Annotated in this window: 102 protein-coding genes, 3 tRNA genes, 1 pseudogene and 1 riboswitch (2 of these 107 only partly in view); of the genes and pseudogenes, 55 read left to right on the plus strand and 51 right to left on the minus strand. The window is 60.2% G+C overall.

The window, feature by feature from the left end; all coding sequences use genetic code 11:
• From ACRQ1B_RS09515 to ACRQ1B_RS09560, 10 genes are all read left to right on the plus strand, one after another.
• A protein-coding gene (locus ACRQ1B_RS09515; protein WP_432293336.1) for an oxidoreductase crosses the window boundary here: on the plus strand, positions 1-7 show its final stretch. 848 nt of this gene lie to the left of the window's left edge; only the last 7 of its 855 coding nucleotides appear in the window; the start codon falls outside the window, past its left edge; its stop codon occupies positions 5-7.
• 154 nt (positions 8-161) lie between these two features.
• Positions 162-593 carry a DUF2948 family protein gene (locus tag ACRQ1B_RS09520; protein ID WP_432293337.1) on the plus strand — a complete coding sequence of 144 codons (432 nt, stop codon included), beginning with the start codon at positions 162-164 and terminating at the stop codon, positions 591-593.
• A 48-nt stretch (positions 594-641) separates the two neighbouring features.
• Positions 642-1940, plus strand: a complete 1299-nt coding sequence (gene hisD, locus ACRQ1B_RS09525; protein WP_432293338.1) for a histidinol dehydrogenase — start codon at positions 642-644, stop codon at positions 1938-1940.
• Between the two features lie 3 nt (positions 1941-1943).
• Positions 1944-2417, plus strand: coding sequence for a UPF0262 family protein (locus ACRQ1B_RS09530; protein WP_432293339.1), 474 nt, complete (start codon positions 1944-1946; stop codon positions 2415-2417).
• Between the two features lie 5 nt (positions 2418-2422).
• Entirely contained in the window at positions 2423-2911 is a 489-nt protein-coding gene (locus ACRQ1B_RS09535; RefSeq protein WP_432293340.1) for an arsenate-mycothiol transferase ArsC, read from the plus strand.
• A 156-nt stretch (positions 2912-3067) separates the two neighbouring features.
• On the plus strand, positions 3068-3286 hold the full coding sequence (gene infA / locus ACRQ1B_RS09540) for a translation initiation factor IF-1 (RefSeq protein WP_004435948.1): 219 nt from the start codon (positions 3068-3070) through the stop codon (positions 3284-3286).
• Between the two features lie 9 nt (positions 3287-3295).
• Positions 3296-3916: a Maf-like protein gene (locus ACRQ1B_RS09545; RefSeq protein WP_432293341.1), complete on the plus strand. Its 621-nt coding sequence runs from the start codon at positions 3296-3298 to the stop codon at positions 3914-3916.
• Positions 3917-4011: 95 nt separating this feature from the next.
• Positions 4012-4221 (plus strand): DNA gyrase inhibitor YacG, encoded by a 210-nt coding sequence (gene yacG, locus ACRQ1B_RS09550; RefSeq protein ID WP_432293342.1) that lies wholly within the window; start codon positions 4012-4014, stop codon positions 4219-4221.
• A 192-nt stretch (positions 4222-4413) separates the two neighbouring features.
• Positions 4414-4489, plus strand: a tRNA-Phe gene (locus ACRQ1B_RS09555).
• A 163-nt stretch (positions 4490-4652) separates the two neighbouring features.
• On the plus strand, positions 4653-4877 hold the full coding sequence (locus tag ACRQ1B_RS09560; protein ID WP_432293343.1) for a hypothetical protein: 225 nt from the start codon (positions 4653-4655) through the stop codon (positions 4875-4877).
• Between the two features lie 79 nt (positions 4878-4956).
• On the opposite strand, the gene ACRQ1B_RS09565 is transcribed toward ACRQ1B_RS09560, so the two are convergent.
• From ACRQ1B_RS09565 to ACRQ1B_RS09575, 3 genes are all read right to left on the minus strand, one after another.
• Entirely contained in the window at positions 4957-5796 is an 840-nt protein-coding gene (locus ACRQ1B_RS09565; RefSeq protein ID WP_432293344.1) for a DUF6030 family protein, read from the minus strand.
• A 92-nt stretch (positions 5797-5888) separates the two neighbouring features.
• Positions 5889-8162: a polysaccharide biosynthesis tyrosine autokinase gene (locus tag ACRQ1B_RS09570; protein WP_432293345.1), complete on the minus strand. Its 2274-nt coding sequence runs from the start codon at positions 8160-8162 to the stop codon at positions 5889-5891.
• 282 nt (positions 8163-8444) lie between these two features.
• Positions 8445-9641 (minus strand): polysaccharide biosynthesis/export family protein, encoded by a 1197-nt coding sequence (locus tag ACRQ1B_RS09575; RefSeq protein WP_432293346.1) that lies wholly within the window; start codon positions 9639-9641, stop codon positions 8445-8447.
• 674 nt (positions 9642-10315) lie between these two features.
• Here ACRQ1B_RS09575 and ACRQ1B_RS09580 point away from each other — a divergent pair.
• Positions 10316-11101 carry a metallophosphoesterase family protein gene (locus tag ACRQ1B_RS09580; protein ID WP_432293347.1) on the plus strand — a complete coding sequence of 262 codons (786 nt, stop codon included), beginning with the start codon at positions 10316-10318 and terminating at the stop codon, positions 11099-11101.
• A gap of 3 nt (positions 11102-11104) precedes the next feature.
• Here ACRQ1B_RS09580 and ACRQ1B_RS09585 read toward each other — a convergent pair whose 3' ends face one another.
• The 3 genes from ACRQ1B_RS09585 to mscL form a co-directional block, all read right to left on the minus strand.
• Entirely contained in the window at positions 11105-11758 is a 654-nt protein-coding gene (locus tag ACRQ1B_RS09585; protein WP_432293855.1) for a sugar transferase, read from the minus strand.
• 307 nt (positions 11759-12065) lie between these two features.
• Positions 12066-13232 (minus strand): pyridoxal phosphate-dependent aminotransferase, encoded by a 1167-nt coding sequence (locus tag ACRQ1B_RS09590; protein ID WP_432293348.1) that lies wholly within the window; start codon positions 13230-13232, stop codon positions 12066-12068.
• A 102-nt stretch (positions 13233-13334) separates the two neighbouring features.
• Positions 13335-13763: a large conductance mechanosensitive channel protein MscL gene (gene mscL, locus ACRQ1B_RS09595; RefSeq protein WP_306835170.1), complete on the minus strand. Its 429-nt coding sequence runs from the start codon at positions 13761-13763 to the stop codon at positions 13335-13337.
• 198 nt (positions 13764-13961) lie between these two features.
• On the opposite strand from mscL, the gene ACRQ1B_RS09600 reads away from it, so the two are divergent.
• From ACRQ1B_RS09600 to ACRQ1B_RS09625, 6 genes are all read left to right on the plus strand, one after another.
• Positions 13962-17492, plus strand: coding sequence for a PAS domain-containing hybrid sensor histidine kinase/response regulator (locus ACRQ1B_RS09600; protein ID WP_432293349.1), 3531 nt, complete (start codon positions 13962-13964; stop codon positions 17490-17492).
• Between the two features lie 186 nt (positions 17493-17678).
• The gene (locus ACRQ1B_RS09605) at positions 17679-18950 is read left to right on the plus strand and encodes an OpgC family protein (protein WP_432293350.1); all 1272 of its coding nucleotides are present in this window, start codon (positions 17679-17681) and stop codon (positions 18948-18950) included.
• Between the two features lie 138 nt (positions 18951-19088).
• On the plus strand, positions 19089-20372 hold the full coding sequence (locus tag ACRQ1B_RS09610; protein ID WP_432293351.1) for a cystathionine gamma-synthase family protein: 1284 nt from the start codon (positions 19089-19091) through the stop codon (positions 20370-20372).
• Positions 20373-20549: 177 nt separating this feature from the next.
• Entirely contained in the window at positions 20550-22646 is a 2097-nt protein-coding gene (locus tag ACRQ1B_RS09615; protein WP_432293352.1) for a DEAD/DEAH box helicase, read from the plus strand.
• Positions 22647-22837: 191 nt separating this feature from the next.
• Positions 22838-24958 (plus strand): bifunctional diguanylate cyclase/phosphodiesterase, encoded by a 2121-nt coding sequence (locus ACRQ1B_RS09620; RefSeq protein ID WP_432293353.1) that lies wholly within the window; start codon positions 22838-22840, stop codon positions 24956-24958.
• A gap of 62 nt (positions 24959-25020) precedes the next feature.
• Entirely contained in the window at positions 25021-25305 is a 285-nt protein-coding gene (locus ACRQ1B_RS09625) for a GIY-YIG nuclease family protein (RefSeq protein WP_432293354.1), read from the plus strand.
• Positions 25306-25646: 341 nt separating this feature from the next.
• Here ACRQ1B_RS09625 and ACRQ1B_RS09630 read toward each other — a convergent pair whose 3' ends face one another.
• The 5 genes from ACRQ1B_RS09630 to ACRQ1B_RS09650 all read right to left on the minus strand — a co-directional run bounded on the left by ACRQ1B_RS09630 (position 25647) and on the right by ACRQ1B_RS09650 (position 31704).
• Positions 25647-27863 (minus strand): FAD-dependent oxidoreductase, encoded by a 2217-nt coding sequence (locus tag ACRQ1B_RS09630; RefSeq protein ID WP_432293355.1) that lies wholly within the window; start codon positions 27861-27863, stop codon positions 25647-25649.
• 120 nt (positions 27864-27983) lie between these two features.
• Positions 27984-29192, minus strand: a complete 1209-nt coding sequence (locus tag ACRQ1B_RS09635) for an acetyl-CoA C-acetyltransferase (protein WP_432293356.1) — start codon at positions 29190-29192, stop codon at positions 27984-27986.
• 72 nt (positions 29193-29264) lie between these two features.
• Positions 29265-29594: a type II toxin-antitoxin system PemK/MazF family toxin gene (locus ACRQ1B_RS09640; RefSeq protein WP_432293357.1), complete on the minus strand. Its 330-nt coding sequence runs from the start codon at positions 29592-29594 to the stop codon at positions 29265-29267.
• Entirely contained in the window at positions 29594-29857 is a 264-nt protein-coding gene (locus tag ACRQ1B_RS09645) for an AbrB/MazE/SpoVT family DNA-binding domain-containing protein (RefSeq protein ID WP_432293358.1), read from the minus strand. The genes ACRQ1B_RS09640 and ACRQ1B_RS09645 overlap by 1 nt, the downstream gene beginning before the upstream one ends.
• A 53-nt stretch (positions 29858-29910) precedes the next feature.
• On the minus strand, positions 29911-31704 hold the full coding sequence (locus ACRQ1B_RS09650) for an acyl-CoA dehydrogenase C-terminal domain-containing protein (protein ID WP_432293359.1): 1794 nt from the start codon (positions 31702-31704) through the stop codon (positions 29911-29913).
• Positions 31705-31993: 289 nt separating this feature from the next.
• Here ACRQ1B_RS09650 and ACRQ1B_RS09655 point away from each other — a divergent pair, with 289 nt between their 5' ends.
• Positions 31994-33451: a GAD-like domain-containing protein gene (locus tag ACRQ1B_RS09655; RefSeq protein ID WP_432293360.1), complete on the plus strand. Its 1458-nt coding sequence runs from the start codon at positions 31994-31996 to the stop codon at positions 33449-33451.
• A 3-nt stretch (positions 33452-33454) separates the two neighbouring features.
• Here ACRQ1B_RS09655 and ACRQ1B_RS09660 read toward each other — a convergent pair whose 3' ends face one another.
• Both ACRQ1B_RS09660 and ACRQ1B_RS09665 read right to left on the minus strand, forming a co-directional pair.
• Positions 33455-34738, minus strand: coding sequence for a CynX/NimT family MFS transporter (locus ACRQ1B_RS09660; RefSeq protein ID WP_432293856.1), 1284 nt, complete (start codon positions 34736-34738; stop codon positions 33455-33457).
• 38 nt (positions 34739-34776) lie between these two features.
• Entirely contained in the window at positions 34777-35454 is a 678-nt protein-coding gene (locus ACRQ1B_RS09665) for a FadR/GntR family transcriptional regulator (RefSeq protein ID WP_432293361.1), read from the minus strand.
• A gap of 206 nt (positions 35455-35660) precedes the next feature.
• Here ACRQ1B_RS09665 and ACRQ1B_RS09670 point away from each other — a divergent pair, with 206 nt between their 5' ends.
• The 3 genes from ACRQ1B_RS09670 to ACRQ1B_RS09680 are packed head-to-tail and all read left to right on the plus strand — an operon-like array spanning position 35661 to position 37400.
• Positions 35661-36269, plus strand: coding sequence for a hypothetical protein (locus tag ACRQ1B_RS09670; RefSeq protein WP_432293362.1), 609 nt, complete (start codon positions 35661-35663; stop codon positions 36267-36269).
• Complete coding sequence (locus ACRQ1B_RS09675) at positions 36269-36829, plus strand: hypothetical protein (protein WP_432293363.1); 561 nt, start codon at positions 36269-36271, stop codon at positions 36827-36829. Before ACRQ1B_RS09670 ends, ACRQ1B_RS09675 begins: the two co-directional genes overlap by 1 nt.
• Positions 36819-37400 (plus strand): hypothetical protein, encoded by a 582-nt coding sequence (locus tag ACRQ1B_RS09680; RefSeq protein ID WP_432293364.1) that lies wholly within the window; start codon positions 36819-36821, stop codon positions 37398-37400. The genes ACRQ1B_RS09675 and ACRQ1B_RS09680 overlap by 11 nt, the downstream gene beginning before the upstream one ends.
• 1 nt (position 37401) lies before the next feature.
• Here the strand turns inward: ACRQ1B_RS09680 and ACRQ1B_RS09685 are convergent, their stop codons facing one another.
• Positions 37402-38691, minus strand: a complete 1290-nt coding sequence (locus ACRQ1B_RS09685) for a hypothetical protein (protein ID WP_432293365.1) — start codon at positions 38689-38691, stop codon at positions 37402-37404.
• 397 nt (positions 38692-39088) lie between these two features.
• On the opposite strand from ACRQ1B_RS09685, the gene ACRQ1B_RS09690 reads away from it, so the two are divergent.
• From ACRQ1B_RS09690 to ACRQ1B_RS09705, 4 genes are all read left to right on the plus strand, one after another.
• Positions 39089-43159 carry a peptidoglycan-binding protein gene (locus tag ACRQ1B_RS09690; RefSeq protein WP_432293366.1) on the plus strand — a complete coding sequence of 1357 codons (4071 nt, stop codon included), beginning with the start codon at positions 39089-39091 and terminating at the stop codon, positions 43157-43159.
• A gap of 258 nt (positions 43160-43417) precedes the next feature.
• The gene (locus ACRQ1B_RS09695; protein WP_432293367.1) at positions 43418-44338 is read left to right on the plus strand and encodes a sulfite exporter TauE/SafE family protein; all 921 of its coding nucleotides are present in this window, start codon (positions 43418-43420) and stop codon (positions 44336-44338) included.
• Positions 44339-44367: 29 nt separating this feature from the next.
• Complete coding sequence (locus tag ACRQ1B_RS09700; RefSeq protein WP_432293857.1) at positions 44368-45144, plus strand: TIGR02186 family protein; 777 nt, start codon at positions 44368-44370, stop codon at positions 45142-45144.
• A gap of 67 nt (positions 45145-45211) precedes the next feature.
• Entirely contained in the window at positions 45212-45607 is a 396-nt protein-coding gene (locus tag ACRQ1B_RS09705) for a YunG family protein (RefSeq protein WP_432293368.1), read from the plus strand.
• 75 nt (positions 45608-45682) lie between these two features.
• Here ACRQ1B_RS09705 and ACRQ1B_RS09710 read toward each other — a convergent pair whose 3' ends face one another.
• A complete protein-coding gene (locus ACRQ1B_RS09710) occupies positions 45683-46471 on the minus strand; it encodes a DUF4394 domain-containing protein (RefSeq protein WP_432293369.1) in 789 nt (262 codons plus the stop codon).
• Between the two features lie 280 nt (positions 46472-46751).
• Between ACRQ1B_RS09710 and ACRQ1B_RS09715 the strand changes: the two genes are divergently transcribed.
• Together ACRQ1B_RS09715 and ACRQ1B_RS09720 are read left to right on the plus strand one after the other, a co-directional pair.
• Positions 46752-47306 (plus strand): sigma-70 family RNA polymerase sigma factor, encoded by a 555-nt coding sequence (locus ACRQ1B_RS09715; RefSeq protein ID WP_432293858.1) that lies wholly within the window; start codon positions 46752-46754, stop codon positions 47304-47306.
• Positions 47303-48022 carry an anti-sigma factor gene (locus ACRQ1B_RS09720; RefSeq protein WP_432293370.1) on the plus strand — a complete coding sequence of 240 codons (720 nt, stop codon included), beginning with the start codon at positions 47303-47305 and terminating at the stop codon, positions 48020-48022. The genes ACRQ1B_RS09715 and ACRQ1B_RS09720 overlap by 4 nt, the downstream gene beginning before the upstream one ends.
• 15 nt (positions 48023-48037) lie before the next feature.
• On the opposite strand, the gene ACRQ1B_RS09725 is transcribed toward ACRQ1B_RS09720, so the two are convergent.
• Complete coding sequence (locus ACRQ1B_RS09725; protein WP_432293371.1) at positions 48038-48541, minus strand: winged helix-turn-helix transcriptional regulator; 504 nt, start codon at positions 48539-48541, stop codon at positions 48038-48040.
• A gap of 93 nt (positions 48542-48634) precedes the next feature.
• Between ACRQ1B_RS09725 and ACRQ1B_RS09730 the strand changes: the two genes are divergently transcribed.
• From ACRQ1B_RS09730 to ACRQ1B_RS09740, 3 genes are all read left to right on the plus strand, one after another.
• The gene (locus ACRQ1B_RS09730) at positions 48635-49195 is read left to right on the plus strand and encodes a dihydrofolate reductase family protein (protein ID WP_432293372.1); all 561 of its coding nucleotides are present in this window, start codon (positions 48635-48637) and stop codon (positions 49193-49195) included.
• A gap of 87 nt (positions 49196-49282) precedes the next feature.
• Positions 49283-50215: an alpha/beta hydrolase family protein gene (locus ACRQ1B_RS09735; protein ID WP_432293373.1), complete on the plus strand. Its 933-nt coding sequence runs from the start codon at positions 49283-49285 to the stop codon at positions 50213-50215.
• 51 nt (positions 50216-50266) lie between these two features.
• A complete protein-coding gene (locus ACRQ1B_RS09740; protein WP_432293374.1) occupies positions 50267-50704 on the plus strand; it encodes a universal stress protein in 438 nt (145 codons plus the stop codon).
• A gap of 3 nt (positions 50705-50707) precedes the next feature.
• On the opposite strand, the gene ACRQ1B_RS09745 is transcribed toward ACRQ1B_RS09740, so the two are convergent.
• The 6 genes from ACRQ1B_RS09745 to ACRQ1B_RS09770 all read right to left on the minus strand — a co-directional run bounded on the left by ACRQ1B_RS09745 (position 50708) and on the right by ACRQ1B_RS09770 (position 57617).
• On the minus strand, positions 50708-51643 hold the full coding sequence (locus ACRQ1B_RS09745) for a hypothetical protein (protein ID WP_432293375.1): 936 nt from the start codon (positions 51641-51643) through the stop codon (positions 50708-50710).
• 157 nt (positions 51644-51800) lie between these two features.
• Complete coding sequence (gene pdeM, locus ACRQ1B_RS09750; protein ID WP_432293376.1) at positions 51801-52529, minus strand: ligase-associated DNA damage response endonuclease PdeM; 729 nt, start codon at positions 52527-52529, stop codon at positions 51801-51803.
• Positions 52530-52723: 194 nt separating this feature from the next.
• On the minus strand, positions 52724-55246 hold the full coding sequence (locus ACRQ1B_RS09755; protein ID WP_432293377.1) for a ligase-associated DNA damage response DEXH box helicase: 2523 nt from the start codon (positions 55244-55246) through the stop codon (positions 52724-52726).
• Positions 55247-55287: 41 nt separating this feature from the next.
• The gene (locus tag ACRQ1B_RS09760; protein WP_432293378.1) at positions 55288-55932 is read right to left on the minus strand and encodes a YitT family protein; all 645 of its coding nucleotides are present in this window, start codon (positions 55930-55932) and stop codon (positions 55288-55290) included.
• A 2-nt stretch (positions 55933-55934) separates the two neighbouring features.
• The gene (locus ACRQ1B_RS09765) at positions 55935-56585 is read right to left on the minus strand and encodes a YitT family protein (RefSeq protein WP_432293379.1); all 651 of its coding nucleotides are present in this window, start codon (positions 56583-56585) and stop codon (positions 55935-55937) included.
• A 102-nt stretch (positions 56586-56687) separates the two neighbouring features.
• A complete protein-coding gene (locus tag ACRQ1B_RS09770; RefSeq protein ID WP_432293380.1) occupies positions 56688-57617 on the minus strand; it encodes a class I SAM-dependent DNA methyltransferase in 930 nt (309 codons plus the stop codon).
• A gap of 269 nt (positions 57618-57886) precedes the next feature.
• On the opposite strand from ACRQ1B_RS09770, the gene ACRQ1B_RS09775 reads away from it, so the two are divergent.
• Genes ACRQ1B_RS09775 through ACRQ1B_RS09785 form a run of 3 tightly spaced genes read left to right on the plus strand, consistent with a single transcriptional unit; the run spans position 57887 to position 60043 of the window.
• Positions 57887-58153, plus strand: coding sequence for a DUF6460 domain-containing protein (locus ACRQ1B_RS09775; protein ID WP_432293381.1), 267 nt, complete (start codon positions 57887-57889; stop codon positions 58151-58153).
• A gap of 1 nt (position 58154) precedes the next feature.
• Positions 58155-58640 (plus strand): CAP domain-containing protein, encoded by a 486-nt coding sequence (locus ACRQ1B_RS09780; protein ID WP_432293382.1) that lies wholly within the window; start codon positions 58155-58157, stop codon positions 58638-58640.
• 32 nt (positions 58641-58672) lie between these two features.
• Positions 58673-60043 (plus strand): MATE family efflux transporter, encoded by a 1371-nt coding sequence (locus ACRQ1B_RS09785; protein ID WP_432293383.1) that lies wholly within the window; start codon positions 58673-58675, stop codon positions 60041-60043.
• Here ACRQ1B_RS09785 and ACRQ1B_RS09790 read toward each other — a convergent pair.
• Together ACRQ1B_RS09790 and ACRQ1B_RS09795 are read right to left on the minus strand one after the other, a co-directional pair.
• On the minus strand, positions 60019-61107 hold the full coding sequence (locus ACRQ1B_RS09790) for a quinone-dependent dihydroorotate dehydrogenase (protein ID WP_432293384.1): 1089 nt from the start codon (positions 61105-61107) through the stop codon (positions 60019-60021). The genes ACRQ1B_RS09785 and ACRQ1B_RS09790 overlap by 25 nt on opposite strands.
• Before the next feature lie 4 nt (positions 61108-61111).
• Positions 61112-61456 (minus strand): DUF952 domain-containing protein, encoded by a 345-nt coding sequence (locus tag ACRQ1B_RS09795; protein ID WP_432293385.1) that lies wholly within the window; start codon positions 61454-61456, stop codon positions 61112-61114.
• A 144-nt stretch (positions 61457-61600) separates the two neighbouring features.
• Between ACRQ1B_RS09795 and ACRQ1B_RS09800 the strand changes: the two genes are divergently transcribed.
• From ACRQ1B_RS09800 to ACRQ1B_RS09810, 3 genes are all read left to right on the plus strand, one after another.
• Positions 61601-61996: a hypothetical protein gene (locus tag ACRQ1B_RS09800; protein ID WP_432293859.1), complete on the plus strand. Its 396-nt coding sequence runs from the start codon at positions 61601-61603 to the stop codon at positions 61994-61996.
• A gap of 113 nt (positions 61997-62109) precedes the next feature.
• Complete coding sequence (locus ACRQ1B_RS09805; protein WP_432293386.1) at positions 62110-62796, plus strand: response regulator; 687 nt, start codon at positions 62110-62112, stop codon at positions 62794-62796.
• A gap of 224 nt (positions 62797-63020) precedes the next feature.
• The gene (locus ACRQ1B_RS09810) at positions 63021-63695 is read left to right on the plus strand and encodes a S24 family peptidase (protein ID WP_432293387.1); all 675 of its coding nucleotides are present in this window, start codon (positions 63021-63023) and stop codon (positions 63693-63695) included.
• 16 nt (positions 63696-63711) lie between these two features.
• Here the strand turns inward: ACRQ1B_RS09810 and ACRQ1B_RS09815 are convergent, their stop codons facing one another.
• Positions 63712-64569, minus strand: a complete 858-nt coding sequence (locus ACRQ1B_RS09815) for a transporter substrate-binding domain-containing protein (protein WP_432293860.1) — start codon at positions 64567-64569, stop codon at positions 63712-63714.
• Positions 64570-64781: 212 nt separating this feature from the next.
• Here ACRQ1B_RS09815 and ACRQ1B_RS09820 point away from each other — a divergent pair, with 212 nt between their 5' ends.
• From ACRQ1B_RS09820 to ACRQ1B_RS09830, 3 genes and pseudogenes are all read left to right on the plus strand, one after another.
• On the plus strand, positions 64782-65501 hold the full coding sequence (locus ACRQ1B_RS09820; protein WP_432293388.1) for a hypothetical protein: 720 nt from the start codon (positions 64782-64784) through the stop codon (positions 65499-65501).
• A gap of 33 nt (positions 65502-65534) precedes the next feature.
• Positions 65535-66605 (plus strand): annotated as a pseudogene (locus tag ACRQ1B_RS09825) (glycosyltransferase family 2 protein); the annotation flags it as partial.
• Positions 66606-66722: 117 nt separating this feature from the next.
• The gene (locus ACRQ1B_RS09830) at positions 66723-66884 is read left to right on the plus strand and encodes a Thivi_2564 family membrane protein (RefSeq protein WP_432293389.1); all 162 of its coding nucleotides are present in this window, start codon (positions 66723-66725) and stop codon (positions 66882-66884) included.
• 316 nt (positions 66885-67200) lie between these two features.
• On the opposite strand, the gene ACRQ1B_RS09835 is transcribed toward ACRQ1B_RS09830, so the two are convergent.
• On the minus strand, positions 67201-68226 hold the full coding sequence (locus ACRQ1B_RS09835; protein WP_432293390.1) for an acyltransferase family protein: 1026 nt from the start codon (positions 68224-68226) through the stop codon (positions 67201-67203).
• Between ACRQ1B_RS09835 and ACRQ1B_RS09840 the strand changes: the two genes are divergently transcribed.
• Positions 68212-69204, plus strand: a complete 993-nt coding sequence (locus ACRQ1B_RS09840) for an SGNH/GDSL hydrolase family protein (protein WP_432293391.1) — start codon at positions 68212-68214, stop codon at positions 69202-69204. The genes ACRQ1B_RS09835 and ACRQ1B_RS09840 overlap by 15 nt on opposite strands.
• 460 nt (positions 69205-69664) lie before the next feature.
• On the opposite strand, the gene ACRQ1B_RS09845 is transcribed toward ACRQ1B_RS09840, so the two are convergent.
• Together ACRQ1B_RS09845 and ACRQ1B_RS09850 are read right to left on the minus strand one after the other, a co-directional pair.
• Positions 69665-69738, minus strand: a tRNA-Gly gene (locus ACRQ1B_RS09845).
• Positions 69739-69797: 59 nt separating this feature from the next.
• Positions 69798-70889 carry a 2'-deoxycytidine 5'-triphosphate deaminase gene (locus tag ACRQ1B_RS09850; protein ID WP_432293392.1) on the minus strand — a complete coding sequence of 364 codons (1092 nt, stop codon included), beginning with the start codon at positions 70887-70889 and terminating at the stop codon, positions 69798-69800.
• A gap of 79 nt (positions 70890-70968) precedes the next feature.
• Positions 70969-71047, plus strand: a riboswitch (SAM riboswitch).
• A gap of 46 nt (positions 71048-71093) precedes the next feature.
• On the opposite strand from ACRQ1B_RS09850, the gene ACRQ1B_RS09855 reads away from it, so the two are divergent.
• Entirely contained in the window at positions 71094-72290 is a 1197-nt protein-coding gene (locus ACRQ1B_RS09855) for an O-succinylhomoserine sulfhydrylase (protein ID WP_432293393.1), read from the plus strand.
• Positions 72291-72443: 153 nt separating this feature from the next.
• Positions 72444-72836, plus strand: coding sequence for a Co2+/Mg2+ efflux protein ApaG (gene apaG, locus ACRQ1B_RS09860; protein ID WP_132276650.1), 393 nt, complete (start codon positions 72444-72446; stop codon positions 72834-72836).
• 64 nt (positions 72837-72900) lie between these two features.
• On the opposite strand, the gene ACRQ1B_RS09865 is transcribed toward apaG, so the two are convergent.
• The 3 genes from ACRQ1B_RS09865 to ACRQ1B_RS09875 all read right to left on the minus strand — a co-directional run bounded on the left by ACRQ1B_RS09865 (position 72901) and on the right by ACRQ1B_RS09875 (position 76269).
• Positions 72901-73890, minus strand: coding sequence for an Hsp33 family molecular chaperone (locus tag ACRQ1B_RS09865; RefSeq protein ID WP_432293394.1), 990 nt, complete (start codon positions 73888-73890; stop codon positions 72901-72903).
• Between the two features lie 211 nt (positions 73891-74101).
• On the minus strand, positions 74102-75019 hold the full coding sequence (gene argF / locus ACRQ1B_RS09870) for an ornithine carbamoyltransferase (RefSeq protein ID WP_432293395.1): 918 nt from the start codon (positions 75017-75019) through the stop codon (positions 74102-74104).
• Positions 75020-75072: 53 nt separating this feature from the next.
• Entirely contained in the window at positions 75073-76269 is a 1197-nt protein-coding gene (locus ACRQ1B_RS09875; protein WP_432293396.1) for an aspartate aminotransferase family protein, read from the minus strand.
• A gap of 35 nt (positions 76270-76304) precedes the next feature.
• Here ACRQ1B_RS09875 and ACRQ1B_RS09880 point away from each other — a divergent pair, with 35 nt between their 5' ends.
• From ACRQ1B_RS09880 to ACRQ1B_RS09890, 3 genes are all read left to right on the plus strand, one after another.
• On the plus strand, positions 76305-76556 hold the full coding sequence (locus ACRQ1B_RS09880) for a hypothetical protein (RefSeq protein ID WP_432293397.1): 252 nt from the start codon (positions 76305-76307) through the stop codon (positions 76554-76556).
• A gap of 131 nt (positions 76557-76687) precedes the next feature.
• Positions 76688-77233 (plus strand): GcrA family cell cycle regulator, encoded by a 546-nt coding sequence (locus ACRQ1B_RS09885; protein ID WP_432293398.1) that lies wholly within the window; start codon positions 76688-76690, stop codon positions 77231-77233.
• A 218-nt stretch (positions 77234-77451) separates the two neighbouring features.
• Entirely contained in the window at positions 77452-77892 is a 441-nt protein-coding gene (locus ACRQ1B_RS09890) for a PACE efflux transporter (protein WP_432293399.1), read from the plus strand.
• A 61-nt stretch (positions 77893-77953) separates the two neighbouring features.
• Here the strand turns inward: ACRQ1B_RS09890 and phoB are convergent, their stop codons facing one another.
• From phoB to phoR, 7 genes are all read right to left on the minus strand, one after another.
• Positions 77954-78637: a phosphate regulon transcriptional regulator PhoB gene (gene phoB, locus ACRQ1B_RS09895; RefSeq protein ID WP_306839816.1), complete on the minus strand. Its 684-nt coding sequence runs from the start codon at positions 78635-78637 to the stop codon at positions 77954-77956.
• A gap of 24 nt (positions 78638-78661) precedes the next feature.
• On the minus strand, positions 78662-79375 hold the full coding sequence (gene phoU / locus ACRQ1B_RS09900) for a phosphate signaling complex protein PhoU (protein WP_432293400.1): 714 nt from the start codon (positions 79373-79375) through the stop codon (positions 78662-78664).
• Between the two features lie 52 nt (positions 79376-79427).
• The gene (gene pstB, locus ACRQ1B_RS09905; protein ID WP_432293401.1) at positions 79428-80243 is read right to left on the minus strand and encodes a phosphate ABC transporter ATP-binding protein PstB; all 816 of its coding nucleotides are present in this window, start codon (positions 80241-80243) and stop codon (positions 79428-79430) included.
• Between the two features lie 13 nt (positions 80244-80256).
• A complete protein-coding gene (pstA, locus tag ACRQ1B_RS09910) occupies positions 80257-81573 on the minus strand; it encodes a phosphate ABC transporter permease PstA (protein ID WP_432293402.1) in 1317 nt (438 codons plus the stop codon).
• Positions 81570-83057: a phosphate ABC transporter permease subunit PstC gene (gene pstC, locus ACRQ1B_RS09915; RefSeq protein WP_432293403.1), complete on the minus strand. Its 1488-nt coding sequence runs from the start codon at positions 83055-83057 to the stop codon at positions 81570-81572. The genes pstA and pstC overlap by 4 nt, the downstream gene beginning before the upstream one ends.
• Before the next feature lie 193 nt (positions 83058-83250).
• Entirely contained in the window at positions 83251-84285 is a 1035-nt protein-coding gene (locus ACRQ1B_RS09920) for a PstS family phosphate ABC transporter substrate-binding protein (RefSeq protein ID WP_432293404.1), read from the minus strand.
• A 192-nt stretch (positions 84286-84477) separates the two neighbouring features.
• Positions 84478-85707 carry a phosphate regulon sensor histidine kinase PhoR gene (phoR, locus tag ACRQ1B_RS09925; protein WP_432293405.1) on the minus strand — a complete coding sequence of 410 codons (1230 nt, stop codon included), beginning with the start codon at positions 85705-85707 and terminating at the stop codon, positions 84478-84480.
• Positions 85708-85990: 283 nt separating this feature from the next.
• Between phoR and ppk2 the strand changes: the two genes are divergently transcribed.
• Together ppk2 and ACRQ1B_RS09935 are read left to right on the plus strand one after the other, a co-directional pair.
• Positions 85991-86866 (plus strand): polyphosphate kinase 2, encoded by an 876-nt coding sequence (gene ppk2, locus ACRQ1B_RS09930; protein WP_432293406.1) that lies wholly within the window; start codon positions 85991-85993, stop codon positions 86864-86866.
• Between the two features lie 91 nt (positions 86867-86957).
• Positions 86958-87923, plus strand: a complete 966-nt coding sequence (locus ACRQ1B_RS09935) for a siderophore-interacting protein (RefSeq protein WP_432293407.1) — start codon at positions 86958-86960, stop codon at positions 87921-87923.
• A gap of 15 nt (positions 87924-87938) precedes the next feature.
• Here the strand turns inward: ACRQ1B_RS09935 and ACRQ1B_RS09940 are convergent, their stop codons facing one another.
• From ACRQ1B_RS09940 to ACRQ1B_RS09975, 8 genes are all read right to left on the minus strand, one after another.
• Positions 87939-88724, minus strand: coding sequence for an ABC transporter ATP-binding protein (locus ACRQ1B_RS09940; protein ID WP_432293408.1), 786 nt, complete (start codon positions 88722-88724; stop codon positions 87939-87941).
• Complete coding sequence (locus ACRQ1B_RS09945; RefSeq protein WP_432293409.1) at positions 88724-89725, minus strand: FecCD family ABC transporter permease; 1002 nt, start codon at positions 89723-89725, stop codon at positions 88724-88726. Before ACRQ1B_RS09945 ends, ACRQ1B_RS09940 begins: the two co-directional genes overlap by 1 nt.
• On the minus strand, positions 89722-90699 hold the full coding sequence (locus ACRQ1B_RS09950) for a FecCD family ABC transporter permease (protein WP_432293410.1): 978 nt from the start codon (positions 90697-90699) through the stop codon (positions 89722-89724). Before ACRQ1B_RS09950 ends, ACRQ1B_RS09945 begins: the two co-directional genes overlap by 4 nt.
• Positions 90700-90704: 5 nt before the next feature.
• Positions 90705-91781 (minus strand): ABC transporter substrate-binding protein, encoded by a 1077-nt coding sequence (locus ACRQ1B_RS09955; protein WP_432293411.1) that lies wholly within the window; start codon positions 91779-91781, stop codon positions 90705-90707.
• A gap of 160 nt (positions 91782-91941) precedes the next feature.
• Positions 91942-93408: a PQQ-dependent sugar dehydrogenase gene (locus ACRQ1B_RS09960; protein WP_432293412.1), complete on the minus strand. Its 1467-nt coding sequence runs from the start codon at positions 93406-93408 to the stop codon at positions 91942-91944.
• A gap of 3 nt (positions 93409-93411) precedes the next feature.
• Positions 93412-93846, minus strand: a complete 435-nt coding sequence (locus ACRQ1B_RS09965) for a DUF2231 domain-containing protein (protein WP_432293413.1) — start codon at positions 93844-93846, stop codon at positions 93412-93414.
• 92 nt (positions 93847-93938) lie between these two features.
• Positions 93939-95855 (minus strand): potassium transporter Kup, encoded by a 1917-nt coding sequence (locus tag ACRQ1B_RS09970; protein ID WP_432293414.1) that lies wholly within the window; start codon positions 95853-95855, stop codon positions 93939-93941.
• A gap of 185 nt (positions 95856-96040) precedes the next feature.
• Positions 96041-96116: transfer RNA gene (locus ACRQ1B_RS09975), tRNA-Thr, on the minus strand.
• A 297-nt stretch (positions 96117-96413) separates the two neighbouring features.
• Here ACRQ1B_RS09975 and ACRQ1B_RS09980 point away from each other — a divergent pair.
• Positions 96414-97748, plus strand: coding sequence for a hypothetical protein (locus tag ACRQ1B_RS09980; protein WP_432293415.1), 1335 nt, complete (start codon positions 96414-96416; stop codon positions 97746-97748).
• Between the two features lie 67 nt (positions 97749-97815).
• On the opposite strand, the gene ACRQ1B_RS09985 is transcribed toward ACRQ1B_RS09980, so the two are convergent.
• The 3 genes from ACRQ1B_RS09985 to ACRQ1B_RS09995 all read right to left on the minus strand — a co-directional run bounded on the left by ACRQ1B_RS09985 (position 97816) and on the right by ACRQ1B_RS09995 (position 105212).
• Positions 97816-103794: a putative Ig domain-containing protein gene (locus ACRQ1B_RS09985; protein ID WP_432293416.1), complete on the minus strand. Its 5979-nt coding sequence runs from the start codon at positions 103792-103794 to the stop codon at positions 97816-97818.
• Between the two features lie 178 nt (positions 103795-103972).
• Positions 103973-104785, minus strand: coding sequence for a phage tail protein (locus ACRQ1B_RS09990; protein ID WP_432293417.1), 813 nt, complete (start codon positions 104783-104785; stop codon positions 103973-103975).
• Positions 104786-104996: 211 nt separating this feature from the next.
• On the minus strand, positions 104997-105212 hold the full coding sequence (locus ACRQ1B_RS09995) for a hypothetical protein (protein WP_432293418.1): 216 nt from the start codon (positions 105210-105212) through the stop codon (positions 104997-104999).
• 278 nt (positions 105213-105490) lie between these two features.
• On the opposite strand from ACRQ1B_RS09995, the gene ACRQ1B_RS10000 reads away from it, so the two are divergent.
• Genes ACRQ1B_RS10000 through nadE form a run of 3 tightly spaced genes read left to right on the plus strand, consistent with a single transcriptional unit; the run spans position 105491 to position 108306 of the window.
• On the plus strand, positions 105491-105742 hold the full coding sequence (locus ACRQ1B_RS10000) for an acyl carrier protein (protein ID WP_432293419.1): 252 nt from the start codon (positions 105491-105493) through the stop codon (positions 105740-105742).
• Positions 105743-105772: 30 nt separating this feature from the next.
• Positions 105773-107329: a class I adenylate-forming enzyme family protein gene (locus ACRQ1B_RS10005; RefSeq protein WP_432293420.1), complete on the plus strand. Its 1557-nt coding sequence runs from the start codon at positions 105773-105775 to the stop codon at positions 107327-107329.
• Positions 107329-108306, plus strand: coding sequence for an NAD(+) synthase (nadE, locus tag ACRQ1B_RS10010; RefSeq protein ID WP_432293421.1), 978 nt, complete (start codon positions 107329-107331; stop codon positions 108304-108306). Before ACRQ1B_RS10005 ends, nadE begins: the two co-directional genes overlap by 1 nt.
• A 64-nt stretch (positions 108307-108370) precedes the next feature.
• Here the strand turns inward: nadE and ACRQ1B_RS10015 are convergent, their stop codons facing one another.
• Positions 108371-109474 (minus strand): hypothetical protein, encoded by a 1104-nt coding sequence (locus ACRQ1B_RS10015; protein ID WP_432293422.1) that lies wholly within the window; start codon positions 109472-109474, stop codon positions 108371-108373.
• A 123-nt stretch (positions 109475-109597) separates the two neighbouring features.
• Complete coding sequence (locus ACRQ1B_RS10020; RefSeq protein WP_432293423.1) at positions 109598-109990, minus strand: PRC-barrel domain-containing protein; 393 nt, start codon at positions 109988-109990, stop codon at positions 109598-109600.
• Positions 109991-110288: 298 nt separating this feature from the next.
• On the opposite strand from ACRQ1B_RS10020, the gene ACRQ1B_RS10025 reads away from it, so the two are divergent.
• The 4 genes from ACRQ1B_RS10025 to ACRQ1B_RS10040 all read left to right on the plus strand — a co-directional run.
• Complete coding sequence (locus tag ACRQ1B_RS10025; RefSeq protein ID WP_432293424.1) at positions 110289-111989, plus strand: long-chain-fatty-acid--CoA ligase; 1701 nt, start codon at positions 110289-110291, stop codon at positions 111987-111989.
• A 145-nt stretch (positions 111990-112134) separates the two neighbouring features.
• On the plus strand, positions 112135-113376 hold the full coding sequence (locus tag ACRQ1B_RS10030) for an alpha/beta hydrolase (RefSeq protein WP_432293425.1): 1242 nt from the start codon (positions 112135-112137) through the stop codon (positions 113374-113376).
• A gap of 154 nt (positions 113377-113530) precedes the next feature.
• Entirely contained in the window at positions 113531-115156 is a 1626-nt protein-coding gene (pgi, locus tag ACRQ1B_RS10035; RefSeq protein WP_432293426.1) for a glucose-6-phosphate isomerase, read from the plus strand.
• Between the two features lie 60 nt (positions 115157-115216).
• Positions 115217-115343, plus strand: partial view of a hypothetical protein gene (locus ACRQ1B_RS10040; protein ID WP_432293427.1) — the 5' portion only. The gene runs 233 nt beyond the window's last position; 127 of the gene's 360 nt are visible here — the first part of the coding sequence; its start codon is at positions 115217-115219; its stop codon lies off the right edge, out of view.

A 115343-nucleotide genomic window follows, 5' to 3' on the forward strand; every position in this document is an offset into this window, starting at 1 on the left:
ATATTGACCGCTCACAGCGTCAAACCCCTGCGGCAATGCGCTTGAGCCCAAAACCTTCGGCGCATTGCTGTTGCTTCTCATCTCGTGCCATCCTATTTCCAGAACCATGTGAAGACGCGCCCCTCTGGTAAAGAGACGGGCGCCAAGGATGGAAACCTGCAATGAGCGATCTCAGGCTTTTGGCCATGGACAAGGACGATCTCGATATCGTCTCGGCACATATGCAGGATAGTGTGTTCAAGGCGCCGGATATCGTCTGGGATGCCAGGCACCAGCAGTTCTCCGTGGCGGTCAACCGCTTCGTCTGGGAAAAGAGTGACCGCCGCGCCAAGGGGCATGAACGCCGCCGTGCGTTGCTGGTATTCAAGCGCGTGCAGGCCGTGCGCTCGCTGGGTGTCAGTCGTGGCAATGACGAGGTGGTGCATGCACTGCTGGCCGTCCGCTTCGAACAGAAGGGCGATGGCCCGGACGGCACGATCGAACTGACGTTGGCGGGTAATGCCGCCATCAGCCTTGATGTCGAATGCATCGAGGCACAGCTGGCCGATACCGGCGGCGCTTGGGAAACGACGAACAGGCCGGACCACGCCTGAACAGGGCAGCGAACGGCAGACTGAATTGAATGTGTAAGGGGATGACGAGTGGCGATCTGGCTTGAACAGCAGGCGGCCGATTTCGAGGCGCAATTCAGGGCTTTTCTGACGACCAAGCGGGAAGTGTCGGCAGACGTCAACGCCGTGGTCCACGATATCATCAAGGATGTGCAGACACGTGGCGACGCGGCGCTGGCCGATTATACGCTGCGTTTCGAGAAGGTTGATCTCAACACGGTTGGCCTTCAGGTCACGGAGGCCGAGATCGATGCTGCAGTCGCTGCAACCAATCCAAAAGTTATCGATGCGCTGAAGCTTGCGGCGGAACGCATCGAAAAACACCACGCCCGCCAGATGCCCAAGGACGATATCTATGAGGACGCGATCGGCGTCGGCCTCGGTTCGCGCTGGACGGCCATCGAGGCGGTCGGCCTTTACGTGCCGGGTGGCACGGCAAGTTACCCGAGTTCGGTTCTGATGAATGCCGTGCCGGCGCGCGTTGCCGGCGTGCCGCGTATGGTCATGGTCGTGCCCGCCGGTGGCGGCGCCATCAACCCCGCCGTTCTGGCCGCTGCCCGCATTGCCGGTGTGACAGAAATCTACCGCATCGGCGGCGCGCAGGCCGTCGCAGCCCTTGCCTATGGCACGGAAACGATTGCGCCGGTCGCAAAGATCGTCGGCCCCGGTAATGCCTATGTCGCCGCCGCCAAACGTCAGGTGTTCGGTACGGTCGGCATCGACATGATCGCCGGGCCTTCGGAAGTGCTGGTGATTGCCGATGCCGAAAATGACCCCGACTGGATCGCCGCCGATCTTCTGGCGCAGGCCGAACACGATGCCGGCGCCCAGTCGATCGTCATCACCGACAATGCGGAATTCGGCCGCGCGGTTGAAGCCGCCGTCGAACGCCAGCTGAAAACCCTGTCGCGATCGGAAACCGCTAGCGCCAGCTGGCGCGATTTTGGCGCGATCATCCTGGTCGATGATCTCAAGGATTCGATCCCGCTCGCCAACCGCATTGCCGCCGAACATCTGGAACTGGCGGTGGCCGATCCCGACGCGCTGATGGACAAGATCACCAATGCCGGCGCCATCTTTGTCGGTCGCCATACGCCGGAAGTGATCGGCGATTATGTTGGTGGCTCCAATCACGTTCTGCCGACGGCCCGTTCCGCCCGGTTCTCGTCCGGCCTCGGCGTGCTCGATTTCGTCAAGCGCACCTCGATCCTGCGGCTCGGCCCGGACCAGTTGCGCGCGCTTGGGCCTGCGGCGATCACCCTTGCTCATTCCGAGGGGCTGGATGCCCATGCCCGTTCCGTCGCCATCCGGCTCAACCAGGAGAGTTGAGCCATGGCGGCTGGCGACTTCCGGCTCTGCGACATCGTGCTCGACGACAGCGTCGGCCGGTCGACGCCGGATGTCGAACATGAACGCGCCGTCGCCATCTTCGATCTGGTCGAAGAAAACAGTTTTTGCCCGATCGGCCATGAGGGCGGGCCTTACCGGTTGAGCATTTCGGTGGCAGGTCCGCGCCTTGTTTTTGCCATCACCACGGAAGAGGGCGGCGAGGTCGCCACCCATATCCTGTCGCTGACGCCGTTTCGCCGCATCATCAAGGACTATTTCCTGATCTGCGAAAGTTATTACGAGGCGATCCGCTCCTCGACGCCAAGCCAGATCGAGGCGATCGACATGGGCCGCCGCGGTGTTCATAACGAAGGCTCGGAAACCCTGCAGGAAAGGCTGAAGGGCAAGATCGAGGTGGATTTCGACACCGCGCGCCGACTGTTCACGCTGGTCAGCGTGCTGCATTGGCGGGGATGACCGGCATGGAAGCCGTGGATCAACCGCCCTTCGAAACCCATATCGAGCGCCCGAACGCCATTCTGTTCGTCTGCGGCATGAACGCCATCCGTTCGCCGATGGCCGAGGTCATTGCAAAACATCTCCTTCCGCCCGATATCTACATCCAGTCGGGTGGTGTTCGCGCCGGAGAGGCCGATCCTTTCGTGGGTGTCGTGCTGGAAGAACTCGGGCTTGAGCCGAAAAAGCGCCATGTGCCGCGCACGATGGAAGATCTGGAAGACGACTTTTTCGACCTGATCATCACGCTCGCGCCGGAAGCGCATCACGCGGCGCTGGAACTGACGCGGTCGAACGCGGTCGAGGTGATCTATTGGCCGACACCCGATCCGACTGTCGAAACCGGGTCGCGTGAGCAGCGGCTTGAAGCCTATCGTGGTGTGCGTGACCGTCTCTGGGCGCTGATCGACGAACGTCTGGCGCGTCGCCTACGCCGCCGTGCCCAAACGCCGTGACGGGTGTCGTAAAAGCAGTGATTTCGGCCCTTGCGAACAAGACCGAGAATCAATGTTCACAAAGCCGCGCTGATTGTGTAGTTTCCGCGCAAATTCTCAAGGCTGCCGGTCCGGCGGCCTATTCCGCATTCAAGAAAACAGGAAGACAAGCTCTAGATGGCTAAAGAAGAAGTTCTCGAATTCCCGGGCGTCGTGACGGAACTGTTGCCGAACGCGACATTCCGCGTGAAGCTGGAAAACGAACACGAGATCATCGCCCACACCGCCGGCCGCATGCGCAAGAACCGTATCCGCGTTCTCGCCGGCGACAAGGTTCTGGTGGAAATGACCCCGTACGATCTGACCAAGGGTCGGATCACCTACCGCTTCAAGTAAACGGTTTCCATGGCGCAGGAACAGAAACTCATCCTGGCCTCCGGGTCTCCGCGCAGACTCGACCTGCTCAACCAGGCCGGCATCAAGCCGGCTCGGTTGATGCCGATGGATATCGACGAAACCCCGAAAAAGTCCGAGCATCCGCGCTCGCTCGCCCGCCGTCTCGCGACGGAAAAGGCCGAGGCAGCACTGGCCGTGCTGAAGGGCGATCTCGAATGGCGCCATAGCTACATCCTGTCTGCCGATACGGTGGTCGCCGTCGGGCGGCGTATTCTGTCGAAGACGGAATATTCGGATGAAGCCTCCTCAGCGCTGCATCTCCTGTCCGGTCGTGGCCACAAGGTCTATACCGGCATCTGCCTCGTTACCCCCGGCGGTCAGGCCCGTATCCGCGTTGTCGAGACAAAGGTGCGCTTCAAGCGCCTGTCCGGCCTCGAGATCGACCATTACCTCGCCTCCGACCAGTGGCGCGGCAAGGCCGGAGCTTATGCCATCCAGGGTATTGCCGGCGGTTTTGTGCAGAAGCTGGTGGGCTCCTATACCAACGTTGTCGGCTTGCCGCTGTTCGAAACGCTCGGGCTCCTGTCCGGCGAAGGTTTTGACGTGACGGCCGGCTGGGCCGAGGGCTGATAGCCTGTTTGCCGCGATGGCCGGTCACGTGTTGGCCGGTTTTCATGATGCGGCTCTGAGGCGAAAACGCCCGAAAAATATCGAAAGGACAAGAGATGTCTGATCCGATCAGGACCGGCGGCAAGGTGGAGCCGTTGCGCAAGACCATGCCATGCCCGGTTTGCAGCAAGCCGTCGGTACGTGACCATTATCCCTTCTGTTCCGACCGTTGCCGCCATCTCGATCTGTCGAAATGGCTGAACGGGTCCTATGCGATCCCGGTCGCCGATGACGAGGCGAAGGCGGACGGCTTCGACGAAAATTGATGTAAGCGGCTGATATTCAGGCGTTTTCATCGTTTCCGCACAGGCGGATTTTGATAAAATCGCTTCAATGTCAAAAAAGTGCAATGGGGCGCTTGCCATGGCCGAACAAGATGTTATAACCCCGCTCGCTCCCGGGGAAAACAACCCCCGGTCAGTCGGAAACGGCTGATAGGCTTGCACAAAAGCCAAGATGCCCGGATAGCTCAGTTGGTAGAGCAGCGGATTGAAAATCCGCGTGTCGGTGGTTCAAATCCGCCTCCGGGCACCATTTTTCCCCATGTATTCAAAGATGATGACTTTGCTCTGCAAGGTCGGAAGCAGTGCATTCCACTCGTTGCCAAATATTTTCCCGGCAGCTTTTTTGAGTGGAACCTCGACCTGCGATGCGCGTTGTCGGCACCGCTACATCTCCTTCACTCTCCGAGGCATTTATGAAAAAACTTCTTCTCGCCGCCACTATCGCGGTGTCTTCCATCCTGCCTTTTGCAGCCCCTTCCGAAGCCGCCAGCGTGACCGTGCGTACAGTGGAGCGCGTTGACCACCGTGGCGGACATCACGCCCGTCCGCGCCATCATCGCAAGGATTGCTTTGTGAAGAAGGTCCGCACCAAACACCATGGCCGCACCGTGGTGCGCACCACACGCGTCTGCCGCTAACGCCGACCATTCAAGACGTGGCCGCCGCCTCGAATGGCGCGGCCACGTTTTGTTTTTGGTCCGACCGGCAGCCGACGCGTCAAGGCCGGCCGCTCTGCGCCTCGCCTTCCTCTTCCGCCGTCACGGCCGGTTCCTTGACCTTCGAAACGGCGATGAAATTGAAACGCGCCGTGTCATTGCCTTCAGCCCGGAATGTCATGCGATAATCGCCGATCTCGGTGCGAAATGCCTGCCGCTCTATCATCTTGCCCTGCAGATAGGCGCGATCGTCGTCGCTGATCGGCGCCAGAATGCGCACTGCCAGATCGGCTGCCTTTTGCGGTAGCGCGCCGGCTGCACCATCCTCACCAAAATTGAGTTTCATGCGCAGGCTGGAAAGGCCGTTGCCGGTCGCCCTCACCTGCAAGAACAGCGAACTCGCCTTGTCTGCGTCGCTGAGCGCAATCAGGACAGTGCATTCAGAGCGGCCATCAGGCGCGGTCAGAAATACCGGCTTTTCACCCGTCGCACCCGGCTCGACAGCGTTGCAACCCGCTTCCGGCTGCCAGGACTCGGCAGGTGGAACCAGCCGAGATGGTGGTGTGCTGATAGCCGGAATGGGAATTGTTTTCTGCTGCGGCTTGGCAATTTCGGCCGGCACCGGCGGCGCAGCCGATTGCGGCTGAGGCGGCAATTCTACCCGCTGCGTCTTTCCCCGCCACCAATCGTACAGAGGCAGACCAAGGCGATCGCCAACGAGTTCGAGATTGCGTCCATTGTTGGCAAGCAGGACCGGCACCATGACCCCGCAAATGGCAATAGTGACAAACAGGATCATCACGATACGCCGCGCGGGACGGCGCTCCGGATACCGTTCGGCATCACTGCCCATGGGCGGCCTTGCCTGCCTTGCATCCGTCTTATCGTGATTCTGCCCCATGGCGGATTACATCCTGGCGATCGTGACCGGCGAGGTAATTGCCCCAAGAAAACGCCAGATCACGCATCCAGGCCCCTCCCCCAACGCCAAGATTATTTGTTCTCCTGATAATATTCGGAGTAGCGCGAATAATAATATTCGCTCGATCCATAGGTCCGGTAGAGCTTCATCCTCTCGTGATCGACCTTATTGAGAATCACCCCGAGCGTCTTGTCGCGCACCTGCGGTTCATTGCCGATCGTCTGGCGCACGGCGCGCCGCGCCGTCTTGCCCCATTCGACAACGTAGATGAAGCTGTCGATGCGGTTGGCGGCGGCGCGTGCGTCAACGACGGCCCCCAACGGCGGCAGGTCGACGATGATGTAATCCGCCTCGACGGACAGACTGGTGAGGATATCACGCATCGCCAAAGAACCGATCAGTTCCGCGGAATGCGGCACGCGGCGTTTGATGACCGCCGGCAGGAAAGCGAGCTTGGTCTGCGGATTGTAGAGAAGCAGGTCGCCGACAGGCTTCTTCTCGAGGATCGCTTCGAGAATGCCCTCTTCGGCATGCAGGCCGATGGCGCGCGTGGCGCCGGGATTGCGCAAATCGCCGTCGATCAGCACCGTGCGGGCACCCTGGCTGGCCAGCAATTCGGCGAAATTGATCGCCGTGGTCGACTTGCCCTCGCCCGGCAGCGTCGAGACGATGCCGATGATCTTGCAGTCCTTGCCGGCAAGCGTCAGGTCTGCGGCGATCTTGGCGCTGCGCAGGGTTTCGGCAAAGGACGACAGCGGATGGTCGATGACGTAGTTAGAGGCCACATTGCTCTTGCGCAGCGCCCGCGGGCTCTGGCCCGCCGGGACTTCCGGCACCTTGCCGGCAGTTTCATCGATCATCGGCGCCGTGCCGATGAATTCGAGGTCGAGCACATCACGCACCTGATCGCCGGTGCGGAAGAACCGATCGCGGAATTCGCGGAAGGCACCGATGCCGGCCCCGGCTGCACCGCCGAGGAAACAGAAGGCCAGCAGCATGATCAGCTTTTTCGGATGACTGGCCCTGTCCGGCTCGGTCGCCTTGGTGATGACGCGGGCTTCGGTGAGCGGAAAGCTCTGCTGCTGCAGGGCTTCCTGATGTTTCTGCAGAAAATTCTGGTAGAGATTCTTGTAGGTATCGGCCTCGCGCTCAAGCTCGCGCAACTGCACCTGCGTTTCGTTGGCGCTGAAGGTGACACCCATCGCTTTCTGGACACTGTCCTCCAGGCTTTTCTGGCGCGCTTCTGCAACGTCCAGCTCGCTCTGGTAGCTCTGGGCGATACGGCTCAGTTCCTCGAACATCTGGCGGCGATATTCCGCCATCTCGCCACGCAGACGAACCGCCTGCACGTGATCCGGGCCGAGGCGCTGCGAAATATCGGCCTCGGTCTTGGCGGCCTCGAGATATTTCTGGCGAAGGTCGTTGGAGATCGAGCTGTCGAGCACGTCGTTGACGATGGCATCGCTCTGGCCGGCATCGAGAATCTTCTGGATACGCTCATGCTTGGCGCGTGCCTGCGCGGTTTCCGACTGGGCAACGATGAGAGCGCTGTTGAGCTCGGTCAGCTGCTGGTCGGACATCAGCGTCTGGCCGGCGGATACGAGCCCATGCTCGGCGCGGAATTTCTGGACGGCGAGATCGGCCTCCAGTGCCTTCTGGCGCAATTCTGCGATACGACCCTCCAGCCAGCTGCCGGCGCGGCGGGTGGCTTCGTAACGGGATTCCAGCTTGTCATCGAGATAGGCGTCGCCGACGGCATTGGCGATGCGCGCGGACAGCGCAGCCGATGGCGAGGTGTAGGCAACACCGATCACGTAGCTGCGGCCGGCACGAGCCACGCTCATTCCGCGACCGAGCTGCTCGATGGCCGCCTGACGACGGGCGGCACTGTCTGCCTGGGCCTCTTTCGGCGAATAAAGCCCGGTCAGGCTGATGAGGGATTTGACGCCGTTCTTGACGGTTGCGAGCGCCGAAGGCTGGCCGACGAATTCGGGATCATTGGTAAGGTCGAGCTTGTCGACCACGGCACCGATGACCGCTTGGCTCTGCAAAAGCGCGATCTGGCTGGTGATCATCGCCTCTTCTTCACCCGGCGCCGGACCTGCCGTGGAAAGCTGGGCAACGACCTGGCTGGTATCGCCACGATCGATCATCACGCTGGTGCCGGCCGTATAAAGCGGCGTTGCCGTCATCACATAGGCGATGCCGAGCATGGCACCGACGGTCGCGCACAGCGCCACGACCACCCACTGGCGTCTGGCGATGCCCATGACGGCTTCGACATCGATCAACTGGCGGCGGGCGGCGGGCGCACTCAGCTTTTCCAGCAAGGCACCACTCGGCAAGTCCCTATTATACAGTTGCAAATCCATACCTCGACGTCGGGAGCGAAACGTTAAGCACTACAAGTGCCCGCGGCACAGATAGTGCGGGGCACTCAGCTGTCGAGTATCGAGCAAGCGCCCGATGACCGTTCCAACCTCCTCCCAAGGCTTTTTTATGGAACGATAGGATCTCGACCTGCCGGGAAAACGTGGCACATGATCGGACAATGATCAAGTTTAAGTCGAAATCTATCCTATTTAAAACTCCGAGAGGTGCCAAGGCACCTCTCGGGAAGATGCTTCTCAGAGATCCCGGATCGCGTTGCGCGTATCCAGAGCATCGTTGCTGACACCGGAGGCGGTCGAAGTGACGTCGTTCAGGATATCGAGGAACTTGGTGAGTTCCACGGACTTCGAATTCGTCACGTAGAGGATATCCTTGTCCTGCATCGGAAGCTTCTGGACCGCAAAGAACATCGCCGGATCGCGCAGGTTGGCACGGAAGATCACAGGAACAGTCTGGCCCTTGAAGCGGGACGTATCGACACCAAGCTTGACCAGGAGATCACGGCTGACGGTGCGGTAGAGCAGAACCTGCTGCGGATCGGCGCGCTGATCGAGAAGACCACCGGCCTGACCGAGCGCTTCACCCAATGTCAGCGAAGATTCCTCGAAATTGAAGCGGCCGTTGAGACCCGAGGCACCAAAGGCCAGGTAGGTTCGGCGCTCGCGCTTGACAACGATCGTATCGCCCGGCGCAACAAAGATGTTTTCACGCGGATTTTTGACGAGGTCCTCGTAATAGACCTTTCCGGTGCGGCTGCCGCGCTGGAGCGTGATATAGGTCTCCTCGCCCGGAACGCTGAGGCCACCGGCCTGCGAGACGACATCGAGGATGCGGTCACCGGCTTCGGTCAGCTCGATCTTGGTCGGCTCGTTGACATCGCCGAGAACGGCAACCTGTGCCGAGCGGCTGTTGATCTTGGTGATGATCGCCTGCGGCTCGATGGCGCGGTTGGCGAGCTTTTCCTCGATCTCGCGCTGAACCTGCTCGACCGTGCGGCCATTGGCGCGGATACGGCCGGCATAAGGTACGCTGATCATGCCATCGCGACCGATCGTGTAATTCGGCAAGGAGACGAAGTTACCGGAACGGCTGCCGGCATCGGCGGGAATGAAAAGACCGCCGGACTGGGATTCGAATACCGTGACCTGTACGACGTCACCGACGCCGAGCGGCAGATTGGGAGCGCCACCACGACCGGTACCGAAGCCGCTCGCAAAGGTCGGCGTGACCGTATCACCCACGTAGGCCAGAAGCGTCTTGTTGACGTCGACCAGCGCATAATCGATCCCGGCCGTCTTGGCCTTGGAAGCGGAGGTGACTTTTACCGCCGCCTGGGACTCAACCGCTTCCGCCAGGGGGCCGGAATTCGGGAGTGCCGTGCAACCTGCCAAACCCAGGGCGGTTACTGTCAGCAGCATTACGGAGCAACGCATGATCACTCGGATCTCCTTCAGTCGTGCAGACATATGCTGCAATGCAATAGTCAAAAAACGTCGGACGTACCACCTCGGCACGTCCGAAACGCTACTCCTGCGAGTCATCTGGCAATCTTTGTGTGGCGTTTGTATCACAGATACTTAACCCGCCTTAACCACTATTGATTGCATTGAGCTTTTTTGAGCCGGATTGGCGGGAACATGGTAACCGAATGGTTAAAGTCAACTCCAGCCTGATAACACAGCCACTTTGTTAAAATTGAATCTTTTCCGCTTCCTGCTCTCATCACTGCAGATGTTATCGTCTGTCATATATCGACGCGTAAAAGGTGTAATCATGGCAACCCTGCGGCAGCAACAAGATTGCGCCGGCATAATTCCCGCAACGGTTGAGATAGACTACATCAGCGAGCACTCATGCAGACAAGCGCGATGCATGGGCTGCACATGTGGAAAACTACGATTCGGCAGGAAGTCACCCAGAAAACCACGGAGTGCACGCTTACCTGAGCCGCCACGCGAATGGTCAGTCGCAACTTATTGAGTGGATCACACACAGTTCCAAGTGGACTGCAAACCGAGAAAGCCTCATGCTTGCCTTGGGTGAACGGGATACAGTCACGCCCGGCCGCTGACCTGCGGTCGGCGTATTTTTTGAAAAGCATGACCGCATGAAATCTCTCCTGCAACGGTTCCTCCGGCAGGGCGGGCCGAAACAGGCTACGCCACCGCGTCGACGTTTTACGCTCGGCCAGCCCGGACCGTCCTATCCTCTTTATGCGGTGGGAGATGTGCATGGCTGCCTGGACCAGTTGCTGGATGCAGAGCGGCGGATCAGCAACGATGCACGCCAGTATGAGAAAACCGGGCTGACGATCCTGCTTGGCGACTATGTCGACCGTGGACCGAGATCGGCCGCCGTTCTCGAGCACCTTGCCCGGCCAGCCGACACCACATTGAAGCGTGTGCCGCTGTGCGGCAATCATGACGATGTTTTTCTGCAGTTTTTGCGCGATCCGAGCCAGATCGACCGCTGGCTGGAATTCGGCGGGCGCCAGACACTTCTGTCCTACGGCATGGATGCCGAGCATCTGGTGAGCCGCAGCGGCGGTGATCCGGCTCTGATGCGTTCGATCCTGAAGGATATCGTACCGGACCATCATGTGGAGCTTCTGGAAAGCCTGCCGGTCCTGCTGGAAATCGGCGACTATGTATTCGTGCATGCGGGCCTGCGCCCGGAAGTGCCATTGGAGGAGCAGCGCGACGAGGACCTGATGTGGATTCGTCAGCCGTTTCTTTCAAAAGGGCCGATGCTGCCAAAAATCGTCATTCACGGGCACACGCCGGTGGACAAGCCGCAATTCGCATCGGGCCGGATCGGCATCGATACCGGCGCCTATTATAGCGGCCATCTTGCCGTCCTGAAAATCGTCGATGGCAAGGCGAGCATTCTCTAGGGCTTAGAACCCCTTGCCGCCGCGCAGTTCGGACACGACGGTGCCGACCATGATGCGGATATCGAACCAGACGGAAAAATGGTCGATATAATGCAGGTCGCAGGCGATGCGGGCACGGGCCTTACCCGGACGGTCGGTCGGGCCACGCAAGCCGCGCATCTGAGCAAGACCGGTAATCCCTGGCTTGATCAGATGCCGACGATGATAATCCGGCACAAGATCTTCGTAAGGAATGCCGGCGGCCAACATGCCGATCGCATGGCAGCGGGGGCCGACCAGCGACATGTCGCCCTTCAACACATTCAGAAGCTGCGGCAGTTCGTCGATATTGGTCTTGCGCAGGATGGCGCCGATCTTGGTGATCCGCGGATCATTCCTGACCGTCTGCGCAACACCGGTGGCATCACCGAGGTCCGTGCGCATTGAACGGAACTTGTAAACGCGGATTTTGCGGCAATCCTTGCCCCAGCGGGTCTGGCGGAAAAGCACTGGACCGGGACTGTCGAGTTTGATCATCACTGCGACCGCAAGGAGCAGCGGAGCCAATGCAATCAGTGCCATCACGGCGACCGAGAGATCGACAGCCCGCTTGGCCACGAGATGCGCCTTCGAATGGTTGGCGCTGCGCAAGACGGCGGCCGCACCATAATCCTCGATATTGAAGGCGAATGGCTTTTGCGCTTCGGCGGCCACTCGAATTGCGTCTATCTGGCGTCCCGATCCCGTCACGTCATCCACCCGCATTTGTTCAACACTTAAAGTCGCATTTGCCGGGCCGTCTGCAGGCCCGATAGTTTGCCGATCCTCAATGCGCATCATCAACGAATGGTTAACAGCGAATCGAGGCGGCCAGCGATGGTACATGTTGCAGTGCGGGAGCTTTTCAAGGCTTAATGAGCAAAAGTCAGCTTTCGATTGCCACAGCGACCGACAGGATAACTGTCGGCCACCTCGCAAGCGGCTGTTAAAGCTTGAGGATATAGTCAGCCAAGCGCCCTGCCGCTTCACGGACCTGATTGGGATCACGTAAAAAACAGGCCCGCAGGAACGGTGCCCCACCCGGACCGAAAGCAGTTCCCGGTGCCAGACCGACCAGCGTCTTGTCGACGATATCGAAGGCGGCGGCGCGGCTGTCGGTAATGCCGTCGACCTTCAGAAAAGCGTAAAGCGCGCCATCGGGTTTACGGGTTTCCACACGGTTGGTGGAGATCAGCGTATCACAAAGGATGTCGCGCGAGATGGTGGCGCGTTCGATGTTCTGACGCACGAAATCATCGCCCTGATTGAGCGCCACGACGGCGCCACGCTGCATGAACTGCGCAAGGCCGGAACTCGAATACTGGATGAGGTTGCCGATGACATTGCCGATCTCGGCAGGCCCGACGATCCATCCCACACGCCAGCCGGTCATCGACCAGTTTTTCGAGAAGGAATTGGCAAACAGGATACGATCGCCCTCTTCCATCACGTCGAAGAAGGAGGGCGCGCGTCCGCCCGCATAATAATAAAGCGAATAGATTTCGTCGGCGATGATCCACAGGCCGTGCTTGCGGGCGACGAAAAGGATATCGGCGAGATCCTGCTTCGTGGCGGTCCAGCCGGTCGGGTTGGATGGCGTGTTGATAAACAGCGCCTTGGTGCGCGGCGTGATCAGCGCTTCCAGCTTGTTGATATCGACCTTGAAGCCGCCATCCACAAAATCAAGCTCCAGAGGAACCGGCGTCGCACCACCGATACCGACGGCGGAAACGATGTTCGGCCATGTCGGCGTCAGATAGATCAGTTCATCGCCCGGCGCGGTGACCGCCTGAACGCAAAGTGTGATCGCATGCATGCCGGAACTGGTGACCGAAAAATGGTCGATCGGCAGGGAGACCTGAAAATGGCGGCGATAAAAATCGGCAAGCGCCTCGCGCATTTCCGGAATGCCACGCTGCCAGGTGTAGAAGGTTTCACCGGCCATCAGGGCGTCGCTGGCCGCCTTATTGATGAAATCGGGGCTGGGCAGATCACCCTCGCCCGCCCAGAGCGGGATCAGGCCTTCGCGGCCACGCGCATACTGGACGACTTCGATAATGCCGCTCGGGGGAGCGGAAAGGGCACGGTGGCTCAGACTTTCAAGAATGGACATGCGTTATGATGACTCCCGTTTTGAAGATTCATAACGCAAGAAGACCGGCGAATCCCATGAGAATTCGTCGGCCTTCGATTGATTTATGTGAAGCGTTGCCGATCAGCGATTCTTCAGAAGATCGCGGATTTCAGACAGAAGCGCGATATCAGCCGGCGGCGGCGCGGGTGCTGCCTCGACCGGCTTCTTCTCTTCCTGAGCGCGCAGCTTGTTCACGCCTTTCACCATCAGGAAAATGATCCAGGCAAGGATCAGGAAGTTGATGATGACCGTCAGAAACTTGCCATAGGCGAAGACGGCGCCCTGTTCCTTGGCGGCATCCAGCGTCGTGGCGGTGACGGCCGAGTTCAGCGGAAAGAAGTAGTTGGAAAAATCGATACCGCCGACCACGACACTGACGACCGGCATCACGACGTCGTTGACGAGCGAGTTGACGATGCCGGTAAAGGCGCCGCCGATGATGATGCCGACCGCGAGATCGACGACGTTGCCCTTGGCGATGAAGGAGCGAAATTCGCTGACGAAAGACATGGTTACCCTCTCTGTATGTCCCACCCTTAATCGCCAACATAGCGCATTCTAAAATACTGAAAAGACCGGTTTCAGGTATTCATGCTGAACAGAGCCATGTTCAACTTTTTGACGAGAAGCCACTGATTTTCAAGCGCTCGCTTTTATCCTAGACTTCTTCCCGGAGGATGACCGGTCTCACCCGGTCGTGGAGGAAAAATGCTGCCAGGCTGGGCCATTTTGCTGTCGGCATGCGCCTATATTCTGCTGCTGTTCGCGGTTGCCACCTATGGCGACCGGCGCAGCGCAAGCCTTGGCGTGAGCCGCAACGGACGGCCGCTCGTCTATGCGCTGAGCCTTGCCGTCTACTGCACCTCCTGGACCTATTTTGGCGGCGTTGGCCTTGCGGCTGGCCACGGGTTGGAATTTGCCGGCATCTATATCGGCCCGATCATCGCCTTTACCATCGGCCTGCCGATCATCCGCCGCATCATCGAGATCGCCAAGGCGGAACGGCTGGTTTCGGTGGCGGATTTCGTGGCCGCCCGCTACGGCAAGAACCAGACGGTGGCGCTGATCGTCGCCGTCATCTCGCTGGTCGGCGTCATTCCTTACATCGCGCTGCAGCTGCGCGCCGTATCCAGCTCCGTCGCCGCCATGCTCGATCCGTCCGGGCTGGGCGGAGACGGCTTTGGTGCGGCGACCGACCTGTCTCCCGGCTTTCTTGATCTGGCACTGATCGTAACGCTGATGATGGCCTGTTTTGCGGTGATGTTCGGCACCCGCCACACGGATGCCACCGAACATCAGGACGGCTTAATCCTCGCCATCGGTGCGGAATCTCTGGTGAAACTGGTGGCATTTTTCACCGCCGGTATCGCGGTCCTGTATTTCCTGTTCGACGGGCCGGCCGACCTGCTTCAACAAGCCGGCAATCACCCGATGGTGACGGGGTCGATGGATTACCGCACGCCGACCAGCCGCTGGGTGGTGCTGATCGTATTGTCGGTCTTCGCGATCATTCTTCTGCCGCGCCAGTTCCACGTCACTGTCGTCGAAAACCGCACGATGCGGGAATTGCGCATGGCCGGCTGGCTGCTGCCGCTTTATCTAATCGCCATCAACCTGTTCGTGCTGCCAGTGGCGGCAGCCGGTCTTATCCTGCTTGGCGGAAGCGGCGATTCCGATCTTTATCTGCTGCTCCTACCGCTCACCCAGCATATGCCCGCCGTGTCGCTGATCGTCTTCATCGGCGGTTTTTCCGCCGCCACCGCCATGGTCATCGTCGAATCCGTGGCGCTGTCGATCATGGTGTCGAACGATATCGTCATGCCGGTGTTTCTTCGCCGCCGGCTGATCGGGTCGGATGACCAGCGGGCCGATTTTGCGCCCATGCTGCTGATGATCCGTCGCATGGCGATCTTTGCCGTGCTGATCCTCGGTTATGCCTATTACCGCATGTCGGACGGTCAGTCGGGCCTCGCCTCGATCGGACTTCTCTCCTTTGCCGCGATCGCGCAGATGGCGCCGGCCGTGCTGGGCGGCTTGTGGTGGCACCGCGCCAATGCGCGCGGTGCCATTGCCGGCATGCTGGCGGGATTTTTCGCCTGGGCCTATCTCCTGTTCGTGCCGAGCCTCGGCGGACCGGACAATGCGCATGTGGCCAGCGTCATTCTGGACTTCCTTCTGCCCGGAACCGGGATTTTTTCCGGCCCGCGCGCCGATCCGCTCGTCAACGCGGTGGCGCTCAGCCTGCTCCTCAACCTCACGGCCTTCGTACTCGGTTCGCTGTCGCGCAATCCGCGCCCGCTGGAACGCGTGCAGGCCGGTGTGTTCGTGCGCCGCCAGCCGCGCTCGCAGCTGGTCAGCCGTGGCTGGAAGACGGCGGTGACGGTCGGCACGCTGAAGGCGACGATCGGCCGTTATCTCGGTGAGGAACGCATGCGCCGCTCCTTTGCCAGCCATGAACGCGGCACCGGTCGCAAACTTGCCGATGCGGATGCGGCCGATATGGCAGTGATCCACTTTTCCGAACAGCTGCTCGGCAGCGCCATCGGTTCGGCCTCCGCGCGGCTCGTGCTGTCGCTGGTTCTGCAGAAAGCCGAGGATGCCGGACCGGATACGGCGTGGCTGCTGGATCAGGCCAGCGAAGCGCTGCAGCACAATCAGGACATGCTGCAGACCGCCCTTTCCAAGATGGATCAGGGCATTGCCGTGTTCGATAACCTTGGCCGGCTGACGGTGTGGAACCGGCGTTTTCGTACCCTGCTCGACCTGCCCGAAGAAGCGGGACAGGTCGGTTATCCACTCTCCGATCTCGTTGCCATTCTGGTGAGCCGTGGCGATCTCGATGCGGCCGGCAAAACGGCGCTGATCGCCCGTTTCAAGACGCTCGACATCCCCTTTTCGCTGTCGCTCGGCAAACGAAAACGCATTATCGAGGTGCGATCCAATGCCATGCCGGATAATGGTTTTGTCGCCACCTTCACCGACATAACCGACCGCGTTTCTGCCGCACGCGCGCTGCAGGAGGCCAATGAGACGCTGGAACTGCGGGTAAGCCAACGCACCGCCGAACTGACGCAGGTGAATGGCGAACTCGCCGCCGCCCGCGCTGCCGCCGATGATGCCAATCTGGGAAAAACCCGGTTCTTTGCCGCCGCTGGGCACGACATCCTGCAACCGCTCAATGCTGCGCGACTGTATTCCTCGGCGCTGGTCGGCAGGCTGGGGCAATCGGAAAACAGCGAGCTGGTGCAGAACATCGATTCCGCGCTGGAATCGGTCGAGGCCATTCTCGGCGCCGTGCTGGACATCTCGCGGCTCGATACCGGCGCCATGAAACCGCAGATTGCGGCAGTTCCGCTCGGCGACCTGTTGCACCGGATCGAAACCGATTTTGCGCCGCTGGCGCGCGAAAAGAACCTGATGTTCAAGGTCATGCCGACCTCGCTCAGCGTGCGATCCGATGCCAATCTGTTGCGCCGTCTTGTGCAAAACCTCGTGTCGAACGCCATCAAATATACCGTGTCCGGCAAGGTTCTGGTCGGCGTGCGCCGGCGCGGTGAGGATGTGGTGATCGAGGTGGCCGATAGCGGCATCGGCATTCCGAAGGCCAGTTTCGAAGCGATATTCGAAGAGTTCACCCGGCTGGACGAAGGTGCCCGCACGGCAAGCGGGCTTGGGCTCGGGCTCTCCATCGTCGACCGCATTTCGCGCGTCCTGTCGCACCCGGTCGAGATCGTTTCGGCCACCGGTCGCGGCACGATTTTTCGCGTGAAATTGCCAAAGGCAGAGGCGGCAAGGCAGCCTGCGCCCCTGCCCGTCTCCATTGCCCCGCAATCGCTGACCGGCGTCACCGTGCTGTGCATCGACAACGATCCGCGTATTCTTGCCGGCATGGCGATCCTGATTTCCGGCTGGGGCTGCTCTGTTCTTCAGGCGTCTTCCATCGCGGAAGCGGAGGCGCTGGCAGCGGATTTCCACAGCGGCACCGTCACGCCCGTTCCCGATCTCGTGATAGCCGATTATCACCTTGACGACGGAACAGGGATTGCGGCAATTCTCGGGCTGAGGTCGCGATTCGAAATCGACTTTCCGGCCCTTATCATTACCGCCGACCGCAGCCAGGAGGTTCGCGCCGAGACAAAAAAACACGGCCTGGGATTGCAGAACAAGCCCGTCAAACCGGCAGCCCTGCGCGCCTATATTTCCCAGATCGCCAGTCATCGTCGCACCGCGGCCGAATAGGTTCCCGTTCTGAAACACACATTCCCTTGATCGTCTTTTGATCGCGTGTGGGTTGCAAAATTGGCCCATGTTCGGAACCGCACGCCTTTTTGCCGCGTTTAGGCGCGTATCTTCCACCGGCCCGCAGAGGCACCAAGGCATCGATCGCGCCCGCGTTCGGCACCTGAAAGACGGAGAACGCGACCGATGAAACGCTTTGAGATTATTGATGGATTGCGGGGATATTTCCTCGTTTTCATGCTTATCAACCACCTGGTTTTTGCCGGCGGCTACTGGCTGGTCAAGATTAACCATAACCAGCTTGCCTTCGTCGAGGACGCGCAGGGATTTGTCTTCCTGTCCGGCCTGCTGATCGGCATGGTGTATGTGCGCAAGATGGCCAAACACGGTTATGAAGCCGGGCGCAGCGCGATCTATTCGCGCGCCTTCGAGCTTTATCGTTACGCCATGGGTATCGTGCTGGTTGCGCTTGCCGCGCAGATGGTGCTGCCGGGCGCCTATTATATATGGTATAACTGGCTGGGTTACACGACCTTCGATGACCCGATGCGTCTGGCTGCGATTGCGACCTTCTTCTTCCAGCCGACCTTCATGGACATCCTGCCGCAATATATCGTCTACATGATTTTTGCCCCGATGCTGGTGAAGCTCGTTATCGACGGCAAGTGGGCCTATGTGATGATCGGTTCGCTGATCGTCTGGATGGCCGGTCAGATCGGTGTGCAGAAGCTGATCAGCGACCCGATCAATGCCTTCCTGATGCGTCCCGATGATCAGGGCATGCGGACCTCGTTCAACCTGTTCGGCTGGCAGATCGTGTTCTATTCGGCTCTGGTTCTCGGCGCGCTGACCTCGCTCGGCCGTATTCCATGGACCAAGATCTTCTCGCCGGAAAACTCGTTCATTCCGCTGGCTGCCGTCTCCGTCTGCCTGTTCTTCCTGCCGCTGCGTATCATGACGGCTTACGGCTTCATGCCGCCGGAACTGGCCGCCAAGTTCGCGAGCCTGGAAATCCGCACCGACTTCAGCGTGGTTTACCTGCTGAACTTCATGGCTGCCGCCTCGCTGATGACGTGGATGCTGATCGCCGGCCCGAAACATCCGGCCGCATGGGTTCGCAAGATCGCCAATGCGCTGGTCTGGGTGTTCTCGATCCGCTTCCTGCAGCTTCTCGGCCGCCATTCGCTGCATGTTTACGTCTGGCACGTGGCGATCGTTTACGCCGTCTATTACTTCGACGGTCGCTCGCCGGAACTGTCGCAGTTCACCAAGGCGATGATCGCCGTGGTTGGCGTGGCGCTTCTGGCTCTGCCCGCCCTGTGGCGCGAGCGCGACAAGTTTTTCGGCACCGCCGAGGACAATGCGCCTGCACCCCGTGGCCCGAACGGGCAGGCTGCCGTACCGGCCAAGGCGACGGCCAAGGCCAGTGTGCCGGCAACACGTCCGCGTACGGCCTGAACGAACACAGTCTGACATCCGAGAGGGCGGCTCCAAAACGGGCCGCCCTTTCTGCTTTTCAGGACTCTGTCTGGCCCCTCTTGGCGACGCGAAAGCAAGCGTTATCTTCTCATCCATCGCGAAGACAGGAGCAGGTCGATGACCAAGCCGCATCCCTCCAAGACGCATATCGGCAATCACGCGCTTCATCCAGAAACGCAGATGCTGAATTACGGTTACGACCCCGAACTGTCGGAAGGCGCGGTCAAGCCGCCGGTTTTCCTGACCTCCACCTTCGTGTTCAAATCGGCCGAGGAAGGCCGCGATTTCTTCGATTACGTCTCCGGCCGCAAGGAGCCGCCGGAGGGCATGGCGGCAGGCCTCGTCTATTCGCGCTTCAACCATCCAAACAGCGAGATCGTCGAGGATCGGCTGGCGGTGTACGAGCGCACCGAAAGCGGCGCCCTGTTTTCCTCCGGCATGTCGGCGATTGCCACCACGCTGCTCGCCTTCGTCAAACCCGGTGACTGCATCCTGCATTCGCAGCCGCTTTACGGCGGCACTGAAACTTTGCTCTCCAGAAAGTTCGCCGAACTGGATGTAGTGGCTGTGGGATTTTCCGATGGCGTCGATGAGGTTTCCGTCACCGCTGCCGCCAAGGCGGCGATGACAAAAGGCCGCGTGTCGGTGATCGTGATCGAGACGCCCGCCAACCCGACGAACAGCCTTGTCGATATCGCGCTGATGCGGCGCGTGGCCGACGAGATCGGCGCCAGCCAGGGCCACACGCCGGTTGTCGTCTGTGACAACACGCTGCTCGGACCTGTCTTCCAGCGGCCGATCGAACATGGCGCGGATATCTCCGTTTATTCTCTGACCAAATATGTCGGCGGTCATTCCGACCTGATTGCCGGGGCAGCACTCGGTTCGAAGGTAGTGATGAAGCCGGTAAAGGCCTTGCGCGGCGCGATCGGCACGCAGCTCGATCCGCATTCCTGCTGGATGCTGGGGCGCTCGCTGGAAACCCTGTCGATCCGCATGGAGAAAGCCAATACCAATGCGAAGGCCGTTGCGGATTTCCTGAAAACCCATCCGGCTGTCGAGAGCATCCATTACCTGCCCTACCACGACCCGCAATCGCCGACGGGAAAAGTGTTTGCGCGCCAGTGCAGCGGCGCAGGCTCGACTTTTTCGTTCGACATCAAGGGCGGGCAGCCGGCCTCCTTCCGTTTTCTCAATGCGCTTTCGATCTTCAAGCTGGCGGTGAGTCTCGGTGGCACGGAATCGCTCGCCAGCCATCCGGCAACGATGACGCATTCCGGCGTGCCGGCGGATGTGCGCCAGAAGATCGGCGTGCTGGAGAGCACGATCCGGCTTTCGATCGGCATAGAACACCCGGACGACCTGATCGCCGATCTGACGGTGGCACTCGACAAGGCCTGACGTTGGCCTGAACGAGGGACATGCGCGAGACCTGCCTGCCGTGACGGGCAGCCTTGCGCGGGCGCACTTTGACATTTGCCCTTGAAGCCAGTAGAGACGCGCCCATGTTCGGCTGCGAGCCTTGCAGCCAGGGCGCCCCGGAAACGTGGGCGCGTTAAATCCGAAAGACAGTTATTCATGACCGCAATTGACGGCGCGATCCCGCCGATCGCCAAGGCGTTGGAAAAACGTGGATACGCGACGCTGACCCCGGTTCAGCTGGCGATGCTCGATCCCAACCTCACCCATTCCGACGCGCTGGTTTCGGCGCAGACCGGATCCGGCAAGACCGTGGCCTTCGGCATCGCCATGGCGCCGACCCTGCTGGGCGATGCCGAGCGCTTTGGCCGTGCCGGCGTGCCGCTGGCACTGGTGATCGCACCGACCCGTGAACTGGCCATGCAGGTGAAGCGCGAGCTGGACTGGCTGTACGCCGAGGCCGATGCCGTCATCACCTCCTGCGTCGGCGGCATGGATATCCGCTCCGAGCGCCGTGCGCTGGAACGCGGCGCCCATATCGTCGTCGGCACGCCGGGCCGCATCTGCGACCATATCCGCCGCAACGCGCTCGACATGTCCGAGCTGCGCGTCGCCGTGCTGGATGAGGCCGACGAGATGCTCGACCTCGGTTTCCGCGAGGATCTCGAATACATTCTGGAAAGCGCGCCGGACGACCGCCGCACCCTGATGTTCTCCGCCACCGTTCCGGCCGCCATTGCCAAGCTCGCCAAGAGCTACCAGCGCGACGCCGTGCGCATTGCGACTTCCGCCGAGCAGAAGCAGCATGTGGACATCGAGCAGCGCGCCCTGCTGGTCACCAACCAGGACCGTGAGAACGCCATCGTCAACGTGCTGCGGTATTACGAAGCGCCGAATGCGATCGTGTTCTGCTCGACGCGCGCTGCCGTCAATCACCTGACTGCCCGCCTTTCCAACCGCAACTTCTCCGTCGTAGCACTTTCCGGCGAACTGACGCAGAACGAGCGCACCCATGCGCTGCAGGCCATGCGCGACGGCCGCGCCCGCGTTTGCGTGGCCACCGACGTTGCCGCCCGCGGTATCGACCTTCCCGGCCTCGAGCTGGTTATCCACGCCGATTTGCCGACCAACTCGGAAACGCTGCTGCACCGTTCGGGTCGCACGGGACGTGCCGGTTCCAAGGGCATCAGCGCCCTGATCGTTCCTGTCAGCCAGCGCCGCAAGGCCGAACGCCTTCTGTTCGGCGCAAAAATCGAGCCGACCTGGGCCAACCCGCCGTCTGCCGAAGCCGTTATCGAGCGTGACGAGGAACGTCTGTTCGCCAACCCGATCTTCACCGAGGTGACGACGGACGAGGACGAACTGGCGCTGATCTCCAAGCTGACCGAGCGTTTTGATGCGCAGAAGCTGGCGACCGCCTTTGTTTCTCTGTATCGCGGCAAGAATTCCGCGCCGGAAGAAATCAGCGAAGTTTCGCTGCAGCCGGGCGCGCGTAAACCCCGCGACGGCGATCCGGCCTCCCGTCCACTGACACCGCGCGGCGATTTTGGCCCGGCCGTGTGGTTCTCGCTGTCGGTCGGCCGCAAACAGCGCGCCGAACCGCGCTGGCTGATCCCCACCATCTGCAAGAGCGGCGATCTCAGCAAGAACGAGATCGGCGCCATCAAGATGCAGGCCGACGAGACATTCGTCGAAATTTCGGCAACGCACGCCGAACGCTTCATGGCAAAGCTCGGCAAGGACCGTCTGATGGACCGCGGCATTCGCGTGACCAAGCTGGACGGCGCACCGGACTTTTCCAAGTTTTCGCGCGGCACCGACGACGAAGGTTTTACCCAGCGCGAAGGCCCGCGCATGGACAAGCCTTGGAAGGACAAGCCCTTCAAGAAGGATGGCCCGCGTGGTGACAAGCCTTTCCGCGACAAGCCGTTCAAGGAAAAATCCTTTGATGGGGATGCACCGCGCAAGGACTGGAAGCCCAAGGGCAAGGCCAATGACGGCTTCAAGTCCGAGGGATATAAGGGCGACAAGGTGAAGTCGGACCGTCTTGGCGACGACAAGCCTTTCCGTGATGGTCCGAAGGACAAGCCCTGGAAGAAAAAGGCCAATGACGCGCCGGCCGGCGATGCAAAACCTTTCAAGAAGAACAAGGATGGCGGCAAGCCGGGTTTTGCCAAGCCTGAAGGCGGCAAGGGCGGATTTGGCAAGGGTGCGCCGAAGAGCGGCAAATTCCAGAAATCCGACAAGCGCGACTGATACGCTTGACCACTGATCGACGAGGGCCGGGTTTTTCCCGGCCCTTTTCTTTGGCACTCAGTCGTCAAGCGATCTGGCGGCGGCCGACGATACAATCCTCTCAACGGCATAAATTTCTTATTTAGATAATCATAATATACAGATGTGATGGGCGCAGCTGACGAGCCCCGGTTCCCTCGCATTGGTGTGTTATGTCGAAATTGCTTTTTAAAGGACTGCCGCTTCGCATCCGTGTCGTCATTGCGGTGACAGCGTTCTTTCTGGCAGTCGCCGCAATTCTTGCGGTGCTGATCGCCATGTCGGTGCGCGACATGACGAATACGGCAACCAGCATCGATGACGCGCGCGCAAAACATGCCGCGAAAGCCGCGATTGCGGCCCTGCAGGAGCATCTGAGTGCAACCGCGCGCGACAACACCGTGTGGGATGACGGCTACGAACACATGACCTCGCCCGAGGCCAAGGAATTTTCCGATACGACCTGGGGCAAGAGCACGGTCGACAACCCGCTTTTTGATGCCGCAGTCGTTGTGACACCACAACAGACGATTTTGAGCAGCTACAAAAAGGGCAAGGAATTCGATCCTTACAGCTTCTTCGACTCTTCGCTGACCGACATTATCAGCCATGCAAAAACCTCCGGCCGTGTGCCCGTCGTCAGTTTTGTGCGCAGCATGGACGGGCTGGCCATTATGGCGGCCGGCGTGATCCAGCCCTATAACCGGACGATCGATGCCGGTGCCCCGCTTCACACGCTGGTGCTGGTCAGGTTCATGTCCGGGGAAACGCTCAACGAGATCGAACAGACTTTTGATCTCGACGATCTGAGCGTCAGTGAAACACCCGAACCGCACATGCTGTCCGTGCCGCTGAATGATGCGGACGGCAATACGCTGACCTATCTGCAATGGGAAAGCCGCGATCCGGGCACGATGGTTTACAATCGCGTCCACGGTTACCTGCTGGCCGCGGCCATTGTTCTGGCCGCCTTCCTTGTGGCCGTTCTCGTCACCGGCTTCATGGCTGTGCGCATGCTGCAGCGCTCCACCGACCGCGCACGCCACCGCGCCACCCATGATGTGCTGAGTGGCCTTTTGAACCGCGCAGGCATTCTCGAAAAGCTCGACAGGGCTATCGCCAACGACAAGGCGGAGCTGATGTTGCATCTGATCGATCTCGACGGGTTCAAGGGCGTCAACGATGCCTGGGGCCATGCCGTGGGGGATGAACTGATCAAGCTGGTGGCGGCGCGGGTGAAGACACAACTGCCCTCCGATGCGCTGTTCGCGCGGCTGGGGGGTGATGAATTTGCTGTCGCAACGCCGCTCGCCACCACACCGAACCTTGCCCAACGGATCGTCGATTGCGTGGCAGAACCTTTCATGATCGGCGGCCGCACGATCGAGATCGGCGCCAGCATCGGCACGGTGAAGGCGCAAAACGACGCGTCCGACGCACTGGAACTGCTGCGCCGTGCCGACATGGCGCTTTATACCGCCAAGGAAGGCGGGCGGGGACAGGCGATCACCTTCACCGCCGATCTCGACAACGACCGCCTGATGGCGGCCGAGCTGGAAGACCGGCTGCGCAAGGCACTGGAGCGCGGAGAGATCCAGGTGGCCTATCAACCGCTGTTCGATGCCAAGGTCGGCCGCGTGGTGGGCGTGGAAGCGCTGGCGCAATGGATGCCGATCACCGGCCGCGTCAGCCCGGAAATCTTTATCCCGATCGCCGAACGTTCCGGACTGATCGATCAATTGGGCATGCAGGTGCTCAAAACCGCGATCGAGCAGGCGCAACAATGGAAAACGCTGGCGCTTTCGGTGAACGTGTCGCCGATCCAACTGCGCAATCCCAATTTTCCCGCCGATGTGATCCGGCTTCTTGAAAAGACCGGGTTTGATCCGCACCGGCTGACGCTGGAAATCACCGAGGGTGTGCTGATGTCCAACCCGGATCAGGCGCGCCGTGCCATCGAAGCCTTGCGCGCCATCGGCGTCAAATTCGCACTCGACGATTTTGGTTGCGGTTACGCCAGCATCGGCGCGCTGCGCACCTTCGGTTTCGACCGGATGAAGATCGACCGTTCGCTGGTGAGCGGGCTGAAAAACCGCGAGGGTTCGGAAGTGCTGACCGCCACCATCTCGCTGGCCCATGCGCTCAACATTCCGGTGACGGCGGAGGGCGTGGAAACGCCAGAGCAGATGGCGGCACTGAAGCAGACAGGCTGCGACCAGCTGCAGGGATTTCTGCTGGGCAAGCCGATGAGCGGCGCGGATATCGCCGCGCTGGTAAGGTCGAGCGCGGCGTGAGGGACGACAGCCCCTCAATCGGCAGGATGGCGCGGCTTCCGCTTCCGTATCATTCTCCGTGCATGGCGGGATTTGTCTACATCGTCACCAACCACAAGCACGGCACGCTTTACATCGGCGTGACATCCGATCTTGAACGCCGCATTTGGGAACATCGCGAGGCGCTTTCGCCAGGTTTCACGTCGAAATATGGCTGCAAACGGCTTGTCTGGTATGAGGAGCACGGCAGCATCGGCACAGCCATCCAGCGGGAGAAATCGCTGAAGCAATGGTATCGGCAGTGGAAGATAGAGCTCATCGAAGGGCTGAACCCGGAGTGGCGGGATTTGTATGAGGAGTTGTGGTGACGGGCGGTCGGGCTTGGTGGGCCGGCCGTGGACCGTTGGCGGGCTGGGCTGTGGATCCTCGGGTCAAGCCCGAGGATGACCAAATAGAGGAAGGAGCGAGGGTGCCACAAGCGTCTGTTTGCTCATACGGATGCCATCTCATTCCCACACGAAAGCGGCTTAGTTTTCAATTCACTCGATAACTTTCAGCTCGCCGCAACCTCGATTGAGGCACCCTTACCCCCTATGCCTGGTCATCCTCGGGCTTGACCCGAGGATCCACAGCCAAGCCCGGAGACGTTCAAGGCAGGGCGCGACAGGCCGCCAGCAAGACCGAACCGACCGTCCCGCAGCAAAGCAGCTTACGCCGCCTCCCCCACTTTCCCATAGGGATCGAACCGCCCATAAAACGTCTCGCCCTTCGCCGCCATGTCCTTCAACAGCGGTGTCGGGGCAAAATGGTCGCCGTACTGTGCCGCCAGCTTTTCCGCCAGCGCCACGAACGTTTTGACGCCCATGCCGTCGATATAGCTCAGCGTGCCGCCCGTATAAGGTGCGAAACCGAAGCCGAGGATGGAGCCGACATCGGCTTCGCGCGGATCGGTGACGATGCCTTCTTCCACCGTGCGGGCCGCTTCCAGAGCGATCGTCACGAGAAAGCGTTGCTTCAGCACCGTGACATCCACTTCGGATGCCGGCTTTTGCGGATAGAGATCCTTGAGGCCAGACCAGAGCGACTTCTTGGCAGGCTTTGGCGGATAATCGTAAAAACCCTGGCCATTCTTGCGGCCGCGACGGTCCAGCTCGTTCACCATCTTGTCGATCAGTTCCATGTGGCCGGGTTTGACCGAAGCCTCGCCGAGATCGGCAATCGACGCCTTCATGATTTTCTGGGAAAGATCGACGGCGACCTCGTCGTTGAGTGAAAGCGGGCCGACCGGCATGCCGGCCATTTTTGCGGCGTTTTCGATCATCGCTGCCGGCACGCCTTCGGCCAGCATGTCATAGGCCTCGTTGATATAACGGAAGACGCAGCGATTGACGAAGAAACCGCGTGTGTCGTTGACGACGATGGGCGTCTTCTTGATCTTCGCGACAAAATCGAGCGCCGTGGCCAGTGCCTTGTCGCCCGTCTTTTCACCGAGGATGACTTCGGTGAGCATCATCTTTTCGACCGGCGAGAAGAAATGCACGCCGACGAACTGGTCCGGACGTTTCGAATTTTCCGCAAGACCCGAGATCGGCAGGGTGGAGGTGTTGGAGGCAAAGATCGTGGTGGCCGGGATGATGGCTTCGACCTGTTCGATCACTGCCTTTTTCACCGCGCGATCCTCGAACACGGCTTCGATGACCAGATCGGCATCGGAGAGCGTTGCGTAATCCGGCGTGGGGGTGACGAGCGAGAGCAGCTTTTCGCCCTCTTCCTTGGTCAACCGGCCCTTGGACACGCTTTCCGCCACCAGCTTTTCCGAGACGGCCTTGCCCTTGTTCGCGGCGTCCTGATCACGGTCGATCAGCACCACGGGAATGCCGGCAGCGGCGGTGACGTAGGCAATCGAGGCGCCCATGAAACCGGCACCGACGACGCCGACCTTTTTGAACTCGCTTTTCGGAACGCCAGCCGGGCGGCGGGCGCCCTTGCCCAGTTCCTGCATGGAGATGAACAGCGAGCGGATCATCGAAAAGGCTTCGGTCGTGCCCAAGATCTGCGTGAAATAGCGCTGTTCGACCTTCAGCGCCGTATCGAAGGGAAGCTGCAGGCCTTCATACACGCATTTCAGAATGGCGAGCGCGCCCGGATAATTGCCGGCCGTCTCACGGCGCAGAATGGCGGGGGCGGCCGGCCAGAGCTGGGCGGCTGCCGGCGTCCAGATGCCACCACCGGGGGCTTTAAAGCCTTTTTCATCCCAGGGGGCGACGGGTTTCAGGCCGTCCTTGATCATCTGCTTGGCGGCATTCACCAGTTCGGCCGGTTCGACCACCTGATGCACGAGGCCCATGGCTTTTGCGCGCTGCGGGGTGAGCGACTGGCCGGTCGTCATCATCTGCAGGGCGGACTGGGCATCGGTGAGGCGCGAGACACGCTGGGTGCCGCCGGCGCCCGGAAAAATGCCGACCTTGACTTCCGGCAGGGCCAGTTTCACCGACTTGCCATTGGCGGCAACGCGGCCGTGGCAGGCCAGCGACAGTTCGAACGCGCCGCCCATGCAGGTGCCGTTGATGGCCGAGACCCAGGGCTTGCCGTTGGTTTCAATGGCGCGAAACAGCCAGGTCATGCGGCCGGCCACTTCGAACAGCTTTTGCTTGGCCGTTTCCGGGTCTTTTGCCGTGGCCTCCTGCAGCATGGAGAACATGCCGCGGATCATGGTGAGATCGGCACCGCCGGAAAAGGAGGATTTGCCGCTGGTAAAAACCACGCCCTTGATGGCGGTATCTTCCACCGTCTGTTTCAGCAGGGCTTCGAGTTCGTCCATCACCTCGACGGTGAAGACGTTCATCGACTTGTCGGGCATGTCCCAGGTGATGAGGGCGATGCCGTCTGCGTCGGTTTCGATGGAGAAGTTTTTGTAGGTGCTCATGTCGGGATGTCCTCTTCCCTGAAATCTTATGTCGTCCGCTTCGCTATCTCTCGTCATCTTCGTCTTCGGGTCATCCTCGGGCTTGACCCGAGGATGACGACGGAGAGGGCAGCGCTCTCCTCAAACCCGCTCGATAACCGTCGCGGTGCCCATGCCGGCACCGATGCAGAGCGTGACCAGTGCGGTGTTCAGATCGCGGCGCTCCAGCTCGTCCAGAACGGTGCCCAGAATCATCGCGCCGGTGGCACCGAGCGGATGGCCCATGGCAATCGCACCGCCATTGACGTTCATGATGTCGTGGGAAATGTCGAAGGCCTGCATGTAGCGCAGAACCACGGCGGCAAACGCTTCGTTGAGTTCGAAGAGATCGATATCGGCGATCGTCATGCCGGTGCGGGCGAGAAGCTTTTCGGTGACATCGACGGGGCCGGTCAGCATCAGCGCCGGGTCGGAGCCGATATTGGCAAAAGCCTTGATGCGGGCACGGGGTTTGATGCCCATGCTCTCGCCGCCGGCTTTCGAGCCGATCAGCACGGCGGCCGCGCCATCGACGATGCCGGACGAATTGCCGGCATGGTGGACATAATTGATCTTTTCGATTTCCGGATGGGCCTGAATGCCGACAGCTTCGAAACCGCCCATTTCACCCGGCATCTGGAAGGAAGCGTTAAGTGAAGCCAACGCCTGCATATCCGTTGTCGGGCGCATGTGCTCGTCGCGATCGAGGATGATCAGGCCGTTCTGGTCCTTGACCGGAATAACGGAGTTCTTGAAGTAGCCCGCATCCCAGGCCTTTCCGGCGCGCTTCTGGCTTTCGACCGCGTAGGCATCGACGTCATCGCGGGAAAAACCGTATTTCGTGGCGATCAGATCCGCCGAGACGCCCTGCGGCATGAAATAGGCCGGAAAATTGACGGAGGGATCCATGTACCAGGCGCCGCCGGACATGCCCATGCCGACGCGCGACATCGATTCCACGCCGCCGGCGATGACGATGTCATCCGAGCCTGCGGCGATCTTGCCTGCGCCAAAATTGATGGCGTCGAGGCCGGAGGCGCAGAAACGGGATATCTGCATGCCGGGCGCCTTGGTCGAATAGCCTGCCTCGAAGGCGGCGGCCTTGGGGATGACGGCGCCACTGTCCATCACCGGATCGACGCAGCCCATGATGATGTCGTCGACGGTTTCGGTAGCGAGACCATTGCGGTCGCGGATCGCTTCCAGCGTCTTGGCGGCGAGGCGGACGGAGGGCACCTCGTGCAGGCTGCCGTCCTTCTTGCCGCGACCGCGCGGTGTGCGCACGTGGTCGTAAATGAAGACTTCGGTCATGGTGTCATCTCTCCCGTGTCATTCTGTTTCCCCGATCGGGGTGGCGCTTGTGCGCCTCATTCCTGCTGTCGTTTATTCGAACAGGGCCGATGCCCGGCCCATCACTTCCGCAACGATGAAATCCGGCGCCTTTTCGACAAAACGGCCTTCCCGCGCCCTAAGGTCGATTGTCCGGATCTGGTGGCAGAGCACCACGCCGGTCGCTTTGGTTCCGGCGCCGGACAGCGACACCGTAAAACCTCTTGCACGGGCGAACTCGCCGCCAGACGAAATGGGCGCAATCAACTGAACACCAAGCTGATTGAAAGCGCGCGCCGATACAATCATCACATAACGCGCCTTGGCCTGCTCCCGACCTCTGGTCGGCTCAAGATCGGCAAACCAGATGTCTCCTCGTTCCATCAGTCGATGATCTCCCGACCAACCGATGGTGCATCCATCCATTCACGATCTTCTTCGGAAAAAGGCGCATCAAGATCGCATTGCGCCAATAACTCTTCCAAGGTGTATTTCGGCCGCGCCTGCGTAACGACGGCAACGAGCTTTCCCCCTTCAACCGTCACATCGACCTTTGCATTGGCCGAGAGACCAAGCTCCTCTGAAACCGGCTTTGGTATCGTCATCATCAGCGAGCCGCCGACGGAACGTAAAGTAGACGTTGCCATTTTCGCCTCCGTGAAAGTTATATTCTTATATAACTTTTCCGCTCAACCAGCAATCAGAACGCCTCGGCCGCCAGTTCCATCACGCTATCGGCCCCCGCCTCGATGCGCACCTTGCGCAGCGCGGTTTCGGGCATGATCTTCTCCATATAGAAACACGCCGTCACCAGTTTGTTCTTCAGATAGTCTTCACGCGCATCGCCGCTGCCAAGCTTTTCCTGCGCGGTCTTGGCAATGCGCGCCCACATGTAGCCGAGCGTGACGAGACCAAAGAGGTGCATGTAATCGGTCGAGCCGGCACCAGCATTGTCGGGCTTGGCCATGGCGTTCTGCATGAACCACATGGTCGAGGCCTGCACGTCGTTCAAACCCTTCTTCAAGGCCTTGGTGAAAGGCGCCATCGCTTCATTAGTGCGGTTTTCCTCGCAGAAATCGCCGATTTCCTTGAACATCGCCATGACGGCGCGACCGCCGTTGAGCGCCAGCTTGCGGCCGACCAGATCGAGCGCCTGGATGCCGTTGGCACCTTCGTAGATCATGGCGATACGGGCATCGCGGACAAACTGGCTCATGCCATGTTCCTCGATATACCCGTGGCCGCCAAACACCTGCTGCGCCATCACGGTGTGGTCAAAACCCTTGTCGGTCAAGACACCTTTCAGGATCGGCGTGGCGAGGCCGAGCAGGTCGTCGGCATTCTGGCGTTCCTTCTCATCCGGCGAGCGGTGGGCGATATCGGATTTCAGCGCCGTCCAGAGCAGGAAGGCGCGACCGGCTTCGTTGAACGACTTTATCGTCATCAGCGAGCGGCGGATGTCGGGGTGGACGATGATCGGATCGGCCTTTTTGTCAGGTGCCTTGGCGCCCGAAAGCGAACGGCCCTGGATGCGCTCGTTGGCGTAAGCGACGGCGTTCTGATAGGCGGTCTCGGCGATCGACAGCCCCTGCAGGCCGACGCCGAGGCGAGCTTCGTTCATCATCACGAACATAGCCGACAGGCCCTTGTTTTCCGCGCCGATGAGATAACCGGTGGCATCGTCATAGTTCATGACACAGGTGGAATTGCCGTGGATGCCCATCTTTTCCTCGAGCGCACCGCAGGTCACGCCGTTGCGGGCACCGAGCGAGCCATCCTCACCCACCATGAATTTTGGCACGATGAACAGCGAAATGCCCTTGGTGCCTTCGGGCGCGCCTTCGATGCGGGCGAGCACGAGATGGATGATGTTATCCGTCATGCCGTGTTCGCCGGCGGAAATGAAAATCTTCTGACCGGAAATCTTGTAGCTGCCATCGCCCTGCGGCACGGCCTTGGTACGGAGCAGGCCGAGATCGGTGCCGCAATGGGGTTCCGTCAGGTTCATGGTGCCGGACCATGTGCCGCCGATCATGTTGGGCAGATAGGTCGCCTTCTGCTCATCCGACCCGTGCACGAGGATGGCGGCGATGGCGCCCTGTGTGAGGCCCGGATACATCATCAGCGACATGTTGGCGGATGACATGTATTCGCCGACGGCGGCATGCAGCGTATATGGAAGCCCCTGCCCGCCAAATTCTTCCGGCACGGCCAGACCGATCCAGCCGCCCTGACAATACTGGTCGTAGGCTTCCTTGAAACCTTTTGGCACGGTGACGGAGCCATCATCCTTGCGGGCACAGCCTTCCTGATCGCCGGAGAGATTGAGCGGGAACAGCGCTTCCTCGGCTACCTTCGAGGCCTCGCCCAAGATCGCCTCGATCATGTCGGGCGTCGCATCGGCAAAGCCGGGCAGATTGCCGAAACGTTCGAGACCGAGCACGTCGTTCAGGATGAACAGCGTATCTTCAACGGGGGCCTTGTAGACGGGCATGCGCAAACTCCTCCTCTGCGCGCCGGTGGTAACCGGCAAACTCCAACGTTAAAATATTGACGTTTGCGTAAACGTCAATCCCGTGATGGAGGAGTTTTTTGGTTCACCGATACGGCGTGAAAGAAACATCGGGTGGGCGGTCGGGGCCAGCCAAAACTCCGTGATCATGGGCCGGCCTTATGGCTGCCAAACACGTCTGCACCTGCCTTTGTGGGGAAAATACCCTTGGCATGGCCATCGGCCGCCACGGCTCCATATTGGCGGGACCGCGTCCTGGAGCCCTTTGCCGATGTTCAATTTTTTCCGCTCGCTGTTTTACCGCCCGGCCCTTCACAAGTTCACCAAGAAACATCCGCCATCGCGGCAGGTCACGCCGGCACCGGCAGAACTGGTCGAGCGCTATCGGGACATCCTCCCGGCAAGCCTACTGGAACTGTGGCAGCGCAAGGGGTTTGGTTTTTACGGCAACCGGCAACTGGCACTGATCGACCCGACAATCTGGCAGCCGGTGCTCGACCGCTGGATCATCTCGCCGCCCGGTGCGGCGGTGCGCGTGCCGATTGCCATGACACCCTTTGGCATACTTCTGTATTACCGACGTCTGACGGATACCGAAGAGGACGTCGCCTATTTCGATCCGGTCTCGAAAGAAACGGATGTGCTGACCTGGAAACTCGACGACTTCTTCAACGGCTTTCTCTGCGACACGGCCGCGCTGGAAAGCCTGATACCGGCGGCCACGGAAAAGGTCGCGCGTGAGGAAAACGGGCCGCTGGCGACCGGCGAAGCCTATGAGATCAACCAGATGCTGCTGACCATGCAGATGTTGCAGATCAAGAAAGTCGATGCCGTGGAAATGCACCATCGCCTGCGCGATGCCGTGGACCCGCCGAAAAAGAAAGGCGAAAAGCCGAACACGCTGGCGGAAGCCATTCCGGATGCCTATCGCGACATGTTTGCCAATTCTGCAACAGGCGACGATCTGACCGGTCTGTATCTCTCCTCCTACAGCGACTGGCACCGGCTTCTGGCGCTCCAGTCGGATGGCCAATACCAGCTGCTGTTCTGGCGTATCCACTACCAGACTTTTGAGCGTACAGAGGTGCGCTCCTATGCCGGCCCTTACGAGAGCGAACGTAATGCGGATGGCGATACCAAGCTGGTGCTCGACATCCGGCTGCGCGGTGATTCATTGGGAAGCGATGCGCGTGACGACGAACTGCTCGTCATGCGCACGGGCGGTGAAACCCTTCTCCTGCAATTCGGTGAGTTGAAGAATATCGCCACCGCGATCGGTGGTCGCGGCACAATCGGCAGCAGCAAGTACTATTTCCGCAGCGTGGTGCTCGAAGATGAATTTATCGAAAACCCGGATGATGACCGCGCCGCGCCGCCCATGACCGACATGCCGCAGAACCTGCGGGAACTGGTGCATGAGGAGCCTCTCATGCCCCGCATTACCCATGTGGCAGAGCCCGTTCTCGATGAAGAGGACGATGGCGAAGGAACGGTGATGTGCACGTTCGATCTCGGCGAGGACGACGGTTTGCGCCATAACATGCCGCTCTATTCTCCGGCGCATACGGAAAGGAACCTGATCGGCTGGATCTGGGGCATGGCGCCGCATGCCTGCGAAGTGGGCATACGGTACCAGCGTGGTGCGGATGGCACGATCAAGCATGGACCAAAGGTCGGCGATCTTCTGACGACACGTTCGCCGAAACTGGATCAGGTTTCCACCGATTAGGCCTCAGGCCGTTTCAACCGTTCTCGCCTCCACATGCAGCGCCCTGCCCGCGCGCCAGCCGTTGAAGGCAGCGACGGCGCCGATGGCGACGAACAGCACCGCGCACCAGGCGAAACTGCCCGTTGCTCCCCTGATGACGCCGACGATCAGCGGGCCGATGGCGGCCAGCAGATAACCTACACATTGCGCCATGCCGGAGAGATGCGCCGCGACATGCGGATCACCCGAGCGCAGCACGATGACGGTCATGGCGGCGGCGATGAGACCGCCTTGGCCGATGCCCTGCAGCACCGCCCACACCCAGACGGTGGAAAGCGGAGCGAAGAGAAGACCGATCAGAGCCACGACGGCAAAGGCGCAGAGCGTGACGTTGATGACGCTCTGGCTTTTGCCGCGCACGGCGATATGCGGCACGACAAGGCAGGAGGCGGCCTGCACCATGACAGACGCGGAGACGATGGCACCGGCAGTAACGCCATCCAGCCCGCGATCGCGCAGGATCGGCACCAGCCAGCCGAAAACGCTGTAGGCGAGCGCCGACTGCAGGCCCATGAACAGGGTGACGTTCCAGGCGAGGCGATCCCGCCACAGGCCTTCGACCCGAAAACCGCTGCGGCCGGACTGACGTTTGGCGAGAAACACCTGCGGCAGCCAGAGGAGTGCGATAGCGACCGCCGGCAGTGCCCATATGGCAAGGGCGGCTGCCATGGAACCGCCCAGCGCCTTTTCGATCGGCAACGTCAGGCCGGCAGCACTGGCGGCCCCGGCGCAGAGCGCCATGGTGTAAAGCCCGGTCATCAGGGCTGCCTGTTTGGGAAAATCACGTTTCACCAGGCCGGGCAGAAGCACATTGCCGATGGCGATGCAGGCGCCCGCCAGCGCGGTACCGAAAAACAGAAGCGGCATGGAGGACAGGCCGCGCAAGGCCGTGCCGAAGGCCAGGAAGATGAGCACGCCGAGCAGCGTGCGCTCCGAGCCGAAACGTTGTGCAAGCCTTGGCGCCAGTGGCGAAAAGGCACCGAGGCAGACGACCGGCAGCGTGGTGAGCAGGCTGGCGCCAAGCGAAGACAGGCCCATTTCCGAACGGATTTCCGGCAAAAGCGCCGAGGCGCTGGAAAAGACCGGACGCAGGTTAAACGCGATCAGCACGAGGCTGGCGCCGAGAGCCACGCGGCCGAACGTGCCCAGTTGCGGTGGGGCCGGTACCGGAACGGTATCGATTTCGGCATCGACCAGCGTTTCCTCGACGGGATCGATGGTGGTTTCGTTGGTGCGATGGTCGGCCATGCTGGATGTATTGGCCGTGGCGGAACGTGGAAAAGAGGTCATGGCTGCAACAATGTATCCAGTGCGGAAAAGACGGGAGCCATGAACCGGCGCACGGCGGCGGAGGCCGCATCGGGATCGCCGGTTTCGATGGCATCGATGATATCGGCATGCGCCTGCATGTCGGGTTCGGGCACTTCGGCAGAAATCGTCGCCTCGATGGTCTCGGCGATGGTGGCGGAAAAGAAGGTGTAGATCTCCATCAGGGCGCGGTTGCCCGACGCAGCGATGACGGCCTTGTGGAAGGCGAGGTCGCGGGCAACGAATTCGGTCTTGTCGCCACCCTCGTAATTGCCGCGCTCCATCAGCAGGCGGCGCAGATCGGCGATCACCTGCGGCGTGTGGCGAATGGCGGCCAGCCGTGCCGCCTCGACATCGAGCGCACAGCGCGCCTCAAACTGGTCGCGCAGGCTGGTGCGACGGGCCATGTCGAAGGTTTTCGATGTATCCGTGCTGGAAAGAACATAGGTGCCTGACCCCTGCCGGGTTTCCAGAAAGCCTTGCGCAACGAGAACACGCACGGCCTCGCGCACCGTGCCGCGACTGACCGACAGCGTGGCCGAAAGGCTGGCTTCATTGGGCAGTTTCGCGCCGATGGCCCAGCGGCCAGCGGTGATTTCGGTGCGGATCGCTTGCGCGGCACTCTCGGTGAGGCTGGATTTGCTGAGTGTCTGCATGGCTCTATTTCATCAAGTCATCTGATGACTTTTGTCAATATGCCTGCGTGGCACTGTCGTCAAGCGGAAGCCGAAGAGGTGGACAATCGCACGTGCAATGCTAAATCTCTCACGGTTTCGAGAGCAGGCTTTTGGACTGACACAGACGACTTTGGTTCGCGCGAAAAAATGATCTGACTCTTGCCTCGCCCGAGGACTGGATATTCATGCTCAAGCCGATCAGCCGAAAAACCAACAAGGCCATGCTGACCAAGCTTCTGGCGGGTATTGGCGGTCTGCTGGCGGCGGCGATCTCGCTCGGTTATTCGCTCTATGAAAAACGACAGGCGGAGATCATTCCGCAAGTGGCTGCCGCCACGCCCATCGATGCCGGGCGGTGGAAAGTGTCGCTGAATGCCGCTGTCAGCGGCGGCGACATGCCGAATGGATCCCATGTGGCACCGGGCAGCCGGGCCATTGCCATAGATCTGGTGCTGGAAAATCTGTCGGCCGAAAGTTCGAATATCTATCGCGACCTGATAAAGCTTCAAAACATTCCCGATGCGCCAAATCCGCAATTCTATCTGATGCGCGACAAGGACATTTTGTGGGACATGCAGCCGATGATGCCGGAGGCGGTGAAAGCCATCTGGCAGGTGCCAGCCGACCTGACCTTGCCGAAACAACTGAAGGTCAAGGTCGAGGGCGAAAAGTTCAAGCCGCGCGACAATCTCTATGCCGCGCCGGGCTGGTTTTCGGCCGGCAGCGTGGCTGAGGTGGCGCTGCCATTGGCACCTGCCGCATCCGCGCCGACCGGCGCAGAGGCGAAACCCTGATGCGCCTTGTTTCTCTCCTCGTCATGATCGCCGTATCGGCGGCGGTGCTGGCCGCGCTGCAGGCAACGACGCCGCCCTATGCCATGCTGACCGGGCCGATCAGGACCGAAGGACGGCAGGCAGAGACGGTTTCCGGCACCATGTTCAGCGCGCAGGTAAGGCAGGTGCAGAAGGCGAAAACGCTTTTATGGGACCAGTTCGGCCGTGTCGCCGAGCGCCAGAGTTCCGGCACGTGGGTCATCGTGTCCGCGGAACTGCATGCAATGCGCGAAACCATGCCGGTGCGGGGTGCAACCATCATCGGCACGTCGGGTCGGCTCTATCACCAGTCGCAGCGTGCCCAGGCCGCGCCGAATGTGCTTTCTGCCAAGACGGTACAGCCGGGCCTGCCGACCACCGGCATCTACATTTTCGAAATGCCGGAGGAAGAGACACGCGACATGGTGCTGGTTCTGTCACGGCAATATGGGCCGCAGCTTGCGGACGAACTTCACATAAAGCTGGAGCAGAACGGCATCACATCGCGCGACAGGCTGGAGATCGGCAAGAATGGCATTTAACCGCGAAAGAAAGTGGTTCTGGCTTTCGCTGGTGAGCGTTCCGGTGCTGGTGGTGGTCGCATTCCGCATCAATGCCTGGCGCAATATCGAGGAACAGTCTCGCCGCAGCGAAAGCGAGATCGTGGCGGCAACAGATACCAGCACAGGTGATCTCGATTATGCCGGCGCGCGCTGGCGGCTGGAAAAGGTGCGGCTGATCGGTGACGGGCGCGATACGGACCTGAAATTTCCAGGCGCGATGCGGCTGGTCGTGGTGCGGCTGGTGGCAACCGCGCATGATGATATCGGCGATGGTTGGAGCCAATGCCAGGTGAGCCTGACCGACGATACGGGCCGCCGCTGGCTGCCGCTGGAGGTATCGCTGTCCAACGACATCAGCCGCGATCTCGAGCCGAAGGTCGATCCGATCAAGGGCTGCAGCATCACCTCGCTGACGCCGCCGAAGAAGAACAGCGCCGTGATGATCGAGGAAAAATTCGTGGTGCCGGCCGATGCCGCCCCCAAACTTGTCGCGCGCCTGAGCTTTGCCGCGTCACGGCCGAAGGCGATTTCGCTGCCGCTCGGGCTCTAATTCATGATGCCCGGCGGCGCCATTCGCGCCCCTGCGCAAAACCGATCTCCAGCGTGGCTGCCAGCAGGCATACCTTGATCGGCATGATCAGAAGGCCATCGCCCGGTGCGCTGGGCGTGCCAAGCAGCACCGAAATGCCCTGCGCAAAAATCTGCCAGACCTGAAGGTCATGGGGGCCAATGATTTGCGTGAGGCCGAACCAGGTCCAGGCGGCGCCCCAATCCAGCAGGCGGTAAAAAACGATGGTGACCAGAAGCAGGCCGATGCCGGAGCTGAGTGCCAGGCCGACACCTTCTGCCAGCGTCCGGTAGCGTTTCAGCGTGCCGGTAATGAAATGTCCTATGAAATCACGCGCCGCCTTCGGCAAGGCCTGCCAGCGGGAGACGGCACGCGACAGCCGGCCTTCGCCGACCTGCGGCTCACCGTTGATGTCATAACCGTAGACGAGTGCGGCGAGTGTGAGCCAGACGACGGGATAGAGTGCGTAAAGGAAAACGCCCTTGATCTGCTGGCCAAGCGGGGCCGAGGCCATTTCCGGCGGTATCGCCAGGTGTGTCTGGGCAGACGCATTGCTGACCGGCTGCAGCAGACCGAGGAAACGCCCGATCATATCCGGCAGATGGCTGAACCAGGCACGGATATCGCTCTGCCACTGGGACACCACGAAGAGGCCGATAAATGCCCAGTTGGCCTCGCAGACGACGATGACGATCGGCCAGATAGAGGCTTTCGAACGCTTGTGCATGAACTTGGCGAAACGGCGTACGGCCCAGGCGACCGCGACGGACACGAACAGCCATGCGCCGCCGTTGACTTTCAAAAGGCCGGTCGCTTCACCCGCCATGAAAAGATCAAGCGACAGGCGCGAATAATCCCGCACCGTATCGGAGAGAAACCCCCATGCGGCGTAAAAGGCGAAAAACGGCACCAGCGTCAGGGCAAGCGCGGTGACGAAATTTGTGCGGCCATCCTGCGGCACATCCGGCTGGTCTGCTGGCGCGCGCGAAGCGGCATCGAGCGTCGGCAGGCCCGGGCGAACCGTTTCGAATAGAGCGACGATGACGACCAGTTTCAACAGCACGACGATGGCCAACATCGACAGACCGGCCAGTGAATTCCAGCGGCCGATCGCGGCGGCAAACTCGTTAAGCAGCAGGTTGCCGATGAAGCCGAGCAACCAGAGGGCGGCCAGTTGCGGCCAGAAACGGAACAGCAGGTGAAAGGTCAGTTGCAACTGACGCGACGCAATGCGCAGACCGCTGACGGTCGGGATCGGCTGGGCGGACTGCATTCTCGTTGTCACCAGTTGTCGACGGCGGGCGGCGCGAAACCTAACACCAAGCCAAAAAGCGGGTCAATTTCCAACCGGTGCCATCCGGCCCATTATGCACCGGCCTGCCGAAAACGGCCGGGAAGCCGGCATCCAACAGCAAAAGTTAAAAAACCCTACCGGGGTTAACCGGCTGTTTACCACGTTTGGTGGATTGTGCGCTCTGAACTAGTCGTGGCGCACCTCATTCTTTTGTCTCGCGTTGTCTATTGAGGGAGCTGCAACCACTCAAGGTTGAGGAAAGTCCTGTCCGGCATTCTCTTCAGGAGTGGTAACCTGCGATGTCGCTCACCCGGCATCGTCGGCGAATACCAATCAGCGGGTTGTTGCAATCCGCGCTGTCGAAGCGAGCGAGACCATGAACGGATCACGACCCACGCCATCCCGTCGCGGCGAGACGTCCTCCCTGGACGCGCTCAACCGTACGATCGAAGGGCTGGAGGCACGGATCGAAGGGCTGATGCATTCATCCAGCCGCGACCGTCAGGCCAGTGACCGCCAGAATGCCGACCGTCAGACGGCTGATGGCCGTGACCAGCGTCGGTATACCGATCAGCCGGCTCCACAGCAGGCAGCACCGCAGCCGGCAGGACAACTCAATCCGCTCGAAGAAATCCGTCGCCGCCAGCGTGCGCTTGATGCAGCTCGTCATCCGCAGCGCGAGACGCACCCGGTGGAGCGCGACGTGCGCCCGCCGGGAGCCTATGCCGAGCCCGCTCCGCGTGCACCGGTCGCACCGCGCCGCCCCGTTGCTCAGGCAGCCGTAGCTTACGCCGACAACCGTGCGCCGCGTGCCGAAAGCCGCCCGCTGCCATCGGCTCCCCAGAACCGCCCGCTGGCTTCGGCAGTCGCCGCTCGAGCCGCCGCGCCTGCCGCGACCACGGCCGTGCTGCCGGACGCGATCATGAACGATATCGCCGAGGCGCTGGTCAGCCTTCGGCAGGACCTGAAGCAGGATATTTCGCAAGGCGTTGCCCGCGAGATGGACGGGCTGCGGACGGAAATCCGCTCGATCCGCGCCATTGCCGAGGACCGTCATTTTGCCGATGACATGCGCAACGACCTTGCGCGGCTGGCCGACAGCATCGGCAATCTCAACCATCGCGGCGCGCCGGAAACGGAAGACCTGCGCGAGGAATTCGAAGGTCTGCGTACAGCCATGCAGGGCCTTGCCCGCGAAGACACCGTGCAGCGCATGGGCAACCAGATGCAGGGGCTGGAAGAGCGTGTGCTCGAAGCCGACCCGCAGGCGCTGCGCGACGAACTGGTGGCGCTGGCCTACCGGATCGACGACATCAAGACGCAACTGGGCGCCGTTGGCGACAACAGGGCGATCCTTGCGCTGGAAGACAAGCTGCTGACGCTGGCGGCAGCCGTCGAACAGCTCGGCAACAATATGGTTCCGCATAACGACCCGATGATCGTCGAGCAGTTTTCCGTGCTCGACAAACGTTTGGACGAGATCAGCCGTGCGCTGGCCGCAAGCAGCCGCGCCTCGGCCGATGCCGCACTCGACCATGGCATGATCGGCAGGCTTGAAAGCCGGCTTGAAGGCCTTGCCGACCAGATCGACGCCATGCATCGCGATGCGCTGCAGTCTGCCATTCCGGCCTCCAGCGCCATGGACGACGAAATGGGCGTGCGCATCGAGGCGCTGGCCCGCAAGATCGACGATTTTTCCCGCGAACAGGGCGCGATGCGTCTGGACGAGCGTCTGGAAGACCTCGCCATTCTGATGGAACGCGTGCAGCAGCCGGCCCAGCCCGCCGAGCTGACCGGTTACCTGTCCGACATTTCCCGCAAGATCGACGCCTTGGAACAGGGCTCGGTCAACGACGCGCTGGCCGAGCGGCTGGATACCATTTCTCGCCGGATCGAGGAAATCGAGATCGCGCAGCCGGCGGCACCAGTCGACAACGCGCTGTTCGGCCGTCTGGAAGGTCGCCTCAGCGACATCGCCGCACGCCTGGACGATGCGGCGACGGCACCGGCCAGCGACAACGATGCGCTGCGCAATCTCGAAGACCAGATCGCCAATCTTTCGCGCCTGATCAGCGAACCGAAGCCGGCACCGGAAGCGTTTGAGCTGCCCGCCGCCTTCGAAGAGCGCATGTCGGCCATCGAAGGTTATATGGCGACCAGCGACGAATATGTGATCGAGGCGGCCCGTCAGGCCGCCGAAGCGGTGGTGGAGGCCTATGCCCGCAACGGCGCGGCATCAGGCGGTGCGGCACCGGACATGGGTGCGCTGACGGCGCTTGCCGAAGACCTGCGCCATCTGGAAGACCTGACACGCGGATCGGAAGAACGGACGCACCAGACATTTGAAATGCTGCACCGGACGCTGGTGAGCATTGCCGACCGGCTGGACACGATGGAAGGCAGCATTGCCCGCCAGGGAAGTTTTGAGCAGGCACGCCCTGCCGCGGCTTCTTCGTCTGCGCCGACGAGAACATCCATGCAGGCCGCGCCTATCGCACAAGCAGCGCATGTCGCACAGGCCGCGCCTGCCGCCCAGGCCGCGCCTGTCATGCCGAAAGCGACGGTGCCGATGTTTGCCGGTGGCGACGACCTGCACAATTCCGTTGCCCTTCCGGCTGAAGACCGGCTGGACGAACGCGCCCTGTTTGCCGACGATCTGGAAAGCGGTCTCCTCGACAATAACGAGGCGAGCGACGATCTTGAAACCGCGCAGCGTACCGCCGACAAGGAAGGTCGCGCGATCGCCGCCAGCGAGAAATCGCGTGGCAGCCTTCTCGGTGGCATGAAGCGTCTTCTATCCGGACACCGGGAGCCCGAGCCTGTAGCCAGCGGCCGCGCCATCGTAGAGCCGACGCCTTCGATCGATCCTGTCGACATGCTGCCGCCGGAACAGCAGAACGTGCCGCTGGAGCCGGGTTCCGGCATGCCGGACGTCAAGAAGATATTGGAACGCGTTCGGGCCAGCCAGGCCGGCGTTTCCGGCAATGCTGCAGCAAGTGACGGCGAAAGCGTCGATTATATCGCTGCCGCCCGCCGTGCCGCCAAGGCGGCTGCCATGGAAACCGATCCGACGCTTGCCGTTTCCGCAGGCCAGCGCGGCAAAGGCAAGGCCAAGGCTGACAAGAACAGTGCCGTGAAAGCCGGACGCGCCGCCGTGTTGAAGGCTGAAGGTGGCAAAGGCGGCGGGCTTTCCGCAGCGTTTGCCAAACATCGCAAGCCGATCCTGCTCGCCGTCGGCGCCGTGCTTCTGGCACTGATGGCCATGCCACTGGTCAACACCTTGACGCGCGGCGATGACGCACCTGTTGCACCGCCGGAAATCGGCATGCTGGAACAGGGCGCAACGCCGGAACAGGCCGAAACCGGACTGCCGGCCAACGAGACAGATCTCTCCGCGCAGAACGCGGCTGATGAGGCACCGGCTACAGCTGTCGATGGCGCAGATGCCTCCGCATCTTTGCCGGATGTCGCGCAATCGACGATGCCGCCGACGGATGCCGCACCGGCACAATCCGTTGATGAGGCGATATCTGAGGCCGAAACGCAGGCTTCTGCCCCGGAACAGGCACTCGCTGCACCGCAGGCAGCCATCGAGGTTCCGGCCACGATGGGGCCGAAATCGCTGGCCGATGCGGCCGCGGCCGGTGATGCACAGGCTCTGTTCGAAATCGGTGCCCGTTATCAGGATGGTCGCGGCGTTGCGACAAACCTACCGGAAGCCGTGCGCTGGTATGAAATGGCAGCGCAGCGTGGTCTGGCGCCGGCGCAATACCGTGTCGCCAACCTTTACGAAAAGGGCACCGGTGTTCCCCGCGACTTCGGCAGGGCAATGAGCTTCTACGAGCAGGCGGCCAATGCCGGCAATGCCAGCGCCATGCACAATCTCGCCGTGCTCTACGCATCGGGTGCCAGCGGCACGCCGGATTATGCCAAGGCCGTCGGCTGGTTCGAAAAAGCTGCCGATCTGGGCGTTTCCGACAGCCAGTTCAACCTCGCCATCCTCTATGCACGCGGCAACGGCGTGCCGCAGAACCTCAACGCTTCCTACAAGTGGTTTGCGGTTGCGGCCCGCGGCGGCGATCAGGATGCGGCGCAGAAACGCGATGAGGTGGGCAACGCCATGTCCCCGGCACAGCTGGACGCCGCCAAGGCGGAAGCGGCCCAGTGGCAGGTGAAGCCGGTCGATCCGAATGCCAACAGCGTCAACCTGCCGGACGAATGGGTGGGCAAGGGCGAAAAGACCGCTTCGGTCGACATGGAAAAGGCGATCCGCAACATCCAGGCCATTCTGAACAAGAACGGTTTTGATGCCGGCGCGCCGGACGGCAAGATGGGCACCAAGACCGTTGCAGCCATTACCGCCTTCCAGAAGGCCAATGGTCTCGAACCGGACGGCAAGGTCAGCGAACCGCTGGTGCGCAAGCTTCTGGCCGCCAATCAGGGCTGATTGGGCATCATCGATTTTTCAAAAGCGCGCGGCCGAAAGGCTCGCGCGCTTTTCTGCATCATGGACGCACGTCATCGATAGGAAAAATGCCGCATTAATCCAAGCTTATGGATTGACCTGTTTAATGGGCGGGCGCATGACAATCGGGTCCGGCCGCGTCTGACAAGACGTATGGCCGGCATTGTTTTCTCATCGCCGCAACGGGCGGTTACGCAACGCGACCACCGCCCGCGACGGCGAAGCCGTTCGAGGTTGACCGTGACTGTCTATCTGCCGATTGCAGAGCTTTCGGTGAACATTTTCATCATCCTCGGCATGGGTGCGGCGGTCGGCTTTCTGTCCGGCATGTTCGGCGTTGGCGGCGGCTTTCTGATCACGCCGCTTCTGATCTTCTATAACATCCCCCCGGTCGTGGCCGTTGCCACCGGCGCCAACCAGGTCGTGGCTTCGTCGGTCTCCGGAGCGATTACCCATTTCAGGCGCGGCACGCTCGACATAAAACTCGGAACGGTGCTGCTGGTCGGCGGTCTGTTGGGCGCCACGGCGGGTATCTGGGTGTTTTCCTGGTTGCGCAGCATCGGTCAGCTCGATCTCTTCATCGCCATTCTCTACGTGCTTCTGCTCGGCACCGTCGGCACGCTGATGCTGAACGAAAGTGTCAGGGCACTGCGCCGCGCCTCACGGAACGAGCCCGCGACGCTGAAACGGCCCGGCCACCACACATGGGTGCATCGGCTGCCCTTCAAGATGCGCTTCAAGAAATCAAAGATCTATCTGTCGGCCATCCCGGTCGTGGCGCTGGGTTTTGCCATCGGCGTGCTGACATCGGTCATGGGTGTCGGCGGCGGCTTCATCATGGTGCCGGCGATGATCTATCTGTTGCGCATCCCGACCAATGTCGTTGTCGGCACCTCGCTGTTCCAGATCATTTTCGTCACCGCCTATACGACCATGGTGCAGGCGGCGACCAACTATTCCGTCGATATCGTGCTTGCCACCATCCTGATGGTGGCTGGCGTGATCGGCGCGCAATATGGCGTGCGCGTCGGCCAGAAACTGCGCGGCGAACAGCTGCGCGCGCTTCTGGCGCTGCTGGTTCTCGCCGTGGCGCTGCGCCTTGCCGTGACGCTGGTGGTGACGCCGGCCGATCTCTATTCCGTCAGCATCGGAGCTTTCTGATGTTGCTTGGTTCTGTCCTTCGTCGTTTCATGCTCATCGCTGCCCTCACCTTTTTCGGCCAGACGGCTGCCGCACAGGTGCCATTCGGCGAGGCAACGACCGCCAAGGAAGGGTTGGAAATCGGCACCTCGACCAGCGAAATCGCCATCGCCTCGGATTTTCGCGGCGCCGACCTGACGATCTTTGGTGCGCTGACCAATGCCGACGAACTGTTGTTGGCGATCGGCCAGTATGATGTGGTGGTGACGCTGGAAGGACCGCTGGACTATGCCACGGTGCGCAAGAAAAGCCGCGTTCTCGGCATCTGGGTCAATACCGAATCCATGACGTTCGAACAGGTGCCGGCCTCCTATTCGGTGGCGGCAACCCGGCAGATCGACGATATCCTGACGGGCGAAGGCGGCTTGCCGATCGGCACCGACCACATGCGCCTGTCACCGACCGGTTATGTCGGCAATGCCGGCAACCTGACCGAATTCCGCGAGGCCTATCGCCGCCTGAAACTGGCAGGCGGGCTTTACCAGCATGACTTTGGCGGCGTGCGTTTCGTCTCGTCCAGCCTGTTTCGCGCCAGCCTGCGCCTGCCGGCCAACGTGCCGGATGGCGTGCACATGGTGCGCGCCTATCTGTTCAAGAGCGGCACGCTGCTGACCGAACGCGAACTGCCGCTGCGCGTCAACAAGACAGGCATCGAGCAGCAGATCACCGATGCGGCCCACAACCAGCCGATCCTCTACGGCATTTTGTGCGTGATGATCGCGCTGGTGACCGGCTGGGGCGCGAGTTTGATTTTCCGCAAGAAGTGAGTGGCGTCTTAACGACGGCTCTGAAGCACACAAGGATCAGCGCAGAATGTCGAGTGGACGGGACTTCATGCTTCACCTTCGTGAGGCGCTTGAGGCATCGTGGGGCAACGACACATCGTTTATGGCCGCTGAGCAAGCCGGCAATCCAGCTCTCGGTCAATGCTATCCGACATGCCGAGTGGTGCAACATTTCTACCCTGAAACCGAGATTATCAAAGGCACGGTGCGAACCAGCGATGAACGCGACGCCATTCATTTTTGGAATGCACTGCCTGCTGGAAATCACTGGTATCATATCGACCTTAGCTGGCAGCAATTCGCTCCCGGAGCCAATGTGATCGATTTCACGGTTCTCGATCGCCACAATCTAAATGACGGCGAGGCGACAGTACGTCGGGTCAGCATACTTCTTGAGCGCGTTAGAACACACCTTGCTGGACGTAGCAGAATTTCACAGAATTGACCTTATACGTGACGTTATGGGCCGACATCACCCATCCGCAACGTCACCGCTGCGGATGGGCATATCAGCCGAAAATCACATGGCCGGCAGGATGGCGATGTCGCGGATTTCGTTCTCCGTGCCGGTGATCGCGCCGACTTCAGTGGCTGCACCCGTTTCCAGATTGACCGTGTAGAGCATCTTGCCGGCGGCCAGATAAGCAGTGTTCTTGCCGCCCTCTTCACCCTGGATATCGAAGGCGTAGGTGGCAGGCTTGTCCTTGATGCCGAGCTTGCCGATTGCCTTCAGCGTGCCGTCATTCGGCTTGGTCTGCTGGATCAGCGCACCGATCGTCGCGTCGATATTGTACATCGCCGTCTTTTCCGGCTTGCCGATCGAGTTCGTATAAGCGGCGGCAACGATGTTGGGCGTTTCGCCCTTGTGCATGTCGCCCTCTTCATAGGCCAGAACGCCATCGACGGTCACGGCACCGGTATCCGGGTGGACGCGGTGGTTGGTGGTGCCGGTCATGAAGCGCAGGCGGTCGGCCATCGGGTTGAAATCGACGACGACCGGCGCTTCCGTCATGGTCAGCATCTTGTCCATCTTGGCAACTTCGGTGGCGGCACCGGTTTCGAGATTGATGGAGACGATCGCGTGTTCCGGCGTGACGCCGATCACGGTCTTGGTGCCCGGGCGGAAATCGATGCCGACCAGCTTATCGACGCCGGTGACGTCCATCGTTTTCGTGACTTCGGGCTTGGATGTGTCGAACATGACCAGCGTCTTGTCTCCGGCAAGGCCGAGCACGGGTGCTGCGGATGCGGTGACGGCAGAGGCTGCAAGCATGGTGGATGCGATCAGAGCGGTGCGAGCGATGTTCATGGCTTTCTCCCGTTTGTTTCGATCTCTTCGAGAGCGCTTTGGCACGCGGCCTTTTCAGCTCTCTCGAAAGGCAGACACACGGGAGGGGCCGTCTGGATGCAGCGCTTAATAATATTTTTTTGGCTGCATCCGTTTTCGTCTGCGCGGTGTTTTCCATATGCGGCCACATAACGGCTGTGTGAAACCTTGATGACTGGACGTGCCCATGTCAGCCGTGGCAACAGCAGAGACGGAATATTCGCATCTAAGCGAATCCTCATGGGGAGAGAGCGGCTTGGCCTTGGCGACAGACCAGACGACGGATTTTGCAGCAGCACTTGCCGCCTGCGCCTCGGGCGACCGCAATGGCTTGCGCCAGATTTTTGACCACGAAGCCGGAAAGCTGGTGGCGGTGGCGCAGCGGATCGTCCGGCGGCGGGATCTGGCCGAGGAAGTGGTGCAGGAAGCCTTTATCCGCATATGGACCCACGCCCACCAATACGCGCCCGAGCGCGGATCGGCGCGCGGCTGGATCTATGCGATCGTCCGCAACCGCGCCCTCAACATGCTGCGCGATGGCAAACGCGAGGATCTGGTCGGCGAAGACCGGCTGGAGGCCCTGCAGGACAGCGAACAGCAGGAAGAAATCATGGCGGCCTGGCACAGGCTGGACCGTGACAGCCGGCTGAAGGAATGCCTTGGCGGACTGGATGACACCAAAAGACGTGGCATCCTGATGGCATATGTCGGCGGGTATACCCATGGCGAAATCGCCGGCCGGCTGAAACTGCCGCTCGGCACCGCGAAATCATGGATAAGGCGCGGGCTTCTGTCGCTGCGGGAGTGCATGGCATGAAGATCGATCCCGCCAACATTGCCACAATCGCCGACGAATACGTACTCGGGCTTCTGGACGAGGCAGAGGCCGCCGGCGTCGAAGAGGCCATTGGGCGCGATGCCGAACTGGCGGCCGCGGTCTCCAAGGCAAGAGATCGTTTTCTGCCGCTCGATACCGGCATCGAGGCCGCCAGCGTTTCAGCGGGCCTGTGGAATGCGATCGACAGGCGATTACCGGACAATGCCGAAAGCACTTCCATCCGTTCGGTCTCCGCTCGCCTGCCAACAGCGGGCAATGACAATACCCGATCCGGCTGGCGCGCGGCTGCGATTTCGGCAATGGCCGCCTCGCTGATTCTGGCGGGCGGTCTGATCTGGAGCGTGACGCGAACGATCGAGCCGCTGGTCGTCGCCGTGCTGTTGAACGAGTCCGGTGATGTGCAGGCGGTGGTTGAAGATTTTGGCAACGACACCGCGAGCATTCGCCTGCTGACCGATTTTGCCGTGCCGGGAGACAAGACGATGCAGGTCTGGACCCTGCCGTCTCGCGAAATGGGACCGATGTCGCTTGGCCTGCTGGAAGGATCGCAATCGAAGACGCTGAGCGGTTCGACCCTGCCGAGGCCGCAGGATACGCAACTTTATGAGATCACGCTGGAACAGGCCGGCGGCTCGCCGACAGGGCGGCCGACAGGGCCGATCCTCGCCAAGGGCTTTGCCAAACTGGCGCGCTGAGATTTTGACGGCGCGTCAGGCACCTTGCCGGCGGGCAACAACGTCGAGATAGGCAGCCTGTAGCTGTTCGAACACCGAGGGTTTCTGCGGATCGCGTGCGGCACCCAGATGCAGTACGCGCAGTTCCTGCATGAAATTATCCCAGAGCGGGCGACCGCCCTCTTCCAGCAATTGCGCACGGATGGACAGTTCTTCTGAGACCGGTAGAAAACGGTTTCCCCAGGCACCCATTTCGGCGAAGATCGGGATCAGGCCGATCGACATGTCGGTAAGGCTGTAAATGGCCTTCTGCTTGTGGCTCGGATCGTCCGTGCGCGTCAGCAAACCGCGTTCCAGCAACCGCTTCAGCCGGCTGGCGAGAATATTGGAGGCGATGCCTTCCTCCGAATTCTGCAGAAGCTCGCGAAAATGCCGGCGATTGCCGAACATGATGTCGCGGATGACGATGAGGCTCCAGCGATCGCCCAGAACCTCCAGCGTCAGGTTGATCGGGCACCCCGATCGAAATTCGTCTTCCATGCCATTCTCCAGACCGCTTGCATTCTACAATCGGTTGCACTAGCCTTCAACCAGTTTCAAAATGCAATCGGTTAACCTGCTGAGGAGGATGGCATGCGCAAGCTGGTGGTTTGGAACCTGATGACGCTGGATGGCTATTTCGAGGGGGAAAAACCCTGGAACCTTTCATTTCATGAAAAGGCATGGGGGCCGGAGCTTGAAAAGCTTTCGGAAAAATTCGGCGAGGAAGGCGATCTTCTCGTGTTCGGCCGCAAGACCTATGAAGGCATGGCGGCATACTGGCCAGAGGCGGAGGAGCCGGGCCGCATCAAGGAGATGATGAATTCCATCGCCAAACTGGCAGTTTCGAAAACGCTGACGCGGGCGGCATGGAACAATACTCGTATCGTCAGCGATCCGGTGGCCGAACTGACGCGGCTGAAGCAGGAGGACGGCAAGACCATCTTCATCTTCGGCAGTGCTGAACTGGTGGCCTCTCTGCTGGAGGCCGGGCTGGTGGATGAATACCGATTGTGCATCGTTCCGGTTCTCATCGGCAAGGGCAATCCGCTGTTCAAAAAGGCGGATGCACTTCGGCCGCTAAAGCTGATTTCCACCGAGAGCACGCAAAAGGGCGCGGTGTTGCTGACCTATTCGCTATCCGGAGCAGCTTGAGCAAGGCCTGCTTCTTTGGTCTGATTGCGCCCGCCATGTCGCCCGTTATCTTCTGTCATGCCTGAAAAGACTTCGGGGAGGAGGCGCATGGCAGATATTGAAGCACGCGCGGCGCGTCCTCGCCCCGTCGGCAAAAGCTTGACGCTGCGATGTCGGGACGGGATCGAACTTGGCGGGAATTTGTGGCCGGCGAAAGGGCAGGCTATCGCCAGCGTCATCGTCAATCCGGCAACCGGCGTGCTTGCCCGCTATTATCATTATTACGCCGAGTTCCTTTCTGCCGAGGGGTTCGACGTGCTGACCTATGATTACCGCGGCATAGGCCTATCGCGGCCGGAGCGGATGCGTGGCTGCGGTTACCGCTGGCGAGACTGGGGCGAGCAGGATTTTGACGCAGCCCTGCGGTTCATGAGTGAGCGGCGGCCGGATTTGCCGCTTTACGTCGTGGGCCACAGCATAGGCGGTTACCTGCCCGGCCTTTCACCGCTGGCGGGCCGTATCGACCGCATGCTGACCATGGGCGCACAATATGCCTATTGGCGCGATTATGCCGCCCCCCATCGGACACGGCTTTTCCTGAAATGGCATGTCGCCATGCCGGTCCTGACGGCGCTTTTCGGCTATTTTCCCGGCAGCCGTCTGCAATGGCTAGAGGATTTGCCGGCCGGTGTTGCCAATGAATGGAGTTTTCGCAAAGCCCGGATGGAAGAGACGCATCCGCCCCATGAACGCGACGAGGTGCTTGCGCGTTTCGCGGCCGTGACGGCGCCTATCCTGGCGGTAGCGGTGAGCGACGACGAGCTCGGTACGCAAGACGCCATCCGGCGGACATTGACTTACTATACGCACGCCCGGCAGATCGAAGTTCTGCTGGAACCATCCTTTTACGGGCTGGATGCCATCGGGCATTTCAGCCTTTTCCATTCACGCCACGCCGACGGCTTCTGGCGCGATACCGTCCGCTGGCTGCAACATGCCGAGAATCCGTGGCATCGACCGGCGCTTGAGCAATGTCAATGATGCACTGCGACCGCAGGATCATGCTCTTTCCAAGACAAGGAGAGAGACACCATGTACAAACACATTCTGATCCCGACCGACGGTTCGGAACTGGCGACCGAAGCGCTGGAAAAGGCGCTCGACCTTGCTGTCGAGATGAATGCAAAGGCGACCGTTCTGGTGGTGGTGGAGCCGCTTCAGGCCATCACGCTCAACCCGTCGGGCCTGGAAATCGCCTATGCCGAATATGATCGGCAGGTGGATCAGGCGGCAGATGAGATCCTCGCCGATGCGAAAGCCGCTGCGGAAAAACGCGGTGTGGGCGTCGATGTGGAAAAGATCACCAGCACCAACCCGGCGCAGGTCATCGTCGATGTGTCAGCCAAACACGAATGTGACCTGATCGCCATCGGTTCGCGCGGGCGTTCGGGCATTTCGGCCTTCATGCTGGGCAGCGTGACGCTGAAAGTTCTGGCGCTGACCAAGACGCCGGTTCTGGTCTATCGGTGATAATTATGCCGATGGCGGCGGATCGAGTTTGAAGCCAATCCGCATCAGCCGTTCGTCCTCGGCCCGGTCTTCGTCCGTCTGGCTATTGTGGTAGACGTCATACAGCGCTTCCAGATCGGCGAGGTCGCTGGCGAGATCGGGGTCCGTCTCGCTGGCGGCCATCCATTTTTGCAGGAGAAACGGGCGGTCGACCAGCCGAAACATTTCGGCGCGGGTGCGGCGATGCAAAGCGGCGACTGCCTCGCGCATGGCCGTCTCGTCTTTATCGTCGTAAAGGGCATAATAGCTGTTATCGTCAAAGAAAGAGCTGCCGCGGGTGCCGAGCTCTTGGACGACGCTCCAGACTTGCTTCCGGTCGCTGTCGAGAAAGATATTGAGAACATCCACCGGATCGGTCCGCAGCAGGATCAGGATGACAAAGACATCCTGCATTACACCTTCAAGATAGGCATCCCGCAGACGGGTATTTTCCATCGCGGGCACAACACCGAGCGGCGTGCAATCGGAGTCTTTCAGCACGTTGAGGATGATGCGGCCAAACAGCTGCCGCAAGGCATGCATTTCCGGCTCCGGCAGAGCCGAAAGCCCGAGGCGTATCATCTGATATGGAAAAGGTGTGGTGAAGCGGTCGTTGAAAAAGCACAGTTCCAGCCCGCGCGGCAACCAGTGCCAGAACGTATCCGGGCCACCCGAACAGTTCGGATGCTCGAAATAGATCATATCGAAGATTGCAGCATTGGCCTTGCGGACATCGCGCGACTGCAAAATCGTCCGTTCGTGCTCCAGCTCAAAACACTGACGACAGAAGGGCGCGACGACCGTGTAATGTGCAAATGCCTCATAGACGGCGTCAAGGCACGCTTCGGCTGAAGGCGGTGCATGATCGAACGGATAAAAGAGCGGTTTGGCTTTGGCGGGCGCGGATTTCGATTTGGACATGGGAGCGATGTATTGCACCGGTCAGGGCCGGCAAGGGTGGGGTTGCATTGTCCTGGCGGGCGCTTACATACTTGCCCGGCCCTTCGCTTCGGCTCAGGGCGTTCGTTGCTGCAATCGATCCACTGGATCGATTGCTCGGGCTTTGCCCGACCGCAACTCACCCCATAAGATTACCATAGCGCACCGAATAAATCCGATCACGACCAAGCAGATGCGCCACCAGCGTTTCACGCGCAAAAATGCCCTGCATGGCCTTGTGGTTCAGATCCAGCCCACCGGCCAGAACGCCGAAAGCCGGCATCAGCAAGCGATGGCCATCGGTGGCGAAACACGGACGGCGCACGTATTTTTCGCGGCGGCGAACGGTGGCGGACGGATGCAGGTGGCCGGCCACCTCGCCTTTGCCCGAGATGAGACTCGGTTCGTGGCGGAATACGAGGCCACCATAAACGAGCTCGTCGGTGCTGATGCCGGGCAGATCTGTGGTGCCGTCGGGATCGTGGTTGCCGTTGATCCAGATCCAGTCGCGACCGCGCGCCATGTCCGATATCATCACGCGCAGGTCGGCGGGCAGGAATTCGGAGCCGCGACGATCGTGAAAATTGTCGCCGAGCGAGACCACCATTTTGGGATCATACCGGGCGATGACGGCGGCGAGAATGTTGAGCGTGGCAATCGTGTCATAGGGCGGCAACATCATGCCGCGGCGCGCGAAGGCGGCGCCTTTTTCCAGATGCAGGTCCGAGACGACGAGGGTTTGTGTTTCCGGCAGGTAGAGACCGCCCAGCGGATCACACACGGCTGCTACGCCGTGGACAAGAATGTCCTCGGTGGCGGGGGCAGTGGTGATCGTTGTGCGGGCAGCAAGGCCCAGTCGGTGCATCAAGGTCGGTTCGTCTTTCTCACATCTCTCAGGGAGGGAAGCCCCTCATCCGGCTGCCGCCACCTTCTCCCCGCAAGCGGGGAGAAGGAATATGCCACACCGCCTTGCCTCAATCATCGAGGAAGAACGGGGCATGTCCCCTCTCCCCGTCCAGACGGGGAGAGGGTTAGGGTGAGGGGCAATTCCCACCCGCATCCCTACAATCCAGCCTCCGCAATCAACTCATCGGCCGCTTCCTGCAACACCGCATCCTGCGCTTCGCCGGGCACGCTCTCCTTGCCGATTTCCAGCATGATCGGCACCGCCAAGGGCGACACACGATCGAGGTCACGGTGGGTGATGTGGCCTTTGATTCGACCAAGCATATCCCCCAGTCGGCCGATATCCAAAAGACCCGTTGCCGCATCACGCCTTGTTGCTTCCAGAAGCACATGGTCGGGTTCGTGAGAACGTAGCACGTCATAGATCAGATCGGTCGAGACGGTCACCTGCCTTCCGGTCTTTTCCTTGCCGGGATGGCGGCGCTCGATCAGGCCGGAAATGACGGCGCAATTGCGGAATGTGCGCTTCAGCATGTAGCTCTCGTCCAGCCATGCTTCGAGATCATCGCCCAGCATGTCCTCGTCGAACAGGTCCGACAGGCTCAGACTTCCATCAGCGATCATCGCACCCAGATCGTTCAGCCCCCAGATGGCCAGCGAATAATCGGTGGCGACGAAACCGAGAGGACGAGCACCGGCGCGTTCCAGACGGCGGGTGAGCAGCATGCCGAGCGTCTGGTGTGCGAGGCGCCCCTCGAAACAATAGGCGATCAGAAAGAAGCGTTTTCCGCGCGGAAAGGTTTCGATCAGGAGTTCGTCCTGTTTCGGCAACATGGAACGTTCGAGCTGGATGGATAACCAGTCGCGGACCTGATCCGGCAAGGCCAAACGGCGATCGGGATCGGCCAGCATGGCGCGCACCTGATCGGCCAGATAGGTGGTCAGCGGGAATTTGCCGCCAGCATAGGCGGGAATTTTCGGATCCAGCGAAAAGGCGTTGGAGACGAGGCATTCGTTTTCGCGGATGCCTTCGAACCGCAGCACTTTTCCGGCAAACAGAAAGGTGTCACCCTGCACCAGCTGTTCCAGAAAATACTCTTCCACCTTGCCGAGCGACATGCCGCCTCTGCCGAGCGTGCCCTTGGCATTGCGCTTGACGAGCCGAACGTTGAGTTCGGCGGCCTCGACGATCGTACCCAAATTCATGCGGTATTGCTGGGCGATCTGCAGATTGGAGACCCGCCAGCGGCCATCCTCCATTTTCCGAATTTTTGCATAGCGCTCATAGGTGCGCAGCGCATATCCGCCGGTGGCGACAAATTCGACGATGCGTTCGAACATTTCCCATGTCAGGCCGGCGTAAGGCGAGGCCGAGGTGATCTCGTCATATAATTCGACCGGATCGAAGGGTTCGGCGCAGGCCATGCCGAGCACATGCTGGGCCAGCACATCGAGCGCGCCCTCGCCCACCGGCGGCGTATCCTGCGCGCCGATATAATTGGCATCGAGGGCTGCCTGACATTCCATCACTTCGAACCGGTTGGCTGGCACGAGGATGGCTTTGGACGGCTCGTCCATGCGGTGATTGGCGCGGCCGATGCGCTGGGCGAGCCGCGACGCGCCCTTGGGTGCGCCGACATGGACGACGAGATCGATATCGCCCCAGTCGATGCCCATGTCGAGCGTCGAGGTGGCGACGACGGCGCGGAGCCTGTTGTCCGCCATCGCGGCTTCCACCTTGCGACGCTGGCCGGCATCGAGCGAACCGTGATGCAAGGCGATGGGCAGATTGTCCTCATTGATGGTCCAGAGTGTCTGGAACAGCAGTTCGGCCTGAAAACGGGTGTTGACGAAGATCAGCGTGGTCTTGTGGCGTTTGATCTCCTCATAGACCTCCGGGATGGCATAGGTGGAGACGTGTCCGGACCAGGGTATGCGGCTGTCGGTGCCTAAAATGGTGATGTCGGGGGCGGCACCGCCCGTCACGTGCACAAGGCCGGCGGGCGGTGATGGGGTTTCACCTTGCGGAACAAGCCAGCGCTGCAGGCCCATTGGATCGGCGACCGTGGCGGAAAGTCCGATCGTTTGCATTTTTGGTGCATGTTTGCGCAGGCGGGCGAGGCCGAGCGAAAGAAGATGGCCACGTTTCGAGGTCACGAGCGAATGCAGTTCGTCGAGGACCACGTATTTCAGGTCCTTGAAGAACCGCTCCGCTTCCTTGTTGGCCAGCAGCAGCGCCACCTGTTCCGGTGTGGTCAGCAGGATATCCGGCGGATTGAGTTTTTGGCGCTGACGTTTGGCCTGCGGCGTGTCGCCGGTGCGGTTTTCGACCGTCACCGCCAGTCCCATCTCGGTGACCGGCTTCATCAGATTGCGTTCGATATCGACCGTCAGCGCTTTCAGCGGCGAAATGTAGAGCGTGTGGATGCCGGTGAAGGCCGAGCCGGGCGGGATTTTTCCACGCGCTACGAGATCGGTGAGCGACGGCAGGAAACCGGCCAGCGTCTTGCCCGCACCCGTCGGCGCGATCAGCAGCATGTTTTCGCCGGCTTGCGCGCGGGCCAGAAGCTCCAGCTGATGAGCGCGCGGCTGCCAGCCCTTTTCCGAAAACCATTTTACGAATGGCCGGGGCAGCGTGACGGCCTGATTGCCGGAAAATTTTGGTTCGATGCGATCCACGCCATGAAAGATAAGCTTTCACTTGCGGAAATGAAGAGCAGTTACCTGACGATGTAACGATCCGTACGGTGATTGATCGCAAGCGTGAGGTTCAGTGCCAGTGCCGCCAGAACCGAGCAGGCGATGACAAACGGGCTCGCAACGAAGAAGGACAAAAACAGCACGACGCAATCCAGGCCGAGCTGCACGAAGCCCGCACGCCAGCCGAAACGATCCTGCAGATAGAGCGCCAGAATGCCAAAACCGCCGAGCGAAGCGCGGTGACGGAAGAGGACAAGCATGCCGCAGCCAATCAGCAGACCACCGAACAGGGCAGCGGTGATCGGTTCGATGGTGGAAAAACCGATCAGTTTTGGCAGTAGGCCCGACAGGAGCGAGGTGAGCGCCACGGCGGAAAAGGTCTTGATCGTGAAGACGAGGCCGAGGCGTTTGTAGGCCAGCCAATAGAACGGCAGGTTCAGGAGAAAGAAGGCAGTGCCGAAACTGACATCGACCGAATAACGCAGAAGAAAACCAAGACCGGCGGTGCCCCCGATCATCAGATGCGCGGCCGACAGCATGGTGACGCCAAGCGCCGCCAGCATGGAGCCGGCAACAACGCCCTGCACATCCTCGATGATCGAGTGTTTTTCCGAGGTCGAGGCCCAGAAGCCGATCGGGCTCTTTTTATCCGTCGCATCGGCCATGGTCAGCGCACCGCGATATATCGGTCGGACCGGTGGTTGATGGTGAGCAGCAGGTTCAGCACCACGGCGCTGAGCAGCGACCACAGCACCGTCATCGGGCTGACCACGAAAAAGGCGGCGGCCATGACGCAGAGGTCGAAGGCCAGTTGCACAAGGCCGGCGGGGATCTTGAAACGATCCTGAATATAGATGGCCAAAATGCCGATGCCGCCGAGCGAGGCGCGATGCCGATAAAGGCCAAGCAGGCCGAAACCGATGAGGATGCCGCCGAGAAGCGCTGCCCAGAACGGATCGAGATGCTGGATGACGATGAATTTGCGCTCAAGCTCCGTGATGAAGGAAACCATCAGGATGGCGATAAAGGTCTTGAAGGAGAAGCCGATGCCGAGGCGTTTGAACGACAGGTAATAGAAAGGAAGATTGACGACGAAAAACAGCACGCCGAAGGGGATGTCGAAGGCGTAATGCAGCAGAAACGCAACGCCGGCGGTGCCGCTGGTCAGAAACCCGGCCTGGCTGAGAAAATACAGACCGAGTGCGGCGACCATGGCGCTGATAAAGATACCCTGCGCATCTTCCAGCTTGGTATGGCGTGCCGGATCGAGGCTGTAAAAGCCCAGCCGGCGTTTTTGCACGCTCTGTTCTTCGGCCAATTCATTCCCCTTTTTTCGATGATTGTGCATCGCGATAGCGCCTTCATCAAGCGTCATCAACAGGGCGTGATCGTTCATAAGCAAAACGCAAGAAAGCGCCGTTCAAGCGGCTTTTCGCGACAGAAACAGAATGCCATGGATGGCATAGCCGCCATCCATGCGAATGACTGTTTTTTCGCTTTCGATCAGTTCGAAGCCATAGGTCTGCAAAAGGCCGAGAATGTAATCCTGCGCATGCGCATAACGCATCGATTCCCGCAGAACGAAACCGTTGCCCTCGCCGGCATCCTCGACCGAAAAGGCGAACAGACCATCGGCGGTCAGAAGTTCGGTCACCAGCGGAAACACCGTTTCCAGCGAACCGAGATACATCAGCACATCGGCAGCGGAGACGAGGTCAGCGCGATGGTGTGCCTGCCCCTCGAACAGGCCGGATTCGTCTGCGGGCAGCGTCAGGTCGGACTGGCCGAGATGGTCATAAAGCTCCTTTCGTTCGGCGCGCGCCAGCATGTTGGCGGAAATGTCGAAACCTTCGAGACGGGTCGCTACGTCACGGATTTCCGCGCCAAAAAGGCCGGTGCCGCAGCCGAGATCGACCACACTGGCAAAAGGTGCATGCGGCCTGACCAGCGCCGCAAGTTTGCCGGGAACCGAATATTCGAGCTTTTCGACCAATGCCGTGTCGAAACGGTCGGCGTAATCGTCGAACAGGCTTTCGACATAACGGCTCGGCGGTTGTTCCGGCACCTCTTCGGCGCCCAGAAGCGCCAGTTTCAGCGCAGCGGCAAACACGTCGTCCGGGTCGAGCGCCAGCGTTTCTCGATAGGCGGAAACAGCCGGTTCGGTCAGCCCGGCCTTTTCGCGATATTCGCCGAGCCGGAACCAGCCGGCCGCCCATGTCGGGGTGATTTCCAGCGCCTGTTCCATCAGTTCGGCGGCGGCTGAAAATTCATCGCTCTCACTGAGCATGCGGGCATAATCGGCACGGCGGTCGGCGATGACATCGCCGGAAGAGAACTGGCTCGCACTCATGGGCGGCATGACTTTCATTGGAGTTGCGCCATCTCGCGCAAGTCATAAAAAAACTCAAGTTCTATCTGAGGAGGAGCCATACAGTTTACAGCGTCCTTGGTGCGCCATGTCTGGCGCACCAAGGACGCTGTAACATTTTAGAGTGGCGCATCGTACTTTCCAAAAACCGTTCCGGTTTTCGGGTCGATGCGCTAGACATGCTTGCGGTGCGACAACGCGGACATTATGTCTTTCGCACCCCCGCAGATGAACAAGCCAGATGAACAAGGATGACCGCTTCCGTGAACAGTTTCCTCGGTGACTCCCCCGGCCGTACCGCCATCAAGCTCGTCGTCGTCTGCCTGATCGTCGGTGTCGTTCTGGCTTGGCTCGGTTATACGCCCGACAACATCATCGGCAGCATCCGCTATCATTTCCTCGATATCTGGTACAACGGTTTTGAGGCGCTCGGCACGGTCGGCAACTATCTGCTGCTCGGCGCGATCGTGGTCATCCCGATCTTTGTCGTGCTGCGGCTGATGAGTTTCCGGCGCTGACATGACGCAATTTCTGACACCTTCGCGGCGGGGCTTTCTCGTTCTTTCCGGCATGGGCCTTGCCTTGGCAAGCTGTTCTACCGTCAGCGTGCTGGCGCCGACGCCGGGGGCCACCGACCAGACGGCGGCGGCGCTGCCGCTGGTCAACGAGCTGCGCAAAAAGAATGGCCTGTCCTCGCTTTCCAGCGTCAACGCTTCGCGCAAGGCGGCGGCCGTTCAGGCCGTGCGCATGGCCAAGGCCGACGAAATGCAGCACCTGATCGGGCTCGGCGACAGTTTTTACAACCGCATGAAGGCCAGCGACGTGACTCTGCCGGCGGCGGAAAACATCGCCAGCGGCCAGAACGAAGTCGAACGCGCCGTTCAGGCCTGGATCGACAGCCCAAAGCACCTCAAGAACATGCTGGGTTCCTATAGCGGCCTCGGTGTTGCCGTGGCCTATGCCAAGGACGGACGGCCTTACTGGTCGATGATCCTTTCAAGCTGAAGACGTAAAGACCGCGCGGGAGCGCTGAAACGATGGGGCAGCAGGCGGTCGGACATTCCACGGACGGATCAGCCGTGCGGCCCTTCGACGTCACCCACAAAAGCGTGCTGTCCATCGCCGTGCCGATGACGCTCGGCTTTCTCACCACACCTCTTCTGGGCCTGACCGCCACCGGCGTGGTTGGGCGTTTGGGTGATCCCGCAGCCCTTGCCGGACTTGCCATTGGTGCCATCCTGTTCGACCTCATTTTTGGCAGCCTCAGCTTTTTTCGCACCTCCACGACCGGATTGACGGCGCAGGCATTTGGCCGTGGCGACTCTCGGGAAGAACAGGCGGTGTTCTGGCGCGCCTTCATCAGCGCCATCGGGCTTGGCCTGCTGATGCTGATGGCGACGCCGCTGATCCTCGCCTACGCACCCGGATTGATGACCGATGATGTGAGCGTCGCCGATGTCACCCGCCACTATTTCGGCATCCGTGTGCTCAGCAGCCCGATGACCTTCATCAATTTTGCCATTCTGGGCTATGTGCTGGGGCGCGGTCAGGGCACGACGGGGCTGTTTCTGCAGGTCGTCATCAATGGCAGCAATATCATCCTGTCGATCTATCTCGGCCTTCATCTCGGCTGGGGCGTCGATGGCGTTGCATGGGGAACGGCCTGTGCGGAAACGATCGGTGCGATCACCGGCCTCGTCATCATTTTCCGGCAGTTTACCAGAATGCCGGGCAGCCGGCCGAACCGGGCTGACATTCTTGACCGCGACCGGCTGAAGGCGCTTTTCCAGCTCAATGCCGACATTCTCATCCGTTCGCTGGTGCTCAATTGCGCCTATGCGATCATGACCCGCGTCGGCTCCAGCTTTGGCGCCGTGACGCTGGCCGCCAATGCCGTGCTGATGAACGTGTTCATGCTCTGCTCGTTTTTTCTCGACGGGCTGGCGGGTGCTGCCGAACAACTGGCGGGACGATCCGTCGGCGCGCGTTACCGGCCGGCCTTCGACCGGGCGCTAAAACTGACGGCCCTGTGGTCGTTTGCGATGGCGGGTCTGCTGGCGCTGTTCTTCATGATGTTTGGATCCAGCATGATCGATCTGCTGACCACATCGCCGGAAGTCCGGACTGAAGCCATGAGCCATCTCGGCTGGGCGGCACTGACGGGCCTGACCGGCGCGCTCGCCTTCCAGCTCGACGGCGTGTTTATTGGTGCAACATGGTCGCGAGCGATGCGCAACATGATGCTGGCATCGCTCGCGGGTTTCTGTCTGGCCGTCGCCGTTCTGGTGCCGGCCTTCGGCAATCATGGCCTGTGGATCGCGCTCAACCTTTTCCTCGGTCTGCGCGGCCTGTTTCTTCTCGCCATGCTGCCATCAAAGGCGCGTCAGAGTTTTGCTGCCGCCCAGTGATCGACGCGGCTGTCGCGCAGGTCGCGTACCGAATTGACCTGCTCGCGATCCAGCAGTTTTGACAGGCCGGAAACGACACGGCCGGCAAGCGCCGGACCTTCATAAACCATGCAGGAATAAAGCTGCACGAGATCGGCCCCTGCCCTGATCTTTTCCAGCGCTGTATCGGCCGACGACACACCACCGACACCGATGATGGCCAAGTCCTTGCCGACCTTCTGGCGCATCTTTGCCAGAACCGCCGTGGAACGCGCAAACAGCGGCTTGCCGGACAGGCCACCCGCCTCGCCGGCCTGTGCCTGATCGATCAGATCATCGCGCGACAGCGTAGTGTTGGAGACGATCAGGCCATCCAGCTGATGCGCCAGCACTTCGGCGGCGATATCGTCCATGCCCTCTTCGGTGAGGTCCGGGGCGATCTTCAAGAAGACCGGAACCTTGCGGCCGGATTTTTGCGCTTCCTCGTCACGGGCGGCGATGACGGCCGACAGCAGCGCGGCGAGGCTTTCACGCGCCTGCAGATCACGCAGGCCGGGCGTGTTGGGCGAGGAAATGTTGGCGGTGAAATAAGAAGCGACCGCGTTGAAGCGGCGGATGCCGGTCACGTAATCGGCGATCCGATCCGTGGCATCCTTGTTGGCGCCGATATTGACGCCGATAATGCCGCTGCGGCGGATCTTTGAGAGGCGCTGAAAGGCCGGTTCATGGCCCTCGTTGTTGAAACCGAACCGGTTGATGACGGCTTCGTCCTCGACCAGACGGAACAGGCGCGGTTTCGGGTTGCCCGCCTGTGCCTTGGGCGTCAGCGTGCCGACCTCGACATGGCCGAAGCCGAGTTTCAGCAGCGCTTCCGGCACTTCGGCATTCTTGTCGTAACCGGCGGCGAGACCGACCGGATTGGGGAATTCGAGACCGGCAAGGCTGACGCGCAGGCGCGGATCTGCCTTGGCCGCGCAGGATGGAACGAGGCCTGTCTTCAGCGCCGTGATCGACATGCCGTGCGCCGCTTCCGGATCGAGGAGGAAAAGACCGCGGCGGGTCGCGCTTTTCAAAAAGCCCATCATGACATCAAATCTCCGGAAACAGGTGGCGGCCATCGGCGCCGATGGTCAAAGGTTTTTCCCACAGGACGGCTTTCAGCGGCAGGGGAGCATAAAGATGCGGGAAAAGAGCACCGCCGCGCGACGGTTCCCAGACAAGCTTTTCACCCAGCTGATCGGCATCAACGGCCAGCAGAAGAAGGCTGGTCTGGCCGGCAAAATGCTTGTCCGCGGTTTCCTGCGCCTGAGCTGCGGTGGAGAAATGAATATAGCCATCGGCAAGATCGATCGGCGCGCCATCAAAAACGCCTTTTCCCTTGGCATCAAGCCACAGGTCTTCCGTCACGATCTTGTAGATTACGTCGCTCATCATACGTTCCCGGCCATGATTGTTTGCCGAGGCTTTGCCGCAATGGCGGCGGTTTGTCTATGGCGAAGGTCAATCCATCGGCAAACTGAGTTAGAAAAACAGGAGACAGACATGTTTCGACACACCACGACATGGGCCGCGTTTGGCATGGCTGCGACGTTTGTTCTTCCCGCTGCCTGGCCTGCCCTCGCGCAAGATGGCAACCAGAACCGCTTCCGGCTGGAAAAGACCGAAAGCGGTTTTGTGCGGCTGGACACGGAAACCGGCGCACTGACGCTGTGCCGCGACGAAGGCGGCGCACTCACCTGCCGCATGGCCGCCGATGAGCGCGCGGCCTATGAAAAGGAACTCGACCTTCTGGAAAAACGCGTGACCGCGCTGGAAAAGCAGCCGGGAACGACCACCGCCAAACCGGGCGTGCCTTCGGAAGACGAGATAGAGACCTCGCTGTCGATCATGGAGCGTTTCATGCGGCGGTTTTTCGGCCTCGTACAGGAGTTCCAGGAGGAGGAACGGCAGCAGACGACGCCGAACCGCACCTGACCTGTGTCACGTCTGAGACGGATCGGAACTGACAGTTGTGAAGTCTGGCGGCACAAGCCCTTGTGCTGAACGGTTCTCAGTATTAGAAATATGGCGAGGAGATTAGGCAGACTATGCTGTTGGGAGGCGGCGTGGGCATGCAGGCACTCACCCAGACACTGACAATGATCATTGCGGATGATCACCCCCTGTTTCGCGGCGCGCTGCGGCAGGCGGTGAACGATATCGGCGACACGCAGACCATTATCGAGGCCGGCGATTTCGAGACGGCCCGCAAGGCGGCAGGCGAGCAGGTGGATATCGACCTGATGCTGCTCGACCTCAACATGCCCGGCGTTTCCGGTTTCTCCGGGCTGACGGCGCTGCGCTCTGAATTCCCCGGTCTGCCGGTCATCGTGGTTTCCGCGAGTGACGACAGCGCCACGATCAGCCGGGCGCTGGAACTTGGCGCTTCCGGTTTCATTTCCAAATCCGCCGGGCTCACCGATATCCGCATGGCCGTCGAAACCGTGCTTGATGGCGGCATCTGGAGCGGGGCAGCGGGCGCGGCGCAGAAGACCTCTTCGGACCCGGCCATGACAGAGCTGATGGAGCGGATGAAAACGCTGACCCCGCAGCAGAGCAAGGTTCTCACTATGCTCGGCAAGGGACTGCTGAACAAACAGATCGCCTATGCGCTCGGTGTGTCCGAAGCGACGATCAAGGCGCATGTTTCCGCCATCCTGCTGAAACTCAATGTCGACAGTCGCACGCAGGCGGTCATCAAGCTCGGACAGGTCAATCTCGCCATGGTCGCTTGATCCACGACGATAACACGCGCCGAAGACAGGATTTTATTCCTTTCAGCCTTTACTCCGCCCCGGGTTTTGGCTAGGTTCGGAAGCGTCTGGCTGTGCTTGCGTGTTCCAGGCACTCGATGCCTTCCCGGTTCTCCGGAAAGGCGGAACCGAAGACAAGCCGTATCGCGCTGCCATTGCCGTCAGGCACATATCGCGCGGACCTGGCACGGCAGGATTTGAAAACGATGTTGTCACACGAGACGATCTGGAGCGCGCTCGACGCCTTGGCCGAACGCCACCAATTGACGCCTTCGGGCCTTGCCCGGCGGGCAGGTCTCGACCCGACATCCTTCAACAAATCCAAACGGCAGGGGCCGGATGGCCGCATGCGTTGGCCTTCGACGGAATCGATATCCAAGGTTCTGGAGGCGACCGGTTCCAGCATCGACCAGTTTCTGGCCTTTCTCGGGCCTGAGCCGGTTCATGCGCCGCAACCGGCAGCGCTGCCGGAAGTGACCTATCCACCCCGTTCGAGTGGCATTCCGCTTCTGGGGTTTGCGCAGGCCGGTGCAGGCGGCTTTTTCGATGACGGTGGTTTTCCCGCCGGCCAGGGCTGGGACGTGGTGGATTTTCCGGCCGCCCCGACAAGCGGCGCGGTGTATGCGCTGGAGGTGCAGGGCGATTCCATGCTGCCGCTTTACCGCGACGGCGACCGGCTGATCGTGGAGCCCGGCGCGCAGGTGCGGCGCGGCGACCGTGTTGTGGTGAAAACCCGCGAGGGCGAGGTGATGGCAAAGGTTCTGCTGCGCCAGAGCGCTAAATCCATCGAACTCAATTCGCTCAACCCGGCGCATCCCAACCGCACGTTCGAGATGAGCGAGATCGAATGGATCGCCCGCATCATCTGGGCCAGCCAGTAAGGCCGCCCCTACCCTCTCAATAAAGACCGTTCGGGAAATAACGCTGATAAATTTCCTGCAGGCGGCCATTGCGCGAGAGCGCCGCCACGGCGCTGTCGAAGGCGGCCGGCAAGGTCACGTCATTATGGCGGAACATGGCCGACAGGCCTTCGCCGAGATAACGCTGCGACATGTAAGGTCCGTCGAACAGCGTGCAACATCCGCCGGACGCCTCGCTCGCCACCCAGAACGGCAGCCGCAGGCCATCGGCAAACACGGCATCCACATTGCCCTGTTTCAACGCCTCAAGCATGGCATCCGGGGTTTCGAACGGTCGCACCTGCACTTTCGGGAAAAAGCCTTTCAGCATCGCTTCATGTACCGTGCCGGCCACGACTCCGACCGGACGCCCGGAAAGCGCAACCGACGCGTGCCCCGTCAGCCCGATCTTGCTTCCCGCCGCAAAACGCGCCGGCAGCAGCAGATAAGGCCGCGAGAAGGAAAATTTCTCCCGCAGGCCCGGCGTCACCGCAACGCCTGCCAGCACCACTTCGGCACCGGATTTTTCCAGCGTGGACTCCAGATCGGCATACGGCACTGCCTGGATCTGGCATTTTGCCTCGGCCTTCAGCTCTGCGCATATTTCTCGAATAAAATCAATATTAAAGCCGGCAAGACGGCCGGTCTGATCGAGAAAACTGAAGGGTGGAAAATCCACCGTAGTAAGGACGCGGATGCGCGGCACATTGGAAAGGTCCGGCCGCGGCAAACGCTCGCGCGCATCGAACATGACCGGCAGATCCTTGCCACCGGGCGGCAGCGAAACGGGCTGCTGGGCGGCGGCTGGCATGCCGCCCGCCAGCATGACGGACAACGTCGTCACCAGACCCATCATGCGCCCCCATTTTTTGGGGGATGTAACCAGTGCGTGCATCTGTATGATCCAAAACAAGACATGCCGGGGCGTATTCCTGTGGGGGGTTTAGCAGAAGCATGCGTGTCGGGGAATATTTTCATAGTGTCCCGGTGGGCGCGAAAAGAACCACTGGCGAAGAGGCCGCGCCTCCACCACCACGGCCTGATCCCAGAAGCGACGAAACCGCCGCATTGACCAGCCTCGGTTTCGGCAAACCGCTGATAAGGCGTTTTGCGGAGAGGGCTCAAACCAATGGCACAAGCATCGAAGCCGAACTGCTGGCCGATGGTTCGATCCATGAAGCCGCCTATTTTGCGGCCATGGCACGTTTTCTTCGCCTGCCTTTCATCGACAAGATCCACACCGCCGATATCGTCGATAGCGATCTGCTCGACGTGCAATTGCTGCGCCCCAACCAGATCCGGCTGCAGCATCCGAAAAAGGTGCCGCAGGTGGCCATCATTCCCGAAGCCGCGCGGCTTGCCGAGCTTGCTGCCTTGCTGGAAAGACTGCCGGCCTTGCGCCAGGGCTTGGTGATTACCACGCCATCGCAAATCCGCACGGCAGTCTGGCAGGCCGGCGCTGCGCGGCGGGTAAAAGCAGCGATCACCAGCCTGTTCGAGACACGTACGCATGCCTCTGCCCGCATCGTTCTGTCGGGCGTTCAGGGATTTGCCGCGGGCGGTCTTGTCGTTTTTGTGGTGATGGCGCTGCTTCTGGCTCCGCAGATCACATTTTTCGCACTCCACCTCATCTTGTCGCTGCTCTATCTTTGCTCTCTGGCGATACGAATTGCGGCGCTCGCCTATTCCAAACGGCATTCAATCCCGACATCCACTTCGGAATGGCCGGAGCACATGCCATCCGAGGCAGGGCTGCCGGTCTACACGGTGATGGTGGCACTTTACTAGGAAGCGACAGTTACCGAACAACTCGTCCGCAGCCTCGAGCGGCTGGACTGGCCGCCCTCACGGCTCGATATCAAGCTGGTTTGCGAGGGTGATGATCTTGATACGATCGCAGCCTTGCGGGCACTGCCGCTCAAGCCGCATTTCGAAATCATATCCGTTCCGCCCTGTCAGCCGCGCACCAAGCCGAAGGCGCTAACCTACGCGCTGTGTGCGGCCCGCGGCAGCTATCTCGCCATATACGACGCCGAGGACCGGCCGCATCCGCAGCAATTGCGTGAAGCCCATGCACGGTTCAGCACGAGCGGTGACGAGATTGCCTGCCTGCAAGCACCGCTTGTCATCACCAACGCCGAGAAATCCTTTCTCAGTGCCCTGTTCGCGGTCGAATATTCGGGCCTGTTCCGTGCACTGCTGCCGATGCTGGCAGCCCACCGCCTGCCGCTGCCGCTTGGCGGCACCTCCAACCATTTTCGCACATCCGCGTTGATCGAGGTCGGCGGCTGGGATCCGTTCAATGTCACGGAAGATGCCGATCTTGGCGTGCGTCTCTACCGACACGGATACCGGGCGGCGACCTTGCGTCGACAAACGCTTGAAGACGCGCCGACAGCGTTTCACGAATGGCTTGGCCAACGAAGCCGCTGGTACAAGGGCTGGGTGCAGACATGGCTTGTGGCGACACGTCACCCCCGAGCCCATTTGGCCGAGATGGGCTGGTTCGGCGCCCTCGCCTTTCACCTGATGATCGGTGGCATGCTGGTTTCAGCGCTTCTGCATCCGCTGATCCTGCTTTTGCTGGTGACAGGCGCCTGTATGTTTTACCAATATCCCGACGCGGCACCGGGGCTTTTTGACCATCCGCTCATTTTCATCGACCTTCTCAATATTCTGGGTAGCTACGTGCTTCTGGTCCGCCTCGGTTTTCGAGCAATGACAGCGCACGAAAGAAAGCGTGTCGGATGGCGCTGGATCGCAGTGCCGCTCTATTGGATGATGACATCGCTCGCCGCCTGGAAAGCACTCAACGAATTGAGGACAAAACCTTTTTTCTGGAACAAAACGCCGCATCGTCCCGTTGATGCGACCATCGGGACGAAGAAATAGAAACCCGCATGATCCTTGGTCTGCGTATCTGCGCAGGACGATCGGCAACCGGCTTTCTGTTTACAACCCCTGCATCACCGCTCGGGACGGGCGGGTTAAAATGGAGAGAAAAAGTTCATGTCGGTACTTATTGGTATTCTGATCACCTTCCTCGTCATCTTTCTGGTGCTTTATCTGGTTCAGCGCCTTCCGATCGACGGCCGCGCGAAACAGATCGTGCAGATCATCGTGATCATCATCGGTATCATCTCGCTGCTGCGCTATCTGGCGGTTTTCTGAGCCACCAATCGGCCAGGATCCCCGGCCCGCCGAATGAAGGCGGGCACTTTCGGGCAACAAAAAAAGCACCCCATGACAAACGAGGCCGGTGCATCATAACAAATGCACCGGCCTCGCAATATATAAAGCCGGGGCGAAACCGCACCGACCTTTCATTATTTCTTTCCATCCAGTCGGTACCTCTCGGTCAGAAGTCTTAAAGCGATGAAGAGGCTTTGGGTTTCCTTGTGTCGAGGTTAACTGCACCCGCACCAAGGCTCGATCGATCGAGAAGTGCAATGGGGATCGCGTCTTCGCCTGTAAGTATTTCCACTCGTCAGCCAAAAGAGTATCTTGCGCCTGCGGGTTTAGCTCCACTGCGCAATGCTCGCTGAATAGGCAATTCAAAACGATAATGAACGAACGCACTTATTATCAATATAAGAAGGACAGCAACGGCCCCATGCGATGGCCTCTCAATATCGACGGGAAGCTGCCAAGCATAGGTGAGTTGATACCGGATAAAGGTAATTATCGGCCAATGACATAGATAAACGGCGTAGGAAAGCGCACCGGATGCCCCAAAGAAAGCGGCAAGCCGTTTGTTACTTATAGGCGCTGATTTTTCCCACAACGCGGTAAAGAGGATCGCCGCAAAAAACATTGGTATGTAAGCGAAATCGGGAAACCATGCCCATATCATCCCGAGAAATGAAACGATAGATGCGCTTGCAGCAATTGCTGCGACAAGTGCAATCCGAATCGGCGATCGATCAACCTGGCGTTCGAACGCGCGATAGGAATGGTAGATGAGCACACCAAGAAAGATGCCGCCGAATCCACGCAGCATTCCGGCATTCACATATATGAGAGACGATTGATCAATCCCTCCTAGATTCCCAAATGATGCATAACTTGCCGCATAGGCTCCGAATACGACAAAAAACACAAATATCAACACAGATTTGGATCGAGACAACGCATATATAATCAGCGCCAAAAACACATTGACAAAAAGCTCAACCGAAATCGACCAGCTTGGAGCGTTTAGAACTCCGCTCATTGGAATGCCGTAAGCTTGAAGCAGCAAAGCATTAATCGGAAAGCCGATCCAATTCTGCTCCAGAAGCTGGCCGCCGCTGGTCATGTAAAAGAAAATGCACATCGGCACGTAGACAGAAAGCGTGAGCAGATGAAGCGGATAAAGCCTGATCAAGCGATCACGCAGGAATCCCCAAAAATAGCCGTTAGACCGCGATTTTTTCTCGTATCCAAAACATAGAACAAAGCCTGAGAGGATGAAAAAGAAGTCTACGGCCAAATAGCCCTGCGCGGGCATAACCTGACCATGGATATGGAGCAAGACCACAACCATGGCCAGAATGAACCGCATGAAATCGAGCATATAGAACCGCATTTGCAACCCCTGGCTTTTTTTCTCTATGCCCCAGTCGATACTTTCTTTCCAGAAAAAAAACGACTACCAATCATATTTATGAAAAAATCTTATCCAAGTGCAGTTTTAATCTGTGTTTTAACAACCATTCTCGCTTGCAAGGCCTCCAATGCCCTTGAAGAGAAACAATTTACATCCATGGTGCTTCATCCCGCTCACGCGGTCGATATGCTCAACATCAACAATAAGACCGAAGTCGATTGCGCCTCGGTCGCGACCCAGAAACCTTTTGTGCTACTTGGTGTTGGGCAGAGCCTGATGGCGAACAGCAACGGCGACCCGGAATGGAGCAAGGTCAGCTACAAACGTGTTTACGAACAATGGGCCGGCAAATGTTATGAGGCCAATTCACCATTGTTTGGCGCGGGAGACGGAGCTAAATCCTTCATGCTGCCAATGGCAAATCTCATTGCCCGCGGAAAAAATCGAGCGGTGCTGATCAACATGGCAGCGGTTGGGGGAATGAGCTCAAAGTTTTTTACACCTGGCAACCCGGGCGCAGACTTGATCGTCTATCAGATAGAAAATTTGACAAAACTCGGGCTGAAGCCGGATGCGGTGTTGTTTCAGCAAGGACAAGCGGACGTCGCGCTCGGCACGCCGGCGGAAGAGTATTTCGCCAATTATTCGGCGATTTTCAGAAACCTTAAGGCTCACGGCGTCGCAGCGCCGAATTTTGTGGCGGTTGACACGATGGTGACCTGGGCCACCTATCCAAAAACGGCAGAAATCCAGAGGCGTATTGCCTTGATGCCCAATGCCATCCCGGGTCCGAACATAGATCTCATCACATACCGCAAGGACGGGACACATCTGGACAATGCGGGCGTTGAACTGCAGGCAGCCATGTGGTTTCAAGCTCTGGCGGCTTATTTTGGATGGTGAGGCGACGTCACCTGAACAGCTCAGTTGCTTATCCCAGAGCGAAGACAAGCATTACGGACGGATGAACACCGGGCATACATGACGTCATTGCACACAGGTCATATCCCACACCGCCGCTCATTCTCCGACGCCTGCTGTCGGCAGCCGAAATTGGGATTGCCATTGCACTCATGCGGAGAAGATTTGCGCCCCCCCTTTTTTGTGAAACATGACAGCAACACAGGTTGAGCTTTTTGTCCGGCGGCATCGTGTCTCACGATAATCGAGCTTCCACAAAGTGAACGGCCCGGATTATTGGTCAAAGCGACTGGTGCATAGCTTCCGACTATCCGGCGGACCAGCGCACAATCGAAACGGCGTTTTCAAAACTCAGTCGCTTGTGGGAAAACGCGCCACGCAATCTCGACACACCGCCTCATAGGCAAAATACGTAACGAACTAACGTTGCTGGACAGGCAACTGGAGCGGGTGAAGGGAATCGAACCCTCGTATTCAGCTTGGGAAGCTGCTGCTCTACCATTGAGCTACACCCGCCTGATGCCCGCAGACTTCCAACAGAAGCCGGCAACTGTCAAGCGGCATTGCCGCGACAATCAGGCGCGAAAATGTTTCGACAGTTTCAGGCCCTGCGCCTGATAGTTCGAGCCGAGGCCCGAGCCATAAAGCCCTTCCGGCGCTTCCAGCATATGTTCATAAACGAGGCGGCCGACGATCTGGGCATCTTCCAGAATGAACGGCACTTCGTGGCTGCGCACTTCCAGCACCGCACGGCTGCCCCGACCGCCCGCCGCCTCATGGCCGAAACCGGGATCGAAGAAACCGGCATAGTGCACGCGAAATTCGCCGACCAGCGGATCGAAAGGCGTCATTTCGGCAGCATAAAGCGGCGGCACATGCACGGCTTCACGCGACACAAGGATATAGAACTCATCCGGATCGAGGATCAGCTCGTTGCGGCCGCGGCTATAGATCGGTTCCCAGAAATCGAAAATGTCATGCTGGGCCTTCTTGTCGACATCGACCACGGCCGTGTGGTGTTTGCCGCGATAACCGATCAGGCCATCCTTGTCGCCGCGCAGATCGATCGACAGCGCGATACCGCCGCCGGAGACGTTGGGCTGCTGCGAGGCGACCAGCGTTTCGTCTTCGTGCAGCTTTGCCAGTTCCGGTTCACCCAGAAGCGCGTTGCCGATGCGAAAACGGATCTGCGACAGGCGCGAGCCCTGACGCACGACGATCGGGAAGGTGCGTGGCGAGATTTCGAGATACAGAGGACCGGAATAACCGGCCGGGATCTTGTCGAATTCCTGCGCATAATCGGTGATGACGCGGGTAAAAATGTCGAGACGGCCGGTCGAACTCTTTGGATTGGCCGAGGCGGACATCTCACCCGGCAGGTCGAGGCGCTCCATCAGCGGCACGATATAGACGCAACCGGTTTCCAGAACGGCACCCTCGGACAGATCGACGACATGCAGCTTCAGACGGTCGAGCTTGTCGGACACGAGACTGTTTGGGCCCGGCATGAAGGAGGCGCGGACACGAAAGGCCTTTGAGCCGAGACGCAGATCGAGGCTCGCCGGCTGGATCTGATCGTCATCAAGCGCACGCTCGCTGACCAGACGTTTTGTCTCGAACAGCGCCGCGATTGCGCGGTCAGCCAAAATTCCGGTCGTCCTGATCATCTTCAAAAGTCCTTGGTCTCGAATGGCGGACAAAACCAAATCATGACCATTGACGCAAGCGTACAGCGGGATTATGCCAGTTTTATCCCGTGGTGATTTGGCCGGTCGGCTTGCAGCCACGTTAAACAAGTGGCTAAAAAGACCGGGTTGAAAACCGGTCTGCTTTTGCGGCCGGTTTTTTTGTATCACGAAGGTGGTCAGTACATGAGCAAGATCCCGAACAAGAATTGGCGCCCTGCAACGACACTCGTGCATGGCGGAACGCTGCGCTCGCAATATGGCGAGATGTCTGAAGCGATCTACCTGACGCAGGGCTTTACCTATGAAAGCTCCGAGTCGGCAGAAGCACGTTTCAAGGGCGAGGCAGAGGGCTATATTTACGCCCGCTACGGCAGCCCCACCAATGACATGTTCGAGAAACGCATGTGCGCACTGGAAGGTGCCGAGGAAGCCCGCGCCACCGCCTCCGGCATGGCCGCCATCACGGCAGCGCTTCTGTGCCAGCTGAAGGCCGGCGACCATATCGTTGCCGCCCGCGCCTTGTTCGGTTCGTGCCGCTGGGTGGTCGAGACGCTGGCGCCGCGTTACGGCATCGAATGCACGCTGGTCGATGGCCGTCATCTCGAAAACTGGGAAAAGGCGATCAAGCCGAACACCAAGGTTTTCTTCCTCGAAAGCCCGACCAACCCGACACTTGAGGTCATCGACATTGCAGGCGTTGCAGCGCTTGCCAACCAGATCGGCGCCCGCGTCGTGGTCGACAACGTATTTGCCACGCCGCTTTTCCAGAAGCCGCTGGAACTCGGTGCGCATGTGGTCGTCTACTCCGCCACCAAGCATATCGACGGCCAGGGCCGCAGCCTTGCCGGCGTCATTCTTTCCGACAAGGAATGGGTGACCGAGCATCTGCAGGATTATTACCGCCATACCGGCCCGGCCATGTCGCCGTTCACAGCCTGGACGCTGATCAAGGGCCTCGAAACCCTGCCGATCCGTGTGAAGCAGCAGACCGAAAATGCCGGCCGCATCGCCGATTTCCTGGCGGACAGCGACAAGGTCGCCAAGGTCATCTATCCGGGCCGCAAGGATCATCCGCAGGCAGACATCATCGCCAAGCAGATGACCGGCGGCTCGACGCTGGTGGCGTTCGAACTGAAGGGCGGCAAGGAAGCGGCCTTCAAGCTGCAGAACGCCATGGAAGTGGTCACCATTTCCAACAATCTGGGCGACACGCGCTCGATCATCACCCACCCGGCGACGACCACGCACAAGAACCTCACCGACGAGGCACGGGCCGAACTCGGCATCTCGGCCGGCACCGTGCGCTTCTCCGCCGGCATCGAGGATCCGGAGGATCTGATCGAGGATTTTGCGCAGGCATTATCGAAAATTTCCGCGTAAATATCGCATTTGATGCAAAAAGGCTGCCGTTTACCATGGCAGTTATCCCTAATATACGGAATCCCGGTCGCAAAAGCCCTTTGCGGCCGGGATTTCTTGACGTGAGCCACACTCTATACGATACCGATAGTATCAGCGTGAGGTGTATCGGGCATGTATAGTGCGCGAACGAAAGATATCGAAGTCGAAGTCGAGCCCTATTATCTGGAGGAGCAGTCCGATCCGGATGAGAGCCGCTATGTCTGGGGATATCGGATCGTTATTTCCAACCATTCTTCCAAGCCTGTGCGGCTGGTTCAGCGCTATTGGCACATTACCGACGAAAACGGTCTTGTTGACGAAGTCGAGGGACTTGGCGTGGTCGGCGAACAGCCGCATCTGCAACCCGGCGACAGTTACGAATATTCCTCCGGCTGCCCGCTGGACACGCCTTCCGGCATGATGTTCGGCCATTACCAGATGGAAACCGATGACGGCGAGACGATGATCGTCGATATTCCGGCATTTTCGCTGGATTCACCGGGTCAGCTACGGATCTTGAACTGAAGTGTTTTTCCCTCACGAAAAGGCCGGCATCACTGCCGGCCTTTTCGTTTGATGGCATTGCCAATCACGCCGGGACGAATTCCGCCACGTCATACCGATAGGTGGTTGAGCAGAACTCGCAGGAAACGGCAATCTGGCCGTCTTCCTGGCTGGCCTCGATTTCCTCAGCCGTAAAGCCGGAGAGCACGCCCTTGATCTTGTCGCGCGAGCAGCTGCAGCGATCGAACACCTGCTGCGGATCGTAGATGCGCACGCCGCGTTCATGGAACAGGCGGTAAAGCAGCCGTTCGATGCCGACCTGCGGGTCGGTCAACTCGTCCGTATCCACCGTTTCGACCAGCATCCGGGCTTCCGACCACGCGTCGTCACCGGCATGGTTTTCCTCGCGCTCATCGCCGTCACCGCCATGCAAGTCGGGCTGGCGCATGCGCTCGGGCGCCTGCGGCAGGAACTGCGCGACGATGCCGCCGGCACGCCAGTTGTGGCGCGGCTTGCCGTCCTCGTCGCGATCGAACAGTTCAGCGACACCGAGGCGCACCTTGGTGGGGATCTGTTCCGACTGGCGGAAATAGACGCCGGCAATCTCTTCCAACGTCGAGCCGTCGAGCGGCACGATGCCCTGATAGGGCTGCATGCCCATGCCCTGATCGATGGTGAAGGCCAGAATACCTTCGCCCAGCAGTTCCTGCGGCGCGATTTTACCGGCCTCGACAGCGGCGGCCAGTGCATCCTCGTCGTAACGGGCATAAGCGCGCAGTGCATCCGGCGTCGAAAAATCGGCGACCAGAAGATCGACCGGTCCATCGCCCTTGGTCTGCACCGTGAACTTGCCGGAGAATTTGAGCGAGGTCCCGAGCAGAGCCGTCAGCACCAGCGATTCCGCCAGCAGACGGGCAACCGGCGCCGGATAATCATGACGGGCCAGGATGGTGTTCAACATCGGCCCAAGCTGAACCGCACGGCCGCGCACATCCAGACCTTCGACCTGAAAGGGTACGACACGATCGTCGCCGGCAAGGCTGAGATCGTTCAGTTCAACGGTTGCTTCTGCCATTTTCCGCTCCTTCTGCGCCGGTCTTTTCGATCAATCTGACACAAGCCCCTGCCGAGCGGAACCGCTGGCCGGACGAAAGACGACGCCGATATATGTTGAAAGGCCGGCGCGACCATGCCGCCCGGCCCGTTTGAAGTGCAAGAGGTGGTGTGGGCCGCCACCGAATTCAAGTCGAATTCAAGTCGCAGCGTCGGCCCTCAAAAATCCCACCTTAGATAGCGCCAAAGCACCAGGCGAGAACCGACTTCTGTGCATGAAGGCGGTTTTCCGCCTCATCGAAAACGACCGATTGCGGGCCGTCGATGACGCTGTCGGTGACTTCTTCGCCGCGATGCGCAGGCAGGCAGTGCATGAACAGCGCATCGTCCTTGGCGCGCTTCATAAGTGCGTCATTGACCTGATAGGGCTGAAAAATGTTGTGACCGCGCGCCTTGTGTTCCTGGTTCATGGAAACCCAGGTGTCGGTCACGACCATGTCGACGCCGGCAACCGCCTGTTCGGCATCGTGGTACAGCTTGACGTCGCCGCCATTGTTGCGCGCCCAGTTCATGAACTTGTCGTGCGGTTCGGAGCCCATGGGGACGGCCATGTTCATCGTGTAACCGAAACGGGCAGCACCCTCGACAAAGGAATGCAGCACGTTGTTGCCATCGCCGGTCCAGGCAAAGGTCTTGCCCTCGACGGAGCCGCGATGTTCCTCGAAGGTCATCAGGTCGGCCATGATCTGGCAGGGATGCGTGTCATCGGTGAGCGCATTGATGACCGGCACGGTGGCATGTTCGGCAAGCTCCAGAAGGCGCTTGTGATCGGTGGTGCGGATCATGATCGCATCGACATAACGCGACAGCACCTTGGCCGTGTCGCCGATCGTTTCGGCGCGGCCGAGCTGCATTTCGGTGCCGGACAGGAACAGGGTTTCGCCGCCGAGCTGGCGCATGCCGACATCGAAGGAGACGCGTGTGCGGGTGGACGGCTTTTCAAAGATCATGGCCAGCATCTTGCCGGCCAGCGGCTTGTCTGCCGTGCCGGCCTTGGTGGCGGCCTTGCGGACCTTGGCGTCATCGAGGATCGACCGCAGATCCTGCTTGGAGACGGCGGAAAGATCCAGAAAATGCTTGGGAGATGCCATTTCAAATAGTCCCTTCACGAGGGAACCCGAAACGGCGTCCCCTCTCCTGCCCCTCAGGCGGTTTTTTTCAACTGTTCAGCGGTGAGTGCTTCCGCGGCTCGTTCGATACGGGCCAGACCTTCTCGGGCCTCTTCCGCGGTCACGACCAGCGGCGGCAACAGGCGCACGACATTGTCGCCGGCCGGAACGGCCAGCATCTTTTCGTTGCGCAGGCCGGTGACGAGATCGCCGGCCGGAATTTTTGCCTTGATGCCGAGCAGCAGGCCTTCGCCACGAATGTCCTCGATCACTTCCGGGAAACGATCCTTCAGCGCCGCAAGCCCCTGACGGAAGACCAGCGCAACGTCACGGACGTTTTCAAGGAAACCGTCAGCCAGAACGATATCGAGCACGGCATTGCCGCAGGCCATGGCGAGCGGGTTGCCGCCATAGGTCGTGCCGTGAATGCCGGGCTTCATGCCGGATGCGGCTTCGGCCGTTGCCAGACAGGCGCCGAACGGGAAACCGCCGCCGATACCCTTGGCGATCGCCATGATATCCGGGGTAACGCCCAGCCATTCATGCGCGAAAAATTTGCCGGTACGGCCGACGCCGGTCTGAACCTCGTCGAGGATCAGGAGCAGGCCCTTCTCATCACAGATGCGGCGCAGTTCGCGCATGAATTCCTTCGGCACGGGGCGCACGCCGCCCTCGCCCTGGATCGGCTCGATCAGCAGGGCGCCGGTGTTTTCGGTGATGGCGGCATTGAGGGCTTCGAGATCACCAAACGGGACCTGATCGAACCCTTGCGCCTTGGGGCCAAAACCTTCCATGTACTTTTCCTGGCCACCGGCAGCGATCGTTGCGATCGTGCGGCCATGGAAGGCACCTTCGAAGGTGATGATATGGAATTTTTCCGGGTTGCCCTTGGAGAAGTGATAACGGCGCGCCGTCTTGATCGCGCATTCCAGCGCTTCCGCACCCGAATTGGTGAAGAACACCTTGTCGGCGAACGTCGCTTCCGTCAGCCGGCGGGCTAGCCGCTCCTGCTCCGGGATTTCGTAAAGGTTGGAGAGGTGCCAGACCTTCTCAGCCTGCGACTTCAAAGCCTCGACCAGATGCGGGTTGGAATGGCCGCAGGAGGTGACTGCGACGCCGGCGCCAAAATCGAGATATCGCTCGCCGCGTTCCGTCACAAGCCAAACGCCTTCGCCGCGCTCGAAGCGCAGCGGAGCCCTAGCAAACGTGTCGAAAAGCGCGGCTTCAGCCATGGCGACATTCACTCCTTGAAACTGGTGAAAACCAGATGGCGACCCATGTCGCCGAAATTAAAAATGCCGCCTGGACAGGCGGCGCGGGCACTATCGGCATTTCGCTGTGTGCTGTCAACAAAACAGCTTTCAATGCCTTGAAAAGAGCTTTATTGCGCGCGACCGTTACTCGCCTTCAAGCTGTGACATATATGACTCGCTTGACCAGCAAGTTGGGGAAAACACGGAAATCGATTCGCAGTGATTCGCCCGACTCTTGCCACGGAGTCAGCCCCACACTAGGTTAATCGTCAATTACTAGGCTGCATGCGGCGGACTTAGTCACCAAAAGTATAGATGTAGTATTTTCTGGCGGATTCATTCGCCGGAACGGTGACCGATTCAAGCCACGTTCAGCACCTCACGGCGGAGAGATAGCATGAACTGGACTGACGAGCGCGTCGAGCGCCTGACGAAATTATGGGCCGAAGGCCTGAGCGCCAGCCAGATCGCGGCGCAACTTGGAGGCGTAAGCCGTAACGCGGTGATTGGCAAAGTCCATCGCCTGAACCTGCCCGGCCGCGCGAAAGCCGGCGGCAGCACGAGCACCGCACCGCGTCCGGCCAAGCGCGTGGCGTCTTCGGCGCCGCGTCCGCAGAGCAATTTTGCGGCCCGTCCTCAGACCCGTACCGTTCAGCGCCCGGTCGGCGCCACCATGGTGCGCGAAGAGATGGACATGGACGAGACGCAGGAAGTCGCTGTCTACAAGCCGGCCGGCAACATCGTCGTTCCGATCAACCGCAAGCTGGCGCTGACGGAACTGACCGAGCGTACCTGCAAGTGGCCGATGGGCGACCCCCTCAAGGACGATTTCCACTTCTGCGGCGCAGAATCCCCGGACAATTCGCCTTACTGCAAATACCACGGCCGCATGGCCTACCAGCCGGTCAACGAGCGCCGCAACAAGGCTGCTGCCCGCGCCTGATCAGGCCGCGACACACACGAGGACGAGATTGAAAAGCGGGCTTCTGGCCCGCTTTTTTTCATGCCTTCAGATGCGGCATTTGCCTAAGTGCATAGCAGCCTTGCCACCTGAAGGCTTGCCTATGGCAGCTCGAAAACCTATTTAGAGTTCGCGAGGACGACCTCCCCCGTATTGGGCATAAAACACCGGGACGGCCCGGCAAACCCAAGGGGTTGACCATGCGCACAGTGCGCGACCGTATTCGCCATGCCATCAGCTTTGAAGTCATCGGGCTTGCGCTTTTCACGCCGCTCGCATCCTTCGTGTTCCATCTTCCGGTCGAACATGTCGGCGTCGTGGGCATCGTTTCCGCCACCGTCGCAACGGCATGGAACTACGTCTACAATCTCGGCTTCGACCACCTGATGCAGAAGTTTCGCGGCAGCACGCTGAAGACGATGCCGCTGCGTATTGCCCATACGGTGCTGTTCGAGCTTGGTCTGCTGATCGTGCTCCTGCCCTTCATCGCCTGGTATCTGGGCGTCACGCTCTGGCAGGCACTGGTGATGGATATCTCGTTTGCGACCTTCTACCTGGTCTACGCCTTCGTCTTCAACATGGCCTATGACCGGATCTTTCCCCTGCCGGAATGGCGCGAGGCGCAAGCACCTGCAGAATGACAAAAGGCCCGGATGCGATGACACATCCGGGCCTTTTCAATTTCAACACAGATGAAGCGGATCAGGCTTCCATCGAATAACCCGCGCCACGAACGGTGCGGATGACATCCTGCATGTTGGAAAAATTCAGAGCCTTGCGCAGACGGCCGACATGCACGTCGACGGTACGCTCATCCACATAGATATCATGGCCCCAGACGCCATCCAGCAGTTGCGAGCGCGAGAAAACGCGACCCGGTGATACCATCAGGAATTCCAGAAGGCGGAACTCGGTCGGGCCGAGACGCACTTCGCGGGTCTTGCGGTGAACGCGATGGGTCTCACGATCCAGTTCGATGTCACCGCATTTCAGCACGCTGGAGAGAACTTCCGGCTTGGCGCGGCGCAACATCGCCTTGACTCGGGCCATCAGTTCCGGCGTGGAAAACGGCTTGACGACATAATCGTCCGCGCCGGTCGCCAGACCGCGAACACGTTCGCTTTCCTCGCCGCGCGCCGTCAGCATGATGATCGGCAGACGCTCGGTCTCCGGTCGCATGCGCAGCCGCCGGCACAGTTCGATGCCGGACACGCCCGGCAGCATCCAGTCGAGGATGAGAAGGTCAGGAACGCGTTCCTGAAGTCGGATTTCGGCCTCGTCACCGCGCAAAACGGTTTCGACCTCATATCCTTCGGCTTCGAGATTGTAGCGAAGAAGCACGCTCAGTGCTTCTTCGTCTTCAACGACCGCGATCTTGGGTAGCATGTCTTATCTGCTCCGTTTCGCCCGTCAGTCGACGAGCGCACCAACCGTGTTTGCCGTATCGTCCTTGGGACGCTCGCCTTCGAGCTGGGCACCGGTCTTGATGTAATAGATGGTCTCGGCGATGTTGGTGGCGTGGTCGCCGATACGCTCGATGTTCTTGGCGCAGAACAGAAGATGCGTGCACGAGGTGATGTTGCGCGGATCTTCCATCATGTAGGTCAGCAGTTCGCGGAACAGCGACGTGTACATCGCGTCGATTTCCTCGTCGCGCTGGCGGATGATTTCCGCCTTTTCAGCCGAGCGGCTGGCAAACACGTCGAGAACGTCCTTGAGCTGCACCAGCGCCAGTTCGGAGAGATGCTCCAGGCCACGGGCCAGTTTGCGCGGCACGCCTGTGCCCTGCACGGCGATAACGCGCTTGGCGGTGTTCTTGCCAAGGTCACCGACGCGCTCGAGGTCGGCGGCGATGCGCAGCGTGCCGATGATTTCGCGAAGGTCGGCGGCAACCGGCTGGCGCTTGGCGATGGTGACAATCGCCTTGTCCTGGATTTCGCGCTCGGCGTGATCGAGGATGACGTCATCCGAAATGATCTTCTGGGCCAGCGCCGTATCCGAATTGACGAGCGCGCGAACCGCGTCGCCGCACATCTGCTCGGCGAGGCCGCCCATTTCGGAAATGCGGCGGTTCAAATATTTCAGTTCTTCGTCGTAGGCCGAAAGAATATGGGTCGAAACCATTTTTCTGATCCTTGATGTCTGCAGTCAGGGCGATGCGGGCAAAGAGCCCGGATCAGCCGAAACGGCCCATGATGTAATCCTGCGTGCGCTGGTCATCGGGATTGGTGAACATCTTGTCGGTGTCGTTTTCCTCGACCAGCTGGCCGAGGTGGAACATGGCCGTGCGCTGCGACACGCGGGCCGCCTGCTGCATGGAGTGCGTGACGATGACGATCGTGTAATTGGCGCGCAGCTCGTGGATGAGTTCCTCGACCTTTGCGGTTGCGATCGGGTCAAGCGCCGAACAGGGCTCGTCCATCAGGATGACTTCCGGCGAAACGGCAACCGCGCGGGCAATGCACAGACGCTGCTGCTGACCACCGGACAAGCCCGTGCCGCCTTCATGCAGGCGATCCTTGACTTCCGTCCACAGGCCAGCGCGCTGAAGCGAGGCCTCGACGATCTGATCGAGATCGGCCTTGTTGCGGGCCAGACCATGGATGCGCGGGCCGTAGGCGATGTTTTCGTAGATCGACTTCGGGAACGGGTTCGGCTTCTGGAACACCATGCCGACGCGGGCGCGCAGTTCCACGACGTCGATTTCCTTGTCGTAGATATCATCGCTGTCGAGCGTGATCTTGCCAGTCACGCGGCAGCCTTCGATCGTGTCGTTCATGCGGTTCAGCGTGCGCAGGAAGGTCGACTTGCCGCAACCCGACGGGCCGATGAGCGCCGTGACCGTGTTTTCGCGAACGTTGAGGTTGACGTCGAACAGGGCACGCTTCTCGCCGTAATAGACGGATACGTCGTTGCCGATCATCTTGTAGGACATGTCATTCATCTTCTTGTCTAGCGCCTTTTCCACTGCTGCTTCAGACATCATGTTCATAACAGAGCTCCTTCTACCAGCGCCGTTCGAAGCGACGGCGCAACAGGATCGCCCCGACGTTCATGACAATGAGGAACAGGAGCAGGATGATGATCGCTCCCGAGGTTCTTTCGACGAAGGCGCGTTCCGCCTCGTTGGCCCACATGTAGATCTGAACCGGCAGGGCCGTGGACGGATCCATAGGGGTGGTCGGATAGTTGGCGACGAAGGCGACCATGCCGATCAGGAGGAGCGGCGCGGTTTCACCGAGCGCATGCGCCAGGCCGATGATGGTGCCGGTCAGAATACCCGGCATGGCAAGCGGCAGAACGTGGTGGAAGATGGTCTGCATCTTCGAGGCGCCGAGGCCAAGTGCCGCCGCGCGGATCGACGGCGGAACCGCCTTGAGTGCCGCGCGGGTGGCGATGATGATCGTCGGCAGCGTCATCAGCGTCAGGACCAGACCGCCGACCAGCGAGGCAGAGCGCGGCAGATCCATGAAGTTGATGAACACGGCGAGACCAAGAAGACCGTAAACGATCGACGGCACGGCCGCGAGGTTGTTGATGTTCACTTCGATCAGGTCGGTGAGCTTGTTCTTCGGCGCGAACTCCTCAAGATAGATCGAGGCGGCCACACCGATCGGCAGCGACAGAACGAGCACGATCAGCATCATGTAGAACGAACCGATCAGGGCGACACCGACGCCGGCTGCTTCCGGACGACTGGAATTGCCGTTGACGAAAATGCCGCCGTTCAAATGCTTGCCGAGCGCACCGGCTTCAGCCAGCTGGTTCATCCAGCCGACCTGCTGGTCGGAGATCTTGCGGTTCTGTTCGGTGACGGTGAGGTCGATCTGGCCCTTCCAGGCGCTGTCGATATCACCGGCGGCGAGCAGGGAAACCGTCTGCGTGGTGCCGATGATCTGCGGGTTGGCAACGACCATGTCACGCAGCTGACCGCGAACACCGTTCGAAATCATCTGGTTGACGGCGCGAAGGCCGGCCGTATCGTTTTCGGCAACACCAAGCGCCTTGGCAACCGCATTGCGGGCGATGATCGGGTAGTTCGCCGTCATCAGCTTCTGCGGATCGGTGGCGCGCTCGTTATCCTTGTCGATGATCTGCTCGGAGAACTCCACCGGAACGGTGATCATCGTCTGCTGGAAGGCGGTGTAACCCTTGGAAACAACCGACCACAGAAGCAGAAAGAGGAACAGCAGGCCGAAGGAAAGCGCGGCGATGCCATAGGCGCGGAAGCGGCGCTCTGCACGGTAACGGCGCTTGATGCCGATATCGCGGCGGGCGGGCTTGTCGAGCACGCCGGCGGGGGAAGAAACCACGTCGGTCATTCGTACTGCTCCCGGTATTTGCGCACAATGAAGAGCGCGTAGATGTTGAGGCAAAGCGTGATGGCAAACAGCGTGATACCGAGTGCGAAGGCAACCAGCGTCTGCGGTGAGGTGAACTCAAGGTCGCCCGTCAGCTGGCTGACGATCTTGACGGTCACGGTCGTCATCGGCTCGAACGGATTGAGCTGCATGCGGGCGGCAACACCGGCGGCAAGCACCACGATCATGGTTTCGCCGATGGCGCGCGAGGCGGTCATCAGGAGAGCGCCGACGACGCCCGGCAGAGCTGCCGGCATGACGACCTTCTTGATGGTTTCCGACTTGGTGGCACCAAGACCGAGCGAACCGTCACGCAGGGCACGCGGCACTGCGGTGATGATATCGTCCGACAGCGAGGAAACGTAGGGGATCAGCATGATGCCCATGACGAAACCGGCGGTCAGAACCGACTGCGCCTGGATGAAGTTGACATATTCGCCGGTGGCAAGGCCGTGAAGCTGCGCCGAGATATCACGCAGGAACGGACCGACCGAGGTGAGCGCGAAGAAGCCGTAGACGATGGTCGGGATGCCGGCGAGAACTTCCAGCAGCGGCTTGGCGATCGAGCGCACCTTCGGAGAGGCGTATTCCGACATGTAGATGGCGGAGAACAGGCCGACCGGAACGGCGACGAGCATGGCGACGAAGCCGATATAGAGCGTGCCGGCCAGAAGCGGGATGAGACCGAACTGACCATCCGATGCAGCACCTGCACCGGCAGCCGCAAAGCGCGGATCCCAGACTGTGCCGAAGAAGAATTCCCAGGCCGGGACGCGGCCGAAGAAGTGACCGGCTTCCGTCAGCATCGACATGACGATGCCGATCGTGGTGACGATGGCGATCGACGATGCGAGGATGAGGGCCGAAAGGATGACCTTTTCGACACGGTTACGAGCACGGAAACGCGGGGCGATGCGGATATAGGAAAGACCGGCACCGGCAAGAGCCACGATCAGGACGATCGCGGTCATGACGCGATTGCTGATCTTCTGCATGGCGTTGAGGTCACCGGCGGAGGAGACCATCCACGGCTCCGGATCGCCAGCAAGCGGCACGCCCTTGGCGCCGAGCGCTGAGCGCAGTTCGGCAGGATTGGCGCCGACAGCGTCGATTTCCTCAAGCGTCAGCACATCCATGCCGCGCGCCAGCGAGTTGACCATACCGAAGCTGAGGCCCTGCTGCGCTTCCGACTGGGCCTTCACCTCTTCGGGAAAACCGTCATGGATGGTGGAATTGATATAAAGGGGGCTGGCAATCAGCCAGATCACAAGAACAGCCGCAGCCGGCACAGTGGCGCATATGGCAACAAAAGCGCCGTAATAACCCTGACGTGAATGCAGCCTGGAGGACAAACCGCCGGCAATGGCCAGGGCGCGCCGTGTCCCGACGGCGTAACAGACGATCGCAAAGATCGCCAGTACCAACAAAATCAATGGTGTGCTCATCACAATCCCCCGGCCTACCGCCATCGGCGGCACGCTTACCGCACAATTCCAACCATCGGAACCGATTTATTCGCGATTACACAACGCAGTCATCACTGCGGGTCCGCTCAAAAGCCGCCCCTGATCGGGCAACCAAAAGGCCAAAGAAGAAGAAGTCGGCGCCGCTTTTTTTGAAGCGGCGCCGGATCGTAGATTACATGGTCTTGCCGGATTCGAAGGCCTTGCGGGCTTCTTCGCGCTGTGCGTCCGGAGCAGCAACCAGGCCGTATTCAGCCAGCGGGCTGTCCGGGCCAACCATGTCGTCAGACAGGAAGAATTCTACGTATTCCTTCAGGCCCGGGATAACGCCCAGGTGAGCCTTCTTGACGTAGAAGAACAGCGGACGGGAAACCGGGTACTTGCCGGAGGAGATGGTTTCGGTCGACGGAACAACTTCCGAAACGGTCGCAACCTTCAGCTTGTCCATGTTGTTTTCGTAGAAGGCCAGACCGAAGACGCCGAGGCCGGTCTTGTTGGCAGCGATACGAGCGAGCGTCTCGGTGTAGTCGCCGTCGATGTCGACTGCAGCGCCGTCCTTACGAACTGCGACGCAAGCGGCAGCAGCAGCCTTGGCGTCGGTGATCGAAGCCTTGATGACGTCGGTGGCACCGGCTTCCTTGCAGCCTTCAGCCATGATCTTCTCTTCGAAGACTTCGCGGGTGCCGTGCTTGGAGCCCGGGATGTAGGCAGCGATCGGGCCCTTCGGCAGAGTTGCGTTAACGTCCGACCAGTTCTTGTGCGGGTTGGCGACGAGCTTGCCGTCAACAACAACCTGGGCAGCCAGAGCCGTGTAGAGGTCCTTCGGGGTGATCTTCATGTCGCCGTTGGAAGAGTCGGCAGCAAAAACGATGCCGTCGTAACCGATGCGAACTTCCTGAACGTCGTTGACGCCGGCAGCCTTACAAGCAGCCAGTTCGTCCTTCTTGATGGCGCGCGAAGCGTTGGCGATGTCGATCGTGCCTTCACCGACGCCCGAGCAGAATGCCTTCAGACCACCGCCCGTGCCGCCGGACTCGATGACCGGAGCCTTGAAGTTCGGGAAGGTTTCGGCAAAAGTTTCAGCAACGATCTTTGCGTAAGGCAGAACGGTGGAGGAGCCGGCAACCTGAACCTGGTCGCGAGCAACGGCTGCGCCAGCAAAGGCAACAGAAGCCACCAGGGCTGCTGCGGAAAGTTTCAACATGTTCATCGATGTTCTCCCGGTATGGGTTTGTAAAAGCGTTTGCAGCCGGTTTTTCGCGCTTCCCGGCTTTCGGCCAGCACGTCTTAGCTGCCCTTGGCCTCAGCTTTTATGTCACTTCGATGAAACAATTGTGACAGATTATCTATCTGAATTTTATATGTTATTTTTTCCGTGTGAATCTTACATCCGGGCTTTATGTCAAAAACGGACGGTAAACGTGGTTCCCTTGCCAATTTCCGACTTCACGATCAGCCGCGCACGGTGGCGGGTGAGAATATGCTTAACGATGGCGAGCCCCAGACCGGTGCCTTTTTTGGAGCGGCTGTCTGCCACACTGACACGGTAAAAACGCTCCGTCAGACGCGGCACATGCTCGGCCGGGATGCCCGGACCACGATCAACGACGCTGAATTCGACCGGCTGCCCCTCTCCCTTGGTGAGATAGACATCGACCACCTCGCCTTCCTGACCGTATTTGCAGGCGTTCTCGATCAGATTTTCCACGACCTGCACCAATTCGTCGCGATCGCCGGTCACCTCCACCTTGCCTTCCGGCATATGCATACGGATATCGACACCGAGATCGGATGCCAACGGCTGCAGCGCATCGCGCACATGGCAGACAACCGGCAACAAATCGACACGCTGATCGGGGGCAATATGGGATTTGAGCTCCAGCCGTGACAAAGACAGAAGATCGTCGACAAGGCGGCTCATGCGAGTGGCCTGATCGAGCATGATGCCGAGGAATTTTTCCTGCGCCTTGGCATCGCCCTTGGCCGGGCCCTGAATGGTTTCAATAAAGCCGCGCAGCGAGGCAAGCGGCGTACGCAGTTCGTGGCTGGCATTGGCGACGAAGTCCGAGCGCATGCGGTCAAGCCGACGCAGTTCGGAAATGTCGCGGAAGGACAGGACATAAAAACGCGACGTGCCGACGGCTGCACCTTCTTCCAGAATGGGTGCTATGCGCAGGATATAGACCCGTTCGGACGGCAGGCGTTCGGAATGTTCCATCTGGTTCGGCTCGCCGGTCGCCACCGTTTCGCGCACCATGTCGAGAATGCCGGGCGAACGCAGGCGCGCCGAAAGGTGCGAACCGAGCTCGAACTCGCCCAGCGCCTTTTCGGCCGCCGGATTGTGGTAAAGCACCGTCGCATCGCTGGAGAGGATGAGGATCGGGATATCCAGCGCGCGATAGGCGGTGACCACCTCGTCGAGCGGCTGCTCATCCGCCTCTTCCGAGGCCGCCTCTTTCGCCGGTGCATTGGCAACGGCTGCGGACCCGAAGCGGATGGCGAAAACGGACAACACGATCAACACCCAGCCGGCAGCGACCATCAGCCCATCGACCTGCGAAAACCAGGCAATGATCGCCAGAAGCGTCGCCACCACAAAAATCGGCCAACCGCGCCTGAATCTGGAAGCCATCTGCATGCCTGCTTGTTTCTCTTCTGCCTGCCTGCTGTCTTTGCTCACCGCTTCCACCACGCTCATACGCGCGCTCCCAATCGCCACCCTCGAAACGATAACCGGTGGTCTTATAGCGCGATCATGACAGATATGCATTGATCGCCCGAAACCAAGCGATTTTGCACAGCTTTGCAACAGAACGATGAAGGCGCCTGTGTTTTGTAAAAACTGGCATTAAGCCACTCACTGCACTAGCTTTGTTTTAACTGCCGAAAGCCGAAGCCCCAGAAGGATGTCACACATGGATTTTGCCCAGGACCGCGCCGTCGAACTCGATATCAAGGGCAAGAAGCGCATCTTCAACATCGATGATCCGAACCTGCCGGACTGGGTGGAAGAAAAGGCGCTGTCCTCCGGCGGCTTTCCCTATGACGACAAGCTGAAGCGCGAGACATACGAAAAAGAGATGCATGCGCTGCAGGTCGAGATGGTGAAACTGCAATATTCGCTGCAATCCACCGGCAAGCGGATGATGGCGCTGTTCGAGGGGCGCGATGCGGCCGGCAAGGGTGGCACGATCTTCAACCTGCATTCCTATCTCAACCCGCGCTCCGCGCATGTGATCGCACTGGCCAAGCCGACCGATAAGGAAGCCGGCCAATGGTACTTTCAGCGCTATGTGACGCATTTCCCCAGTGCCGGCGAGATCACCCTGTTCGACCGCTCCTGGTATAACCGCGCCGTGGTCGAGCCGGTCATGGGCTTCTGCACGGTCGAGCAGTATCGCGACTTCATCAAGACGGTGCCGCATATCGAGCAGATGATCGTCGATGACGGCATCCATTTCTTCAAGTTCTGGCTGGATATCGGCCATGAAATGCAGCTGAAGCGCTTTCACGATCGCCGCCATGACCCGCTGAAGACATGGAAGCTTTCGCCGATGGACATTGCCGGCCTGCCGAAATGGGACGATTACACCGCCAAGCGCGACGCCATGCTGGACAAGACCCACAAGGACGACAGCCCGTGGACGGTGGTGCTGTCCAACGACAAGCGTCGGGCGCGCGTCAATGTGCTGCGGCATATCCTGAAATCGATTGATTATGTCGGGCGTGATCTCGATGCGATCGGCGAGATCGATGACAAAATTCTTGGTGGCCCCAAAATGCTGCGATGATCGGTTTGTGTTCGATGTAGTCGATCTCATTCTTGACATTTATACTCAGGAATGTGCATGAAGCCCGGAACGGACAGTCCGGGTTAGAGACATGGCAGCGACACATCAGACGGAAGGCCGTATCGCCGAAAATGGCGCGGCGGCACTGGAAGCGCTCAAGGAACGGGCAAAACTTTGGGATATCGAGCTGGAACAGGATGGTTCCAGCCTTTCCCTTTGCGTCTGGAATTCCAAGGCCAGTTTTCATCCCGCTGGTGATACCGTCACCGTCAAGCTGACCTCGCCGGAAGAACGCCTGTTGCGCACGCTGCAGGACAGCGTGACCGAATTGCTGGACGGCAAGAACCTGTCGGTCGCATGGGACAAGGTGGATGAAGGCGCGCTGGCGCCCGGCCTGTCGCTGATGACGGTGGCATCGGTTTCTCGCCGTTCGCCCGGTTATCTGCGTGTTCGCCTTGAAGGTGACGACGCCGAACGGTTTGCCACCGGCAGCCTGCATTTCCGTATCCTCATCGGCCCGCGTGGCCGCGCGCCGATCTGGCCGCGCACCGCCGCCAATGGCCGCACCTTGTGGCCAGAGGGCGAAGACGCGCTGCACAAGCCGGTCTACACGACGATGGCGACCGGGGACGGCTGGCTGGAATTCGACATTTTTCGCCATCAAGGCAGCCCGACATCCGACTGGGCGGACAGCAATCCGATCGGCGAGACCGTCGGCCTGATGGGCCCCGGCGGCGGCGGATGCCCGGCGGCAGCCGAACTTCTGCTGTTCGGTGACGAAACGGCCATGCCGGCGATTTCGCGCATGCTGGCCGCAGCCCCCGGCAAGGTGAAAGCCTATCTGCAGGTTTCCAGAGAAAATCTCTGCGAACTTGCCGGCGACGACCGTGTCGTGCCGGTGGACAATCTCGTGGAAGCGCTGGAATGCTGCGAGACGCCCGCCACATGCCACGTCTGGTTTGCCGGCCATTGCGACGCCGCCAAGGCCGCCCGCACCTGCCTTCTGGCCCGCGGTTTCGGCAAGCGCGATTTTACGGCGGTTTCCTATTGGAGCTGAAGGCCTTCGGCTCGCCTAGCGCGGAACGACCATCGGCGTGCCGGTGATAGGGTCAGGCACGACCATGGCCGAGAGGCCAAAACCGCTCATCAGGTTTTCTTCCGTCAGCACATCCTGCGGCGAACCGGCGGCGACCATGCCGTTCGGCCCGAGCAGGACCAGCGTATCGTAAAACCGGGCTGCAAGGTTGAGATCGTGCAGAACCGTAACGACGGTGACGCCTTGGCTGCGATTGCGCTCGCGGATCAGTGACAGAACCTCAATCTGGTGGGTGAGATCGAGCCATGTGGTCGGCTCATCCAGCAGAAGGCAGGGTGTGTCCTGCGCCAGAACAAGCGCAATCCAGGCGCGCTGGCGTTGGCCACCCGAAAGCTGGTCGATCGGTCGTTCCGACATGTCCGAAAGCCCAACCTCCTTCAGCGCGCGCTCGACGGCTGCCGCATCCGCTTCGCTCCAGGCTGAAAACAGGCCGCGCCACGGTGTGCGGCCACGGCGGACGAGATCGGCAACAGTGATGCCTTCCGGTGCCTTCGATGCCTGCGGCAGGATGGCGAGGCGGCGGGCAAGCGCGCGCGTATCCATGGAAAACACATTGTCGTCGCCAAGCGTAACCTTGCCCTTTTCCGGCGTGATCAGACGGGCAAGCGCACGCAGCAGCGTCGATTTTCCGCAGCCATTCGGACCGAGAATGGCAGTCATTCGGCCTGCTGGAAAATCGAGCGACAGATCATTGATGACGGTGCGTTCGCCATAACCGATCGTCAGGTTTTCCGCCTTCAGCGTGTTGTTTGCAGATGTCATCAAATGTCTCCGGCGTCCATTTCGCGCGACAGAAGCCACAGCAGATAAGGCGCTCCAAAAATGCCGGTCATGACGCCGGCGGGCAGTTGCAGGCCCGGCACGATGGACCGGGCGGCGAGATCAGCCAGCACGGTGATGATGGCTCCGGTCACGGCAGCCGACAGGATGCGACCACCGGGCTGTTTTGCGCCGGTGATGCGCATGCCGAGCGGCCCGGCCATCAGCGCGATGAAAGGGATGGGGCCGGCAACAGCGACGCCGGTGGCCGCCAGAAGCACACCGGTGCCGGCCAGTTGCAGACGCGCGCGGTTGCTTTTCAGGCCAAGACCGGTGGCAAGGTCGTCGCCCAATTCGAGAAGGCTGAGCGCCCTCACCTGAATGACAAGGATAACGGCCAGCACGGCGCCACATCCGAATACCTGCGCAGCGTGACCCCAATCGCGCGCGGCGAGCGAGCCGGTCAGCCAGCGTTGTGCCTCGGCCGCCTGTTCGGGCGGCAACCGCGTGACGACAAAACTGTTGGCGGCGGCGGTGAGAAAGCCGATGCCGAGGCCAACCAGGATAAGCGTGATCGGCACCTGGCTACCATCGCGCTTGATGGCCAGAATGGCGACCAGGCAGGCGGCAGCAAGCCCACCGGCGGCGGACAGAAGCGGCATGGGCAAGGACGTGCCGGCCAGCACACCACAGACAATGGCAAGCCCCGCACCGGAAGTGAACCCCATGACGTCCGGCGCCGCCAGCGGATTGCGCAGCAGGATCTGGAAGATGGCACCGGAGGCACCAAGCGCCGCCCCCGCACCGATGGCAGTGACAACGCCCGGGCCACGCAACACGCGCAGGGTGAGCGCGCCCGGCCCCTTGCCGGTGACAAGCCCGGTCCAGAGGTCCGCAGCAGAGAGCCTGATCTGGCCGATCATCAGCGACAATACGATGGCAATCAGGAGAGCCGCGGCAAGGATGAGGCCACCCCGAATGCCTGCCGTCATCTTCGCATTCATGCCGAAGCTCCCGCACGCAGACGGCGCGCCATCCAGATGAACATCGGCGCACCGATCAGCGCCGTCATGGTGCCGACACGGATTTCCGTCGGCGGGATGATCAGGCGGCCGATCGTATCGGCAAACAGCAAGATCGCCGCCCCCAGTATCGCTGAGGCGACGAGTTCACGGCGCAGGACATGGCCGCCGACACGGCGGGCAAGACGCGGCACGAGAAGACCGAGGAAAGCAATCGGTCCGGCGACGCCAACGGCCGCGCCGGTCAGCGCCGTGACGGCGACAAGCGCGCCGAACTGGATGCGGCCGGGCTTGGTGCCAAGGCCACGCGCGAGCGCCGAACCGAGCGACAGTGCCTCGATGCGCGGCGCGATGGCAATGGCGAGGCAGGTGCCTAACACGGCGGCGATCGCCATATAACCGAGTGGGCGCATGCCGGCTTGCGCCAGCGAACCGGTTACCCAGAAACGAAAGACTTCCAGCGCCTCGTTGCGGGCAAGGATGATCGCGGACACGAAGGAAAGCAGCATGGCACTCAGCGCGACCCCGGCCAGTGTGAGCCGCACGGGGCCTGCGTCACCCTTGATGCCCCCGCCAAGCGCGAAAACGGTGACGGCAGCGGCGGCCGCACCGGGAAAGGCAAGTGCCGCCATCAGCCCGTTATCGGCCCGACCGGCGATCAGCGAACCGATGACGACGGCGAAGGCGGCACCTGCATTGATGCCCAGAATGCCGGGATCGGCGAGCGGATTGCGGGTAATCGCCTGCATGATCGTGCCGGCCATGCCGAGTGCCGCACCGGCAATCAGGCCGGCAATCAGGCGCGGCATGCGGATCGACTGGATGGCGATATGGGCAGGATCAGTCGGATCGAACGCGGTGACCGCCTGCCAGAGCAGCGCAAATCCACCCTCCCGCACACCGACCGTCAGCGTCAGCACGGCGGCAAGGACAAGCGCCAGGACTGAAAACGCCATAGCCCTCACGGAGCCAGCCCCGCCTTGACGCTGGAGGCCACCTTGGTTGCCGGATCACCATCCAGCGCCAGCGCGATATCGCCTTCCAGTTCCTTGAGCGCGAAAGGCAAGGACAACACGCTGCCGAACGAGAGGGCGCCGGCAATCAGCGATCCAGCCATGACTTCGCGGCCTTCCCTATGTGCCTTGAGTGTCTTGCGCATGGGCAGCCTGACGATATCCGGTACGGTGTCGAAGGACGAAATCCAGATCAGGAGATCGGCATCAAGCGCCGAAAGGTCTTCCGGCGACAGCGGCGCATAAAAGCCTTGAGCGGTCTTGAGATCGACCAGCTTTTCGGTTGCCTTGAAACCGAGCTCGGCCATGAAGGTGGCACGCGTATCGGTGCCGATAAAGGCTCCGGTCTCACCATTGAAATTGTAGGCGCAGACACCCGTCTTGCCGACCCAATCCGGATGACGCTGACGCACGGCGGCAAACAGCGCCCTGTTGTTGGCGATCAGTTCATTGGCCTTGTCGACCTTGCCGAGCGCACGGCCGAACATTTCTGTCTGCACATCCCAGCGTGTGCCATAGGACGGATTGTGGGCCGGCTGCATCAGCACCGGCGCGACCTGCGAAAGCACGTCATATTCTGCCTTGGAGATGCCGGAACCGACACCGATGATCAGATCGGGCTGCAGTGACGCGACGATTTCGATGGAGACTTCGCCGGAAATGACGGTCGGCTTGGCATCGCCGAGATAGCTTTCCGCCCAGGGCCAGACAGCGTAGGGACGCGCGCCGAACCATTCCCGGATGCCGACCGGCGGCGTGCCGAGAGCAAGCAGCGAATCCTGCGTGGTAAACCCGAGCGATACAACGCGCGTGGCAGGTTTTTCCAGAACGACTTCGCCATATTCGTGCTTGAACAGCAGGCCTTCTTCGGCCGCACGCGCTCTTGATCCCGTCATCGACAGAAAACCGGTACCAAGCAGCGCCGGAGCGGCAAGACCGGTGGCAATACCGGTCAACACCTTGCGGCGTGTGGGATTTGAAAAGCCGCTGTTTTCATCCGCGGATCGGGTTCGGACATGCGTCATGTTCAGGTCCTGCATTATCTCTGCATTTTGCAGGCGCGAACACCCGCAGGGTTCGCAGATAACACCGAACATGCGTTGGGGGAATGCCTGCGCACGCCCCCAATAGCGCATTGGGCTGTTTATGTGGATAAAAATTATCCACTTCCGGTTTGCCGCCTGTTTATGGCTGTGTAGCCGGTGCGACTTCCGTCGGCGAAGGCGTTGTACCCGAAGTCGGCGGCGGGCTTGCCTGTGCCGGCGTCGCCGTCTGCTGGAACGGAGAAATCTGGTCGGTGCCGACCGGCTGCGGGGTCACCTTGCCGTCGGCAGCAGCCACCCGCCAAACCGTGTTGCCGGCATCGTCGGCCACCAGCAGCGCGCCCGTACCATCAATGCCCAGACCGACCGGGCGACCCCGCGCCTGCTCATTTTGAAGGAAGCCGGTCACGACATCCTGTGCCTTGCCAACCGGCATGCCGTTTTCGAAAGGCACGTAAGCGACCTTGTAACCGTTGAAGGCATTGCGGTTCCAGCTGCCGCGCTGGCCGACAAAGGCACCTGCCGCATAGGCATCCGGCATGGCCGCCCCTTGCGTGAAAGCGAGGCCGAGCGCCGCGACATGGCTGGAAAGCGCATAATCCGGCTTGATGGCGCGCTCGACCATATCCGGCCGCGGCGGATAGACGCGCGCATCGACATGATTGCCGTAATAGCTCCACGGCCAACCATAGAAGGCGTTTTCCTTCACGGAGGTCATGTAATCCGGCACGAGATTGGGGCCCAGTTCGTCGCGTTCGTTGACGACTGTCCACAGCGCGCCGGTTTCAGGGTTGAACGTCAGGCCGTTCGGATTGCGCAGGCCCGAGGCGAAAACGCGGGCAGCACCCGTCTGGCGATCGACCTGCCAGATGGCGGCACGGCCCTTTTCCGCCTCCAAGCCGTTTTCGGCGGCGTTGGAGTTGGAGCCGACCGATACATACAGCATGCGTCCATCCGGGCTGAGCGCCAGATCCTTGGTCCAGTGGTGGTTGAGCGGACCACCCGGCAACGGCGTCAGCACGCGTGGCTCACCGGAAATTTCCGTCTGGCCCAACTCATAAGGATAGGCGACGATCGCATCGGCGGCCGCGACATAAAGCGTGTTGTCGATCCAGGCGATACCGAAGGGCGAATGCAGATCCTTCAGGAGGTCATGACGCTCGTCGACCGTGCCGTCACGATTGGTGTCGCGCAGCAGAGTGATCAGGTTGCTGGGCGGTGGAGAACCACCACCGCCGCTGGCCATCGACATGATGAAACCGCGAATATAATCCTTGGGCCGCGACATCGGCTTGCCTTCCGGTGCCCGCGACTGCACGACCAGTACATCGCCGTTCGGCAGGGTATGCACCGTGCGCGGATTGACGAGATCCTTGGCATAGGCCGTAACCTTCAGCCCGTCGGCCACAGCCGGCGTTTCATTGTCCTTCCAGCCGACAACTTCGGCGACCTTCAGATCCGGCAGCAGCAGCGAGATCGGTTCAGGCAGAACCGGATCCGGGCCGACCTGCTGCGAGACATCGAAATTGTCGTTGCTATCGCTGCAGGCGGAAAGGGCAAAACCGAGCGAGGCCGACAGGGCGACAGTATAAGCGAGACGCTTGTTCATGGGTCAGATCCTCCAGGCCAGCCGGGCATATTTGCGGGACGACAGCGCTGAGGTGAAAAGCATCAGCACGAAGGTAACGGCCGAGGTGGCGAGCCCAAAGGGCACGATGGCCGTCCAGCCATCTCCCGCGTGCAGCAGGCTATTGAAGATCGCCAGCGCCAGGATGACAAGATAAAGCAGAATAACCAGAAAACCGGGGCGCAACGGCCGTGTACGCGGCCGCACCAGATCGAGCAGGCCGGCCAGAAGACCAATGGCGCCGAAAACCAGACCGGCGAACAACAGCCATGCGGAAAAATTCACCCACATCAGATTGGCCGTCTGCCAATAGGCAAGATCGGTAAACAGCGCCAGCGTGAAGCAGACGAAGGGAAAGGGGATAAACACCGCCTGATAAGGATAGGCGGCGGAATCACGGGCGATCGGAGCAGTGCTCATCAAGGGCTCCCGGGTGGACGAGCTTCAGATGAGCAGGCAACACTTGGGAATACCGATTTGTTCCAACGGTATCGAGGTAATGGAAGGTGGCGTCAGATCGCCACCTGTTCCCCTAGTTCCACGACACGGTTTGGCGGCAGCTTGAAATAGGCCGACGGATCGATGCTGAAATCGGCAAGACCGATGTAGAGATGTTCCTGCCAGCCCGCGAGGCCGGTATTCGGCGTGCTGATGAGGTTGCGTCGACCCAGATAGAAAGAGGTCTGCATGATCTCGAACTTGAAGCCCTTTTTCTTGCACAGCGTCAGGGCCTTCGTCACGTTGGGCTCATCCATGAAGCCGAAGGTGATATCGAGGCGGACGAAACGCTTCGACAGGCGCGTCATCTCCACCCGCTCGCTATCGGGCACATAGGGCTTGTCCTGTGTCCAGACCGTGAGGATGACGTTCTGGTCGTGCAGGACGTGATTGTGCTTGATATTGTGCAGAAGCACGCCCGGTGTGCGATCCGGCACACTCGTGAGGAAGACGGCCGTACCCGGAACGGTGACCGGCGCATGATCGGATTCCCGATCGATCGAGCTTTCCACCGACTTGATGAAGGTTTCGAGCGGGATGTCGTTTCGTGCCGTCTTCTCTTTCAGATATTTCGAACCCTTGGTCCAGGTCCACATGATCATCATGATGGCCAGTGCAAGCACCACCGGCACCCAGCCGCCATCATGGATTTTCAGGAGATTGGCAGCGAGGAACACGGCTTCGATTATAAATAGCGGCAACAGCAGCAGCGCCGCCGTGATCGCTTTGTAACCACGCACCGAGCGCAGGAACTGAAAGGACATCAGTGTCGTCACCACCATGGCGCCGGTGACCGAGATGCCATAGGCGGTGGCGAGCGATTCGGAATCGCCGAACGAGAAGATCAGGATGATGACGCCGATGAAAAGGATGGCGTTGACGGCCGGCACATAGATCTGCCCGGTATTGGTTTCCGACGTGAACTTGATGGCGAGACGCGGCAGGAAGCCAAGATGGACAGCCTGACGAGCCAGCGAAAACGCCCCGGTGATGACCGCCTGGCTGGCAATGATCGTTGCCATCGTGGCGAGGATGACGACTGGCAGCAGCGCCCATTCGGGGTAAAGCAGGTAGAACGGGTTGGCGATGGTTTCCGGGTTGGTGAGCACCAGTGCACCCTGACCAAGATAGTTCAGCGCCAGAGCCGGAAAGACCAGAATGAACCATGCGGTCTGGATCGGCTTGCGGCCGAAGTGACCGAGGTCGGCATAAAGCGCTTCGGCACCGGTGACTGTCAGGAAAACAGCGCCGAGAATGATGAAACCGACCGTACCGGCATGGGTAATGAACCACAAAGCGTTGATCGGATTGAGCGCCTCAAGAATTGTCCAGTCATCGCTGATATGGATGATGCCGCCCCAGGCCATGACGAGAAACCAGAGAACGGTAATGGGTCCGAAGAAATTTGAGACGGCGGCCGTGCCCTTGGACTGAACGGCAAATACGCCGACCATGATGGCTGCAGCCATGGGCAGGACGTAATCGGAGAAGGCTGGCGTCACCAATTTCAGGCCTTCCAGCGCCGACATTACCGAAAGGGCGGGGGTAATCATAGCGTCGCCGATAAACAGCGCCGAGCCGATGAGGCCAGCAAAAAACAGGACCGGCGTATAGCTGCCGGTCTTTTTCATCAAAAGCGCCAGAAGCGACAGCGTGCCACCTTCGCCGTCGTTATCAGCGCGCAGCAGAAACAGCACATATTTGAACGTGACGAGGATGGTAAGTGTCCACACCATCAGCGAGATCATGCCGATGACTTCCGCATGATGCACGGCGCCGTTCTTGGCGAAAGGTCGCAACGCTTCGCGAAACGCATAAAGCGGGCTCGTTCCGATGTCCCCGTAGACCACGCCGATAGACCCGAGCAGGAGGACGAGGAACTTGCGGGTTTCCGACGTCGCCTCCGGGGCGGCAGTATGTGAGGCAGTCATAAGGTCTCCAGGCGCTCGGCCTTCGTTGCGAGATGAAGGCGAATATGGGGCATCACTAACACGATGGCAAACCACCGCGTCTTCAACTTTGCTCCTATCGCCAGACATTTCACGCCCACGCGATGACATTTATCATGAACATCAAAAAGCATGGGAAAAGCTGGTTGTCATTGGAAATGAAAAAATGGTGCCGCTTACGTGACTCGAACACGTGACCCCGTCATTACGAATGACGTGCTCTACCAACTGAGCTAAAGCGGCCCCCGCCTGCCGGGCGCACCCGGTTGCGATGTGAAGGGGCTGATACAGGCAAAGAGAGAGGATTTCAAGACGCGATTTTCATGAGGGCACTCATTTCCGACAGCGTGATATCCACAGCCGCGCGACTTCCATCTTTTGCGTTCAAGATTGCCACGTAAATGCCGCGAGCGGATGCATTCTGCCGACAGTGGCCAAGACCTTATTCACCGCATAGCGGACCGCACCGCTTGCAGTTCATTGTCTAAAAGTCTACCGAAAGAGCAATATGAGCGGACGTATCGATATCAGGGCCCGGCAGTGAGCGGTTTGGAAAAAGCCATCAGGAACGCGCTCGCGCAATCCGAACGAAACAATGCGGATATCCGGGCGCGCATTTATCAGTCCGCCCGGCAGGCGCTGGAAGCGGGTCTGCGCAAACAGGATGTATCCGATCCGGACGTGGTGGATGCCCAGCGGCAGCGCCTGGAAGCCAAGATTCGTGAAATCGAATTCGAGGAAAGGCAGCGCCTTGCAATCGAGCGGACCCGCGCACCTGCCAGCCAACCTACGCCTCAGCCCGCCCGCCCTCCGGCAAACCAGCCGGCCAATCCAGCCCAAAACGCGGCCGCGCCGGTTGCGCGCCGCGCAGCCGATGAAGACCAGCAGCCGGCAAATGGCGATCTTGCGGACATGCGGTCGCCGCCACTAGCCAGTCACGCGACCGCTTCCCAACCGCCTATCGACGAATTGTCCGCCTTTGTGGGCGGAAACAGACGTGACGATGGGGCTGCCGCATCCGCCGATGCCGGAAGCCTTGGCGATCTCGGTGTGTCGCGCCGTGGCGGCAGCGACCAGCCGGCAGAATTGCGCCCGCGCCGGGAGATCGGGGCCGAAAGGCCGATCAAGCGCCGCTGGTGGCAACGAAAGAAAAAGGCCACTCCAATTCGGCCATCCGCACAGCCTGTGGCACCACAGGCGGCGCGCTTGGATGTGGCAGCAGGAAAGGAAGGCCGCCCGCGCAAGCGTCGGCGCTGGATTTCCGGCCTTGTACTGCCGCTCGTCGTTCTCGGCGGCGCAGGCTGGGGCTTGTGGTGGGCCGGCAATAACGGCCTGATCGTGATGCCGGATCTTTCCAGCACGCCGATCACCGGCGGCAACGGCAACAGTCAGGCGCCGGCCGGCTTCGAGCCCGGCCGAGGATTTTCCGAGGAATGGGCGGAGGTTTTCATTCCGAAGGGGACTGACGGCATCGTTCCTGCCAGCAATGCATCGGTGGAAGCCATCAATGCCGCGGGAGGTCAGGCCGTGCGCGTGACCTCGCAATCACCCGGTCCGGACGGCGAAGTTGCCATCGACGTGCCGCCGGAAATCCTACGAGAAATGGCCGGCAAGTCTTCGACAGTGGCCGTAACCCTGCAGACGGCGGCTGACCGCTCTGTCGAAGTGGCGGTCCGCTGCGATTTCGGCAGCCTCGGCGGCTGTTCGCGTCATCGCTTCATGGCGACGCAGGAAAAAACCGACGCCCTGTTCCGGGTGAATTTCGATCGATCGCTGGCACCCAATAAACCGGGGCGTATCTATCTCAACAGTGATGTTCTGGGTGGAAAACTGCCGATCTACGTTTTCTCCATGCGTATCCTGCCCGGTCAATAAGTGCCGACTGCTTGAAGGCGGGCGCAAGCCCGCCTTTGCGCTCCAATGCCTCTCGCGGCAGACCGCTCTAAAACCGCGTCGACATCCTTGCCCGCGCGCCGACGCTGACATCCCCCTCACCTTCGATATCGAACAGAAGTGCCAAATCGAACATCCAGGCGGTCTCTGTTTGCAGAGAAGCACCCGCAGTGACCGTAGCGAACGTTCCATCACCATCAAGACCGGCAACGCCCACCGTTGCACCCAGCCGCGGCGTCAGCACCATGCCGTTGCTCAGCACGACACGTCGCTCGATTTCGGCGCCGATACTGGCACGCAGCTGCTCCATGGAAAAACCTTCGAGCAGAAGCTTGTCACCTGCATCATTGCTGACGGCATAATCCTTGACCGTTTCGGTGAGATAAACTGCCCGCAACTTCGGGGTGATCACGGTCGCTTCGTCGAGATACCACTCGCCCTTGAGGGAGCCATCCCACATCCAGCGTGTCGTATCGAACTTGCCGTCGAAGAACGGGGTGTCGATATCGTTCCAGGAACCGCCGTATAGCAGGCTGGTATCGAAGAACACTCCCTTGGCGATCTCCAGCGACACATAGGGGCCGGCGAACCAGCCATTGCCGGTCAGCTCCGCATCTTCGTCGGCGGGGTCGGTCATCCGATCGAAATGTGCCGAAATGCCGATCAGTGTGCGGTCGCTGAGAAGATAATCCATGCCGACCGAAAGCAGCGCGAAACTGCCCCAACGATCATCCTCCTCGTCATTATCGCCGCGACCGTGAACGCGGATTGCACCGTCTATCCACAGATTGAAAGGACGCGGCCCGGCTGCGTCCAGCCCGTCGGCCCGATCCCGTGCGGCCTCGATTTGCGCCAGACTGGTCGAGAAGGAGGCGCGCATGCCGTCCTCCTGCGGTGACATGCGGATGGTGACCGGATCGCGGGCGTTTTCCATGCGCCGCCGTTCCAGGAGCCCCGGCACCCTAATCGTCGACGACAGGAGATTTTGCCGGGTGCGCACGAAATCATGAACGAGTTCGTCGATATCGTCCGCCACGGCAACGGCATTAAAATTGAGATTATAGGCAACCGTGCCGATATTGGATGTGCCGAAGGCGCTGATCAGGCGGTACCCCACAACGGCGCGGCCCGAAAAGCCGGGATTGGGGGTAAAACGCAGATAGAAGCCGCTGGGCGCCACCGGACCGGCTTGCGCCAGTTCGCCGCGAATGAGCTCTGCCGTGCCTGCCGAAGGCGGCGACACCTCTCCGATTGCGGCATCAACGAACGGCCCGCCAGTGGCACCGGCGTTCAGATAGACATTTGGCGGTGTGCCACCCGGCGCGACCGTGACTTCCTTGTTGGCAACGGTTACTGCACGCGGAACGACCTGCAGGGCAAAACTTACGGAACCGGTAACACCTGCGGCATCGCGTACGCCGATGGTGAAGTTGTAAGTGCCTGGTGGCACATCGGCTGCCAGCGGCCCATTGAGATCGCCATTGGAAATATTGAGCACGAGACCTGCGGGCAGATTGCCGCTGACGACACTATAGATCAGTGGCGCGGTACCACCGCTTGCGGAAATATCCTGAAAATAGGCCTCTCCCACCATGGCCTGCGGCAGCGCACCGCCGGGCGGCGAGAAGCCGAAATCGCCGGTGCCGGCATGCACGGTGAGTTCATAAACGGCAGTCGCCACGGCCCCTGCCGTATCGGTTGCCGTGACGGTGATCGAATAGCTGCCTGCCGTCGTCGGCGTTCCGCTGATGGCCCCGCCGCCTGCCATGACGAGGCCGGCGGGCAAACCGCTTGCGGCAAAGCTTGCCGGTCCGCTGCCGCCACTGACGCTGATGCCGGTGTAAGAGTAGGCAAGACCGGTTGTGGCAGGCGGAAGCCCGCTGCCGGTCGGCGGAGACAGGACCAGTGCCGCGGCAAGGATACGCAACGAATAGGTGGCGGTGCCGGTGGCGCCGCCTGCATCGGTGGCGGTGATGGAGACATTATAGATTCCGGCCGCACCGGGCGTACCGGCGATGGTATTGCTGCCGGGTGCGATGACGAGGCCTGTCGGCAGGCTGCCGCCGGTGACGGCAAAATCATAGGGTGCGGTTCCGCCCGACGCTGACAGCGCCTGGTTATAGGCATTTCCGACCGTCCCGTCCGGCAACGGCCCGGCTGCCGGTGCAAGAACAAGGGTCGGATTGATCACCGTAATCGAGACCGTGGCCGGCGCAGAGGTGCCGGAAGCATTGGTCGCCGTGTAATCGAAACTATCCGAACCGACATAACCGGGTGTCGGCGTGTAGGTGATCGTGGCGCCGGAGATGCCGATGCTTCCGTTCGATGGCCCTGCGGTGACGGCGACGGAGCTTGCCGGACCGCCGGTTATGTTCAGCGTGATGGGATTGCCGGCGGAACCACGCACCACCGTTGCCGCGACCGGATTGGCGACCGGCGGCTGGACGGCGACATCGAGCGTATAGGCGCTGCTGCCGATCGCTCCATAAACATCTGTTGCGGTGACCGAAAAACTGCTCGGTCCGGCTGCGGTTGGTGTGCCGGTCAGAGCCCCGGTTGAGGGATCGAGCGTCATGCCCGCGGGCGCGGCGCCGGAGCTTATCGCATAGGAATAGGGCGCAGTACCATTCGAAGCGACGAATGTCTGGCTGTAGGCCGTTGCGACCGTCGCGCCCGGAAGCGCACCGGCCGCGGGCGAAAACGCAAGCGCCGGCGCTGTGACGGTGATCGTCACGGTCGCTGGAGCAGACGTGGCGGTCGGATTAGTGGCGGTATAGGTAAAGCTGTCTGTTCCCGAATAGCCTGCTGCCGGCGTATAGGAAATGCCGGTGCCGGACACCGTGGCAGTGCCGTGCGCGGGGACGGTGGCGACAGCGACGGAAGCCGCGGCGCCACCGGACAAGGCGAGCGGAACGGATGTCGCACCGCTATTGGCCGCGACGGTCAGGGAGACATTTGAGGCCACCGGCGGCGGCAGGGCCACTTCGAGTGTATAACTGACGGCGCCGAAAGCCGAAACGGTATCCGTGGCAGTGATGGTAAAGGACGACGTGCCCACGCTGGTCGGCGTTCCCTCTATGACACCGGCCGATGTCAGGGTGAGGCCGGCCGGCAAGGCTCCGGTGGTGACGGCATAACTGTAGCTGCCACTGCCGCCCGCGGCCGTGATCTGCTGCGAATAGGCCGAGCCGACGGCGGCAACGGGCAAAGCCCCCGCGGGCGGAGAAAACGTGAATGTCGGTATCGCGACGGTAATGGTGGCTGTCGCCGGAAGCGACGTGCCTGCACTGTTTGTCGCTGTATAGCGAAAACTGTCCGGCCCGGAATAACCGGGATTGGGTGTGTAGGTGATGGTTGTGCCGGAGGCCGTGGCCGCACCATTGGTCGCCTGCGTATCGATGGCCACGGAAGCAGCCACCCCACCGGATATGCTGAGCGTGATGAGATTGTTGCTCGAGCCGATTGCCACCGTTGCGGAGACAGCATTGGCGACCGGCGGCTGCTCGGCGATGGCGAGCGTATAGGCGGCGGTGCCTGTCGCGCCGTAAGCGTCCGTTGCCGTCACCGTGAAACTGGCCGGCCCCGGCACCGTCGTTGTGCCCGAAAGCGCACCGGTCGCCGAATCGAGCGTGATGCCGGCGGGCGCCGCGCCGGTCGTGATGGCGAATGTGTAGGGCGCCGTTCCCGCAGAGGCGGTAATTGTCTGGCTGTATGGTGTAGCCGCCTGGCCGGCCGGCAGTGCTCCGGACGCGGGCGACAGGACAAGTGTTGGCGCCGTGACCGTGATCGTGATCTGCGCCGCCGCCGACGGACCACCGGCATTCGTGGCGGTGAAGGTAAAGCTGTCGGTCCCCGAATATCCCGGATTGGGCGTGTAGAGGAAAGTGGTACCGCTTGCAGCGATCGTGCCGTTGGCGGTGGGCGTGACGACGGCAACGCTGTCGGCCGTGCCACCGGAGATGGTTGGAACGATGGCAGCGTTCGAACTGTTGGCCGCCACCACCGCGCTGCTATTGGTCGCGATCGGAGCCGTGACATAGGTGAACTGCGGACCGGCGGCACTTACCCCACCCGCCGTCGTGACGATCACATTGACCGGACCGGCACTGCCCGAAGGGGACGTTGCCGTCAGGCTGGACGCGCTGCCGAAGATGACGGACGTGGCGCTTACGCCGCCGAATTGCACCGTTGCACCGGGTGTAAAGCCTGTGCCGGTGATCGTCACCGCCGTGCCGCCCCCCAGTGGACCGGAGGACCGTGAGAGGCTGCTGACGGTTGGAACAGCGAGATAGGTGTAGGCGCTGCCGGGCGTGACGACACTTGTGCCTCCGGGCGTTGTGACCGCAACGGTGACCACCCCCGCCGCACCAGCCGGAGCGCTGACCGACAATTCTGTATCTGTGCCTGAAACACCGGTAATGACAGTGCCGCCGAAATTGACGGAGGTTGCGCCGGTAAACCCGGTGCCGCTGATGACCACCGTGTTGCCGCCGGCAAGCGGACCTTCCGCCGGCAAAAGGCCGGAAATCACCGGCGCCGGCAGATAGGTGAACGTGCCGGCCGTGACGGTGCCGCCAGCGGTGGACACGGAAATAGTTGAGGTCCCGGTTCCCGCAGGTGACGTGACGATGATCTGCGAGCCGTTGTTGGAAGTGACCGTGCCGGCCGTGCTGCCGAACCGAACCGTCGCGTTGGCGAGATTTGTACCGGTGATGGTGACGGGCGTCCCGCCACCTTCCGGCCCCTCGCCCGGCGAGATGCTGGTGACTGTCGGCGGGTCGACATAACGAAAGGTTGGACCGCCGACACTGCTGCCACCAAACGCCGTAACGGCAACGGCGACCGTGCCTGATCCGGCCGGTGCGACTGCAACAATCTCGTTGTCATTGTTGCGTACGTAAGATGTAGCCGCAGCGCCGCCGAAGGAGACGCCGGAGACGTCGATAAAATTGCTGCCTGAAATCGTAACGGACGTGCCGCCAGCGACTGGGCCCTCTACCGGATCGAGCTGGGTAATCGTCGGAGCCGCGACATAGGTGAACGCCGATTGTGCTGTTGCGGCACTCGTGCCGCCGGGTGTTGTCACAGTGATATTGACGGTACCGGCTCCCGATGGAGCGGTGGCCGTGATCTGACCGTCGTTGATGAATGTATAGCCGGTTGCCGGTGCGGTGCCGAACGAAACCGAAGTTAAATCAGTGAATTCACTGCCGGTGATAGTCACCGATGTGCCACTGGACGATGGCCCACGGTCGGGTGAAACGGTTGTGACAACCGGCGTCGCGTAATACCTATAGGTATTCGCGGGCGTTGCCGCACTGGTGCCACCAAGACTCGTAACGGTGATGTTAACTGCGCCCTTCGATGCGCTCGGCGGGGTTACTGTGATCTGGTCATCGCTGTCGACGGTAAAAACCGTGGCTGCGACGCCGCCGAACGAGACGGCAGACACACCGGTCAGATTTTGCCCTGTCAGGGTGATGGGCGCGCCGCCAGACAAGGGGCCGTCATCGCGTGAAATGGAGGTGATCGTCGGCGGATCGCCGTAGCAGGTTGCCTGCACGGTCACACTGCCAAGCGATCCCAGCGTCTTACTTCCGAAAGCCTCGAGCGTGTAATCGAGCGTCGGACCGAGATTGAGCGTACCGGAGACGTTCATTTCGGCGCCGCCGCCTGGACCGTATTCATCGTAAACGTCAGCATTATCGGCGACAACGGCAATGCCTGCGTCCCGACCATCCTCATCGCCAGCCAACTCTGCGGGGGAACTGTTAGCAGTATAGGCGGAATAAAAAATCTTCTCCCCAGTCGCATATACCCCGAATGGCCCTGGCAACCGCTCGGCTCCGGGGCCGAGAGTCTGGCTGGCGCCCCAATAATTCGTGAATGCCTGGCATGCGCTCGACAACGCCAACGCCTGTTGCGCCGTCGCGATCATCCCGAACACCAGCGTGAATATGGCTACGGCCAAATACCAGAAACGATGCACCGAAACAGAACGGTATACATCAAGGCCGCCTTGCCCCATTCGCAATCTCCCTCATAGCGAGGGAAAACACCCCTCTGCAATTTAAGGTATTACAACCTTAAATAAACAAAAAGGCGCAAAGCGAGCATAAATTACATTTAAGATCGCTAATTGCTAATTTGCAACACGCAGAAGCAATAGGATTGCTGCAGCACCAGGCGGCGCTGCAGCACCGATCTCACGGCCTTGACGGAAATAGGCCATTGATCGCGATGCATTGCGTCAGGCCGAGGCCGGGAGACTGCGTTGAGAAGGGCTGAGGCCCGCCGGTATTGGGCAGTACTGTCACGGTGCCACCCGTGATGCCCGAATTGACGTTGAAATTGAGGGCGGGTGATCCCGGCGTGCCTTGAAGCTCGACAGTCAATCCGCCCAGATCAGCCGTCTGAGCCGTCGATGCCGGATCCACATAGATGCTGGCGGCCGAACCGCCGCCACCGCCCTGCCCGAGATAAGAGCCGTTGGCGATGGTCGAAACGCCTGCGACCTGTTTGGCTTTAAGCGTTGGCACGGCAGTGAGGCTGCCTGTTTGCGCCGGAATGCTAACAGGCTGGTTGCCTCCACCCGTTCCGGCAAAGGTCGCGGGATGCGTGTGCGGCGGCAATTGCTGTAACGTCAATGTCGTCGATTGTTGACCAATCGGCGCACCAATCGGTGTCGGCGTGGCTAATCCTGTCCCTGCTCCTACCCCTACAGCACTTCGCGAGCGCAAGTCCGGCAGCGCAAAATTGGAAGTCGCATTGCCACCATAGATCGTTCCGATCAGCGCAAAAAGAGCCTGATATTGTGAAATCTGCATGAGGCGCCCGTCGGCGGGGGCATAGTTGACTGGACAAAAATCGAAAGCAAATGTGCAGACAGTGCCTATGTAGGGCTCCGAGTTGCACGCCATCGCCGGCCGTTCGCTGGCGACAAAAGCGCCACCACCGGCAAACGCGCCGGTAATGACGGTCAGAATGTTCAGGCAACGCAACGGGCGGACGCCCGGCAAAATCGTGTCTCGCATGATTTCTCCCCAAATCGCCGCGCTTCCGCAGATGAATTATCTGCGGGCGTATCAACGCGACATGAGGAAAGCCTAAATAAGCAGGCCATCAATTCAATCAAAAGACGGCTTATGTTTAGCTTATTAACCAGAGGTTGCTGTTCGTAGAATAATCCGCTGTTTGGCAATTTGCAAACCGAGGGCACCCCCTCAACCATCAGTGCCGGGTTGCAAGTGCTGAAAGAAGATCATGCCGGCGCAGCTGGTCGATGGCACTCACGGCCTCATCCGCCGACCAACCGGCCTGGACCGCTGCCTGCAGCAGTTTGGCCTCGGCTTCCACTTCCAGTTTGAGGTAAAGCGGCTCGAGTGCCTCCTGCACCGTCAGCAGGTGCTCATCGGGCGATACAATGCTGTCAAATCGCGTGGCCATGATTCACTGTCTCCCTTTTCTTTGCGATAGATAGAAAGAGTGTAACCGCAGGAGGCGCAAAGCGTTCCCAGGGATCAGAGAAAATTTCGAACCTGGGTATCCGCCGATTTCGACGAGTATTCCCGCTGAACATCCAAAACACTGGCAAATCACCGCAAGTAGATTAGCGAAAGATTCAGGGATGCTGATGCATATGATCCTAATATGCCGGGTACCCGAACGACAGGACAACCTGAGACGTCATTGCCCTGCTCCAGGAATTGAGAGGAATCAATCGCATGTCTGATTATGCCAGCAATGTACGCAGCTTTATTGCAGAAAATTTCTTGTTTCGCGCCGATGCTGAAATTGCCGACGATCAGTCACTGCTCGACAGCGGCGTCATGGATTCGACCGGTGTGCTCGAGCTGATTGCTTACCTTGAGAGCACATACGGTATTACCGTTGCCGACGAAGATATCATTCCAGATAATCTCGACAGTATTTCCCGCGTCACTGCTTATCTGACATCGAAGAAGATCGCCGCCTGACGCACATTTATCGCTGCCGGGGGAACGAGCGTGCGGATCGAAACTCTCATTGCCGAGAACCTGCGGCAACGACCCGACAAGACGGCGGTCGTGGCCGGTGATGTCCGCCTGACATATGACGAGATCGACCGTCAATCGTCGCGGCTGGCGGCGCGATTGGACGAGGCAGGCGCCGGCCGCGGCGATCGGATCGTTTTCCTTCTCTACAATAGCAGCGAGGCCGTCGTCTCGTTTTTCGCAACCTGGAAACTCGGCAGCGTCGCCTGCCCGCTGCATCCCTCGATCAAGGCCGAGAAACTGGCTGAGATCTTTCGCAGTATCGAACCAGGTGCGATTATTGCCCATGCTCGGCTTGTGCCGATGATTGACGCCGCCTGCCGCCTTGCCGGCAGAAGGTCGGTGATCTTTGTCGTGCATGCGGGCGCACTTGCCGCCAACACACAGTCATACGAAGATGCAGTCGGCACGGACATCTGCTCCACGCCGCCAAAAAACCAGAGTGACGACGATCTGGCGCTGCTAATCCACACATCCGGTTCCACCGGGCGGCCGAAAGGCGTGATGCTCAGCCACGCCAATATTACCGCCGCCTGCACGGCGATCGCCGGTTATCTGGAGAACACGGAAACCGATGTCGTTTTGAGCGTCCTGCCGCTTTCCCATGGCTACGGCATCACCCAGATGGTGACGATGGCGATGGTGGGCGGCACGCTTGTGCTGGAAAAGAGCTTTGCCTTCCCGCGCGTGGTCCTCTCGCGTCTGCAGAGCGAGCAGGTGACCGGCTTTCCGCTGGTTCCCGCCATGGCGGCCCTTTTTGCCAATATGCCGGATCTGAGCGCGGAAATGCTGCCGCATCTGCGCTACATGACCAACGCGGCCGCCGGCATGCCGCCGACCACCACGGGGCGCCTGCGGGCATGCCTGCCGCATGTAGTGTTATATCTGATGTATGGCCAGACGGAGTGCCTGCGCACCACCTATCTGCCACCGGAAGAGGTGGCGCACCGGCCGCTTTCGGTTGGTCGTGCCATTCCCGGCACACAGGTTTTGATTGTCGATGACAACGGCTTGCCGGTTGCGCCGGGTGACATCGGCGAACTGGTGGTCGAGGGTGCGCATGTGATGCGCGGCTACTGGCGCGACGACGTTGCGACCGCCGCTGCCTTGCGTGCCGCCCCGAATGGCATGCGCCTGTTTACCGGAGATCTTTTTCGCGCTGACGACGAAGGGTTTCTCTATTTCGTCTCGCGGCGCGACGACATCATCAAGACCCGCGGCGAAAAGGTCAGCCCGCAGGAAGTGGAACGCGTGCTTTATGCCCTGCCCGGCGTGCGGGAAGCGGCCGTCGAAGGCATTGACGATGCGGTTTTCGGACAAGTGATCAAAGCGCATGTGGCCGCCGACCCGACAGCGGATTTGACCGAGCGGCTGATACAGCGCCACTGCGCTGCACATCTGGAAGATTTCATGGTTCCCAAGCTGGTGGAATTTCATGACGCCCTGCCGAAGACGGCCACGGGCAAAATTCGCCTCAACGCTGCAACGGCAGCGCAGGCCAAGGAAAACGAAGAGAACAGGATAGGGTGATGGCAAGAACCAAGGGATTTTCGGCAGACAGCCTGAAACTGGATACGCAAGCCGAGATCGAACGCATTTGCGCCTGGTTGCGCGAAACGGTGGCGAAGGATCTGCGCAAACGTGGCGCGGTGCTGGGCATTTCCGGCGGCATCGATTCCAGCGTGACGGCCGCGCTTTGCGCCCGCGCCTTCGGCCCGCAAAAAGTGACCGGCATTTTCATGCCCGAGCATGACAGCGACCCGGAAAGCCTGCGGCTCGGACAGGCGCTTGCGGCGGCTACTGGTGTCGAAACGGTGCTGGAAGACATAGGTCCGGCGTTGGCGGCTGCCGGTTGTTATACCCGCCGCGACGGTTTCATTCGTCAGGTCGTGCCGGAATTTGGCGAAGGCTGGGGCTGCAAGGTGATGTTGGAAGATGCGCTGACCGGCCGCGGTTACAACATTTCCTGGCTGGTCGTTGCCAATCCCGCCGGCGAACAGAGCCGCCACCGCATGCCGCTCGAGGTTTATCTGGGCATGATCGCCGCGGCCAACATGAAGCAGCGCACCCGCAAGCAGATCGAATATTACCATGCCGACCGGCTGAACTATGCGGTTGCCGGCACGCCGAACCGGCTCGAATACGACCAAGGTTTCTTCGTGAAGAACGGTGATGGCGCTGCCGATTTCAAGCCGATCGCGCATCTCTACAAGACTCAGGTCTACCAGTTGGCGGAAGCGCTGGGTGTGCCGGAAGAGATCCGCCGACGTCCGCCAACCACCGACACATGGTCACTGCCACAAGGCCAGGACGAATATTATTTCTCGCTACCTTATGACCGAATGGACCTGTGCCTTTATGCACTCGACAACAGCATGTCGCGCGAAGAAACCGCCGAAGCCGCAGAACTGACGCCGGATCAGGTGGATGCGGTGTGGCGCAATATCGCGTCGAAGCGCAAGGTGGCGGAATATCTGCATGCCGAACCGAAAAAGCTGATCGACTGAGCTTGAGACATAAAACCATAGCGGCCGGGCAATTCTCCTGAATTGTCAGGCCGTTCTTTTTTGGTCAGTCGTCGAAGCGGTCGCCGATCAATCGCATCCAGCTTTCGCCGGCTAGCCCGCTGATGAGCGCCTGCCCGGCTTTCACCGGCTCCAGAAGCGACTTGTCCCTCGCATGGGCGACATAAAAGGCACGACCGAGAAAGATGGCGCGCCGCTGCATCAATGCCGGGATCAGCCATGGATGGGCCGCGCCGCGCACCGAAGCGCAACCATAAGCGTCCGCATGGGCGAAAAGGTCTTCAACAAGTTCGCCTGTTCGCGCCGGAACAGACACGGCCTGCAGTACCCAGCCGATGCCGCCTGCCTTGGCGAAATAGGCATAGGCCGCAACCGGGCGGCCATCCGGGTTATAAGCAACCCGCCATTCGGGATAACCGAAGCTGCGTTTCTGCTCCGCCTCGCCCAGGAACCATTCGAGCGAACCGGCATCCCAGCGCGGCCGCATGGCATAAACATCCTTCAGAACCATAAGCGCCCTGCCGAATTCGGCCGGCGTCACATCGCGGAACTCGAGCTTGCGGCCTTCATTGCCTTGATACTGCGGCCGACGAACAAAGGCGACCGCGCGGTCGGCTACACGCCCGAGCGGTCGCACCAGACGTACTGCCGGAATGGATCGTTCCGCCAGCTGCACGCCGGTCGAAACCGGCCGCAGGATCTTCATCCAGTTGAAACTGTAACCGGGCTCAAGCGGATGACCGAGCTTCTGCCACATGCCGAGCGCAGTGCGATTGGCAGTTTCGGTGAGCGAGATATCCTGTGGCCCAGCCAGAAATGCGCGCAGCAGACGGGCACCGATCAGCGGGTTGGCCTTAGGGTTCTCGACCATCATCGAAGCGGCGAAGGCGGCAAGCACTTGCCGGCCCTCCAGTTCGAGACGCGCCGGCGACACGCCGATGAAACCGGTCAGCTTGCCATCTTCATCGACAGCCAGCTTTGAGCGGATACCCGGTTCATCCCACGGATGCTGAAAGAAGGAGTGTTCGAGGCAGGCATTCAGCGACGAGGAAGCTTTCGACTTGCCGCGAAAGGTTTTCTGAAACAGCCGCGCTACGCCGTCGATATCGCCGCGCTCAAAGTCGCGTATGATGGTCGCTTGTCCGCTCATGCCGATGCCATTGCCAGTCCCGCCGAAAATCCGGCTAATCTTGCACGCGGACCCTTAAGCAAACGAAAAGAGGCCCCGCAAGCGGAGCCTCCATTCGGGATTAACATCCGAATTACTTCGGTTTTACATCCAGTAAGGCGGGACGCCGTAATAATCGTAGACCTTGCGGTCATTGGCGCTGTACCAGCTGTCGTCGTCGAGATCAGAGTAACGCGGCGCACCGGTGATCTGGTCCTTGGTCAAATCGATACGGTAGCCGTCGAGCTCTTCGTCGTAGCGAAGCTTTTCCCACGGCAACGGATAATAGTCATCGCCGATACCGAGGAAGCCGCCGAAGCTAAGCACCGCGTAGGCGACACGACCGCCGCGTTTTTCGAGAAGAAGACGCTCGATCGAGCCAATACGCTTGTTGTCGGCGCCATAAACCTTGGTGCCTTCGACCTTGTCGCTGGCAATCAGGGAGTGGCTGTCCTTGACGTAAGGGTCCTGACCGGCGCGGGGTTCCTGATGCAACATGATGCACCTCCTCTTGTTGATTGCACATTCGAATTACACAGAAAGAACCCGCTACTCCGTGCTTGGTTCCTGAAAATACTGATCGCCGTTCGGATATGACGGTCGTCAAGATCAATTGACGTTTACGTCAAGGTTATCTAATCTTCTCGTGATTGGCCGATCAGGCCGCGTCCGTGCGATACTGCTGACAGGTGAAAAGGTGGGAGGACCTTTGCACTTGTCACATTGAGGCAGTATGGCTTCCGGTTCCCGCAGGGTGACCGGAAACGGAAACGCCGACACAAGGGAGGGAGAATGCATGACTGATCTTGCTGCCGCTCAGGCGCAGACGCCGGTGGAAAAAATCTGGCTGGCATCCTATCCGCCGGGTGTTCCGGCAGAACTGCCGCCGCTCAGCCATCAGTCGCTGGGCGAGCTGTTCGAAGAAAGCTGCCAGCGTTATGCCGCCCGCACCGCTTTCACCAGCATGGGCAAGGGCCTCACCTATGAGGCGATGGAACGCGAAAGCCGCAAGATCGCCGCCTTCCTGCAGTCGCAGGGGCTGAAAAAGGGCGACCGCGTTGCTGTGATGATGCCCAACATTTTGCAAAACCCGGTCACAGTCTACGGCATCTTGCGCGCCGGGATGATCGTCGTGAATGTCAACCCGCTCTATACGCCGCGCGAACTGGAACACCAGATCAAGGATTCCGGCGCAACCGCGATCTTCGTGCTGGAAAACTTTGCCAATACCGTGCAGCAGGTGCTGAGCCGTACGCCGCTACGCCATGTCGTCGTCACGACGATGGGCGACATGCTGGGCCTCAAGGGCCATATCGTCAATCTCGTCGTGCGCCGGATCAAGAAACTGGTGCCGGCATGGTCGATCCCATCCGCCCTCAGCTTCAAGTCGGTCCTTTCAAACAGTGCGGGACAGACATTCAAGCCGGTCGAGGTTTCGCTCAGTGACATCGCCTTTCTGCAATATACCGGCGGCACGACCGGCGTTTCCAAGGGCGCGGTGCTGACCCATGGCAACCTTCTCTCCAATCAGGAGCAGATGGGATACTGGCTGGAAACGGCCTTCATCAACAAGCAGAAGCCGGAGGTTTTGAACTTCGTCTGCGCGCTGCCGCTTTATCATATCTTTGCGCTGACGGTGAATTCGCTGATGGGAGTGGCGACCGGCGCCAACAATATCCTCATCCCCAACCCGCGCGACATTCCAGCCTTCGTGGCAGAACTTGCCAAATGCAAACCGCATGTGTTTCCGGGGCTCAACACTCTGTTCAACGCGATGATGAACAATGCCGAGTTCCAGAAGCTCGATCTTTCCTCGCTGATCCTGGTGTTCGGCGGCGGCATGGCGGTGCAGCGGCCAGTGGCCGAACGATGGTTCCAGATGACCGGATGCCCGGTGACCGAGGGATACGGCCTATCTGAAACCTCTCCGGTCGCCACTGCCAACCGGCTGGATACGACGGAGTTCACCGGCACGATCGGCCTGCCCATCCCCTCCACCGACATTACCATCCGCGATGACGACGATACCGTTTTGCCGAATGGCGAAGTCGGCGAAATCTGCATTCGTGGCCCGCAGGTGATGGCCGGTTACTGGCAGCAGCCTGCGGAGACGGCCAAGGTGATGACTCCGGACGGCTATTTCCGCTCCGGCGACATGGGCTTCATGGACGGCAAGGGTTACGTAAAGATCGTCGACCGAAAGAAGGACATGATCCTCGTATCCGGCTTCAACGTTTATCCCAACGAGGTCGAGGAAGTGGTGGCCATGCATCCCGGTGTGCTGGAATGCGCGGCGGTCGGCGTGCCATGTGAACATTCCGGCGAAGGCGTAAAAATCTTTGTCGTGAAGAAGGATCCGAACCTGACGGAAGCGGAACTGAAGGCGCATTGCGTAGCAAACCTCACCAACTATAAACGCCCGCGTTTCATCGAGTTTCGCACCGAACTGCCGAAATCGAATGTCGGCAAGATTTTGAGGCGCATGCTGCGGGAATGACGGACATAAGGGCCCGGACAAGCTGAAAACGCGTTGCATCGCTGCGACACCGCTCAACCAAGTCCGACCAGCGCATGGCCAAAACAATGGACGTACGCTCCAAGCTGGACTAGCTGTAGCCCTTGGCTGGCAACGTGGAGCGTGCGTGCGTATCATCCCTTATCATCGGCTCGTCGTCGTGGCGGCAGTGCTCGGCATTCTTTCGAGCTGCGCCGGTCGGCCTGAAGGGGTGTTGATCCCGACGGCTGCCGCATCCGTTTCCGGCACCTCCAAGGTCGATGTTCTGGTTGCCACCACCCGCCGCCCCTCGGAAACACCCGGCGTGCTTTTTTCCGGTGAACGCGGCGCAGAACCCGCCATCACTGAGATTGCCGTTTCCATTCCGCCCGACAGTGCGCGTGAAGTCGGCCAAGTCCAGTGGCCGAAAAAGCTGCCCGCCAATCCGGACAAGGAATTCGCCACGCTTTCGGTAACGCCGATGGAGAAACCGCAGGCGCATCGCTGGCTGCACGCCCACCTGCCCAAAAGCAAGCGCGTGATGGTGTTCGTGCACGGCTTCAACAACCGGTATGAAGACGCCATCTATCGTTATGCGCAGATCGTGCATGACAGTGGCGCAGACGTGGCGCCGATCCTGTTTACCTGGCCGTCCCGCGGCAGCATCTTCGCCTACAATTACGACAAGGAAAGCACCAATTATTCACGCGATGCGCTGGAAGACATGTTGCGCACCATCGCCCGCAACCCGGAAGTGGGTGAAGTGGTTGTGATGGCGCACTCGATGGGTTCGTGGGTGACGGTCGAAGCGCTGCGACAGATGGCGATCCGCGATGGCAAAGTGTCATCGAAAATCCAGAATGTCATCCTTGCTTCGCCCGATCTGGACGTCGATGTATTTGGCCGCCAGATCGCCGAAATCGGACCGAAGGGCCCACATTTTACCCTTTTCGTTTCGCGTGACGACCGCGCGCTCGGCCTGTCGCGACGGATTTCCGGCAATATCGATCGTCTTGGACAGGTCGATCCGACCGTCGAGCCCTATCGTTCAGAATTCGAGAAACAGGGCATCGTGGTGCTCGACCTGACCGCCTTGAAGGGCGGCGATCGTCTTAACCACGGAAAATTCGCAGAAAGCCCCGAAGTGGTGAAACTGCTCGGCAATCGTCTGATCGCCGGCCAGACCGTGACCGACAGCGATGTCGGGCTTGGCGACCGTATCGGCGCCGTCGCACTTGGCACGGCTCAGACAGTGGGCGGAGCGGCAACTGTTGCCGTCAATGCACCGATCTCAATCTTCGACCCAGCCACTCGCCGCAATTACGGTGATCAGGTTGACCGTCTTGGCCGCTCGGTCGGCAATACGGTCGAGACCGCCGTCGGGCGCTGATCGATATCTTTTACCCGGCTCAAAAAACGCGCCCGCTTAGGTCACCGGGCGGGCGCGACAAGGCTTGATTTGCCCCGCAAAGCGAATAGGTTCCCGTTCGACCTATCCGTACCTCCCATTCCGCACTTCCCGTGCGCACCGTCAGGAGCAAGCCATGCAGGCGATCGTCGAAAAACTGAAATCCACCGCTGCCGCCACCAAGGCAACAGACATTCGCGCCGCCTTCGCGGCCGATCCGCAGCGCTTCGAGAAATTCAGCGTTTCCGCCGAAGACCTCACCATGGATTTTTCCAAGACGGCCGTGAATGCCGAGATTCTTTCGCTGCTCGTCGAACTGGCTGAGGCTGGCGGCGTGGCCGAGAAACGTGAAGACATGTTCTCCGGCGTCGCCATCAATTTTACCGAGGACCGTGCCGTTCTGCACACCGCGCTGCGCAACCGTTCCAACAATCCGGTTCTGGTAGACGGCAAGGATGTGATGCCCGACGTCAACGCCGTGCTGGCCGCGATGGGCAAGTTTGCCGAGGGCATCCGTTCCGGTTCTCTGAAGGGTGCCACCGGCAAGGCGATTACCGATGTCGTCAATATCGGCATCGGCGGTTCCGATCTCGGCCCGGTCATGGCGACGCTGGCGCTTGCCCCGTTCCACGATGGCCCACGTGCCCATTTCGTTTCCAATATCGATGGCGCTCATATCGCCGACACGCTGAAACTGGTCGATCCGGAAACGACGCTGTTCATCGTCGCCTCCAAGACATTCACGACCATCGAAACCATGACCAATGCCCAGACGGCGCGCAAGTTCGTGGCCGATGCGCTGGGTGACGCGGCCGTGCAACACCATTTCTGCGCCGTTTCCACCGCGCTCGACAAGGTTGCCGCCTTCGGCATCAATCAGGACCGCGTGTTCGGTTTCTGGGACTGGGTCGGCGGCCGTTATTCGATCTGGTCGGCCATCGGCCTGCCGCTGATGCTCGCCATCGGCCCGGAAAATTTTGGGCATTTCCTCGACGGCGCGCATGCGATGGACACGCATTTTCGCACCGCGCCGACGGAACAGAACCTGCCGATGCTGCTCGGCCTGATCGGTTATTACCACCGCAATGCGCTGGGTTATCCGACCCGCGCCATCCTGCCCTATGACCAGCGTCTGTCGCGCTTCCCGGCCTATCTGCAGCAGCTCGACATGGAATCCAACGGCAAGGGCGTCACCATCGATGGCACCCCGGTCGAGGGCGAATCCGGCCCGGTCGTCTGGGGCGAACCCGGCACCAACGGCCAGCACGCCTTTTATCAGTTGATCCATCAGGGCACGAGCATCATCCCGGCCGAGTTCATGATCGCCGCCAACAGTTTTGAGCCGGAACTGCGCCACCAGCACGACCTCCTGATCGCCAACGTGCTGGCGCAGTCGGAAGCACTGATGAAGGGCCGCACCTTCGAGGAAGCCAAGAAGCAACTGACCGACAAGGGCATGGACGACAAAAAGGCGGATTTTATCGCGCCGCACCGCGTCTTCACCGGCAACCGTCCATCGATCACCTTCGTCTACGACAAGCTGACGCCATTCGCCTTCGGCCGTCTCGTGGCACTCTATGAACACCGTGTGTTCGTGGAAGGCGTGCTGTTCCGCATCAACTCGTTCGACCAGTGGGGCGTGGAACTTGGCAAAGAACTGGCGACCGGTCTGCTGCCGGTGGTGGAAGGCAAGGAAAGCGCCGATGGCCATGATTCTTCCACGCAGGGTCTGGTGAAGACGCTGGCCGGGCTGAAGAATTAAGCGATACAAGATCGCTTTTATGCTTAGATGATCCCGTCAGATCGAAAATCGGGCGGGATCATGATAAAGTTTCTGGGCAAGGCACTCTCTGCATTAACGGCTCCCGTCCGCAGGCTTGGCAGATGGATCGAGAGCGAGTTGATCGGCGGCTCTGCACTTGATCAACCGATACTTATTCGCAACGAAA

The sequence above is a fragment of the Endobacterium panacihumi genome, from assembly GCF_050847465.1.
Classification (GTDB): Bacteria; Pseudomonadota; Alphaproteobacteria; order Rhizobiales; family Rhizobiaceae; genus Neorhizobium; species Neorhizobium panacihumi.

Bases quoted from the DNA above. Each gene is read 5' to 3' on its own strand.
- ACRQ1B_RS09520 (WP_432293337.1), top strand. From the start codon at position 162: ATGAGCGATCTCAGGCTTTTGGCCATGGACAAGGACGATCTCGATATC.
- ACRQ1B_RS09530 (WP_432293339.1), top strand. From the start codon at position 1,944: ATGGCGGCTGGCGACTTCCGGCTCTGCGACATCGTGCTCGACGACAGC.
- ACRQ1B_RS09535 (WP_432293340.1), top strand. From the start codon at position 2,423: ATGGAAGCCGTGGATCAACCGCCCTTCGAAACCCATATCGAGCGCCCG.
- infA (WP_004435948.1), top strand. From the start codon at position 3,068: ATGGCTAAAGAAGAAGTTCTCGAATTCCCGGGCGTCGTGACGGAACTG.
- ACRQ1B_RS09545 (WP_432293341.1), top strand. From the start codon at position 3,296: ATGGCGCAGGAACAGAAACTCATCCTGGCCTCCGGGTCTCCGCGCAGA.
- yacG (WP_432293342.1), top strand. From the start codon at position 4,012: ATGTCTGATCCGATCAGGACCGGCGGCAAGGTGGAGCCGTTGCGCAAG.
- ACRQ1B_RS09560 (WP_432293343.1), top strand. From the start codon at position 4,653: ATGAAAAAACTTCTTCTCGCCGCCACTATCGCGGTGTCTTCCATCCTG.
- ACRQ1B_RS09565 (WP_432293344.1), bottom strand. From the start codon at position 5,796: ATGGGGCAGAATCACGATAAGACGGATGCAAGGCAGGCAAGGCCGCCC.
- ACRQ1B_RS09575 (WP_432293346.1), bottom strand. From the start codon at position 9,641: ATGCGTTGCTCCGTAATGCTGCTGACAGTAACCGCCCTGGGTTTGGCA.
- ACRQ1B_RS09580 (WP_432293347.1), top strand. From the start codon at position 10,316: ATGAAATCTCTCCTGCAACGGTTCCTCCGGCAGGGCGGGCCGAAACAG.
- ACRQ1B_RS09590 (WP_432293348.1), bottom strand. From the start codon at position 13,232: ATGTCCATTCTTGAAAGTCTGAGCCACCGTGCCCTTTCCGCTCCCCCG.
- mscL (WP_306835170.1), bottom strand. From the start codon at position 13,763: ATGTCTTTCGTCAGCGAATTTCGCTCCTTCATCGCCAAGGGCAACGTC.
- ACRQ1B_RS09600 (WP_432293349.1), top strand. From the start codon at position 13,962: ATGCTGCCAGGCTGGGCCATTTTGCTGTCGGCATGCGCCTATATTCTG.
- ACRQ1B_RS09605 (WP_432293350.1), top strand. From the start codon at position 17,679: ATGAAACGCTTTGAGATTATTGATGGATTGCGGGGATATTTCCTCGTT.
- ACRQ1B_RS09610 (WP_432293351.1), top strand. From the start codon at position 19,089: ATGACCAAGCCGCATCCCTCCAAGACGCATATCGGCAATCACGCGCTT.
- ACRQ1B_RS09615 (WP_432293352.1), top strand. From the start codon at position 20,550: ATGACCGCAATTGACGGCGCGATCCCGCCGATCGCCAAGGCGTTGGAA.
- ACRQ1B_RS09620 (WP_432293353.1), top strand. From the start codon at position 22,838: ATGTCGAAATTGCTTTTTAAAGGACTGCCGCTTCGCATCCGTGTCGTC.
- ACRQ1B_RS09625 (WP_432293354.1), top strand. From the start codon at position 25,021: ATGGCGGGATTTGTCTACATCGTCACCAACCACAAGCACGGCACGCTT.
- ACRQ1B_RS09630 (WP_432293355.1), bottom strand. From the start codon at position 27,863: ATGAGCACCTACAAAAACTTCTCCATCGAAACCGACGCAGACGGCATC.
- ACRQ1B_RS09635 (WP_432293356.1), bottom strand. From the start codon at position 29,192: ATGACCGAAGTCTTCATTTACGACCACGTGCGCACACCGCGCGGTCGC.
- ACRQ1B_RS09640 (WP_432293357.1), bottom strand. From the start codon at position 29,594: ATGGAACGAGGAGACATCTGGTTTGCCGATCTTGAGCCGACCAGAGGT.
- ACRQ1B_RS09645 (WP_432293358.1), bottom strand. From the start codon at position 29,857: ATGGCAACGTCTACTTTACGTTCCGTCGGCGGCTCGCTGATGATGACG.
- ACRQ1B_RS09650 (WP_432293359.1), bottom strand. From the start codon at position 31,704: ATGCCCGTCTACAAGGCCCCCGTTGAAGATACGCTGTTCATCCTGAAC.
- ACRQ1B_RS09655 (WP_432293360.1), top strand. From the start codon at position 31,994: ATGTTCAATTTTTTCCGCTCGCTGTTTTACCGCCCGGCCCTTCACAAG.
- ACRQ1B_RS09660 (WP_432293856.1), bottom strand. From the start codon at position 34,738: ATGGCCGACCATCGCACCAACGAAACCACCATCGATCCCGTCGAGGAA.
- ACRQ1B_RS09665 (WP_432293361.1), bottom strand. From the start codon at position 35,454: ATGCAGACACTCAGCAAATCCAGCCTCACCGAGAGTGCCGCGCAAGCG.
- ACRQ1B_RS09670 (WP_432293362.1), top strand. From the start codon at position 35,661: ATGCTCAAGCCGATCAGCCGAAAAACCAACAAGGCCATGCTGACCAAG.
- ACRQ1B_RS09675 (WP_432293363.1), top strand. From the start codon at position 36,269: ATGCGCCTTGTTTCTCTCCTCGTCATGATCGCCGTATCGGCGGCGGTG.
- ACRQ1B_RS09680 (WP_432293364.1), top strand. From the start codon at position 36,819: ATGGCATTTAACCGCGAAAGAAAGTGGTTCTGGCTTTCGCTGGTGAGC.
- ACRQ1B_RS09685 (WP_432293365.1), bottom strand. From the start codon at position 38,691: ATGCAGTCCGCCCAGCCGATCCCGACCGTCAGCGGTCTGCGCATTGCG.
- ACRQ1B_RS09690 (WP_432293366.1), top strand. From the start codon at position 39,089: ATGAACGGATCACGACCCACGCCATCCCGTCGCGGCGAGACGTCCTCC.
- ACRQ1B_RS09700 (WP_432293857.1), top strand. From the start codon at position 44,368: ATGCTCATCGCTGCCCTCACCTTTTTCGGCCAGACGGCTGCCGCACAG.
- ACRQ1B_RS09705 (WP_432293368.1), top strand. From the start codon at position 45,212: ATGCTTCACCTTCGTGAGGCGCTTGAGGCATCGTGGGGCAACGACACA.
- ACRQ1B_RS09710 (WP_432293369.1), bottom strand. From the start codon at position 46,471: ATGAACATCGCTCGCACCGCTCTGATCGCATCCACCATGCTTGCAGCC.
- ACRQ1B_RS09720 (WP_432293370.1), top strand. From the start codon at position 47,303: ATGAAGATCGATCCCGCCAACATTGCCACAATCGCCGACGAATACGTA.
- ACRQ1B_RS09725 (WP_432293371.1), bottom strand. From the start codon at position 48,541: ATGGAAGACGAATTTCGATCGGGGTGCCCGATCAACCTGACGCTGGAG.
- ACRQ1B_RS09730 (WP_432293372.1), top strand. From the start codon at position 48,635: ATGCGCAAGCTGGTGGTTTGGAACCTGATGACGCTGGATGGCTATTTC.
- ACRQ1B_RS09735 (WP_432293373.1), top strand. From the start codon at position 49,283: ATGGCAGATATTGAAGCACGCGCGGCGCGTCCTCGCCCCGTCGGCAAA.
- ACRQ1B_RS09740 (WP_432293374.1), top strand. From the start codon at position 50,267: ATGTACAAACACATTCTGATCCCGACCGACGGTTCGGAACTGGCGACC.
- ACRQ1B_RS09745 (WP_432293375.1), bottom strand. From the start codon at position 51,643: ATGTCCAAATCGAAATCCGCGCCCGCCAAAGCCAAACCGCTCTTTTAT.
- ACRQ1B_RS09760 (WP_432293378.1), bottom strand. From the start codon at position 55,932: ATGGCCGATGCGACGGATAAAAAGAGCCCGATCGGCTTCTGGGCCTCG.
- ACRQ1B_RS09770 (WP_432293380.1), bottom strand. From the start codon at position 57,617: ATGAGTGCGAGCCAGTTCTCTTCCGGCGATGTCATCGCCGACCGCCGT.
- ACRQ1B_RS09775 (WP_432293381.1), top strand. From the start codon at position 57,887: ATGACCGCTTCCGTGAACAGTTTCCTCGGTGACTCCCCCGGCCGTACC.
- ACRQ1B_RS09780 (WP_432293382.1), top strand. From the start codon at position 58,155: ATGACGCAATTTCTGACACCTTCGCGGCGGGGCTTTCTCGTTCTTTCC.
- ACRQ1B_RS09785 (WP_432293383.1), top strand. From the start codon at position 58,673: ATGGGGCAGCAGGCGGTCGGACATTCCACGGACGGATCAGCCGTGCGG.
- ACRQ1B_RS09790 (WP_432293384.1), bottom strand. From the start codon at position 61,107: ATGATGGGCTTTTTGAAAAGCGCGACCCGCCGCGGTCTTTTCCTCCTC.
- ACRQ1B_RS09795 (WP_432293385.1), bottom strand. From the start codon at position 61,456: ATGATGAGCGACGTAATCTACAAGATCGTGACGGAAGACCTGTGGCTT.
- ACRQ1B_RS09800 (WP_432293859.1), top strand. From the start codon at position 61,601: ATGGCTGCGACGTTTGTTCTTCCCGCTGCCTGGCCTGCCCTCGCGCAA.
- ACRQ1B_RS09805 (WP_432293386.1), top strand. From the start codon at position 62,110: ATGCTGTTGGGAGGCGGCGTGGGCATGCAGGCACTCACCCAGACACTG.
- ACRQ1B_RS09810 (WP_432293387.1), top strand. From the start codon at position 63,021: ATGTTGTCACACGAGACGATCTGGAGCGCGCTCGACGCCTTGGCCGAA.
- ACRQ1B_RS09815 (WP_432293860.1), bottom strand. From the start codon at position 64,569: ATGATGGGTCTGGTGACGACGTTGTCCGTCATGCTGGCGGGCGGCATG.
- ACRQ1B_RS09830 (WP_432293389.1), top strand. From the start codon at position 66,723: ATGTCGGTACTTATTGGTATTCTGATCACCTTCCTCGTCATCTTTCTG.
- ACRQ1B_RS09840 (WP_432293391.1), top strand. From the start codon at position 68,212: ATGGATATGGAGCAAGACCACAACCATGGCCAGAATGAACCGCATGAA.
- ACRQ1B_RS09850 (WP_432293392.1), bottom strand. From the start codon at position 70,889: ATGATCAGGACGACCGGAATTTTGGCTGACCGCGCAATCGCGGCGCTG.
- ACRQ1B_RS09855 (WP_432293393.1), top strand. From the start codon at position 71,094: ATGAGCAAGATCCCGAACAAGAATTGGCGCCCTGCAACGACACTCGTG.
- apaG (WP_132276650.1), top strand. From the start codon at position 72,444: ATGTATAGTGCGCGAACGAAAGATATCGAAGTCGAAGTCGAGCCCTAT.
- ACRQ1B_RS09865 (WP_432293394.1), bottom strand. From the start codon at position 73,890: ATGGCAGAAGCAACCGTTGAACTGAACGATCTCAGCCTTGCCGGCGAC.
- argF (WP_432293395.1), bottom strand. From the start codon at position 75,019: ATGGCATCTCCCAAGCATTTTCTGGATCTTTCCGCCGTCTCCAAGCAG.
- ACRQ1B_RS09875 (WP_432293396.1), bottom strand. From the start codon at position 76,269: ATGGCTGAAGCCGCGCTTTTCGACACGTTTGCTAGGGCTCCGCTGCGC.
- ACRQ1B_RS09880 (WP_432293397.1), top strand. From the start codon at position 76,305: ATGGCGACCCATGTCGCCGAAATTAAAAATGCCGCCTGGACAGGCGGC.
- ACRQ1B_RS09885 (WP_432293398.1), top strand. From the start codon at position 76,688: ATGAACTGGACTGACGAGCGCGTCGAGCGCCTGACGAAATTATGGGCC.
- ACRQ1B_RS09890 (WP_432293399.1), top strand. From the start codon at position 77,452: ATGCGCACAGTGCGCGACCGTATTCGCCATGCCATCAGCTTTGAAGTC.
- phoB (WP_306839816.1), bottom strand. From the start codon at position 78,637: ATGCTACCCAAGATCGCGGTCGTTGAAGACGAAGAAGCACTGAGCGTG.
- phoU (WP_432293400.1), bottom strand. From the start codon at position 79,375: ATGGTTTCGACCCATATTCTTTCGGCCTACGACGAAGAACTGAAATAT.
- pstB (WP_432293401.1), bottom strand. From the start codon at position 80,243: ATGAACATGATGTCTGAAGCAGCAGTGGAAAAGGCGCTAGACAAGAAG.
- pstA (WP_432293402.1), bottom strand. From the start codon at position 81,573: ATGACCGACGTGGTTTCTTCCCCCGCCGGCGTGCTCGACAAGCCCGCC.
- pstC (WP_432293403.1), bottom strand. From the start codon at position 83,057: ATGAGCACACCATTGATTTTGTTGGTACTGGCGATCTTTGCGATCGTC.
- ACRQ1B_RS09920 (WP_432293404.1), bottom strand. From the start codon at position 84,285: ATGAACATGTTGAAACTTTCCGCAGCAGCCCTGGTGGCTTCTGTTGCC.
- phoR (WP_432293405.1), bottom strand. From the start codon at position 85,707: ATGGCTTCCAGATTCAGGCGCGGTTGGCCGATTTTTGTGGTGGCGACG.
- ppk2 (WP_432293406.1), top strand. From the start codon at position 85,991: ATGGATTTTGCCCAGGACCGCGCCGTCGAACTCGATATCAAGGGCAAG.
- ACRQ1B_RS09935 (WP_432293407.1), top strand. From the start codon at position 86,958: ATGGCAGCGACACATCAGACGGAAGGCCGTATCGCCGAAAATGGCGCG.
- ACRQ1B_RS09940 (WP_432293408.1), bottom strand. From the start codon at position 88,724: ATGACATCTGCAAACAACACGCTGAAGGCGGAAAACCTGACGATCGGT.
- ACRQ1B_RS09945 (WP_432293409.1), bottom strand. From the start codon at position 89,725: ATGAATGCGAAGATGACGGCAGGCATTCGGGGTGGCCTCATCCTTGCC.
- ACRQ1B_RS09950 (WP_432293410.1), bottom strand. From the start codon at position 90,699: ATGGCGTTTTCAGTCCTGGCGCTTGTCCTTGCCGCCGTGCTGACGCTG.
- ACRQ1B_RS09955 (WP_432293411.1), bottom strand. From the start codon at position 91,781: ATGACGCATGTCCGAACCCGATCCGCGGATGAAAACAGCGGCTTTTCA.
- ACRQ1B_RS09960 (WP_432293412.1), bottom strand. From the start codon at position 93,408: ATGAACAAGCGTCTCGCTTATACTGTCGCCCTGTCGGCCTCGCTCGGT.
- ACRQ1B_RS09965 (WP_432293413.1), bottom strand. From the start codon at position 93,846: ATGAGCACTGCTCCGATCGCCCGTGATTCCGCCGCCTATCCTTATCAG.
- ACRQ1B_RS09970 (WP_432293414.1), bottom strand. From the start codon at position 95,855: ATGACTGCCTCACATACTGCCGCCCCGGAGGCGACGTCGGAAACCCGC.
- ACRQ1B_RS09985 (WP_432293416.1), bottom strand. From the start codon at position 103,794: ATGGGGCAAGGCGGCCTTGATGTATACCGTTCTGTTTCGGTGCATCGT.
- ACRQ1B_RS09995 (WP_432293418.1), bottom strand. From the start codon at position 105,212: ATGGCCACGCGATTTGACAGCATTGTATCGCCCGATGAGCACCTGCTG.
- ACRQ1B_RS10000 (WP_432293419.1), top strand. From the start codon at position 105,491: ATGTCTGATTATGCCAGCAATGTACGCAGCTTTATTGCAGAAAATTTC.
- nadE (WP_432293421.1), top strand. From the start codon at position 107,329: ATGGCAAGAACCAAGGGATTTTCGGCAGACAGCCTGAAACTGGATACG.
- ACRQ1B_RS10015 (WP_432293422.1), bottom strand. From the start codon at position 109,474: ATGAGCGGACAAGCGACCATCATACGCGACTTTGAGCGCGGCGATATC.
- ACRQ1B_RS10020 (WP_432293423.1), bottom strand. From the start codon at position 109,990: ATGTTGCATCAGGAACCCCGCGCCGGTCAGGACCCTTACGTCAAGGAC.
- ACRQ1B_RS10025 (WP_432293424.1), top strand. From the start codon at position 110,289: ATGACTGATCTTGCTGCCGCTCAGGCGCAGACGCCGGTGGAAAAAATC.
- pgi (WP_432293426.1), top strand. From the start codon at position 113,531: ATGCAGGCGATCGTCGAAAAACTGAAATCCACCGCTGCCGCCACCAAG.